The organism is Pseudomonas sp. MF6751 (assembly GCF_016613265.1).
GTDB classification, from domain to species: Bacteria; Pseudomonadota; Gammaproteobacteria; order Pseudomonadales; family Pseudomonadaceae; genus Aquipseudomonas; species Aquipseudomonas fluorescens_BV.
The window spans coordinates 57,216-157,546 of sequence record NZ_JAENSV010000011.1 but is presented as its reverse complement, the minus strand read 5'-3'; the positions used below and the strand labels follow the sequence as shown (position 1 = coordinate 157,546).

At 61.3% G+C, this 100,331-nt stretch carries 63 protein-coding genes and 2 pseudogenes (1 of these 65 only partly in view); 33 read left to right on the top strand and 32 right to left on the bottom strand.

Translation table 11 applies throughout. The features are described from left to right. Window positions 1–307 precede the first annotated feature (307 nt). Window positions 308–955, top strand: coding sequence for an isochorismatase family protein (locus JJD66_RS12320; protein WP_200648260.1), 648 nt, complete (start codon window positions 308–310; stop codon window positions 953–955). Between the two features lie 85 nt (window positions 956–1,040). Here the strand turns inward: JJD66_RS12320 and JJD66_RS12315 are convergent. Both JJD66_RS12315 and JJD66_RS12310 read right to left on the bottom strand, forming a co-directional pair. Next, window positions 1,041–1,166: pseudogene (locus JJD66_RS12315) on the bottom strand (ABC transporter substrate-binding protein); the annotation flags it as partial. A gap of 435 nt (window positions 1,167–1,601) precedes the next feature. Further along, window positions 1,602–1,790, bottom strand: a complete 189-nt coding sequence (locus JJD66_RS12310) for a hypothetical protein (protein WP_200648259.1) — start codon at window positions 1,788–1,790, stop codon at window positions 1,602–1,604. A 271-nt stretch (window positions 1,791–2,061) separates the two neighbouring features. On the opposite strand from JJD66_RS12310, the pseudogene JJD66_RS28035 reads away from it, so the two are divergent. The 3 genes and pseudogenes from JJD66_RS28035 to JJD66_RS12295 form a co-directional block, all read left to right on the top strand. After that, a pseudogene (locus JJD66_RS28035) lies at window positions 2,062–2,305 on the top strand (transposase DNA-binding-containing protein); the annotation flags it as partial. Between the two features lie 204 nt (window positions 2,306–2,509). Next, window positions 2,510–3,082, top strand: a complete 573-nt coding sequence (locus tag JJD66_RS12300) for a DUF2239 family protein (RefSeq protein WP_096144851.1) — start codon at window positions 2,510–2,512, stop codon at window positions 3,080–3,082. A 22-nt stretch (window positions 3,083–3,104) separates the two neighbouring features. After that, window positions 3,105–4,460, top strand: coding sequence for an MATE family efflux transporter (locus tag JJD66_RS12295; RefSeq protein WP_200648257.1), 1,356 nt, complete (start codon window positions 3,105–3,107; stop codon window positions 4,458–4,460). On the opposite strand, the gene JJD66_RS12290 is transcribed toward JJD66_RS12295, so the two are convergent. After that, window positions 4,444–5,031: a TetR/AcrR family transcriptional regulator gene (locus tag JJD66_RS12290; RefSeq protein WP_054918657.1), complete on the bottom strand. Its 588-nt coding sequence runs from the start codon at window positions 5,029–5,031 to the stop codon at window positions 4,444–4,446. The genes JJD66_RS12295 and JJD66_RS12290 overlap by 17 nt on opposite strands. 132 nt (window positions 5,032–5,163) lie before the next feature. On the opposite strand from JJD66_RS12290, the gene JJD66_RS12285 reads away from it, so the two are divergent. Next, on the top strand, window positions 5,164–6,336 hold the full coding sequence (locus tag JJD66_RS12285) for an MFS transporter (RefSeq protein WP_105226580.1): 1,173 nt from the start codon (window positions 5,164–5,166) through the stop codon (window positions 6,334–6,336). 13 nt (window positions 6,337–6,349) lie between these two features. Here the strand turns inward: JJD66_RS12285 and JJD66_RS12280 are convergent, their stop codons facing one another. From JJD66_RS12280 to JJD66_RS12270, 3 genes are all read right to left on the bottom strand, one after another. Beyond that, the gene (locus tag JJD66_RS12280) at window positions 6,350–7,354 is read right to left on the bottom strand and encodes a family 2 encapsulin nanocompartment cargo protein terpene cyclase (protein ID WP_146120474.1); all 1,005 of its coding nucleotides are present in this window, start codon (window positions 7,352–7,354) and stop codon (window positions 6,350–6,352) included. A 239-nt stretch (window positions 7,355–7,593) separates the two neighbouring features. Continuing rightward, a complete protein-coding gene (locus JJD66_RS12275) occupies window positions 7,594–7,956 on the bottom strand; it encodes a type II toxin-antitoxin system HicB family antitoxin (protein ID WP_105226582.1) in 363 nt (120 codons plus the stop codon). Next, entirely contained in the window at window positions 7,953–8,204 is a 252-nt protein-coding gene (locus tag JJD66_RS12270) for a type II toxin-antitoxin system HicA family toxin (RefSeq protein ID WP_105226583.1), read from the bottom strand. The genes JJD66_RS12275 and JJD66_RS12270 overlap by 4 nt, the downstream gene beginning before the upstream one ends. Before the next feature lie 210 nt (window positions 8,205–8,414). On the opposite strand from JJD66_RS12270, the gene JJD66_RS12265 reads away from it, so the two are divergent. Beyond that, window positions 8,415–22,448: a non-ribosomal peptide synthase/polyketide synthase gene (locus JJD66_RS12265; protein ID WP_200648256.1), complete on the top strand. Its 14,034-nt coding sequence runs from the start codon at window positions 8,415–8,417 to the stop codon at window positions 22,446–22,448. 3 nt (window positions 22,449–22,451) lie between these two features. Beyond that, window positions 22,452–34,307, top strand: coding sequence for a non-ribosomal peptide synthetase (locus tag JJD66_RS12260; RefSeq protein ID WP_200648255.1), 11,856 nt, complete (start codon window positions 22,452–22,454; stop codon window positions 34,305–34,307). 145 nt (window positions 34,308–34,452) lie between these two features. Here JJD66_RS12260 and JJD66_RS12255 read toward each other — a convergent pair whose 3' ends face one another. Continuing rightward, window positions 34,453–36,894 (bottom strand): TonB-dependent siderophore receptor, encoded by a 2,442-nt coding sequence (locus JJD66_RS12255; RefSeq protein WP_080757696.1) that lies wholly within the window; start codon window positions 36,892–36,894, stop codon window positions 34,453–34,455. A gap of 118 nt (window positions 36,895–37,012) precedes the next feature. After that, entirely contained in the window at window positions 37,013–38,665 is a 1,653-nt protein-coding gene (locus JJD66_RS12250) for a cyclic peptide export ABC transporter (RefSeq protein WP_019816834.1), read from the bottom strand. Window positions 38,666–38,867: 202 nt separating this feature from the next. On the opposite strand from JJD66_RS12250, the gene JJD66_RS12245 reads away from it, so the two are divergent. Then, the gene (locus JJD66_RS12245) at window positions 38,868–39,695 is read left to right on the top strand and encodes a N(5)-hydroxyornithine transformylase PvdF (RefSeq protein WP_200648254.1); all 828 of its coding nucleotides are present in this window, start codon (window positions 38,868–38,870) and stop codon (window positions 39,693–39,695) included. A gap of 123 nt (window positions 39,696–39,818) precedes the next feature. Here the strand turns inward: JJD66_RS12245 and pvdO are convergent, their stop codons facing one another. From pvdO to pvdM, 3 genes are read right to left on the bottom strand one after another with little or no spacing between them, the layout of a single operon-like run. Beyond that, entirely contained in the window at window positions 39,819–40,691 is an 873-nt protein-coding gene (gene pvdO, locus JJD66_RS12240; protein WP_200648253.1) for a dihydropyoverdine dehydrogenase, read from the bottom strand. A 30-nt stretch (window positions 40,692–40,721) separates the two neighbouring features. After that, window positions 40,722–41,990 (bottom strand): pyoverdine-tailoring periplasmic protein PvdN, encoded by a 1,269-nt coding sequence (pvdN, locus tag JJD66_RS12235; RefSeq protein WP_200648252.1) that lies wholly within the window; start codon window positions 41,988–41,990, stop codon window positions 40,722–40,724. Between the two features lie 18 nt (window positions 41,991–42,008). Further along, window positions 42,009–43,358, bottom strand: coding sequence for a pyoverdine-tailoring dipeptidase-like protein PvdM (gene pvdM / locus JJD66_RS12230; protein WP_200648251.1), 1,350 nt, complete (start codon window positions 43,356–43,358; stop codon window positions 42,009–42,011). A gap of 142 nt (window positions 43,359–43,500) precedes the next feature. Between pvdM and pvdP the strand changes: the two genes are divergently transcribed. Further along, window positions 43,501–45,129: a pyoverdine maturation tyrosinase PvdP gene (gene pvdP, locus JJD66_RS12225; RefSeq protein ID WP_200648250.1), complete on the top strand. Its 1,629-nt coding sequence runs from the start codon at window positions 43,501–43,503 to the stop codon at window positions 45,127–45,129. Between the two features lie 9 nt (window positions 45,130–45,138). Here pvdP and JJD66_RS12220 read toward each other — a convergent pair whose 3' ends face one another. Continuing rightward, a complete protein-coding gene (locus tag JJD66_RS12220) occupies window positions 45,139–45,681 on the bottom strand; it encodes a thioesterase family protein (protein ID WP_105226589.1) in 543 nt (180 codons plus the stop codon). A 109-nt stretch (window positions 45,682–45,790) separates the two neighbouring features. Here JJD66_RS12220 and JJD66_RS12215 point away from each other — a divergent pair, with 109 nt between their 5' ends. Continuing rightward, window positions 45,791–46,780, top strand: a complete 990-nt coding sequence (locus tag JJD66_RS12215; RefSeq protein WP_200648249.1) for a GlxA family transcriptional regulator — start codon at window positions 45,791–45,793, stop codon at window positions 46,778–46,780. Window positions 46,781–46,831: 51 nt separating this feature from the next. Here JJD66_RS12215 and JJD66_RS12210 read toward each other — a convergent pair whose 3' ends face one another. Then, window positions 46,832–48,262, bottom strand: a complete 1,431-nt coding sequence (locus JJD66_RS12210) for an aminotransferase-like domain-containing protein (RefSeq protein WP_198714564.1) — start codon at window positions 48,260–48,262, stop codon at window positions 46,832–46,834. Between the two features lie 158 nt (window positions 48,263–48,420). On the opposite strand from JJD66_RS12210, the gene JJD66_RS12205 reads away from it, so the two are divergent. From JJD66_RS12205 to JJD66_RS12185, 5 genes are all read left to right on the top strand, one after another. Next, complete coding sequence (locus JJD66_RS12205; protein ID WP_014718115.1) at window positions 48,421–48,603, top strand: rubredoxin; 183 nt, start codon at window positions 48,421–48,423, stop codon at window positions 48,601–48,603. A 27-nt stretch (window positions 48,604–48,630) separates the two neighbouring features. After that, window positions 48,631–49,500 (top strand): sugar phosphate isomerase/epimerase family protein, encoded by an 870-nt coding sequence (locus JJD66_RS12200; RefSeq protein ID WP_034127732.1) that lies wholly within the window; start codon window positions 48,631–48,633, stop codon window positions 49,498–49,500. 69 nt (window positions 49,501–49,569) lie between these two features. Beyond that, a complete protein-coding gene (locus JJD66_RS12195) occupies window positions 49,570–50,202 on the top strand; it encodes a LysE family translocator (RefSeq protein ID WP_034127731.1) in 633 nt (210 codons plus the stop codon). A 79-nt stretch (window positions 50,203–50,281) separates the two neighbouring features. Next, window positions 50,282–51,340 carry a diguanylate cyclase gene (locus JJD66_RS12190; protein WP_200648248.1) on the top strand — a complete coding sequence of 353 codons (1,059 nt, stop codon included), beginning with the start codon at window positions 50,282–50,284 and terminating at the stop codon, window positions 51,338–51,340. A gap of 48 nt (window positions 51,341–51,388) precedes the next feature. Continuing rightward, window positions 51,389–52,618: a M20/M25/M40 family metallo-hydrolase gene (locus JJD66_RS12185; protein ID WP_034127729.1), complete on the top strand. Its 1,230-nt coding sequence runs from the start codon at window positions 51,389–51,391 to the stop codon at window positions 52,616–52,618. Between the two features lie 511 nt (window positions 52,619–53,129). On the opposite strand, the gene JJD66_RS12180 is transcribed toward JJD66_RS12185, so the two are convergent. From JJD66_RS12180 to JJD66_RS12155, 6 genes are all read right to left on the bottom strand, one after another. Next, window positions 53,130–53,546: a hypothetical protein gene (locus JJD66_RS12180; RefSeq protein WP_105226595.1), complete on the bottom strand. Its 417-nt coding sequence runs from the start codon at window positions 53,544–53,546 to the stop codon at window positions 53,130–53,132. After that, window positions 53,540–53,824, bottom strand: coding sequence for a hypothetical protein (locus JJD66_RS12175; protein WP_200648247.1), 285 nt, complete (start codon window positions 53,822–53,824; stop codon window positions 53,540–53,542). The genes JJD66_RS12180 and JJD66_RS12175 overlap by 7 nt, the downstream gene beginning before the upstream one ends. A 49-nt stretch (window positions 53,825–53,873) precedes the next feature. After that, window positions 53,874–54,185, bottom strand: a complete 312-nt coding sequence (locus tag JJD66_RS12170; protein ID WP_105226597.1) for a contact-dependent growth inhibition system immunity protein — start codon at window positions 54,183–54,185, stop codon at window positions 53,874–53,876. Continuing rightward, complete coding sequence (locus JJD66_RS12165; protein ID WP_200648246.1) at window positions 54,182–58,813, bottom strand: RHS repeat-associated core domain-containing protein; 4,632 nt, start codon at window positions 58,811–58,813, stop codon at window positions 54,182–54,184. The genes JJD66_RS12170 and JJD66_RS12165 overlap by 4 nt, the downstream gene beginning before the upstream one ends. Before the next feature lie 128 nt (window positions 58,814–58,941). Next, window positions 58,942–62,016: an efflux RND transporter permease subunit gene (locus JJD66_RS12160; RefSeq protein WP_200648245.1), complete on the bottom strand. Its 3,075-nt coding sequence runs from the start codon at window positions 62,014–62,016 to the stop codon at window positions 58,942–58,944. A 2-nt stretch (window positions 62,017–62,018) separates the two neighbouring features. Next, window positions 62,019–63,122, bottom strand: coding sequence for an efflux RND transporter periplasmic adaptor subunit (locus tag JJD66_RS12155; RefSeq protein WP_198716255.1), 1,104 nt, complete (start codon window positions 63,120–63,122; stop codon window positions 62,019–62,021). Between the two features lie 312 nt (window positions 63,123–63,434). On the opposite strand from JJD66_RS12155, the gene JJD66_RS12150 reads away from it, so the two are divergent. From JJD66_RS12150 to JJD66_RS12140, 3 genes are all read left to right on the top strand, one after another. After that, a complete protein-coding gene (locus JJD66_RS12150) occupies window positions 63,435–64,301 on the top strand; it encodes a pirin family protein (RefSeq protein WP_105226600.1) in 867 nt (288 codons plus the stop codon). Window positions 64,302–64,467: 166 nt separating this feature from the next. Continuing rightward, a complete protein-coding gene (locus JJD66_RS12145; protein WP_034125785.1) occupies window positions 64,468–65,913 on the top strand; it encodes a mechanosensitive ion channel family protein in 1,446 nt (481 codons plus the stop codon). A 93-nt stretch (window positions 65,914–66,006) separates the two neighbouring features. Continuing rightward, window positions 66,007–66,444, top strand: a complete 438-nt coding sequence (locus JJD66_RS12140; protein WP_200648244.1) for a carboxymuconolactone decarboxylase family protein — start codon at window positions 66,007–66,009, stop codon at window positions 66,442–66,444. Window positions 66,445–66,572: 128 nt separating this feature from the next. Here the strand turns inward: JJD66_RS12140 and JJD66_RS12135 are convergent, their stop codons facing one another. Further along, window positions 66,573–68,735 (bottom strand): TonB-dependent siderophore receptor, encoded by a 2,163-nt coding sequence (locus JJD66_RS12135; protein WP_200648243.1) that lies wholly within the window; start codon window positions 68,733–68,735, stop codon window positions 66,573–66,575. A gap of 191 nt (window positions 68,736–68,926) precedes the next feature. Here JJD66_RS12135 and JJD66_RS12130 point away from each other — a divergent pair, with 191 nt between their 5' ends. Further along, a complete protein-coding gene (locus JJD66_RS12130; RefSeq protein WP_200648242.1) occupies window positions 68,927–69,706 on the top strand; it encodes an acetoin reductase in 780 nt (259 codons plus the stop codon). 42 nt (window positions 69,707–69,748) lie between these two features. On the opposite strand, the gene JJD66_RS12125 is transcribed toward JJD66_RS12130, so the two are convergent. Further along, a complete protein-coding gene (locus JJD66_RS12125) occupies window positions 69,749–71,611 on the bottom strand; it encodes a sigma-54-dependent Fis family transcriptional regulator (protein WP_200648241.1) in 1,863 nt (620 codons plus the stop codon). 307 nt (window positions 71,612–71,918) lie between these two features. Here JJD66_RS12125 and JJD66_RS12120 point away from each other — a divergent pair, with 307 nt between their 5' ends. From JJD66_RS12120 to JJD66_RS12110, 3 genes are read left to right on the top strand one after another with little or no spacing between them, the layout of a single operon-like run. Continuing rightward, on the top strand, window positions 71,919–72,896 hold the full coding sequence (locus tag JJD66_RS12120; protein ID WP_200648240.1) for a thiamine pyrophosphate-dependent dehydrogenase E1 component subunit alpha: 978 nt from the start codon (window positions 71,919–71,921) through the stop codon (window positions 72,894–72,896). 37 nt (window positions 72,897–72,933) lie between these two features. Then, the gene (locus tag JJD66_RS12115; protein ID WP_200648239.1) at window positions 72,934–73,953 is read left to right on the top strand and encodes an alpha-ketoacid dehydrogenase subunit beta; all 1,020 of its coding nucleotides are present in this window, start codon (window positions 72,934–72,936) and stop codon (window positions 73,951–73,953) included. Continuing rightward, complete coding sequence (locus tag JJD66_RS12110) at window positions 73,950–75,053, top strand: acetoin dehydrogenase dihydrolipoyllysine-residue acetyltransferase subunit (RefSeq protein WP_200648238.1); 1,104 nt, start codon at window positions 73,950–73,952, stop codon at window positions 75,051–75,053. The genes JJD66_RS12115 and JJD66_RS12110 overlap by 4 nt, the downstream gene beginning before the upstream one ends. 59 nt (window positions 75,054–75,112) lie before the next feature. On the opposite strand, the gene JJD66_RS12105 is transcribed toward JJD66_RS12110, so the two are convergent. Next, complete coding sequence (locus JJD66_RS12105) at window positions 75,113–76,009, bottom strand: helix-turn-helix domain-containing protein (protein WP_200648237.1); 897 nt, start codon at window positions 76,007–76,009, stop codon at window positions 75,113–75,115. A gap of 137 nt (window positions 76,010–76,146) precedes the next feature. Between JJD66_RS12105 and JJD66_RS12100 the strand changes: the two genes are divergently transcribed. The 3 genes from JJD66_RS12100 to JJD66_RS12090 are packed head-to-tail and all read left to right on the top strand — an operon-like array spanning window position 76,147 to window position 79,908. Then, window positions 76,147–77,505, top strand: coding sequence for a glutamine synthetase family protein (locus JJD66_RS12100; RefSeq protein ID WP_105229128.1), 1,359 nt, complete (start codon window positions 76,147–76,149; stop codon window positions 77,503–77,505). 25 nt (window positions 77,506–77,530) lie between these two features. Then, complete coding sequence (locus JJD66_RS12095; RefSeq protein ID WP_200648236.1) at window positions 77,531–78,619, top strand: polyamine ABC transporter substrate-binding protein; 1,089 nt, start codon at window positions 77,531–77,533, stop codon at window positions 78,617–78,619. Continuing rightward, complete coding sequence (locus JJD66_RS12090; RefSeq protein ID WP_200648235.1) at window positions 78,616–79,908, top strand: NAD(P)/FAD-dependent oxidoreductase; 1,293 nt, start codon at window positions 78,616–78,618, stop codon at window positions 79,906–79,908. The genes JJD66_RS12095 and JJD66_RS12090 overlap by 4 nt, the downstream gene beginning before the upstream one ends. 154 nt (window positions 79,909–80,062) lie before the next feature. Here the strand turns inward: JJD66_RS12090 and JJD66_RS12085 are convergent, their stop codons facing one another. After that, window positions 80,063–80,959, bottom strand: coding sequence for a LysR substrate-binding domain-containing protein (locus JJD66_RS12085; RefSeq protein WP_198716263.1), 897 nt, complete (start codon window positions 80,957–80,959; stop codon window positions 80,063–80,065). Between the two features lie 112 nt (window positions 80,960–81,071). Here JJD66_RS12085 and JJD66_RS12080 point away from each other — a divergent pair, with 112 nt between their 5' ends. The 3 genes from JJD66_RS12080 to JJD66_RS12070 are packed head-to-tail and all read left to right on the top strand — an operon-like array spanning window position 81,072 to window position 83,327. Then, on the top strand, window positions 81,072–82,082 hold the full coding sequence (locus tag JJD66_RS12080) for an aldo/keto reductase (protein WP_200648234.1): 1,011 nt from the start codon (window positions 81,072–81,074) through the stop codon (window positions 82,080–82,082). Window positions 82,083–82,093: 11 nt separating this feature from the next. Beyond that, window positions 82,094–82,891, top strand: coding sequence for an SDR family NAD(P)-dependent oxidoreductase (locus JJD66_RS12075; protein WP_060763740.1), 798 nt, complete (start codon window positions 82,094–82,096; stop codon window positions 82,889–82,891). A gap of 25 nt (window positions 82,892–82,916) precedes the next feature. Further along, complete coding sequence (locus JJD66_RS12070) at window positions 82,917–83,327, top strand: SRPBCC family protein (RefSeq protein WP_200648233.1); 411 nt, start codon at window positions 82,917–82,919, stop codon at window positions 83,325–83,327. Window positions 83,328–83,434: 107 nt separating this feature from the next. Here the strand turns inward: JJD66_RS12070 and JJD66_RS12065 are convergent, their stop codons facing one another. Continuing rightward, entirely contained in the window at window positions 83,435–83,932 is a 498-nt protein-coding gene (locus JJD66_RS12065; protein WP_200648232.1) for an AAA family ATPase, read from the bottom strand. 161 nt (window positions 83,933–84,093) lie between these two features. Between JJD66_RS12065 and dapF the strand changes: the two genes are divergently transcribed. Beyond that, a complete protein-coding gene (gene dapF, locus JJD66_RS12060; RefSeq protein WP_200648231.1) occupies window positions 84,094–84,897 on the top strand; it encodes a diaminopimelate epimerase in 804 nt (267 codons plus the stop codon). On the opposite strand, the gene JJD66_RS12055 is transcribed toward dapF, so the two are convergent. Further along, on the bottom strand, window positions 84,894–86,030 hold the full coding sequence (locus JJD66_RS12055) for a PAS domain-containing sensor histidine kinase (protein WP_034125767.1): 1,137 nt from the start codon (window positions 86,028–86,030) through the stop codon (window positions 84,894–84,896). The genes dapF and JJD66_RS12055 overlap by 4 nt on opposite strands. Beyond that, a complete protein-coding gene (locus JJD66_RS12050) occupies window positions 86,020–86,835 on the bottom strand; it encodes an alpha/beta fold hydrolase (protein WP_198716269.1) in 816 nt (271 codons plus the stop codon). The genes JJD66_RS12055 and JJD66_RS12050 overlap by 11 nt, the downstream gene beginning before the upstream one ends. A 131-nt stretch (window positions 86,836–86,966) precedes the next feature. Between JJD66_RS12050 and JJD66_RS12045 the strand changes: the two genes are divergently transcribed. Next, window positions 86,967–88,160, top strand: coding sequence for a TPM domain-containing protein (locus JJD66_RS12045; RefSeq protein WP_105226616.1), 1,194 nt, complete (start codon window positions 86,967–86,969; stop codon window positions 88,158–88,160). A 146-nt stretch (window positions 88,161–88,306) separates the two neighbouring features. On the opposite strand, the gene JJD66_RS12040 is transcribed toward JJD66_RS12045, so the two are convergent. From JJD66_RS12040 to JJD66_RS12030, 3 genes are all read right to left on the bottom strand, one after another. Further along, the gene (locus JJD66_RS12040; RefSeq protein ID WP_200648230.1) at window positions 88,307–88,801 is read right to left on the bottom strand and encodes a hypothetical protein; all 495 of its coding nucleotides are present in this window, start codon (window positions 88,799–88,801) and stop codon (window positions 88,307–88,309) included. A 308-nt stretch (window positions 88,802–89,109) separates the two neighbouring features. Continuing rightward, window positions 89,110–89,619 (bottom strand): GNAT family N-acetyltransferase, encoded by a 510-nt coding sequence (locus JJD66_RS12035; RefSeq protein ID WP_200648229.1) that lies wholly within the window; start codon window positions 89,617–89,619, stop codon window positions 89,110–89,112. A 174-nt stretch (window positions 89,620–89,793) separates the two neighbouring features. Beyond that, window positions 89,794–91,209, bottom strand: a complete 1,416-nt coding sequence (locus tag JJD66_RS12030) for a purine-cytosine permease family protein (protein ID WP_198716272.1) — start codon at window positions 91,207–91,209, stop codon at window positions 89,794–89,796. A 250-nt stretch (window positions 91,210–91,459) separates the two neighbouring features. On the opposite strand from JJD66_RS12030, the gene JJD66_RS12025 reads away from it, so the two are divergent. After that, window positions 91,460–92,371, top strand: a complete 912-nt coding sequence (locus JJD66_RS12025) for a LysR substrate-binding domain-containing protein (protein ID WP_200648228.1) — start codon at window positions 91,460–91,462, stop codon at window positions 92,369–92,371. 30 nt (window positions 92,372–92,401) lie between these two features. Here JJD66_RS12025 and tkt read toward each other — a convergent pair whose 3' ends face one another. After that, window positions 92,402–94,456, bottom strand: coding sequence for a transketolase (gene tkt, locus JJD66_RS12020; RefSeq protein ID WP_200648227.1), 2,055 nt, complete (start codon window positions 94,454–94,456; stop codon window positions 92,402–92,404). Between the two features lie 175 nt (window positions 94,457–94,631). Between tkt and JJD66_RS12015 the strand changes: the two genes are divergently transcribed. Then, window positions 94,632–94,856, top strand: a complete 225-nt coding sequence (locus JJD66_RS12015) for a YdcH family protein (protein ID WP_200648226.1) — start codon at window positions 94,632–94,634, stop codon at window positions 94,854–94,856. A gap of 914 nt (window positions 94,857–95,770) precedes the next feature. Here the strand turns inward: JJD66_RS12015 and hglS are convergent. Further along, window positions 95,771–97,147 (bottom strand): 2-oxoadipate dioxygenase/decarboxylase HglS, encoded by a 1,377-nt coding sequence (gene hglS / locus JJD66_RS12010; protein ID WP_198716837.1) that lies wholly within the window; start codon window positions 97,145–97,147, stop codon window positions 95,771–95,773. A 198-nt stretch (window positions 97,148–97,345) separates the two neighbouring features. Between hglS and JJD66_RS12005 the strand changes: the two genes are divergently transcribed. Continuing rightward, window positions 97,346–99,982 (top strand): MGH1-like glycoside hydrolase domain-containing protein, encoded by a 2,637-nt coding sequence (locus JJD66_RS12005; protein WP_200648225.1) that lies wholly within the window; start codon window positions 97,346–97,348, stop codon window positions 99,980–99,982. 130 nt (window positions 99,983–100,112) lie between these two features. Here the strand turns inward: JJD66_RS12005 and JJD66_RS12000 are convergent, their stop codons facing one another. Then, window positions 100,113–100,331 carry the 3' portion of an SCP2 sterol-binding domain-containing protein gene (locus tag JJD66_RS12000; protein ID WP_034125754.1) on the bottom strand. Its footprint extends 96 nt past the window's final position, so 219 of the gene's 315 nt are visible here — the last part of the coding sequence; its start codon lies beyond the right edge, outside the window — the gene reads right to left on this strand; it ends in the stop codon at window positions 100,113–100,115.

Sequence of the window (100,331 nt, the reverse complement as noted above, 5' to 3'; positions counted from 1 at the left end):
TCCTTATCGGCGCTTTGGTGAAGGGGTGGGGCGAAGTCTCCCACGGTCTGTACTGGCTAGAGTCAGATGCTGGCTTTTAGTCCCACCACCCCTACAAGTCTAACCATACAAGCTGGCTTGCCTGCGATAGCGTTGGCGGATTCACTCCCGTCATCGCAGGCGAACCAGCTCCCACCTTTGAACTTCAGCGTTCTTGAGAATAGGGTAACTCAGCAACGCATCGAACCCCGCAGTAAACTGTCCCATACTTCAAGATTTCCACGGTCGCCCGGAGGCGGTCGTACGTGCAGACCACCCGAGAACGACCATGAGCCTTTCGAAAGCCGCCATCGCTTCATTCGACGTCGACGCTCAGAAGAGCTTCACGCCTTTGTGCCCCAACGAGTTGCCAGTGGCCGGTGGCGACGGCATTGGTGCCGAACTCAATTACATGGCCAGCCTTGCCGGCCACCGCATCGGCAGCAAGGACGCCCACACCCCCCACGCACCCTGGGTCGTCGCGCAGCACAGCGAGATGCTGCAACCCACCGGCCTGGCCCATGCCGATGTGACCTGGGTCAGCCACTGCGTGCCGGGTACCGAAGGGTTCACCCTGCTCGATGAATTGCCCACGCCCTATGACTACGACTACTTCATCTGGAAAGGTGTCGAGCCCGACCTGCACCCCTACGGCGCCTGTTACCACGACCTGCACGACAAACTGTCCACCGGCGTCATTGAGTACCTCAAGGCCCACGGCGTGGCCCGCGTGATTGTGGGCGGGCTGGCGCTGGACTATTGCGTCAAGACCACTGCGTTGCAGTTGCTCAAGGCCGGCTTGCAAGTGATCCTGCATTTGCCGGCGTGCCGCAGCATCAGCGAGGACGGGGGTGTACAGGCGGTGAATGAGTTGCTTAAGGCGGGTGCCGGCATTAGCAGCATCCGCGAAGAGCTGGCCGTGTTAGCCGCGCGTTAAGGAGACACGCCATGGAAAGTGCGCCCTGTGACGCTCCGCGTCACGATTGCGCTGGGCTCAAGCCTCAACGCTCAATCGACCGACCTCACCGCGCATTCCACTCCGGTCGCGCCTGGTTGACCTGGTCCCAATCAATCGAAATCGCTGTCTGCAAGTAACCCTGCATGGCTTTCACCTGCGCACGGGTCTTGTCGGTAGTGGGCGTGGTCGGGCTCTGGTCACCTTCTGTCGACTGGATTGGTAAGAGAATAACGCTGCATTACATAATTAAAAATGAACAGGGAGAGTCCCCCAAACTGACCTTGAAAATTGAAGCGTAATTGTAATGGCTTGCGTTTGAAAATACGTGGGCTCGCACTCAGCGAAATGTCTGGCTCCCATTAACTGCAACCAGGCAAAGCCATCGGCTCACATTGTCTGAAAATGAGCCAAGTGCCCGAATAGAAATTATGTGCGTTAGGTGGATCAGCATGTCAACTTAAGCCCTTGTACAAAATGGCCTCTCTAAAAGAATCTAGGTACTGAAAATGCCTGAAATTTTTCTTCGGGCACTTAATGTGATCCAGAAACGAGTGATGTAGTCGGGCCAAGCGGCCGATGTTGTCGAGCCGCTAGACTTATTAGCTGAAGTCGGAAGGTGTGTTAACTAGTTGTGTCTTTCCGAGCCTTGATCAAGGCGCTGATCAATTAAAACTTTTACTTGATCTGCGGTTGCGTTAAGGAGAGTAATAGCGTTCCCGTTAATGTCAAAGCCCTGAAATGAATTCGCTTGATAGGCAGGATCATGTTGGCGAATGATAAAGCCTCTATATGCAGTATCTGCTGGATAATCCATGATAAATTCTCTCTCGATTTGTGAGTAATGTTTTTATCTTGCAGCTTTAAGTTACAAGCTAATATCGAGCCACGTCTACTGTCATAGTTGACAGGTATTTGGGGTTGTATGCCCAAGTCCCAGATTTTTCCGGCAGCGCGCCAAACTCAGTAATCGCGGGGCTGCCGGAAAAAAGTGACTTGCGACACCGCTTGCCAAACGCGAAAACGGCACCTTTTCAGGGGTGAAGCCGTCGTCAAGCAACATTACATGCATCTGCGGGTTGGCCTTGTTGGCCTGGACTTTGGCGAGGATGGCCGATCACCCAAGTAGCAGCATTCCTGCGGCTTGTCGGCGACTGGCCGAGACGATGGCCGCTTATCGGTTTCTTGATGATGAAAAGTCATGTTCCAAAAAGTGCTTCAGCCCAATCAGAAGCGACTCTTGAGAGAATGTAAAGCAGTCCCGTGATGCTGTTGATTCAAGACGCAACCGAGATGGATAAATGGGTAAATCTTGGGCCAAAGGGATGGGGCCGAGCCGCTTGCCGATGGTGGTGGAGTTGCTCAAGCGAATCAGCAGCCATCGCCCTGCGTTGCGCAGGTCCTCGCAGGCGTTTGGGAGTAGGGATTCGACAACCACTAATGTTCACGGAAAAATCTCTGTGTTGCAGCCTTGCAAGTCGGTAAATGTTGACTAATATGATCCGGGTAAAACAAATAAAATCCGGGTAATAAAAAATGCCTACGCAAATTTTCCCGCTCTGCACGGCTTTCGCAGTTCATCAGCGCATTGCTGCCGGTACTTACCCCGCAGTCGCCGAGGCACTTGCCGATCAAGCGTTGCCCGCCGGTAGCTTCCTGGTCTTCGATGATGCCACCGGCAGGCAGGTCGACTACCCGTGGCCGGCGGGCTATGCGCCGCAGCAACCTGCCCAGGCCCACATCGAGGACGAGCCGCCCGCCACGCCCTCGGTGGGCCGCCCGAAGTTGGGCGTGGTCGCCCGCGAGGTCACCTTGTTGCCACGCCATTGGGAGTGGCTCGGCCAGCAGCGCGGTGGTGCCTCGGCCGCCTTACGCCGGTTAGTGGATGAGGCGCGTACCGGCCAGGCCGGCGCCGATAAGGCACGCCAGGCCAAGGAAGCCAGCTACCGCTTCATGAGCGCCATCGGCGGTAACCTGCCGGGTTTTGAAGACGCCTCGCGAGCGTTGTTTGCGCAAGACCAGGCCGACTTTTCCAGCAAGATCGCGCACTGGCCGCCGGACGTGCGGAGCTACCTGGCCTGGTTGTCGCGCAATGCCTTCTGTAGCTAAACATACCGGAACTCGACCCCTTATGGACGTTACCCAGCAACGCCCGCTGTGGCAGATCTACCTCATGTTCCTGGCACCGATGGTGCTGTCCAATTTCCTGCAAAGCTTTTCCGGCACCCTCAACGGCATTTACGTTGGCCAGATGCTGGGCACCCAGGCCTTGGCCGCGGTGTCGGGGATGTTTCCCATCGTGTTTTTCTTTATCGCCCTGGTGATCGGCCTGGGGGCGGGCGCCTCGGTGTTGATCGGCCAGGCATGGGGCGCCCAGGAGACCGGAATGGTCAAGGTGATTACCGGTGCCACCCTGACCCTGGGCGCGTTGGTGGGCCTGGTGGCCGCCGTGCTGGGCAGCCTGTTTGCGCGCCCGGCATTGCAGGCGTTGGGCACGCCGGTGGATGTGCTCGACGATGCCGTGGGCTACGCCCAGATGATGATGTTGATCATGCCGTTGCTGCTGGTGTTCATCCTCTATACCCAACTGTTGCGTGGGGTCAGCGACACGATTTCGCCGTTGCTGGCATTGATGGTCTCAACCCTGGTGGGCTTGCTGCTGACGCCTGCGCTGATTCGCGGCTGGATCGGCCTGCCGCCCTTGGGCATACAGAGTGCGGTGTATGCCGGGCTGGTGGGTAACGCTTTGGCGATGCTGTTTTTGGTCCAGCGCCTGCGCCACAAAAACCACGTGATGGCACCAGACCGCGAGCTGCTTGCCGCCTTGCGCCTGGACCGCGTCATCCTCGGCAAAGTCCTGCGCATCGGCCTGCCGACGGGCTTGCAGATGGTGGTGCTATCGCTGTCGGAGCTGGTCATCCTGGCCCTGGTCAACGGCCACGGTTCCCAGGCCACGGCGGCCTATGGCGCGGTGACGCAGATCGTCAACTATGTGCAGTTCCCGGCGCTGTCGATTGCCATCACCGCCTCGATCCTCGGCGCCCAGGCGATTGGCGCCGGGCGCCTGGAGCGTATCGGGCCGATCCTGCGCACGGGGCTTGTGATCAACCTGTGCCTCACCGGTGGCCTGATCGTGCTCGGCTATGGGCTGTCCCACTGGTTGCTGGGCCTGTTCATCACCGACGACAGCGCACGGGTACGGGCCGAACACCTGCTGCACATCATGCTCTGGAGCATTCTGGTATTCGGCTTCCAGGCGGTGATCGGCGGCATCATGCGCGCCAGCGGCGTGGTGCTGATGCCGGTGGCGATCTCGATCTTCTGCGTGCTTGGCGTGGAACTGCCAATGGCCTATCTGTTCAACGCCCACTTCGGATTGGAAGGGGTGTGGATGGCATTTCCGGTGACCTACCTGGCGATGCTGGTGTTGCAGATCGCCTATTACCGCCTGGTGTGGCGGCATAAGCAGATCAAACGGTTGGTGTGAGGCTCAGCCCCTGCAGGAGCAGCTCCAGGCCTTGCAAGCCTTCCTCCAGCCGTGTGCCCGGGTGTTCATCCCGGGCAATCCACAACGCGGTATTGACCAGGCTGCCGTTGATCAACTGCGCCAGTGCGTGGCTGGGTGCCGTCGGCATCAGGCCCGCTTGCATCAGGGCCTCCAGCAATTGGCGCAAGGACTCCACGCAGTGTTGTTGGGAGCCGGTGTCGCCCAGTACCGCCGGTGCATCCTGCAATACAATGCGCTGGATTTCCGGGTCCTGGGCCATGCGCAGATAAGCCCGGCAGCGCTCGCAAAAACCACTCCAAGGCTCTACGGCCTGCTCCGAGATGCGTTGCAAGCGCGCGTCCATCTCGCTGTCGAGTTGAGCGACCACCGCCGCCAGCAGCCCTTTTTTGTCACCAAAGTGGTGATACAGCGCACCGCGCGTCAGGCCGGCGCGGGCAGTGAAGTCATCCATCGAGGTATTGGCATAGCCTTGGGTGGCGAAGGCCCGGCGCGCGCTCGCTATCAGGCGGGCGCGGGTGTCTTCGATCATTTCAGCTCGGGCTCTGCTCATGGGCGTCTCTTGGCTAAGTGATTGACATACGCTGCGTATGCGAAGCATGATCTGCCACATACGCGTCGTATGTATTTTGCCCTGATGGATTCAGATAGCAAGCCCAGGGCGTCGAGCAAGAGGTCGAGCAGGATGGCAAACCCCTACGCTGAATTATTCCAGGTCCCTGGTGCCCGGGCCTTTGTGCTCGCTGGCATGCTGGCGCGCATGCCGATATCCATGACCGGCATCGGCCTGATCACCATGCTGTCCCAGGTGCATGGCGGCTATGGCCTGGCCGGTTCGGTGGCGGCAGTGTTTGCCCTGGCCACGGCGATTTGCGCGCCGCAAGTGTCACGTTGGGTGGACCGCTACAGCCAGGGCAGGGTGCTGCCGATTGCCGCGCTGATCGGAGGCGGGGCGCTATTGATGTTGCTGCTGTGTACGCGGTTGCAGGCGCCGAATTGGACGCTGTTTCTGTTCGCCGCGCTGGCGGGCTGCATGCCCAATATGTCGGCCATGGTGCGAGCGCGCTGGACCGAGTTGTATCGTGGCCAGCCCAGGCTGCAAACCGCATTTGCCCTGGAGTCGGTACTCGATGAGGTGTGCTTCATCATCGGCCCGCCCATTTCGGTGGGGTTGAGCGTGGCGGTATTCCCAGAAGCCGGGCCCTTGGTGGCGGCGCTGTTGCTGGCGGTGGGCGTCACCACCTTTGTGTTGCAACGGCAAACCGAGCCACCGGTACACGCGCATCAGGGCGCGCACGGTCGCTGGCTGATTGCGGCGCCGTCGGTATTGATCCTGATGATTTTGCTGCTGGCCATGGGCGTGATCGTCGGCGTGGTGGATGTGGTCAGCGTGGCCTTCGCCCAGCATCAAGGCCAGCCGGCGGCGGCGAGTATCGTGCTGTCGGTGTATGCCATTGGTTCGTGCCTGGCGGGGTTGGCCTTCGGTGCCCTCAAACTCAAGGCACCGTTGCCACGTCAGTTCCTGTACTGCGGCGTAGCCACAGCGTTGACCACCTTGCCCTTGCTGCTGGTGAGTAATATTCCCGGCTTGGCCGCTGCAATCTTTATCTCCGGGCTGTTCTTCGCGCCCACCTTGATTGTGTCGATGGCCATGGTGGAGCAGATCGTCCCGGCCAGCCGTCTTACCGAAGGCATGACCTGGCTGATCACCGGCCTGAGCATCGGCGTGGCCATTGGCGCCGCCAGTTCGGGATGGATGATCGACCACTTTGGCGCCACCAGCGGTTTTTGGGTGGCGCTGGCGGCGGGGTGCGTCGTCATGGGCTCAGCCGTGTTGGGGTATCGACGGTTGGGTTGAATGCCGGGTCGGTTCAAACATGATAGCGAGCGCTGTGCCGATGCCATTCGTAATTGCCTGCCAGCCACGCTTTTACCCCGCCGAGGAATCGTTGGAGTGAAGGCGAGGCGCCTTCCAGGGCTTGCCTTGCCTTGGTTTCGTAGCGACGCATGAGTGCGTTGTGAATGTCTGCACTAAGCGCCAGTGCATCCTGAAACGAGTGGCCCTGTTCGTGTACGAGCAACGAGGGCAGGTCGAAATCGCTGAGGTCAGGCTGTTGCTCTTTGGCGGCGGAGAACAGGTCATTGACGATCATGGTTGTACTGGCGGCCAGCGTTACCACTTCACGCACAGGCGCAGAGAAATAGATATCGGCCTCAAGCTCATAGCCGCCAACGATATCAATGAGGGCCATGCAGGGGATAAAGCTATTGACCTGACGATGCGCCAGATACTCCCAGATGTGGGGCAGGCTATGTTCGATCCGCCACGACGCCTCTGCACCCATGCTGACGAACATGGCGATGGTCTCGTGCCGTACGCGCGCCTTTTGGGACGCCGTGCCGTAGCGGTCCAGATGGTTCATGTAGCCTTTCAGGCCACGCAGCACGGGGTCATCTTCAAGAGTGTGTTTCAGTGCGCGATCGTAGGGTGGGTTCAGGTAAGCCTTGTCCATTGTGGCCAGAGCCCGTGATAAGCGCGCACCCAATAACTTGGGGTTGGCGCCGCGTCGTTCGTCATCACAATAATGGTCGTCCACCGCGAACAACGCGGCCATGCATTTTGCAGCCAACAACAAGCGTTGTACGTCGTCGGTGTCGGGGTGGCACAGCATCACGAAGCGTCCGAAATTCGAGGCCCTTACGTGCGCCACTTGACCCTTGAAAATACCGGTTCGCCGCACCCATCCGACTAACAGCTCATTGATGTGCTCACCTAGCGCTTCATCGACCCTTAGCGGTAGCGGGCATTCAAGGGCAGGAAGCTGGAGGCGGGTCGTGGTTTTTGGCAGGGCTGAGTGTGGGGTGATGTCGTTCATAGCAAGACTCCGCGTGTCTATGCCATTGGACGTTACTGCGGACCAAGGGTCAGGAAAGGAAGGCGTTTGATTTTTCAATCTAGAAGCTTGGACGAAAAATACAATTGGATACGTTAGTTCTGTTTGGAATCAATTTCGTTGGAGAAAGTGATAAGGGCGCACCATGACCTAGCCCCTTGCGCCCGCCCCTAGCCTCGAAAGACGCCAGGGACGCCGGCGCCTGGCCTGCACGCTCGCGTTCAAACGGCGGCAAGCCCCTCTGCGCCATGTTGCTGCAGGAACTCGTTGAGCGCCTGGCGCGTGAGGTCGTTCAACGTTACTTTTTTTCGAGTCGCCGCCAGGGCCGCAGCCAGGTGCAGGTCGTGGCCGACACGCACGTTGAATGAACCCTTGCAGGGTTTCTCGGGTGTCTGGCCCAGGGCCTGGCACGTAGTGAGGTAATCCTCCACCGCCTCTTTGAACGCGGCGTCCAACTCTGCGACCGTCTTGCCTTCGTAGCTCACCAGCGCCTTGATGAAGAGGATCTTGCCGAACAGGCAGTTGTCTTCGAGGCTGGCTTCGATGGAGCCGATGTAGCCTTTGTGTTTCAGTTGGTTGTTCACTGAATCAGTTCTCCTGATTTCAATTGTTCGATGATCTGGCGGCGAATGTAGTGTTTCAGTTCGTTGCCGGGGTGAGGCTTGTGCAGGGTGATCATTGCACCGGGGTCGCCAATGTCGAACTTGACCCGGCTTCCAGCCCCTTCAATCTGTGTGTATCCCAATCGGCGTAATAACGTGACGAGCTCAGACCAGGTAAATGCCATGTGCTCATTGAGCAGTTTGGCGAGCAGCTTTTCATTTTTGGACACGGCGCTCCCTGCGTGTAACTAAATGTAGTTGCAAAAAGTGGTGTTCGTCAATCCTAGCTCAGGTTCGCGTCCCTTCCCGGGGATTGATGTAACCCCTGATGACAGCTCACTCGGCGCCACCCATCCCCTCGCTAATTTTTCCCCGCCCGGTTCGTTTTATAGGGACGACGTGCCTTTGTGCTTCCCGCCTATTGCCCCGGATTCCAAGAAATGAATGCTGAAGACTCCTTGAAACTTGCTCGCCGGTTTATCGGGCTGCCCCTGGAAAAACGCCAACTGTTCCTGCAAGCCTTGCAGAAAGAAGGCGTGGATTTTTCAAGGTTTCCGATTCCGGCAGGGGTGGAGGTGGAGGACCGCCAGGCGCTGTCCTACGCGCAGCAGCGCATGTGGTTTCTATGGCAGTTGGACCCGGCCAGCGGCGCCTACAATTTGCCCGGCGCAGTGCGCTTGAGGGGGGCGCTGAGCCTGCCAGCGCTGGAGCAAGCGTTCGCCAGCCTGGTGGCGCGTCACGAAACCTTGCGCACGGTGTTCCAGCGTCAGGCTGATGAGCGGCTGGCGCAGGTGGCGGTGGAGCCGTCGGTGACCGTCGAGCACTTGGACTTCACGGCCTTGGCCATCGACGCACGGGACCAGGCCGTCAACGCCGCCGCCACCCGTCAATCGCTGTTGCCGTTCGACCTGGAGCACGGGCCACTGCTGCGCGTGCAACTGCTCAAGCTTGCCGAGCAGGAACACGTGCTGCTGCTGACCCTGCACCACATCGTTTCCGACGGTTGGTCGATGAATGTGCTGATCGACGAGTTCATCCGCTGCTATGACGCCCATGAGCGCAACGAAGCGCCCCAACTGCCGGCGCTACCCATCCAGTACAGTGACTACGCCCTGTGGCAGCGCCGCTGGCTGGAAGCGGGCGAGCAGGCCCGCCAGTTGGAGTACTGGCAGGCTCGCCTGGGCGATGAACATCCGGTTCTGGAGCTGCCCACCGACCACCCGCGCCCGGCCATGCCCAGCTACCAAGGCACACGGCACAACTTCGCGATTGAGCCGGCACTGGCCGCGCAACTGCGCAGCTGCGCGCAAAAACACAACGTCACCCTGTTCATGCTGCTGCTCGGTGCCTTCAATGTGCTGTTGCACCGCTATACCGGCCAGGGCGACATTCGCGTCGGTGTGCCGATTGCCAATCGCAATCGCACCGAAGTCGAGGGGCTGATCGGTTTCTTCGTCAACACCCAGGTTTTGCGCACCGAACTGACCGGGCAAACGCGGGTTGCCGAGTTGCTGCAAGGTATCAAGGAACATGCCCTGGGCGCCCAGGCCCATCAGGAGTTGCCCTTCGAACGGCTGGTGGAAGCGCTGAAAATCGAGCGCAGCCTGAGCCACACGCCGCTGTTCCAGGTGATGTATAACCATCAGCCGGTAGTCGCCGACATCGCCTCAGTCAGCACTGCATCGGGGCTGGAATTGGCCCTGGTGGAATGGCAAGGCCGCACCACCCAGTTCGACCTGACCCTGGACACCTATGAAAAGTCCGGCACCCTGCATGCCGCGCTGACCTACGCCAATGACTTGTTCGATACGCCCACCATCGAGCGCATGGCCCGGCATTGGATCAGCCTGTTGCAAGCCATGGTGCTCGATGGCGAACAGCGCATTGGCGAATTGCCCATGCTTGACGCGGCTGAACAGCAACGGCTGGTCCACACCTGGAACCAGACCGCCGAGGCGTACCCGACCGAGCGCGGGATTCATCACCTGATCGAAGACCAGGCGCGGCGCAGCCCCGATGCACCGGCACTGGTGTTCGGTACCACAACCTTGACCTACGCCCAGCTGGATGCGCGCGCCAACCAGTTGGCCCATGCCCTGGGCGAGCAGGGCGTGGGGCCCGACTTGCTGGTAGGTATCTGCATCGAGCGCTCCATCGAAATGGTGGTTGGCCTGCTGGCGATTCTCAAGGCCGGTGGGGCCTACGTGCCCCTCGACCCTGAGTACCCCCGGGAACGCCTGGCCTACATGATCGAAGACAGCGGCATACAACTGCTGCTCAGCCAGCAGAGCTTGCTGGCGTCGCTGCCCGTCGCCGGTATCCAGGTAATTGCCCTGGACCAGCCGGCGCTATGGCTCGACGGCTACAGCAGCGAATCGCCGAACGTGGCCTTGCATACCCTGAACCTGGCCTACGTGATCTACACCTCGGGCTCCACCGGCAAGCCCAAAGGCGCCGGCAATAGCCATCGCGCCTTGGTCAACCGCTTGAGCTGGATGCAGCAGGCGTATGGCCTGGGTGCCAATGACGCGGTGTTGCAGAAAACCCCGTTCAGCTTTGACGTGTCGGTGTGGGAGTTCTTCTGGCCGCTGATGACCGGCGCCCGCCTGGTGGTCGCGGCGCCTGGCGAACACCGTGAGCCGGCGCGCCTGATTGACACCATTGGCCGACACGCCATCACCACCTTGCACTTCGTGCCGTCGATGTTGCAGGCGTTTATCCATGAGCCGGGCGTACAGGCGTGCGCAAGCCTCACGCGCATTGTGTGCAGCGGCGAAGCCTTGCCCCTGGATGCGCAACAGCAAGTGTTCGCCAAGTTGCCCGCTGCGGCGCTGTACAACCTCTATGGCCCGACCGAGGCGGCCATCGACGTCACGCACTGGACCTGCATTGACGAAGGCGCCGACAGCGTGCCCATCGGCCGCCCCATCGCCAACCTCGGCACCTACGTGCTTGACGCGCAACTCAACCCGGTGCCGGCCGGCGTCAGTGGCGAACTCTACCTGGGCGGCGTCGGCCTGGCGCGCAGTTACCATCGGCGCCCGGCGTTGACCGCCGAACGTTTTGTGCCCAGCCCGTTCGTGACGGGCGAACGCCTGTATCGCACCGGTGACCGCGTGCGCCAGCGTGCCGATGGGGTAATCGAATACCTTGGCCGTCTCGATCATCAGGTCAAGTTGCGCGGCTTGCGTATCGAGCTGGGTGAAATCGAAGCACGCCTGATGCAGCATCCACACGTGCGCGAAGCCGTGGTACTGGTACAGGGCGGCAAGCAGTTGGTCGCCTATCTTGTACACGCAGGCGAGGCGCCAACGGACCTCAAGGAATGGTTGCTCAGCAGCTTGCCGGAATACATGGTGCCGACGCATTTCATTGCGCTGCCCAAGCTGCCGGTGACCGCCAACGGCAAGCTCGACCGCAAGGCGTTGCCACTGCCGGATGCGGCATTGCAACAGGCATTTGTCGCCCCCCAAAGCGACCTGCAAACAGCCCTGGCTGCCATCTGGAGCGACGTGCTGGGCGTTGAGCAGGTCGGCCAGGACGATAACTTCTTCGAGCTGGGCGGCGATTCGATCATCTCTATCCAGGTGGTCAGCCGCGCCCGTCAGGCCGGCATTCGCCTGAGCCCGCGTGACCTGTTCCAGTACCAGAGCATCCGCAGTCTGGCTCTGGTGGCGCGCTTCGAGCAGGTCAGCCTGATCGACCAGGGCCCGGTCAGTGGCGAGGTGATGCTGACGCCCGTGCAACACAGTTTTTTCGACCAGCCGATCCCGGCGCGGCATCACTGGAATCAATCTTTGTTGCTGGTGCCCGGCGAGGCGCTTGAGCCTGCCCGGTTGGAGGCCGCGCTGGCGCGGTTGATCCAGCATCACGACGCTTTGCGCCTGCGCTTTGTGCAGCAGGCTGACGGCTGGCAGCAGAGCCATGCCGCCTATGTCAGCGAACCGCTGTTGTGGCAATGCCAGGCCAGCACCGACGCCGAACTGGCGGCGCTGTGTGATCAAGCCCAGCGCAGCCTTGACCTTGCCCAAGGCCCGATGCTGCGCGCCGCGTTGGTGAGTATGGCCGATGGCAGCCAGCGTGTGCTGTTGGTGATCCATCACTTGGTGGTGGATGGCGTGTCCTGGCGCATCCTGCTTGAAGACCTGCAACAGGCCTACCGGGAACAGGTGCTGCCGGCAAAAACCAGTGCCTACCAGCGCTGGGCGCAACAGTTGCACCGCCACGCGCAGACCGTCGAGGAGCAACTGCCTTACTGGCAAGCCCAATCCATCGACGCCGAGCTGCCGTGTGATCACCCCGAAGGCGGCCTGCAAAACCGCCTGGGCGCCAAGCTGGAAACACGCCTCGACGTCGAGCACACCCGCCGACTGCTGCAAGACGCGCCAGCGGCCTATCGCACCCAGGTCAACGACCTGCTGTTGACCGCCTTGGCGCGGGTGATCAGCCGCTGGAGCGAGCAACCTGCTGCGCTTATCCAATTGGAAGGTCACGGCCGTGAAGACCTCTTCGACGACATCGACCTGAGCCGCACCGTCGGTTGGTTCACCAGCCTGTACCCGGTGCGCCTGCACGCCGAAGGCGAGTTGCCCGAGGCGATCAAGGCGGTGAAGGAACAACTGCGCGCCGTGCCCGACAAAGGCCTGGGCTACGGCCTGCTGCGCTACCTGGGCGCGCCACACGCGCAGGAAAGCCTGGCGAACCTTACCGCGCCGCGCATCACCTTCAACTACCTGGGCCAGTTCGACCGTCAGTTCAACGAGTCGGCACTGTTTGTGCCGGCCAGTCAGGGCAGTGGCCAGGCCCAGGATCCAGAGGCACCGCTGGCCAACTGGCTGACACTGGAAGGTCAGGTGTATGGCGGCGAGCTGTCATTGCAATGGGGGTTCAGCCGGGAGATGTTCGAGGCGGCAACTGTTCAAGGTCTGGCGGACGAGTACGCAGCCGAACTCAGGGCGCTGATCGAGCATTGCTGTGCCACGCCGGCAGGCCAGGTGAGCCCGTCGGATTTCCCGCTGGCACGCCTCACCCAGCAGCAACTGGATGCCTTGCCCGTGGCCGGGCCGGCGATTGCCGACCTTTATCCGCTGTCGCCGATGCAGCAAGGCATGCTGTTCCACACCCTGTTGGAACCCGAGGCCCAGGCCTACATCAACCAGTTGCGCCTGGACATCGAGGGCCTTGATTTGCTCGCCTTCGGGCGTGCCTGGCAGGCCGCACTGGACCGTCACGACATCCTGCGCGGCAGCTTCCATTGGCTGGGCCTGGACAGTGCTCACCAGATGATCCAGCGCCAGGTCGACCTGCAACTGCAAGTGATCGAAGACCCCGACGCCGATTTCGACACCCTGGCCCAAGCCGAACGCGAACGCGGTTTTGCGCTGAATGCCGCGCCGCTGTTTCGCCTGACGCTGGTGCGCGGTGCCGGTGCGGCCTGGCACTTTATTTTCACCAGCCATCACATCCTCATGGACGGCTGGAGTAACGCGCAGTTGCTCGGAGAAGTCATCGCTCACTATGCGGGGCAGGCAGTGCCGGCGCCGCTCGGGCAGTTCCGCGATTACCTCGCCTGGCTGCAACAACAATCCTCGGGCGAAGCGTTCTGGAAAAACGCCCTGGCGGCATTGCCGGCGCCGACCCTGCTGGCGCAAGCGCTGCGCACGCCGGTAGACGGGGTGGGCATGGCTGACCATCACGTGGCGCTGGAGAGCGACTTTACCCGCCGCCTCGGCGAGTTCGCACGCCAGCACAAAGTCACCCTCAATACTCTGTTGCAAGGGGCTTGGAGCCTATTGCTGCAACGCTACACCGGCCAGGACTGCGTCGCCTTCGGTGCCACCGTGGCCGGGCGTTCCGCACCGCTGCCGGGGATCGAGCAGCAACTGGGCCTGTTCATCAACACCTTGCCGATCATCAGCGCAGCCTCGCCAGCCCAGTCGGCCGCAACCTGGCTCAGCGAACTGCAAGCGCTCAACCTCAGCCTGCGCGACCATGAACATGTGCCGCTCTACGACATCCAGGGCTGGGCCGGCCAGCAAGGCGCGCTGTTCGACACCTTGCTGGTGTTCGAGAACTTCCCGGTCGCCGAGGCGCTCAAGCAAGGCGCGCCGGCCGGCCTGACCTTCGGTCGACTGCACAACCATGAGCGCACGCACTATCCATTGACCCTGGGCATCGAACTGGGCGCCAGCCTGCGCCTGGAATTCAGCTATGACCGTGCCCAGTTCAGCGAGGCGCAAGTGGCGCAGCTGAGCGCCAACTTGCAACACCTGCTGGCGCAATTGCTCGCAGATGCTCACATGCCGCTGGGCAACCTGCGCCTTCTCGATGTCCCTGCGCAACGGCAGATGCTCGCTCTGAGCCGCTCAGCCGCAGCGCCCCAGGCCAACGAACGCGTGCATCAGCGTATCGCAGCCCAGGCCGAGGCGACGCCAGACACCCTGGCTGTACAGGCTGGTGACGCCAGCTTGAGCTACGCCCAGTTGAACCAGCGCGCCAACCGCCTGGCCCATCGCCTGTTGGCGCTGGGTGTCGGCCCCGGCCAACGGGTGGGCCTGGCTTCGCGGCGTGGCCCGCAATTGATCGTCAGCCTGCTGGCAGTGCTCAAAAGCGGGGCGGCCTATGTACCGCTGGACCCTAAATATCCGGCGGAACGTTTGGCCTACATGCTCGCCGACAGCCGCCTGGACGTGCTGCTCAGCGAAACCGGCTTGCTCGCCGACTTGCCTTTGCCCCGCGGCCTGACTCGCATGGATTTCAGCGCCAGTGGCGACGAACTGACCGGCTACCCGACGACCAATCCGCCTAATCACGCGGCGGCGGCTGACCTGGCCTATGTGATCTACACCTCTGGCTCCACCGGCCAGCCCAAAGGCGTGGCCATCGACCATGCCGCCCTTGGCCAGTTCTGTGACAGCGCCACGCTGTACAGCCGACTGAGCGCCGAGGACCGCGTGTTGCAGTTTGCGACCTTCAGTTTCGATGGTTTTGTCGAACAGTGCTTCCCGCCCCTGTGTGCGGGCGCGGCGTTGATCATGCGTGGCGATGAACTCTGGGATGCCGGGCAACTGGCGCAAGAGATTGTCGAGCAGGGTGTGACCCTGGCCGATTTGCCCGCCGCCTACTGGTACCTGTTGGCGCAAGAGTGCGCCGAGCACCGTCGCTCCCTGGGCAAGCTGCGCCAGGTACATGTGGGGGGTGAAGCCATGTCAGTGGAGGGCGTGCGTGCGTGGTACGCCGCGGGCTTGGGCAATGTGCGCCTGGTCAACACCTACGGGCCGACCGAAGCCACGGTGGTCTCAAGCGTGCATGAGTGCCAATTGGCCGATGCCAACGATGCCTACGGCGTGCCAATCGGGCAGGCGATTGCCGGGCGCGGCCTGTATGTACTCGACAGCGGTTTCGAACTGTTGGCCACCGATGGCGTGGGCGAGCTGTGCATTGGTGCCGAGGTTGGCTTGGCGCAACGCTACTTCGACCGCCCGGCGCTGACCGCCGAGCGCTTCTTGCCGGACCCGTTTTCCGCCATGCCCGGTGCGCGGCTTTATCGCAGTGGCGACCTGGCCCGGTACAACCCGGCGGGTGCGCTGGAGTACGTCGGGCGTATCGACCATCAAGTGAAGATTCGTGGCCTGCGTATCGAAATGGGCGAAATCGAAGCCAGCCTGCAAGCCTTGCCCAACGTGCGAGAAGCCGCCGTGCTTGCGCAGCCGAGCGCGACCGGCGTGCAGTTGGTGGCGTACGTGGTGCCCGCCGAAGGCCAAGCGCTGGAGGCCCAGGCACTGGCGGCGCGCTTGCGCCAGACGTTGCCGGACTACATGGTGCCGGGCCATTGGGTGGTCCTCGATGCCTTGCCGTTGAACCACAACGGCAAGCTCGACCGCCGTGCGCTGCCCACACCCGACCTGAACCAGGCCAGCGCCGCCTACGTGGCGCCGCAAAGTCCATTGCAAATCCAGTTGGCGGCGATCTGGCAAGCAGTGTTGCAGGTCGAGCAGGTTGGCCTGGAAGATCACTTCTTCGAACGCGGCGGCCATTCCTTGCTGGCCACCCAAGTGATCTCCCGGGTGCGCCACGATCTCAAGCTGGAAGTGCCGTTGCGGGCCCTGTTCGAACAGCCGACGCTGGCCGCTTTCGCAGTGGCGTGCGCAGGCGTGCAGGCCGATACGGCGCCCGTGATGCAGGCGGTTAGCCGTGAGCAGCCGCTGGCGTTGTCCTTTGCCCAGGAGCGGCAGTGGTTTCTCTGGCAATTGGATCCCACCAGCGCGGCCTATCATGTGCCCAGCGCCTTGCACCTGCGCGGTGAACTCGACATCGCGGCGCTGGAGCGCGCCGTCGAAGCCCTGGTGCAGCGCCATGAACCACTGCGCACCACCTTCGTGGAGTCGGGCGAGCACACCGTGCAAGTCATCCACCCAAGCCTGGCAGTGCCGGTTGAACAACAAGAGGTCGACGCCGGCGCTATCGAGCAGGCTGTCACCGAAGAGATCCAGCGCCCGTTCGACCTGCGCAACGGCCCGCTGATGCGCGTCAAGTTGCTGATCGTCGCGCCTGATCACCATGTGCTGGTCATCACCCAGCACCACATCATCTCTGACGGCTGGTCGATGCAAGTGATGATCGACGAGTGGGTGGCGCTCTACCAAGGCGACGCAGGGTTGCCGGCCTTGCCGATCCAGTACGCCGACTACGCCCAGTGGCAGCGCGACTGGATGGCGGCTGGGGAACAACAACGCCAGCTCGATTACTGGTGCGCTAGTCTGGGGCACGAACATTCGTTGCTGGACCTGCCGCTGGACTATCCACGCCCCGCAGTGCAGAGCCATCGTGGCGCGCGCCGCCAGATTCATCTGGAGCGTGCGCTGCTGACTGAACTCAAGGCCCTGGCCCAGCGTCAGGACGTGACGCTGTTCATGCTGTTGCTGGCCTCGTTCCAGACCTTGCTGCACCGCTACAGCGGCCAGGCACAGGTGCGTGTCGGCGTACCGGTCGCCAACCGTAATCGCTTCGAAACCGAGCGACTGCTGGGCTTTTTCGTCAACACCCAGGTGCTGCAAGCTGACGTGCACGGGCAGATGCCGTTCGACCAGTTGCTGGCCCAGGTCAAGCAACGTGCCCTGGAAGCGCAGGCCCATCAGGACCTGCCGTTCGAGCAGCTCGTGCAAGTGTTGCAGCCCGAGCGCAGCCTGAGCCATAACCCGCTGTTCCAGGTGATGTTCAACCATCAGGACAGCCTGCGTTCAGCCCCGGTGCAATTGCCCGGCCTGGCTTTGCAGCCAGTGGATTGGGCCGGTCACAGCACGCAATTCGACCTGAACCTGGAAACCGAGGAATCGGTGGACGGTCTCTGGGCCTCGCTGACTTACGCCACGGATCTGTTTGACGCGGCGACCGTGGAACGCCTGGCCGAGCATTGGCAAAACCTGCTGCGCGCAGTCCTGCAGGATGCCTCGGTGGCCTTGGACGACCTGGCGATGCTCAGCCCGTCGCAATGGCAGCACATGGTGCACGACTGGAACCGGAGCGACACCGACTACCCACGCGAACGCTGCGTACACCAGTTGTTTGAGGCCCAGGCCGCGGCGCAACCCGACGCCATCGTGCTGCACTTCAATGACGAGCACCTGAGCTACGGCGAACTCAACCGTCGCGCCAATCGGCTGGCCCATCGTCTGATCGACATGGGCGTCGGCCCGGACGTGCTGGTGGCAGTACACGTGGAGCGTTCCCTGGACATGGTGGTTGGCTTGCTCGCGACCCTCAAGGCCGGTGGCGCCTATGTGCCGCTCGACCCACAATTCCCTGCAGAGCGCCTGGCCTACATGCTTGAAGACAGCCGCGCCCAAGTACTGCTGACGCAACCGCACCTGCTGGGGCACCTGGCTCAGCCGCACGGCGTGCAGGTGCTGATGGTGGAGGAGGCCGGCACAGCGCAGCACAACCCCCAGGTTGCCGTGACACCGGAGCATCTGGCCTACGTGATCTACACCTCTGGCTCCACTGGCAAGCCCAAAGGGGTGATGGTTCGTCACAAGGCGCTGTGCAGCTTCACCAGCGGCATGGCCGGCACGTTGAGTATTGGCCAGGATGCGCGGCTGTTGTCGCTGACCACCTTCTCGTTCGACATCTTCGCCCTGGAGCTGTATGTGCCGCTGAGTGTCGGCGGTACCGTGTTGCTGAGCACCCAGGCAACGGCCCTCGACCCCGAGGCGATCCTCGATCTGGCTCAGCGTCAGGCGGCGAATGTGCTGCAAGCCACGCCCTCGACCTGGCGCATGTTGCTCGACAGCCCACGGGCTCATTCACTGCGTGGCATCGCCTGCCTGTGCGGTGGCGAAGCGCTGCCCGTCGATTTGGCCCAGCGCATGCTCGAACTGCAAGGCCCACTGTGGAACCTCTATGGCCCGACGGAAACCACCATCTGGTCGGCGGCTCATCGTTTGCACCAGGCATTGCCGTTCGTTGGACGGCCCATCGCCAATACCGGCTTGTTCATCCTCAATGCCGGTCTCACGCCATGCCCCCAAGGTGTGTCCGGTGAGCTGCTGATCGGCGGTGTCGGCTTGGCGCGGGGTTACCACGGGCAGCCGGCGCTGACCGCTGAGCGCTTCGTGCCCAACCCGTTTGGAGCTCCGGGCGAACGCCTGTACCGTACCGGTGACCTGGCACGCTATCGGGCCGACGGCCTGGTGGAATACATCGGCCGTGTCGACCACCAGGTCAAGGTCCGGGGTTTCCGTATCGAGCTGGGTGAAATCGAAGCCTGCCTGCGTGAGTACGACGGCGTACGCGAAGCCGTGGTGCTGGCCGATAACGACCGGCTGGTCGCTTACCTGGTCAGCGCCGCGCCGCAGGCGCCGCAGGTCTATAAAACCGCGCTGCGCGAGCGCTTGCCGGACTACATGGTGCCCGCGCAGTGGCTGTTCCTCGACAGCCTGCCGCTGACCCCCAACGGCAAGCTCGACCGCAAGGCATTGCCCAAACCGGATGTCAGCCTCTCGCTCAAGGGCCATGTAGCGCCCGTCACCCCGCGCGAGCAGCAGGTGGCGGCGATCTGGGCCGAGGTACTGGAGTTGCCCCAAGTGGGCCTCGACGATCATTTCTTCGAGTTGGGCGGGCATTCATTGCTGGCCACGCGGGTGGTGTCACGGGTGCGTCAGGCCCTGGCGCTGGAAGTCCCACTCAAGGCCTTGTTCGAACAGCCGCTACTGGGTGATTTCGTGCGGGCCTTGGGCGAGGAGGGCGTCACCGCGCCGGCGTTGATCAAGGCAGACCGCACGCAGCCTCTGCCGCTATCTTATGCCCAAGAGCGCCAGTGGTTCCTCTGGCAACTGGACCCGGCCGGCGCCGCGTATCACATCCCCAGCGCCTTGCGTTTGCAGGGGCCGTTGGACCTGACCGCGCTGCAAGAGAGCTTTGATAGCTTGCTGGCTCGCCATGAAAGCCTGCGCACGTATTTCCGTCAGGACGCCACTGGCGCGGTTCAAGTCATTGACGCCCAGGGCCGGGTCGATATCGAGCAGGTCGACAGCGACTATGCCGGCCTCAAGGCGCGGGTCGCGCAGGTGGTCGCCCAGCCTTTCGACCTGCTGCGTGGGCCGCTGCTGCGGGCCACCTTGCTGCGCCTGGCCGAGGACGACCACGTGCTGGTGCTGGTGCAGCATCACATCGTTTCTGACGGTTGGTCGATGCAGTTGATGGTCGAGGAGTTGGTGCAGGCGTATGCCGCTAACAGCCAAGGCCAGGACGTGCAATTGCCGGCGCTGCCGATCCAGTACGCCGATTATGCCGTGTGGCAGCGCGGTTGGATGGAGGCGGGGGAGCAGGCGCGTCAACTGGCCTACTGGCGCGAGCAGTTGAGCGGCGAGCAACCGGTGCTGGAGTTGCCGTTCGACCAGCCGCGCCCGGCACAGCCAAGCCATCGTGGCGCACGCTTGGGTATCGAGTTGCATCCGGAGTTGTTGGGCAGTTTGCGCGCACTGGCGCAGCACGCTGGCGTCACGCTGCCGATGCTGCTGCTGGCGTCTTACCAGGCGTTGCTGCATCGCTACAGCGGCCAGGAAGATGTGCGCGTAGGCGTGCCGATTGCCAACCGCAACCGCTTGGAAACCGAGGGGTTGATCGGCTTCTTCGTCAACACCCAAGTGCTCAAGGCCGATATCCACGGGCAAATGAGCACCGAGCAACTGCTGCACCAGGTGCGTCAGCGTTCCCTGGAGGCCCAGGCTCACCAGGACCTGCCGTTCGAACAGCTTGTGCAGGCATTGCAACCGGAGCGCAGCCTTAGCCTGAGCCCGTTGTTCCAAGTGTTGTTCAACCACCGTGTGAGCGCTGCCGACAGCCATCTGCATCGCCTGGCCGACCTGCACGTCGAAGTCCTGGATCTGGACGAAGGCGTGGCCCAGTTCGACCTGGCGCTGGATGTGGAAGAAAGCCAGACGGCCCTGCGTGCCTCCCTGAGTTATGCCACCGATCTGTTCGCCGTGGCGACCATCGAGCGCATGGCCGGGCATTGGCAGAACCTCTTGCGCGCAATGGTGATCGACCCACAGCAACCCATCAGCCAATTGAGCTTGCTGGGCGAGGATGAGCAACAGCAGATTCTTAAGCTGTGGAACCAGACCGACGCCGGTTTTTCAGCCGCGCGCCTGGTGCATGAATTGGTCGGCGATCGCGCCCGGAAAACCCCGGACGCAGTGGCGGTTAAATTCGACGTGCAAACCCTGACTTACGGTGAACTGGATCGCCAGGCCAACCGCCTGGCCCGTGCCCTGATCGCCCGTGGCGTCGGCGCGGAAGTGCAGGTGGCCATCGCCATGCCGCGCAGTGCCGAGATCATGGTGGCGTTCCTGGCGGTGATGAAAGCCGGTGGTGTGTATGTGCCGCTGGATATCGAATACCCACGTGATCGCCTGCTGTACATGATGCAAGACAGCCGTGCGCAACTGCTGCTGACTCACAGCCGGGCGTTGCAGCAACTGCCAGTCCCCGAGGGCCTGGATACCCTGGCGATTGATCGCACCGAAGAGTGGGCCGGTTACAGCCATACGGCACCGGATGTGGCGCTGGACGGCGACAACCTCGCCTACGTGATCTACACCTCCGGCTCCACCGGTTTGCCCAAGGGCGTGGCGGTGTCACACGGCCCGCTGGTGGCGCATATCATCGCCACTGGCGAGCGCTATGAAACCTCACCGGCCGATTGCGAACTGCACTTCATGTCCTTCGCCTTCGACGGTTCCCACGAAGGCTGGATGCACCCGCTGATCAACGGCGCCAGCGTGTTGATCCGTGATGACAGCCTGTGGCTGCCGGAATACACCTACGAGCAGATGCATCGCCACGACGTGACCATGGCGGTGTTCCCACCGGTGTACCTGCAACAGTTGGCCGAGCATGCCGAGCGCGATGGCAACCCACCGGCGGTGCGGGTGTATTGCTTCGGTGGTGATGCCGTTGCTCAAGCCAGCTATGACCTGGCTTGGCGAGCGCTGAAACCCAAGTACTTGTTCAACGGCTATGGCCCGACGGAAACCGTGGTCACACCGCTGTTGTGGAAGGCCCGTAAAGGTGATCCCTGCGGCGCTGTCTACGCGCCCATCGGTACCTTGCTGGGCAACCGCAGCGGTTATGTCTTGGATGCGCAACTGAACCTGCAACCCATCGGCGTAGCCGGCGAGTTGTACCTGGGCGGCGAGGGTGTGGCCCGGGGCTATCTGGAGCGTCCGGCGTTAACCGCCGAACGCTTCGTGCCGGACCCGTTCGGCAAGCCCGGCAGTCGCGTGTATCGCAGCGGCGACCTGACCCGCGGTCGTCCGGATGGCGTAGTGGATTACCTGGGGCGTGTGGACCATCAGGTGAAGATCCGTGGTTTCCGTATCGAACTGGGGGAAATCGAAGCGCGCTTGCGTGAGCAAGCCAGTGTCGGTGAAACCGTGGTGGTCGCCCAGGAGGGGCCGACCGGCAAACAACTGGTGGCCTATGTGGTACCGGCCGACGCCAGCCTGGCCGACCAGGTTGAGTTCCGTGACGCCCTGCGTCGTGCCCTGAAAGCCGACCTGCCGGACTACATGGTGCCCAGCCACTTCGTATTCCTGGCGCAGATGCCGCTGACCCCCAACGGCAAGCTCGACCGCAAAGGCCTGCCGGTGCCGGATGCGAGCCAGATGCAGCAGCAGTACCTGGCCCCGCAAACCGAGCTTGAGCAGCAGATCGCCACGATCTGGGCCGACATTCTGCACCTGCCGCAAGTGGGCCTGAACGACAACTTCTTTGATGTCGGTGGCCACTCCTTGCTGGCGATCCAGATTACCTCGCGGGTGCAGGCCGAGCTCGGCCTGGACGTACCGTTGATGGAACTGTTCCAGACTGAATCGCTGCGCGCCTACGTGCAGGCCGCAGCCACTTTCCGCGCCGGCAGCGTGGAAGATTTTGATGACCTTCGTGACTTTTTGAGCGAACTAGAGGCGATTTGAACCATGCTTTCCAACCCTAATATCGACCTGGTGTCGCGCTTTCTTCGCTTGCCTCTGGAGCAGCGCCAGCAGTTTTACCAGCGCCTGCAAAGCCGGGGCATGAGTTTCGCTCAACTGCCGATTGCTCCCACCCGCCACGACAGCGACACACCGACGTTGTCTTACGCCCAGGAACGCCAGTGGTTCCTCTGGCAACTGGACAAGGACAGCACCGCCTACCACATCCCTGGCGCCCTGCGTTTGCACGGGCACTTGGACCTGGCAGCGTTGCAACGCAGTTTCGACAGCCTGCTGGCCCGGCATGAAAGCTTGCGCACGCAATTGGTCGAGGACGATGAACGTCTGTGGCAGTCAGTGATGCCGCAGGCGCGGTTGCAGATCCAGCAGGCGCACGTCGACCAAGCGCAGTTGATGGCGCGGGTGGAAGAGGAGGTGGCGCGGCCGTTCGATTTGCACCAGGCGCCGTTGTTGCGTGTGACGCTGTTGCAACTGGCCGAGGATGAGCATGTGCTGGTGATGGTGCAGCACCACATCGTCTCCGATGGCTGGTCGATGCAGGTGATGGTGGAGGAACTGGTGCAGCTCTACGCCGCCCATAGCCAGGGCCATGACCTGCAACTCCCGGAACTGCCGATCCAGTACGCCGACTACGCGCTGTGGCAACGCGGCTGGATGGAAGCCGGGGAACAGGCGCGCCAACTCGCGTATTGGCAGGCCCTGCTGGGCGGCGAGCAACCGGTGCTGGAATTGCCGCTGGACCGCCCGCGCCCGGCGCAGCAAAGCCATCGCGGTGCAAGCCTGCAGGTGCATCTGCAACCGACGTTGGTGGCGGGCCTCAAGCGCCTGGCGCAGCAAGAGGGCGTGACCGCGTTCATGCTACTGCTGGCGTCGTTCCAAGCCCTGTTGTATCGCTATAGCGGGCAGTCGGACATTCGTATTGGCGTGCCGAATGCCAACCGAAACCGCGTCGAAACCGAGCGGCTGATCGGCTTCTTCGTCAATACACAGGTGCTCAAGGCTGACCTCGACGGGCAGATGAGCTTTGCCGAACTGCTGCAACAAACCAAGCGTCGCGCCCTGGAGGCCCAGGCCCATCAGGACCTGCCGTTCGAACAACTGGTGGTGGCGTTGCAGCCCGAGCGCAGCTTGAGCCATAACCCGTTGTTCCAGGTGATGTTCAACCACCAGACCGAGGCCCAGGGCGGCCGCGAAGGCCAGCAGTTACCGGGCCTGCGTGTGGTGGAACTGGATTGGGACAGCCAGACCACCCATTTTGACCTGAGCCTGGACACCCATGAATCCGCCGACGGGCTTTGGGCCGCGCTGACCTACGCCACCGACCTGTTCGATGCCGCCACCATCGAGCGCTTGGCGCAACATTGGCAGCACCTGCTGCAGGCGGTGGTGAGTGCGCCCCGCAGCCGCCTCTGCGAGCTGCCGATGGTGAGCGCCGCTGAGCAACACAGGATGCTCCAGGACTGGAACACCCCGGCTGGTGTCACCCCCTTTGAGGCTGTACACCGGCTGTTTGAAGCCCAGGCTGATCAGCAGCCGGAACGTCAGGCCCTGGCCCTGGATGAGCAGTCCCTCAGCTATGGGGAACTGAACCGTCAGGCCAACCGGCTGGCGCATTACCTGCTGGCCCAGGGCGTCGGCCCCCAAGGGCTGGTGGGGATCGCCGTGGAGCGCTCCTTTGCCATGGTGGTCAGCTTGCTCGCGGTGCTCAAGACAGGAGCGGCCTATGTGCCGCTGGACCCTGAGTACCCCCGCGAACGCCTGGCGCATATGCTTGAGGACAGTGGTGTGGGCCTGGTGTTGACCCAATCCCACCTGCATGGGCGTCTGCCGTTGCCGGCCCGGGTGCTGGCGGTGGACATCGACCGGGTCCAGGCGCAGTTGGCGTTGTGTGCCGACAGTAATTTACCGGTTGATGTCGAGCCCCAGAGCCTGGCGTATGTGATCTACACCTCCGGCTCCACCGGCAAGCCCAAGGGGGTTGCCATCAGCCAGGCTGCACTGAGTGAGTTTGCTGGCATCGCGGCGGATTACTCGCAGCTGGTTGCCCAGGACCGAGTGCTGCAGTTTGCCACCTTGAACTTCGACGGTTTCGTCGAGCAGCTATATCCAGCCCTGACCCTCGGCGCCACCGTGGTACTGCGTGGCCCGCAGTTATGGGACGGTGCCGAGCTGTATCGGCAGATCATCGCCCAGGGCATTACCCTGGCCGACTTACCCACGGCCTACTGGAAGCTGTTCCTGCAAGATTGCCTGGCAGCAGGCCCAAGGACTTATGGTGCTTTGCGCCAGATCCATATCGGCGGCGAAGCCATGCCGTTGGACGGCCCACTATTGTGGCAGCGCGCCGGGCTCGGCCATGTGCGCTTGCTCAATACCTACGGGCCTACCGAGGCCACCGTGGTTTCCAGCGTGCTGGACTGCACTGACCCGAGCGCCGTCGGCGCCGGCGGTGCCAGCCCCATTGGCCGGGCGCTGCCAGGGCGTGGCCTGTATGTGCTGGACCGTGACCTGAACCTGCTACCGCTGGGCGCCGTGGGTGAACTCTATATCGCCAGCGCCAATGGCTTGGCCCGTGCGTATTTGCAACGGCCAGGCCTGACCGCCGAGCGCTTTGTCGCTGATCCGTTCAGCCCATCCGGCGAGCGCCTGTACCGCACCGGCGACCTGGCGCGTTATCGCGCCGATGGTGTGGTGGAATATGTCGGGCGGGTCGATCACCAGGTCAAGGTCCGTGGTTTTCGCATAGAACTGGGTGAGATCGAAACCGTGCTGCTGGCCCAAGACAGCGTGCGTGAAGCGCTGTTGCTGGCTGCCGACAACCAACTGCTGGCCTACCTGGTGCCTGCGCAGACGCTGTCTGAAACCGAGCGCGCCGAGGTGAGTGAACAGTTGATGGCCACCTTGCGCGACCACCTGCCGGACTACATGGTGCCGGCGCACCTGATCTTCCTCGAGCGCATGCCGCTCAACCCCAACGGCAAGCTGGATCGCCAGGCGCTGCCCAAGCCAGATGCCAGCGTGGAACAACAGGATTGGCGAGCGCCGGTCACCCCGTTGCAACAGCAGGTGGCGGCGATCTGGGCGGCTATTCTGGGGGCCGAACGGGTGGGCTTGAACCAGCACTTCTTCGAACTGGGAGGGCATTCCCTGTTAGCGATGCAGGTGGTGTCACGCATCCGCCAGACCCTGAGCCTGGAAGTGTCGCTCAAAGCCGTGTTCGAACACCCGCGGCTGGAGGCGTTTGTCGCGGCCTTGCAAACCCAGGAGAGCCTATTGCCAACGGCGCCGGCCCTACTGCCGGCGGGGCGCGTGCAGCCGTTGCCACTGTCTTACGCTCAGGAACGACAATGGTTTCTCTGGCAACTGGAACCCCACAGCGCGGCGTATCACATTCCCAGCGCGCTGCGCCTGAAAGGGCAATTGGACCTGGCTGCGTTGCAACGCAGTTTCGATAGCTTGCTGGCGCGTCATGAAAGTCTGCGCACCCATATCCGCCAGGATCACGACGGCGCGGTGCAAGTGATTGAGCCGCCAATGTCCTTGCCGATCACCCAGGCCGATACCGATGAAGCCCAGCTCAAAGCCAGGGTGCAAGCGCTGATCGCCCAGCCGTTCGACCTGCAAGAAGGCCCGTTGCTGCGCGTCACGCTGTTGCGCCTGGCCGCCGACGAGCATGTGTTGGTGTTGGTGCAACATCACATCGTCTCCGATGGTTGGTCGATGCAGTTGGTGGTCGAGGAACTGGTGCAGTTGTATGCCGGTTACAGCCAGGGCCAGGACGTGCAGTTGCCGGCGCTGCCGATCCAGTATGCCGACTATGCCGTATGGCAGCGCAGCTGGATGGACGCCGGTGAGAAGCAACGTCAACTGGCCTACTGGCGTGAACTGTTGGGCGGTGAGCAGAGCGTGCTGGAGTTGCCGTTCGATCACCAGCGCCCGGCTGTGCAGAGCCACCGCGGCGCGCGCCTGGCGTTCGAGCTGGCGCCCGAACTCACCCAGGGGCTCAAGGCTTTGGCCCAACAGCAGGGCGTGACCCTGTTCATGTTGTTGCTGGCATCGTTCCAGACTTTGTTGCACCGCTACAGCGGCCAGGAAGAAATACGTGTCGGCGTGCCGATTGCCAACCGCAATCGCAGCGAGACCGAGCGCTTGATTGGTTTCTTCGTCAACACTCAGGTGCTCAAGGCGGATGTGCATGGGCAGATGAGTGTCGAGCAGTTGCTGCAGCACGTTCGGCAACGCGCCCTGCAAGCCCAGGCCCACCAGGATTTGCCGTTCGAACAACTGGTGGAAGCCCTGCAACCTGAGCGTAGCCTGAGCCACAACCCGCTGTTCCAAGTCATGTTCAATCATCAGACTGACGTCGGCCAGGCTCAGGTTCAGCATCAACTGCCAGGGCTGCGGGTAGAAGGCCTGGACTGGGACAGCAAGACCGCACATTTCGACCTGGACCTGGATATTCAGGAGTCCACCGAAGGTATATGGGCCACCTTGGGTTATGCCCAGGACCTGTTCGAAGCCAGCACCGTGCAACGCATGGCGCGTCACTGGCAGAACCTGCTGCAAGGTATGGTCGCCAACCCACGACAGCAGCTCAGCCAGTTAAGCTTGCTGGACGCGACCGAGCAACAACAGATCCTGCAATTGTGGAACCGCACGGAGTCTGGCTTTTCGGCCGAGCGCCTGGTGCATCAACTGTTTGCCGATCGCGCCCGGGCAAACCCGACGGCGGTGGCGGTGAAGTTCGACGCGCAAACCCTGAGCTACGGCGAGCTGGATCGCCAGGCCAACCGCCTGGCCCATGCCCTGATCGCCCGTGGCGTCGGCCCGGAAGTGCGGGTGGCCATCGCCATGCCGCGCAGTGCCGAAATCATGGTGGCGTTCCTGGCGGTGATGAAAGCCGGCGGTGTGTATGTGCCGCTGGATATCGAATACCCACGTGATCGCCTTCTGTACATGATGCAAGACAGCCGCTCGAAATTGCTGTTGACCCATTCGGCCGTGCAACACCGGTTGCCGATCCCGGACGGCCTCGACGCCTTGGCGGTGGATCAGGTGCAAGCGTGGGCGGATTACAGCGATACGGCCCCGACTGTGGCGCTGGACGGCGACAACCTCGCCTACGTGATCTACACCTCCGGCTCCACCGGTTTGCCCAAGGGCGTGGCGGTGTCACACGGCCCGCTGGTGGCGCATATCATCGCCACTGGCGAGCGCTATGAAACCTCCCCGGCCGATTGCGAACTGCACTTCATGTCCTTCGCCTTCGACGGTTCCCACGAAGGCTGGATGCACCCGCTGATCAACGGCGCCAGCGTGTTGATCCGTGATGACAGCCTGTGGCTGCCGGAATACACCTATGAGCAGATGCATCGTCACAACGTGACCATGGCGGTGTTCCCACCGGTGTACCTGCAACAGTTGGCCGAACATGCCGAGCGCGACGGCAACCCACCGGCGGTGCGGGTGTATTGCTTCGGTGGTGATGCCGTTGCTCAAGCCAGCTATGACCTGGCTTGGCGAGCGCTGAAACCCAAGTACTTGTTCAACGGCTATGGCCCGACGGAAACCGTGGTCACACCGCTGTTGTGGAAGGCCCGTAAAGGTGATCCCTGCGGCGCTGTCTACGCGCCCATCGGTACCTTGCTGGGCAACCGCAGCGGTTATGTCTTGGATGCGCAACTGAACCTGCAACCTATCGGCGTAGCCGGCGAGTTGTACCTGGGCGGCGAGGGTGTGGCCCGGGGCTATCTGGAGCGTCCGGCGTTAACCGCCGAACGCTTCGTGCCGGACCCGTTCGGCAAGCCCGGCAGTCGCGTGTATCGCAGCGGCGACCTGACCCGCGGGCGTCCGGATGGCGTGGTGGATTACCTGGGGCGTGTCGACCATCAGGTGAAGATTCGCGGTTTCCGTATCGAACTGGGGGAAATCGAAGCGCGTTTGCGTGAGCAAGCCAGTGTCGGTGAAACCGTAGTGGTCGCCCAGGAGGGGCCGACCGGCAAACAACTGGTGGCCTATGTCGTACCACTGGACCCGACGCTCCTGGGTGATGCTGTCGCTCAATCAAACGGTCGCGAAACCTTGCGGCGCGCCTTGAAAACCCGCTTGCCGGACTACATGGTGCCGACGCACTTGATGTTCCTCGAGCGTATGCCACTGACCCCTAACGGCAAACTCGACCGCAAGGGCTTGCCGCTGCCGGATGTGAGCCAGATGCAGCAGGTGTATGTGGCGCCCGAGAGCGAGTTGGAGCAGAAGATCGCCGCGATCTGGTCCGATGTGCTACGCCTGCCACAGGTGGGCCTGCATGATAATTTCTTCGAACTGGGCGGCGATTCGATCATTTCGATTCAACTGGTCAGCCGCGCCCGCCAGGCCGGTGTGCGTTTCACGCCCAAGGAGTTGTTCCAGCATCAGACCGTGCAGAGCCTGGCGACGGTCGCGAGGGAAGGCGACGGTGTGGTGCAGATGGATCAGTCGCCGCTGACTGGCGATTTGCTGCTGTTGCCAGTGCAACACAGTTTTTTTGCCGATGAGATTCCCCAGCGTCATCACTGGAACCAATCTGCGGTGCTGCAACCGCACCAGCCGTTGCAGGTACCGCTGTTGTTGGCCGCACTGCAGGCGTTGATCGTGCATCACGATGCCTTGCGCAGCACCTTTGTCGAGGGCGCACAGGGCTGGAGCGCGGCCTACCGTGGTCCGGATCAGCACCAGGCTGAACAAGTGCTATGGCAAACCACATTGAACAGCGTCGAAGAACTTGAAGCCTTGGGCGAAGAGGCCCAGCGCAGCCTCGACCTGGGCGCGGGCCCGTTATTGCGTGCGGTGTTGGCGCAGTTGGCCGACGGTTCACAGCGCTTGTTGCTGGTGATCCATCACTTGGTGGTGGACGGTGTGTCGTGGCGCATCCTGCTTGAAGACTTGCAAAGCACGTATCAGCAACTGGCCCAAGGCGCCCCTGTGACGCTGCCAGCCAAGACCAGCGCCACCCGCGCCTGGGCTGCTCGCCTGCAGACCTACGCCAACAGCCCGGCGTTACAACACGAGCTGGTTTGGTGGCAGACGCAATTGCAGGGCAGCCCGGTCGGCTTGCCGGGCGCCGATCCACAGGCGAGCCTGAGCAACCAACTGGCCCTGAGTGTGAGCACACACCTGGATGCCACCTATACTCGGCGCTTGCTGCACGACGCGCCGAGTGCCTATCGCACCCAGATCAATGACCTGCTGTTGACTGCCCTGGCGCGAGTTATTACGCGCTGGAGCGGCGAGGCTTCGACGTTGATCCGGCTTGAAGGTCATGGCCGCGAAGATCTGTTCGATGACATCGATCTGACTCGCACTGTCGGTTGGTTCACCAGCCTTTACCCCGTGCAACTGGTACCGGCCGATTCCCTGGCTGCTTCCCTCAAGCGCATCAAGGAGCAGCTGCGAGCCGTACCCGACAAGGGCCTGGGGTTCGGTGCCCTGCGTTACCTGGGTAATGCCGCAACGCAACAGGCGTTGGCTGCCTTGCCGCAGCCACGTATCACCTTCAACTATCTGGGGCAGTTCGATGCCAGCTTCGACAGCGGCGAACAGCCAGGACTGTTCACGCCGACCGCTGATGCCAGCGGTGCCGAGCAAAGCCCGCAGGCACCTTTGGGCAACTGGCTGGAAATCAACGGTCAGGTCTATGGTGGCGAGCTGAAGTTGAACTGGAGTTTCAGCCAGGCGATGTTCGGTGAAGCAACCGTCAAATGCTTGGCCGACGACTATGCCTTGGAACTCAAGGCTCTGATTGATCATTGTTGTGAGTCGGCGCATCAGGGCGTGACGCCGTCGGACTTCCCGTTGGCGCGGTTGTCTCAGGACCAGTTGGATGGCTTGGCACTGAACGTGGCTGAGGTCGAAGACCTGTACCCATTGTCACCCATGCAGCAAGGCATGCTGTTCCAATCGCTGTACGGCGAAGGTTCGGGTGACTACATCAACCAGATGCGCATTGATGTGCAGGGCCTGGATGTGGCGCGCTTCCACCAGGCCTGGCAGGTGGCGGTGCAACGCCACGAGATCCTGCGTAGCGGTTTTGTCTGGCAGGCGGAGCTTGAACAGCCTTTGCAGGTGGTCTACAAGCAGGTGCGCCTGCCGTTTATGGCGTTGGATTGGCAGACCCGTAAGGACTGCAACCAGGCCCTGGATGAGCTGGCCGAGTCGGCACGCACCCAGGGTTTTGTCCTGGAGCAGGCACCGCTGTTGAGCTTGACGCTAGTACGCACGGGGGCGACGAGCTACCACCTGATCTACACCAATCACCATATTTTGATGGATGGCTGGAGTGGTTCGCAGCTGTTCGGCGAGGTGTTGCAACAGTATGCCGGTGAGCCGCTGCCAGCGCCGACCGGGCGGTACCGCGACTACATCGCCTGGCTGCAGGCACAGGACAAAGCCGTCAGCCAGGCGTTCTGGCAGGCGCAACTGGTCAACTTGCGGGCGCCCACGCGCCTGGCCGGTGCCGTAGAGACTGAGGTGGATGCGGTCCAGGCGGTCAATGGCGAGCATCGCTTGAGCCTGGATGCTGCGCAAACCGAACACCTCAAAGCCTTCGCCCAACGTCACAAGGTGACCCTCAATACCCTGGTGCAAGGCGCCTGGTTGTTGCTGTTGCATCACCACACCGGGCAAGCCACCGTAGCATTCGGCGCCACGGTAGCAGGGCGTCCGGCGGAACTGCGTGGGATTGAACAGCAGGTCGGCTTGTTCATTAACACGCTGCCGGTGGTGGCGACGCCGGATGCGCAAATGTCGGTCAGCCATTGGCTGGAGCAACTTCAGCAACAGAACGTTGGCTTGCGTGAGCATGAACACACGCCGCTGTTCGAGATCCAGCGTTGGGCCGGGCTGGGTGGAGAAGCGCTGTTCGACAGTATCCTGGTGTTCGAGAACTACCCGGTGTCTGAGGCGCTGGAGCAGGGCGCACCGTCGGGGCTGCGTTTTGGCGCAGTGCACAGCCTGGAACAGACCCACTATCCATTGACCGTGTTGTTGGCTATAGGCCAGACACTGGGCTTGGAGTTCAACTACTCCCGCCAGGCTTTCAGCGGCGCGCATATCCAGCGCTTGGCCGAGCACTTCCAGCAGTTGCTGCTGGCCCTGGCCAGTGACGGCAGTCAACGCCTTGGCGCGTTGCCCTCAGTGGCGCAGGCCGAGCGGCAGTGGGTATTGCATGATTGGAATGCGACTGCGGTGGATTACCCGCTGGATCAAGCGGTCCACACACTGATCGAGGCTCAGGCGCTGCGTACACCGGATGCACCTGCCTTGATTTTCGCGGGGCAAGCCTTGAGTTACAGCGCGTTGAACGCCCGGGCCAATCGCCTGGCACATCGCTTGATGATGGCCGGGGTTGGCCCGGATGTGCTGGTGGGGCTGGCGGCAGAGCGCTCGGTGGAGATGGTGGTTGGCCTGTTGGCGGTGCTCAAGGCCGGTGGCGCTTATGTGCCGCTGGACCCTGAGTATCCTCGTGATCGCCTGGCCTACATGCTGCAGGACAGTGGTGTGCAACTGCTGTTGACCCAGGCTCATCTACTGGCGCAACTGCCGGTTCCCGCCGGTGTACAAACCCTGGTGCTGGAATGTGGCGATACCTGGCTGGAAACCTTCAGCAGCCACAACCCGAATATCCCGGTGCACGGCGAAAGCCTTGCCTATGTGATCTACACCTCCGGCTCCACCGGTCAGCCCAAGGGCGCTGGCAACCGCCATATCGCGCTGACCAACCGCCTGTGCTGGATGCAACAGGCATATGGGCTCACGCCGCACGACAGCGTGTTGCAGAAAACTCCGTTCAGCTTTGACGTGTCGGTGTGGGAGTTTTTCTGGCCGCTGATGACCGGCGCGCGTCTGGTAGTGGCGGCACCGGGCGATCATCGTGATCCAGCCAGGCTGGTACGGCTGATCAACGAGCAACAGGTCACCACGTTGCATTTCGTGCCTTCCATGTTGCAAGCGTTCTTGCAAGACGCGGCGGTTACTTCATGCCAGAGCCTGCAACACATCGTTTGCAGTGGGGAGGCGTTGCCTGCGGATGCCCAGCAACAGGTGTTCGTCAAATTGCCCCGCGCCGGCTTGTACAACCTGTACGGCCCTACCGAAGCCGCTATCGACGTAACCCATTGGACCTGTGTCGAGGAAGGTCGCGACGCCGTGCCCATTGGCCGACCCATTGCCAACCTGGGCTGCTACGTGCTGGACGACAACCTGGAACCTGCGCCAGTGGGTGTGCTGGGCGAACTGTATTTGAGCGGTATTGGCTTGGCGCGGGGTTATCACCGCCGTGCGGCACTTACCGCCGAGCGGTTTGTGACCGACCCGTTCGGCAGCGGCACGCGTCTGTATCGCACCGGTGACCTGGCGCGTTATCGCGACGATGGCGTGATTGAATATGCCGGGCGCATCGATCACCAGGTCAAACTGCGCGGCCTGCGCATAGAGTTGGGCGAAATCGAAGCGCGCCTGCTGGAGCTCGACAATGTCCGCGAAGCCGCGGTGCTGGCGGTGGACGGTACCCACCTGGTGGGTTACCTGGTGCTGCAACAGCCCCTTGAAGAGTGGAAGGCAGGGGTGGTTGCACACCTGGCCGAGCAGTTGCCCGACTACATGGTCCCGGCGCAGTGGGTGGTACTGGCGCAGATGCCGTTGAGCCCGAACGGCAAGCTGGACCGTAAGGCGTTGCCCAAGCCAGAGGCTCACGGTGCCGCGCAATACCAGGCGCCCGTTAGCGAGATCGAGCAGCAAATCGCAGCGGTCTGGAGCGAGGTGCTGGAGGTGGAGCGCGTAGGGCTCAACGACAACTTCTTCGAGCTCGGTGGCCATTCATTGCGAGTGCTGATGCTCAAGGAGCGAATTCGCAAGGTCAGCGGCGTGAACCTGTCTGTCAGCCAACTGATGCTTAACCCTACTGTGGCGGGACAGGTCAAATGCCTGCAGGGCAATAGCCGGTCTTCGTTGATCGTCAAGCTCAACCAGCAGACGCAAGGCACGCCGTTGTTCCTGTTCCACCCAAGCTTCGGCTCGGTGCATTGCTACACCGCGATTGCCCTGGCCTTGCGCGAGCAGCGCCCGGTGTTCGGGGTCATGTGTCGTGCCTTGGCCGAAGAGGGCGCCACGGTGCCGCAATGGCAGGTAATGGTCGAGGACTACACCGCGCAATTGTTAGTGGCCCAACCCCAAGGCGCGTTCCGCGTGGGTGGCTGGTCATTGGGCGGCAACCTGGCGATGGAGGTAGCCTACGGCCTGGAGCAAGCCGGCCGAGAAGTGGAGTTTGTCGGCTGGATCGACGCTGCTCCGCCGCAATGGGTCAAACCCTATTGGGACGCAGTGGTGGTCGAGGACGCTCGCGAGATCTCAGCCAATGAGCGCCGCGCAGCGTTGCTGGGGGTTATGTTTCCTGAGTTCGCCGAGTCCATCCAACACGCCTGGCAGCAATGCCAACGGGATAGCGAGGATGAAACGGGACAATGGCTGGAATTTGTGAACTGGGCTGAACAGTCTTTGGGCGAAGCCTTCACGGTGATCAAGGATGAATTACTGCGTGGCAATGAGGCGCAGATTTCCTGGGACGTTGACCGGGCACTCAGTGAGCGTTTGCTGCAAGCTGACTTCAAGCCGATCAAGGCGCCCGTCACTTGTTGGTGGGCTTCCATGAGCCGGGCAGGGCGCTTCAAGGACCTGATCGAGCAGCAAATGGCAACGGTGATCAGCCAAGGGCGCATCGAGCGCTCAGTGATGATTGAGACCGATCATGACGGCATTATCGACAGCGCGGTGTTTATCAGCAGTTTGGTAGAGGCGTTGAGGTAAGCCGCCGCTCAATCACAAAAACCCGGATCCAGTGTCCGGGTTTTTTTATGCTTCAATCCCTCTTCGCCAGTATCTCTGCACGCCCAAAAAAAAGCCCGGTGAGCATGGGGTGCTCACCGGGTGTTTGATCGATTAACGCGTGGAATCAGAAGTCCCAGCGCGTGCTGACCATCACATTACGTGGCTCACCGTAGGCGGCCGAGTTATAGAAGCCCACGTTGGTGTAGTAAGACTTATCGAAGATGTTGTTGAAGTTGACGGTAGCCGACAGGTTCTTGGTGACCTGGTAGCGGGTCATCAAGTCCACCAACCAGTAGGACTCCTGGGTGATGTCCTGGTTTTTCTCAAGTGGCCCGTTCCAGATCTCGTTCCAACCTTTGGTCTGCCAGCGTACACCGCCACCGATGGTGAACTTGTCCAGGTCGCCCTTGAGTTTGTAGGTGGTGTTCAGGTTGACCTGATGCTCGGGTTCGAAGGTGGAGAGTTTCTTGTCGTCTTCGTCTCGTACGATCTTGTGGGTGTAGCCACCTTGAAGTTGCCAGCCTGGGCTCAACTCACCGGAAATTTCCGCTTCGTAGCCTTTGGTGACGGCCTTGGAGCTCTTGAACGCCCAGTTGTTCGGGGCAGGTGTCTGGTTGTTGTAGGCATCATCCGAGATGGGGCGATTAGTCTCATGCACTTCGAAGTAAGCGATGCTGGTGTTGAGGCGGCCATCGAAAAACTCGCCCTTGAGGCCCAACTCGTAATTCTGCCCTTCGTCTGGCTCCAGCAGCTTCTCGTTACGGTCCTTATAGGTGCTTTCCTGAGGTTGGAAGATATCGGTGTAGCTGGCGTATACCGAGAAGTTGTCGTTGAGGTCGTAGATCACACCGGCGTAAGGAATGAACCGCCCGGTTTCCTTGTAGGAAGGGTTGTTGCCAGTCACGTGATAGTTGGCCACGCGCCCACCCAGGATCACGTTCAGGTCGTCAATCACGTTGAAACGCGCGGTCAGGTAATACCCGGTTTGACGGATAGTGTCGTCGATGTGCTGTTGGGCAGGGCCGTAAATAGGCTTGGCGATATGGCCGTTCCAGTTATAGAAATCGACCTTGTTACCGCCAGGCCATTCCGGCGACCAGTACCCCTTGCCTTGCCAGCGTGAGGTGCCGATCGAGCCGCCCACCACCAGTTCATGCTCGCGGCCAAACAGGCTGAAAGGGCCAGTGGCGTAGAGGTCGGCCGAGGTGCTCTTGGTCTCGCCGGTGTATTTCTGCCCGTTGATCTCAGCGGTGCCATCGGCTGCCGGCTGGACGAATTGGATCGAACCCAGGTCGGCGTGGTAGCCGTTGATCTTGTGGTCGAGCTGGAATTTGGTCACCCAGCCGTCGCCCAGGTCATGCTCGAGCATGGCAAAGGCGGTACGCGTGTTTTGCTCCCACGAGCTCCAGGTGGTGCCGTTGTTGTAGGAGCGCGGCATTTTGTTGATGCTGCCATTGGAGTTGACCAGCGGGAAGGAGCCGGACCAACTGGAACCCTGCGGAATGTTGTCCTGGTAATCGAAGCCCACCGTCAGCATGGTATCGGGAGACAGGTCGAACTCGGTGATGCCGTAGTAGGTTTCGGTCTTGCGTGAGTAGTGGTCCATAAAGGACTTCTTGTCCTGATACGCAGCCACCGCGCGGCCACGGATATTGCCGCTGTCGGTCAAGGGGCCACTGACATCCACTTCGCTGCGGTAGTTGTCCCAGGAACCCGCCCCCAATTGCACATGGCCCTTGAATTCCGCGGTTGGCTTCTTGCGGATCAAGTTGATGGTCGCCCCCAGGGAACCGGCACCGTTGAGCAGGCCGGTAGCGCCCTTGAGGACTTCAACACGGTCGTAGATCGCCATGTCGCTCAGGGTGTTGCCCGCCGAATAGCCGACGTTACGCACAGTCGATGGAATACCGTCGTACTGGAAACTATTGACCGAAAAACCACGGGAATAGTAGTTGGTGCGGTCGGAGTCGTAGGCGGAAACGGTGATGCCCGGCGTATGGCGCATCACGTCATCCATGTTGTTGAGGCCAAAATCCTCGATGTGCTGGCGAGTCACCACAGTGATCGACTGCGGAGTTTGCCGTGGGGTCAACGTCAAACGTGTAGCCGTGGCAATTGTGCCAGGCGTGTAGGAACCAGAACCTTCGGTGACGTTGCCCAAGTAGTTGGCGGTCACTTGCGTCGGGCTCAGCTCCAGCCCGCCACCGCTGCCAGCAGCAGTGACGGTCAAGGTATTGCCATTGAGGTTATAGGTGGTCTGGCTACCGGCCAGCAATGCAGCTATGGCTTGCTGCGGCTGCATCTTGCCCTTGACGGCGGGGCTGTTCTTGCCCTGCACATCGCCCGGGCTGTAGAGCACTTGTACATTGGTCTGGCGGCCAAATTCCTGCAGTGCGCTCCCCAGCGACTGCGCAGGAATATTCAACTCGATCTCCTGGGCCTGCACATAGCCTGCAATCGGCATCGACACAGCCAACGCCAAGGCACTGGGCAATAGGTTGATGTTCAGGGCCCGGCGCATGGATAGCGCTTTGCTCAGGGGGCTGAGACCGAGTCGTGCTGGCATGGATGCTTTCTCTTCTATGTTTTAAGTGGGCAATTCTAAGTGTTTATTGAGGTTAGTTCTCATTACCACTAGTGAGACGTTCCTACTTCGCAAAACCGGAAAAAATTATTCCGGTACTTCATGCAGGCTCCATCTCATGCACCACCTGACCGGCACGCAGGCGCACCAGATGATCGGCGATGTCGAAATAACGATCATCGTGGCTGATCACGATGATGGTCTTGCCCAGGCGTTTGAGGTCCGGCAGCAGCTCGGTGTAGAAGATGCGGCGGAAGGCCGGGTCCTGGTCGGCGGCCCACTCGTCGAACACCAGTACCGGACGCTCTTCCAGCCAGGCATTGACCAGGGCCAGGCGCTTGCGTTGGCCGGTGGACAGGTCAGTGGTGCTGAACACGCCGTCCTTGACGCTGACCTTGTGCGCGATTTCCAGGCGCTCAAGGTATTGGGTGGCGCTGTCCAGGGACTGGGTGGCGCTGCCTTGTACCAGGTCATCGAACAGGTAATAGTCGGAAAACACCGTGGTGAACAACTGGCGATAATCGTCGCGCTCTGGGTCGGTCACCGCTGTACCGTTGAGCAGGATTTCACCCGCCTGAGGCGGATACAGGCCCAGCAGCAGCTTGATCAGGGTGGTCTTGCCGCTACCATTCTCGCCCACGACAAACACGATATCGCCTTGCTTGATGCTCAGGTTGATCGGCCCCAGGTGGAACGGTTGGCTGCCTTCAACCGCTGGCGGGCTGTAGCTGACGCCGCGCAGTTCAAGGCTGTTGACCACAGGCTTCGGCGCTTCACTGTCGTCCATCAACAAGTGGGGCTCGGGCGAAGAAAAACGTTCCGACAGTTCGCTGATGCGCCCGAAGGCAATCTTCGCCTTGCCAACCACGGGCAAGTAACCCAGCAGGTGCTCCAACGGGCCTTTCATATACAGCAGTACCAGCACGAAGCCGGTAATCACCGTGGGGTCGGGGTTGGGGTTGTAGGCCTGCATCGCCAGGGCCAGGCCGATGACCACGAAGAACAGCATCGAGCCAAAGGTCTTGGCCAGGATATAGATGTTGACTGAACGCACCTGGATATCGCTGATGCGGTCTGCGGTTTCCTGGATGCGGTGGGTGTTCATGCGAAACCGCCGCGGACGGTGCATGCGCAGTTCCTTGGCTCCCGAAGCAATCGCATTGTAGTAACGCTGCAATTCATCTTCGTGGCTACGGGCCAGATCGAAGCCCTGGATGCCTTTGCCGCCCGCGATGAATTGCACGGCGCTGCCGATGATGATTGCGACCACCATCATCAGGAACATCGGCACGGACAGGTAAGCCAGGTAACCCAGGCATCCCAGGGTAACGGTGGCGGCGATGGCCAGGGGCGTGAAGGCAAAGGAAAAGTCGCTGATGGTGTCCACGTCGTGGGTCAGCACCGGGATCAGGCGGTGAGAGCGATATTGCTCGATCTGCCCGATGGGCGCTGACAGCACCTTTTCACCCAGGTCCTTGCGCAGGGCGGCAATGATCCGTTGCCCGACGTAGTTGGTGCCGATGTCGGAAATAATCGAGCTGACCAGCGCCACCACGCACAACGCGGCGAAGGTCAACACCACACCCTGAGTCATCCCCCCCGCCGAATGCAGGGCATTGTTAATCGTCGCCAACAGCAAGGTAATGGCCAGGCCGCCCGCCATGCCAAGGGCGACGGAGACCGTTACGATGGTGCGAAAGGGCCTGAGCAATGCGAGCAAACCTTTGAAGGCGCCGCGCTTGGGGTCGGTCATAAATACTTCCCGGAAAGTGAAAAAGAGGGGGCTGGGCACACAGACCCTTACCCATGACAAACGAAGCTGTGGCGTGACTATTTAGCGCGGCGTGCCGGACGGTGACAGTGAGCGATAAATTGCCCGGGGCCTGGTTCGTTCTTGTTCTGTAGGCGCACGTGTACCGACACAGTGCGTGGCCCTTTGAGCGAGAGCGAAACACATGACGAAAAAGAACCTGGTGTATGTCTGGTCCCTGAGAAACGCCGCCGCCGACAAGGCGGGGCAGCCGGTGGCCTATAAAGACCACGAGCGCTATATGAAATCGGTGCTGGAGTTTCTGGTGGGCTCGCTCAACGATACGTCTCTGGGCGAGGCTTACAACCTCGTAGGCGTGGTGTATGACGACGATGAGCACAACACGCGGGACCAGCAGTTGGTGGCGGACTATGGCTTTGCTTACCAGCCGGGTCGCCAGTGGCTGTACCCGGCGGATTTGCGTGTGCAAGGCACGTTGGTCAATGACCTGCTGCTCAGCGTGCCGTCGACCTATCGTCGTCTGCCACGAGGCAGCGCCGAACATGTCGCCGGCAAGCAGGATTTCGAGCGTCGGCTGCATGACACCCTGGTGGAGTTGAAGGCTGACATCGTGGTGCTGGATGGTTTGCTGGTGATCCTCGACGAACTGGTGCGCCCGGGTGCGCCGTTTGCGCGGCGCATCATGAACATTCATCCGGGCATCACCCGCCTCGAGTCGCCTTACGAACGCCGTGGGGCGTACGCCACATGGAATGCGCTGTACGGCGCACGTGGGCAGGCGATCACCGACTGGGCAACCAGAGCGACTCAGGCGTGCGAGCCGTTGTATTGGACTGGTGCGTCATTTCACTACGTGGATAACGGCATCGACTCGGGAGAGGTATTCCACGACGTGCTCAAGACCCAGATTTCGCCCGAAGACACCATCCTTGAGTTGCGCTGGAACAACTTCAACAACAGCCTGTTCCCGGCGCTGCATGAAGGCTTGGAGCTGTTGGCCAAACAAGGCTGAACAGGCGGGCGCGAACCCTGTAGGAGCGAGCTTGCTCGCGAAAATCTCACAGACGCCGCGTTTATTCAGAGAACACGCGTCATCGTTGGCGTTTTTCGCGAGCGAGCTCGCTCCTACAAGGTATTAGAGCTCGCGCACGACCCGAAAGCCAATCCAGTCCCCGCGCGTCTGCGGGTAGATATTGTTGCGATTGCCCGAGCGTGAAAACACCGGCGCTTCGCCCCAGTCATTGCCGCGGATCTGGTAGGCCTCGCAGTTGGGCTCCACCCAGGCACTGCCATCAGTTGGCGCGCCGACGTAGTTCGGATGCTCGCAATCAGCCACCCGCTCATACACATTGCCGTGCATGTCATACATGCCAAAGGCATTCGGGGGGTAGCTGCCCACGGGCGACGAATAGCTGTAGCCGTCCGCCGGGCCGTAGGTGTTGGCGTGCTGGGCGATGCTGTAGCCCTTGCCTTCGTCGAACGGGAAGGGGAACGGGCCGGTGGTGCCGGCGCGGGCGGCGTATTCACGCTGGGCTTCGCTGACCATCTGGTACGTGTGCCCGGTCTTCTTCGACAGCCAGCTCACGTACTGCTTGATGTCGTCCATGTCCATGCACACCGCCGGCTGGCGTGGCCCCTGGGGGTAACGCGGTTTGCTGGCGATGCATTCGCGGCCGGGGCGGTCGTCGCCATTGGCGATCTTGACCCCGGTCTGGCGCACGTAGCTGTCCCATTCGCCGGCGGTGACATGGAAGCGGCTCATGGCGAACGGCTTGGCGAACGTCACGGCATGCATAGGGCCTTCGTCAGGCTCGCGGCCCACTTCGTCGTCCGGCGTACCCATGGTGAAGGTGCCGGCGGGCAGCACAACCATTTCCGGGCAGTCCTTGCAGTCTTTGAAGACCTTGCCCGGTTGTGGGGCGGCGGCCTGGGCCAGGCCGGGCAGTAGGGCGCCGCACAGGGCGGTGAGTGCCAGTGCGGTGAGCAGTTTGAGTCGGGATGGCGTCATGGAGGCGTCTCGTTCAAAGGGAAAAGGGGGTCATAACCGCTGGCTCAGCAGGGTCATGAAGCGCTGGATCTCATCGGAGTTGTTAAGCAGGCCCGGTGAGGTGCGAATCACCGGGCCAACGTCACGGTCCACTGCGTCCACCACCACACGGTTTTTCATCAGGTAGGCCGCGATGGCATCGCTGTCCTGGTTCTTGACCCGGAAGAAGGTGAAGCCCGCTGACAGCTCGGGGCTGTGCGGCGTCACCAGTTCGATCTGCGGGAGGGCCAGCAGTTGGTCCTTGAGTTCGGTGTTGAGGGCATGGATACGTGCCTGCACCGGTGCCTTGCCCAGTTGCAGGTGCAACTTGAAGGCTTCGTCGGCGGCCCAGCGATGTTCGAAGGCGTGGTAGCCGCCAGGCGTCATGGTCGTGGCGAAGTTTTTGTCTTCGGAGAAGGTCGGAATCATCGGTGTGACGTATTTGTTTTCGGTCTCGCGGGCGCACACCAGGCCGGTGCCCCGCGGGCCGAACATCCACTTGTGGGTGCCAGCGATGAAGAAGTCGCAGTGCATAGCGGGGAAGTCGAGGTCTTCCACGCCGAAGCCGTGCACACCATCGACGATATAGAGCAGGCGGTCCGGCTCGTCGCGGTTGCGGTTGTGTTCGTCCACCAGCTTGCCGATCTCACCGATGGGCAGTTTTACGCCGCTGCCGGATTGCACCCAGGTCATGCCCAGCACGCGGGTGTTGGGGCGAATGTTGCGTTGGATGTTGCCCAGCACTTCATCGGCCGAGACCTGATTGGGGTTTTTGAACAGGCGTATCTTGCGAACCTGGGTGTGCTCCTTGCGTACCCGGAAGTCCAGGCTGAACGCGGTGGCGTAATGCTCATGCACCGTGGTGAGGATTTCCTGGTCGGCGCGCACCTTGATCCCGCCATAGATCATCGCCAGCCCTTCGGACGTGCTGCCGGTGAGGGCGATCTGCGCTGGCGTGGCGTTCAGGTAGCGGCCGGCCCACTCGCGTACCTGGCCCTCACGCTTCCAGGTTTCCTGCAGGTCCCAGTCCATGGCCAGGCCAGGGTTACGGTCGATCTGTTGGCGGTAGCGTTCGATGGCCTCGCGCACGGGCCTGGGGTGCGAGGCCACCAGGAAGTTGGAAAAATGCAGGTAATTGGGGTCCTGGTTGAACAGTTGCTTCAATCCCGTCCATGGGTCGTTCGTAACGGTGGCTACTGCCTGAGGCAGCAACGCGGTGCCCAGCGGCAGGCTCGCGGCAAAGACGCCGGCCTGCTTGAGAAATGTACGGCGGTCGGTCATGGACTTACTTCGTGGTGGTTAGCGATTGGCCAATGGCTTGGCGGCTTTTTGTACCTGGTCCCACACCCGCAGGAAGTTGCCTCCCCACAGCTTGGCGATATCGGCTTCGGAGTAGCCGCGCTGGATCAGTTCGGCAGTGACGTTGCGCACCTCGCCGACGTTCTCCCAGCCCTGGAGGCCGCCGCCGTCGTTGAAGTCCGAGGCAATGCCGACATGATCGATGCCGATCTTGCGCACGGTGTAGTCGATGGCGTCGCCCAGGTCCTTGAGGGTGGCCTTGGGTTCTTCCTCGAGAATGCCGTACAGCGCGCTGGCGTATTGGCCGAAGCGTTGCTCGGGCCAGGCGGCAATGATTGCATCGCCGGGCATCAGGGCCATGGCCAGGTTGGGCAGTGGCGGCAGGTCGAAGCGTGCGCGCAAGGTATTGAGCTTGTCCTGGGTCGGCTGGCTCAAGGGGCGCAGGTAGGCGGGGAAACCCACCACTTGCACCACGCCGCCGCTGTTCTTGATCAGTTGCAGTTCCTTGTCACTGAGGTTGCGCGGGATGTCCACCGATGCCCGTGGCGCCGAGTGCGACGCCACCATCGGCGTGCGGCTCAACTGCGCGACTTGCTCCAGGGCCTTGGTCGACATCTGCGACACGTCGATGATCACCCCCAGGTCATTGAGGCGATGCACCGCTTGCTGGCCGATAGGCGACAGACCCTCGAGGGCATCCGTGGAGTCATTGAAGAACGGCAGCGGGCGCGACGAGTCGGACCAGGCGTTATTGCCGATGTAGCTGAACCCGAACATGCGCATGCCGCGTGCGGCCCACAAGTCCAGCTGGTTCAGGTCATTGCCCAGGGGGTAGGCGTTGAGCATGCTGATAAAAACCGCGAACTTGCCTTCGCCGTGCAGGCGTCGCATATCGTCCGGGGTGTAGGCAATGCCCACCTGGTTGGGAAAGTCACGCACCATGCCGGAGATGATCTTGTAGCGCACCTCCTGCTCGTGGCGGGCCTCTTCGACAAAACCGTCGGTGGGCTTGTGCGGGGCGTTGGCGCCGTTCCAGATTTCCGGCCAGCCGAAGATCGTCAGCGCGGCGCCCGACAATCGGCCGCGGGCGGCCTTGGCCAGGTCGAACTGGCCGCTGCCATCCTTGTCGGCCTCGTTTCCCGCCGTGCCGAAATCCAGGGGCAGGGTGATGTGGCTGTCGAACGACAACAGGCGATCCTGCATTTCATTGGCCTGCTTGATCACCTCCAGCGGGTAGCCGGCGTTGCCCTTGAACCACTGATCCCAGACCAGGAAACCAGCCCCGGCGCCGATAGCGAGGGCCAGCGGCAGGCCGATATACAGCGCCTTTTTCGAACGTGATTTTGTCATTGCCATCTCAGTCAGTTGAGGCCTTTGCTATCAGGGAAGAACGAGCGATGACGGGGGAAATTTAGGTGGCGGGGGCAGGGCGGTAAATTTCATCGGGTTGCAAACGTTCTAGCTCTGATCAAGCCGTTTCCTAAGGTAGCCAATGACAATCTCCCGACGTGGGTTCATCGCAGGCCTGGCGCTGACCGGTGCAGCCGTGCCCGCGGCCTTTTATGCCCATCGCGAGTTGACACGGAAAGAAGAGTTTCCCATCACCCCCGGCGAAGCTACGGTCGACCTCGCTGACACCCAGGGCCAGCACCTGGCGAACACCCTGCGGGGCGTCTGGAGCCTGCGCCTGGAAGGCCGCGATGCGGGCCTTGCGGGCCTGCCGCTGCATGGCCTGGAGTTGCTGCTCGACATCGCCCCCCGTGGGCGTGGCCTGCGCGGTTACCTGGACACCGCCGAGCAACTGCGCGCTGAAGGCGAGCCGCGCTACCGGGTCTTGGGTGATGTGCTGACGGGCGAGGGCGCCGTGCTCTATTGGCGCTTGATCGACCGCGATTCAGCCGGCGGCGTGCCGGCCTATGAATTCAAGATGACCCTGGATGAAGTCTGGGCCGATTTCGGCAATGCCGGCAGCGCCACCCTCAGCGGGCACATCCTCGACCTTGAGCGGCCCCTGGCGCTGACCGAACGCGACAACCGTTTTATCGCCCACAAACAACTGTTCCCCGAAGCCCGCCAGCGCATCGGCCTCAACCCGACCTTGCTGGCCTGGCTGATTTCTCCCGAGCACCGCCTGTTTCACCAACTGTGGCACGCCACCCGCGACCAATGGCACAAGCTCTCCGAAGAAAAACGCGAGGCCCTGCGCGGCATCGGCTGGCAACCGGGGCCCCGTGGTCAGGAACGCGACGCCCGCGGCAAGCGCAAGGACCGCAATGGTTCGGGCATCGACTTCTTCTTCATGCACCGCCACATGCTCGGCACCGCACGTTCCATGCAGGATTTGCCCTCCTGGCCGCAATTCCCCGAGCCGCAACCGCCGTTGGAGCGGGATCGCCTGGGCTTTGTGCGCTACTTCGACAACCACGACGGTTTCGCACTGCCGCCCTGTTGGTCAGCGCCAGATGACGCCGACTACACCCAGTGGGTCAGCGATATCAAGGCGGCCGAGACCTACCACAGCAACTTCCAGGTGTGGGAATCGCAATACCGCGACCCGCGTTACCTGGCCAAGTTGACCCTGGGCCAACTGGGCTCGGAAATGGAACTGGGCCTGCACGATTGGCTGCATATGCGCTGGGCCTCGGTGCCCCGCGACCCGTCCAACGGCGCCCCGGTACCCTTCGCCCGCGACCCCGCAGACTTTGCCGCACGTTGGTATGCGCCGGAGAACGACTTTCTGGGCGACCCGTTTTCATCCCATGTGAACCCGGTGTTCTGGCATTTCCACGGCTGGATCGATGACCGCATCGAAGACTGGTTTCGTGCCCACGAGCGCTTCAACCCAGGCGAGGTGAGCCGACTGGAAGTCAACGGCGTGGCCTGGTTTGCGCCAGGCCGCTGGGTGGAAATAGGTGACCCGTGGCTGGGCCCGGACACCCACGGCTGCAGCACCACGCCGGGGCTGCAACAGGGGCGCTCGATGGAAATGGACCCGGAGATCATGAAGCTGGCCCTGCGCATTACCTTCGGTGCCGATGAAGAGCTGCTCAAGGGGCTGTTCAAACGTGTGCCGCAGCGGCCATGGTATGCGCGGCATCTGAAACTCAAACGCGAGGCTTAGGAGGGGGTTTTAAACCTGCTCTTGCTCGCGCAATTGCGCACTCATCTCATCGCAACTGCGTGCCCAGTCGCTCAACCATTGCGGCATCGGCGGTGAGGTGTCGTCCAAGCCCAACTCGCGGATAAATTCGGCCGGGGGCAGGGTGCCCTTGGCAGATCGAAACAGCCCACGCATCACCACCACGCCGACCACTCGCCCATGGCTGACAAAACGGTGCTCCATCAGGTTCCACTTGTGGTCCCAGCCGAGAATGCGGGTATGCACCTCGAATGCCTCGAACAGCTTCAATTCCCGACGGAACTTGCCCCAGGTATCGCCGACTATCGGCATCGCCTTATGGCGCAGTGCCACGCGAAAGGCGCCGGTGCGCAGCACAAAATCCATGCGAGCCACATCGGCCAGGGTGAAATACCGGCCATTGGTGACATGCCGGTTCAGGTCCAGGTCCAGCGGCCAGACTCGCATGCGCACCACCGTGGTGGCCAGGCCGTGAACCGGTTTGCGCCAGGGGCGGCGCAACAGCATGTGCAGTAATCGAAACCAGAGATTCATAAAAACGCCAGGCAGTTGATCAATGGCCGCACTGTACGGGGGTGGAATCGGCTAAGGTAGATGCGTAAATGACTTATTACATGCGAAAAGTGCAAGCCGGAGTTATTACATGCATGTCACCTTGCTCCTGGCGGATCAATGCTCCGCTGCTAGTGCCACCCTGGCCATGGAAATGCTCAGTGCGGCCAATCTCTTCGCTGACAGCCCGCCGTTTGAGGTGATGCTCGCGTCTATGGACGGCCAGCCGGTGACAGCATGGGGCGGGCAGCGCCTGCAGGTGCAGGGTTCACTGGCGCAGATCGCGCACACGGACCTGGTGCTGATTCCCGGGTTTCTCTTTACCCTCAAGGAAGCTATGCCGACGTTTGCCGCCTACGGCCCCTGGTTGCGTGAGCAGCATGGGCAGGGCGCCGTGTTGGCGTCGATGTGCACGGCGGCCTTCATGCTGGCCGAGACCGGGCTATTGCACGGCTTGCGTGCGACGACTCACTGGGCATTTGCCGGGTTCTTCCGGCGTCGGTATGCCCAGGTCAGCCTGGATGAGGGGCAGATCCTTTGCGAAGACAATCGCCTGATCACGTGCGGGGGCGCTACGGCGGCGATGGACTTGATGCTGCACCTGATCCGCCGTTTCGGCTCGCCGGAGCTGGCTCATACCTGCGGCAAGTACCTGCTGATCGATGCCGGCCGCACCGAGCAGTCGGCCTACGCGATGTGGTCGCTGCCCAAAAGCCACGGTGATGCGCAGATCCTGCGTGTGCAGCATTGGTTGGAGCAGCACTTTGCCCAGTCAATGGTGATCGATGAGGTGGCCCGGCGCTTTGGTTTTGGCGTGCGTAATTTCAAGCGGCGTTTCAAGGATGCCACTGGTTGTACGCCGATTGGCTACCTGCAAACCCTGCGCCTGGAACGAGCCAAGCAGATGCTGGAGTCAACACGCATGACCCTCGCCAGCATCACGTATGCGGTGGGCTATGAGGACAGCAACTCGTTTCGGCGTCTGTTCCAGCAACGGGTGGGGATGCTGCCGGCGGCGTATCGCAAGAAGTTCCTGATCGCCCAGGGCGACGCCTGTGTACCTGATGCACCGAGGTCCTGATTTGCCTTGATGCCGCTCAGGTAAGCAGGCGCGCTGCGCCGTGGACGTGTATCACTTTTTTGCGCGGGGATTGCTCTGTGCAACACCGTGCAGCAATAGCGCCTCAAACACCCGCTGTACCCGTGGTTCGTCGCTGTGGGCCACATTGAAGCGCATTGAGTCGCGGTGGGCCGGGTCGTAGCCGAAGAGCGCGCCAGGTGCCAGTACCATGCTGCGTTTCAGGGCTTCCTGGGCCAGGAGTTCGCCGTTCACGCCAGGCGGCAGGCGTGCCCAGATGAACATCCCGCCTTCATACGCCATGGGCAGTTCGCACCCGCAGCGCTTGAGCCATTGTTCGACGCGCCCACCGGCTTCCATCAGGCGCTGCACCATGCGTTTGCGGTGCTTGGCGTAACTGCCTTCGCTGAGCATGCGGTAGACGATCTGTTCGAACAGTTCCGAGGTGACGCCGCCGCTCATCAATTTCATGTTGGTCAGGTTGGCGGCCAGTTGCGGAGCGGCCACCACATAGCTGACGCGGGTGTTGGCACTCAGGATCTTCGAGAACCCCGACAGGTAGGTGACCTGGTCCAGCCCGGCGACGGCGGCCAGGCGTGGGGGAGGGTTGGGGTGCAAGTCGCCGTAGAGGTCGTCCTCGACGATGTGGCAGTGGTACTGCTGGGTCAGTTGCAACAGGCGAAACGCTTGGCTGGGGCTGAAGGAGTGGCCGGTGGGATTGTGCAACACGCTGGTGGTCAGATACAGGCTGGGGCGGTGTTCGGCCAGCAGCTGTTCGAGGGCGCTGAAGTCAAAGCCGTCGGGGCGGCGTGCAATGGTGATGACTTTGACGCCGTGCAGCGCCAGGTTGGCGTGGAAGTTGAAGTAGCATGGCGCGTCGAGCAGCACCGTGTCGCCGGGGCGTGCGAGCAGGCGCATGAGCATGTCCAGGCCCTGCACGGTATTGGGTGTGGTGATGATCTGTTCCACCGGCACCGACAAGCCTTCGCCGTGCAGTTTCTGTTGCAGCGCCTGGCGCAGCGGCAACAGCCCCGCCGGCGTGCCCAGCCCGGCGATGCGCAGTGATGGCGCACGCACTACGCTGCGCATGGCCTGGCGGATCGCTTCGCCATTGAGCCAGTCCTCCGGCAAGTGCCCGCCACCGGGGCGCAGTTCGCCACTGGCGGTGGCCAAGGGCCGGCGCAATACGCTGAGCAGGTCTTGGGGCAATAGGTCCACCCAGGTCACCGAGGCAGGGCGGGTGCTGTCCATCGCCACGAAGTAGCCGCGGCCCTGGCTCGAGGTGAGCAGGTGGCGGCCGCGCAGGCGGTCCAGTGCCTCATTGAGGGTGAACTTGCTGACGCCGAGGATCTGGGTCAGTTCACGCACGGATGGCAGTTTGCTGCCCGGTGCCCATTCGCCATTTTCGATGGCCTGGCTGAACGCCTCGACGATCTGCTGGACCTTTGGCGTGCCTTCTACGAAAGCGATGGCGGATACAAGCATGACGCGTCCTTGTGTTTGCCGGTGCTTTTACCGGTGAAGTTAGGCCGGATTAGGCACCACTTTACCTGCCTTGCGCAATGCCACTCCCCTAGACTGCGCGGCATCTCGCCAGGAGATGGCGATATTTCCTACACCTGAGCAATGGATTTTGCATTTCCATGAAGACTTATATGTGCGCACCCTGCGGTTTTATGTACGTAGAAGAACTGGGTATTCCGGAGGACGGAATTCCCGCAGGCACCCCTTGGGAAGAGGTGCCTGAAGACTGGACATGCCCGGATTGCGGCGTGACCAAGGCCGATTTCATGGCCATCAATCTTCCTGAACGTCAATTCGCCTGACACTCCATCAACGAAAGGAATCGTCCCATGAACAGCAAACTGATCAACGCCACCGTCCCGTTCTGCACCGGTGTGGCCCACCAGAAGTACCTGGGCGCCGAAAAGGGCCTGCAAACCGCCATCGAAGGTGACTGCACCCACTGGTACATCGACGGCAGCCTGTTCGGCGAAATGGTCGATGACTGGACCGAGGCGCGTATCGAGAGCCTGCAGGCGCAAATCGCGGCCACGGGGGTCAAGCCGGTTTTCCATGGCAACTTCAAAGCGCCGTTGGGCAGTGATGTCGAAGCCTTCCGTAGTGCGGCTGTGGAGTACGTCAAAAAAGAAATCGACATCGCCAGCCGCCTGGGCGCGCCGTTGATCATTCACGGTGGTTGCATCGTCGAGCCGAAAATGGTGCTGATGGCCAAGAAGGTTGCCCTGGAGCATTACCTCAAGTCGGTGCAGGAACTGGCGCGCTATGCCGAGGCCAAGGGCACGGATATCTACCTGGAGAACCTGTCCAACTACGTCAACTATCGGCCGTTCCACTACATCTTTACCCATGAAGCCGAATACGCCTTTGTGTTCGAGCGCCTGCAAGCCCACAGCAATGTGTATTTCTTCCTCGATGCCGGCCACGCCAACATCGAGAACGGCCTGCCGGCAGAAGTGGTGCGCAAATACCACCACCTGATCAAGGGCATTTCCTTCAGCAACAACAACGGCGTGCAAGACCAGCACTTCGGCATCCATGACGGCAACTGCGATTACGCCGATGTGCTGCAGGCCATTGTCGAGACCAACTGGAAGGGCCTGGTCGCGTTTGAAACCCGCAACCAGACCGCCAAGGCTGCCCTGGCTGACCTGGCAGTGATGTACCGCGACTCCCTGACCACCGAAATCGCTGTCGCCTGATCGGCCTGGGGCGAGCGCTGGCCGCGTTCGCCCTGTTGCTGCTGCTTCTCTTTATTCAAGGTGCTGGCCATGACAAGTGCGTTAACCCTGTCGTCGTTTCTCTACTTTCTGCTGTTTTGCGCCACCATGACCTTCAGCCCGGGCCCCATGACGTTGCTGTTGCTGAGCCTGGGCTTGAAGGACGGCCTGCGCAGTTCGATCCCGGCGCAGGTCGGCGCCAGTGTGTCGTACCTGATTTCAATCCTGATCTTTGCCGTCGGCTTCTCGGAATTGATCAAGGGCAACCTCGCCATTACCCAGACCATCCAGTTTGTCGGGGTGGCCTACATTCTTTACCTGGCCTACAAGCAGTGGACCAGCAGCGGCGTGTCGATCAACAACGCCGACAAGGTCGAGGGGGCGCGCAGCCTGTTTGGCAAAGGGCTGTTGACCGGGTTTTCCAACCCCAAGACCATCATCATGTTCAGCGCCGTGTTCCCGCAGTTTGCCGGCGCCGGTGAACACAGTTCGGCGGCGGACATCGCCATCCTTGGCCTGACCTTCCTGCTGCTGCAATTTGCCAGCGGCTGCCTGTATTGCTATTTCGGCCAGCGCATCAAGCACGTGCTGGAAAACCCCAAGCGGCGGGTGTTGTTGCAGAGAATCACGGCCGTGTTGCTGCTGGGCGTCGCCTTGATGCTGGCGCGTGGGTTCTCGCACTGAAGTATTAGCCAATAAGCGGTAGTGGCGATTTGACGTCGCCCTGATAGACTCCAGGCATTCACCCAGGATCGCCCCCACCATGCCAGCCGTCGGAGGAAAAGGACTTCCGCTCGCTTTGCGCTTGTACAAATCTCGCCTGCTGGGGCTGACGCTCGGCTTTGTGTGCGTGGCGTTCGGCATGTATCCGTTGAACCCGTCCCTGTGGGTGTGGGCCTGGATGCTGATCAATGCCTTTGCGTGGCCGCACCTGGCTTTTCAATGTTCGTTGCGCTCGGCCAATACCTTGCGCAGCGAACGCCGCAGCCTGCTGTTCGATTCCTTTTGCGGTGGGTTCTGGGTTGGCGCGATGCACTTCAACCCGCTGCCCAGCGTCACCACCCTGTCGATGATGAGCATGAACAACGTCGCCATCGGCGGGCCGCGCTTCCTGTTCGCGGGTTGGGTGGCGCAGGCGCTGGGGTTGAGCACCGCGTTGCTGCTGTTCACACCAGGGTTTATCGCCGTGACCACCCAGGCCCAGCTGTATGCCTGCCTGCCGATCCTGATGCTGTATCCCCTGGCCCTGGGCTGGATCTGCTACCGCCAAGCCGTCACCTTGGCCCGCCACAAACGTGAACTGCTGGCCTTGAGCCGCACCGACAGCCTGTCGGGCCTGCTCAACCACGGCGCCTGGAAGGACCACCTGGAGATCGAGTTTCAACGTTGCCGTCGTGGCCCGGCCGGTGCGGCTATCGCGTTGATCGACATCGACCACTTCAAGACCATCAACGACACCTACGGCCATGTGACTGGCGATATCGTCCTGCGCCAACTGAGCAAGGTGCTGCGCCAAAACCTGCGCACCACCGACCTGGCCGGCCGTTATGGCGGCGATGAGTTCTGCGTGATCCTGCCAGGTATGCCCCTCAACCGTGCCACCGAGGTGATGGAGGCCTTGCGCGGTCGCTTCAACGCCTTGGCCTACGCTCAGGACCCAACACTGCGAGTGAGCCTGAGCATCGGCCTGGCGCCGTACCAGCCGAGCCACGCCGACTCCATCAGTTGGCTCAACGACGCCGACCAGGCGCTGTACGAGGCCAAGAGCAGCGGGCGCAACCGGGTCAGTTCGGTACAGGGCAGTTGGTTGCGGTCAGTTTAGTGGGGTAGGGTGGCGGGGCACCCTCCAACAAAAAACAAGGATCGGTCCATGCTCTTCACGTTCCCGCGTACCCTGTTGGCCGCTACCCTGGCCTTGTCTTTCAGCCTGCCGGCCTACAGCGCCGAGCCTCATAAACAGATCCAGCAACAGGCCGAACAATACAAGGCCGAAGCCTTGAAGCTGCTGGAGCGCCTGGTGAATATCGACTCGGGCTCAGGCTACGAGCCGGGCCTGACCCAAGTGCGCGATATCGCCGTGGATGAGTTGAAACAGTTGGGTTTCACCATCGAATTGGTGCCGGATAAAGCCGCCAACAATAGCCATGTGGTCGCCACCCTCAAAGGCACCGGCAAGGCCAAGATCCTGCTGATGGCCCATATGGACACCGTATTCAAGGAAGGCTCGGCTGCCGAGCGCCCCTTCCACATCAAGGACGGCCGCGCCTACGGCCCCGGCGTGATGGATGACAAGGGCGGCATCGTTGCGGGCATCTATGCGCTCAAGGTCCTCAAAAGCCAGGGCTTCAAGGATTACGCGCAGATCACCTTCCTGCTCGACGCCAGCGAAGAAACCGGCTCCGACGCCGCCTCCGAACTGATCCGCAACACTGCCAAGGGCCACGACGTGACCCTGAACCTGGAACCCGGCCGCCCCGCCGACGGCCTGGTGGTGTGGCGCAAAGGCAGCGCCACCGCGGTGGTCGAAGTCAAAGGCAAGGCCGCCCACGCCGGCGTTGCGCCGGAACTGGGACGCAACGCCGCCATGGAAGCCGCGCACCAGATCCTGCAACTGGGCAAACTCGGCGATGAAGACAAGAAAACCACCATCAACTTCACCGTGCTCAAGGCCGGTGACCGCACCAACGTCATCCCTGACCAAGCCACCGCCAAGGCCGACGTGCGTGCGGCCTTGCCGGAAGAATTCGACCGGATCGAGAAAGACCTGGCCCGGGTTTCAGCCAACAAATTGATCCCGGAAACCGAAGTTAAAACCAGCCTGCAGCGCGGCCTGCCACCGATGCCGCAGACCGCAGAGTCGGATAAGTTGGTAGCGATAGCCCAAGGGATTTATGGCGAACTGGGACGCAAGTTGACCATCGAAGGCAGCGGCGGCGCGGCGGATGCCAGCTTGTCCGCCGGTGTAGGCACGCCGACGCTGGATGGGTTTGGGATAGTGGGGGGCAATATTCACACGGCGGAGGAATATGCCGAGGTGGAGAGTGTGGTGCCGCGGGTTTATTTGTTGAGTCGGATGATCATGGAGCTTTCCAAGCGCTGATCAGAACACTGGATTGCAGAACGAATCGGGTTTGAATGGGGGAGGAGGGCCCGTCCGGCAAACGCAGATCCCCTGTTGGAGCGGGCTTGCCCGCGAAGGCGGTGTGCCAGTCGCTGCATGTGTTACTGCACTACCGCTTTCGCAGGCAAGCCAGCTCCCACATTTGATCTTTGTTGATTTGAGCGTTGTGTTAGTTTGACTGATCGGCATTCGGGGGTGATTGTGATGGTGTCGTTTGTACATGCATTGGCTGACCCGCGCTGATCAGGTCGCTGGATTTCGAAGCGAAGCTAAATGTTGGAAAACCCTGATGCCAGTCTGTTAAAACATCTGTAGGAGCGAGCTTGCTCGCGAAAAATTCACAGGCGCCGCGTTTATTCAGGCAGCACACGTTATGGTTGACGTTTTTCGCGAGCAAGCTCGCTCCTACAGGTGACGATGACGCTTTAACTGACTGGCATTAGGGCTTGCCCCTTCCCACATTGAGTGCTCGATGTATTCAATGTGGAAGTCACCATGTGGCAGGGTCTTCGAGGCTGGCTTTTTGGAGGTCTTCTTTCCACCATTCATTAGTTAATCTATAAATTTCTTCGAAAAAACCTTTTGGATTGTCCATTTCACTCCATCCCCACGGCAGGGTGCAATAATAGCCGGGAGCCTGTCTCAATAAGTGCGAAAAATCAAAGGTTTCGTCGCTAAGTGCAGCCTCCAATTTGTCGCATAAAACCTTGCGATGTCGATAGCTTAGATCTGAAGATTTCTCAATTATGTGTTTTTTGATCAGTCGCCTTCTGTCTGTGTCAAGGTTGATGTCGTAACGTGAAAACTCTTCGCCTAAAGTCTCTTCGCGATCATAAATATCGAACGGGCCGAGTAGGTGTCGAAGTTTCGGTGCGTACGGGACATCTAGAAAAGGGTGTTTCAGCATTGGTCATTACTCACAGGGAATACGGTATAAAGTTCTTTGGTTTCGCGATCAAATTTTGCGATCGCTGCATCCATATTTTCATCAAGTATTGGATTGTCCCGATCAGTAGGGTTTGGTATGTATCCTCTTCCGCAACCCTGCATTTCGATTCGGACAACTGGATTGCCGTAGTAATCTTCCCCGGTAAAAGGCGGTAGATTGCGTTCTGCTCTGGTGGTTACCTCATTTAGTACAGCGAACTGCGCTCGATGACTTTTAAACTGCGTACTTAACTGCATAAGATTTTTCCTATAGTGGCGGTATTGATTTTTTTAGGGGGACGATCGATTATTTTTTGAGGACTAAGTAGTTCTCAATTTTTCTTACGATGTGGCTCAGCCAAAGCGGCCCTGATGCCCACTCGTGCGGATAGTAATAATAGCAATACTGTTTGTGTAGCAGGTTCTCCAAAAGATTTGATTCGTTTGTATAGTGTTTGATCAATTCTAGAATTTCTTCTTTTACGGTGATGATTACATCCGTAGAGGAGTCCAGTAGAAAAGCATCAATGACCTCGTCAGCTGTGGCGTGCTCATCTACCCAGTCTTGATGGAAGTAAGCTCCAAAAAATTGCTGAAGTTCAGTTAGTTGGTTGTTCATTTTTCTATTGGGTATCCTGTCAGTAAAAGGTAGCCGTCGGGCATTTTTGGTTTTCGAATTAAAACTAGCATAAACTTATAAACAGGTATGGATTCTGTGGTGCCTCTTATAACGCTCAAGCCTACGGGTTGGCTCGAATGTTCTCTGATAATATGCTTGTCCTTTGTTCCTTGTAGGAATTTGGATATTTCCTGACTATGCGAAGCCAAACTTTTGGATACAAGTTCTTCTGCGTCTTCTAAAGTTTTGAACGTAGACGCTGCAGGTATATGTGGCTCCGCCTCAAGCCGTTCTACCAATTGATAGTCAGTCCGCTCTACGTGTTTCTTAATCAGATGTCCGCCTGCTTTTTCATGCCCGTCTAGTACGCTGCTGGGTATTTTTTTTGCTGGAGCGCCGACTTTTGAGTCAGGACAAATTCCAACTTTACAGCTCAGCCCTAAGGGATCTACCCACCCCGTAGGATTGGCCACATACCGGTACCCATTGATCCCACCCGCCAGCTTCACTGGATCTGGCGTCAAGTAACGACCAATATCCGGATTGTAGTAGCGATGGCGGTTGTAGTGCAGGCCGCTTTCCTGATCGAAATACTGCCCTTGAAACCGCAGTGGGTTGTCGACTTTGCCCACGTCGAGCCGGGCGATCTGGCCGTAGGCGCGGTAGTGGGCGGACCAGACGATTTCGCCTTCGGGGCTGGTCAGTTCCTGCGGGGTGCCGAGGTGGTCGAGTTGGTAGTGGTAGGGCGTGGTTTCTTTTGGGCCGAAACCTTCCAACAGGGCCAATGGGCGGAAGCTGTCGGGTTCGTAGAGATAGCTGCGATGGTGCTCTGCATGGTGTTCGGCAATCAGCTTGTCGCCTTGCCAGAAAAACTCTGTGGTCTTGCCGTCCACAGTCTTGCTGATGCGCCGCCCAAACGGGTCATAGCGATAGCTGGCGGTTTCGCCGTTCGGTTTTGTGAGGCTGATTAACCGATGCTGGCAGTCGTAGCGATACTCAGTGACGAGTTGCTGGCCCTTGCCGCGGCGTTCGCGGATGAGGTTGCCGAAGGCGTCGTAGTCGTAATGGCGGTCGCCCTGGATCATCAGACGATTCGCCGCGACGATGTCCGGGCCGGGGCGGTCTTGCATCAGCAGGTTGCCGGCCGGGTTGTGGGCGAAGCGTTCCTGGACGTCCTGGGAGTGATCGGCGCGGGTCAGGCGGTTTAGCGGGTCGTAGCGGTAAAGGTGTTCGCCTTTGCGGGTGTCGAGCAGGCGGGTGAGGTTGCCGGTTTTGTCGTAGTCATATTGGCGTTGGTAGAAATAGTTTTGCTGCTGCGTAACGGCGTGGGCGTGCAGACGATTCTGGTCGTCGTAGTGGTAGTGGTTGAGGAGTTGGCCTTGCTGGCGTTGGTGTTCTCGGCCGCTCTTGAATAGATGCGAGGTAAGCACTTCACCGTTGAGTTCGACGGTAGCGAGGTGGCCGCCTTTGTCGTGGGTGAAGGTGACGCGGTTATTGTCCGGCAGGCACAGGGTTTTCAGTTGCCCGCAGGCGTCGTAGCCGTAGCGCAGGGTGCCCCAGCCCTGGTGTTCGGCGGTGAGGCGGTTTTGGCGGTCGTATTCGTAGGCCAGCGCCCAGTGACCGTCTTCGACGCTGAGGAGGTTGCCTTGGCGGTCGTAGGCATAGTCGACAACGCTGGCATCGGACAGGGTTTTTCGGACGAGGCGACCGGCGTGGTCGCGCTCGTAGCGGGTGATTAGCTGACTGTTATCGTCGCCGTATTCGGTCTTCTCCAGCAGGTTGCCGTTGAGGTCGTAGACGTAGGCGGTGCGCTGGCCGTCGAAGCCGGTTTCCTGGCGGATCAGGCCGTTGGGGTGGTAGTCGAGTTGGTAGGTTTCGCCGGCTTCGTTTTCGATCTCGGTGAGCAGCAGCCGGGCGTTGTCGTAGCGGTACTTGACCTGGGTGCCGTCGGCGTTGATGCGGCGACTGATCAGGTGCAGGCCGTCGGCATATTCGTAGCGGGTGACGTGGCCGAGTTCGTCGCGTTCGGCGATGATTTTGCCGTAGGGGTTGTAGCTGAATTCCCTACAACCATCGCCTGGCAATACAAGACGAATCAACCTGCCGACGCAGTCCCAGTGATACTGCGTCAGCGCACCATGCTCATCCTCACAGGCAACTTGCCGTCCCAGATCGTCATAGCGATAACGCTTGATCCCGCCATTGGGCAATTGCTCCTCAAGCAACTGCCCCCGTTCATTCCACACCAGTCGATGGCAACTGTGATCCGGATACCAAATCCCGGTCAGTTGCCCGTGCTTGTTGTAGCTGTAGTCAGTAACCTCACCATCGGGATCGGTCCTACGCGTAACATCGCCTTGCTCATTACGCTCGTATTTCCAGACCGCCTCCCCACGCCTGACAACCCGTACAAAACCGTTGTCATGCTCGTAGGACGTTGGCTCATCATCCCCCGGAAACAGTGCCACCAAGCGTCCGGCGTCGTCATATTGATAGGCCGTCACCGCGCCCATCGGGTCTTGCTCGACGGTCAGCCGACCTTTGTCATCGTAAGATTTGTAATGCTGAGCGCCGTCCGGATCGATGCGCTGCACCAAGCGCGCCCGGTCGTCATGGACATAGACTTCCTGGCTACCATCGGCGTTATGCACGGTGACACGCCCGTCATCCCCCCAGGCATAGCGCGTGTCCATCTGCGAAAAACTCGCCCAATGCCGAACGCAGCGCGCCGCCTTGCCCGCGTGTTCCCATTCCCAAAAGAAACTCGCGCCACCGGCCAGTTGGCGTTCAAGAATGACGTGCTGATCGTCGTACCGATAACGCTCGCTTTCACCGACGGCATTGGTCGCACACACCAGTCGTCCAGCTTCGTCATAGGCGTAGGAAACGATGTTCTGCTCGGTTTCCCAAACGTAGGGCTCACGCCCTTTGGCGCGATGAACCTGGTAGTCCACCGCGACGATGCGGTCCAGCTCATAGCGCAGTAGTAGCGAACGACCAGCACCGTTATCCAGCCGCTCAATCCGCCCGGAACGATCACGGCAAAGGCGCAGCCGGTTGTCATACGCATCGCTGATGGTTGTCAGCACACCGTCGCGAAAGTGGTAGAAACGCGACGCCTGGGCCAGCACCAGTTCATCAGGCGCCGAACCCAAGTAGATCGCCGCTTCCGCCAGGCTATTGGTGATCGCGGGCCGAGAATCGGTGGGCAAGGGCAGGGTAGTCGAGCGGTTCTCATGGTCAGTCCACACCACCGAATCGCCCGACACCACCAGCCGATGAGCCAGCCCATGACTCCAGCCAAACCCCAACCCACAATCCACATCCACCGCAGTGGTGCGATACAGCCGCGTCCACGCAAACGGCAAAATCCCATCCAGCGCGCCATCGGTGAGGGTCAGCAATTCCTCGCCGGTGACCATCGACACCGGGCAGCCGTTGGTAACGGTCTTGTCCGCTGGCGCCGCCGCATCGCCTTTAGGATTTGAAGCCACCGCCGGCACATCATCCACACGCTCTTTCTGCGTCAGCACTACGTTCTGCCGCGCTCGCCAGCGCATCTGCACCGTGCCTTGCTTCAGCCCTCCCACCAACCCGCGAACCGCCACCGCTTTGTAGCGGTCCACCGCCCGCATGAACGTTGTGAGGATCGTCAGCACACCGGTCACGAAACCCACGGCTGACTGAAGAATCCCTGCGCCGTACTTGACCAGGCGCATACTCAAATACGCTACGCCCGCTGCCGGCAGCGCGATGGTCAACACCACGCCAATCACCAGGTCAATCAGCAGCGATACCATAAAACCGGCGGCCGCTTGCGCAACTTCACTAGGCGGTAACGCCTCCAGCCAGATCATGGCGGTGCGCAGTAACAGGTACAGTGCCGCCTCATCACTGGCCAGCAACATCGCCTGTTCCATGACCTTGGGCGCATCGGTGGCGATTTGCGCCAACTTCGCCGCCTCGCTACCCAGTTGCTCGACGAACTTGAGCGGGTCTTCAAGAATCGCCTGCACCTGCTTGATGCTGTCCCACACGTCACGGATCGCTGCCCAACTGCCGGCGAGCACGCCGTTGCCTATTGCGCTGGCGGGGGATTGCTGCCAATGCGGCTTGAAGCCTTGCCACTGCTCGCGCAGCCATTGCTCCAGATCCGCAGTCAGCCCGGCATAGGAAGCAAACAAGGCATCGACTTGCTGCGCTGAAACACCGCCCTGAACCCTTACCTGATAGCGCCCGCCGGCGGCGCATTCGTGGAAACCGTCGCCGTGCTCGTCGAGCAGGATGACCCTGGAGCTGCCGTCATCCAGCCCGATCACTTCAACCGGAATATTGCCGATCGCCACGTCGTACGCTGACTCGAACCTGCTCTGGATCTTCAGCACACCCCCTGCCGGACAGCGGGCCACGGTGGAAAAGTCCGCATCGCCAAGACCGACCGACTGCTGTGCATCCCCAACCCGCAACACCCGATCCATACCCAGCAACGAAGGCATGTCCGCCGCATGACTGACCGTATCCAGCGCACGCGAATACCAGGCGCCCATCTGCTGGCGGTACTCCACCAGGCTCTGATGGAAACCATCCAGCTCGTGTTCGATAAAGGTAATGTGGGCTGCTTGGGTCATACGCGGCGGCTCCCCAAGGGGGGCGGCCAGGTAACCAAGGCACTAACAGGAAAAACCATCTGCAATCCCTCGCACTGTTTGATCAGGCGAGGGACTTTGCAGCGGTGGAAAGCGGAGGGGAGTAGAGCTTATCCGGCTGTTACGTGGGACGTTTCAGCAACCTTGTCGCGCAGTACCAGGCTGCACAGCGCCGGCAGGAACAACAGCGTCAACACCGTGCCCACCAGCACACCGCCAATCAGCACATAAGCCAGCGACGACCAGAACACCGAGAGCGTCAACGGAATAAACGCCAGCGCCGCCGCCAGTGCGGTCAGGATCACCGGGCGGGCACGCCGCACGGTGGCTTCGATAATGGCCTCGCGAATCGCCATGCCGTGGTCCTGGTTCTGGCGGATCTGGTCGGTGAAGATCAGCGTATTGCGCATCAGAATGCCGCCGATGCCAATCAGGCCCAGGATCGCGTTGAAGCCGAACGGCTGGTTGAACAGCAACAAAGTCGGCACTGCACCAATCAGGCCCAAAGGCGCGGTAGCGAACACCATGAACATCACGCCGAACGAGCGCACCTGGAACATGATCACCGTGAGGGTCAGCAGGATCATGATCGGAAACAGCGCCGCCAGGGCCACGTTGGCCTTGGCGCTTTCCTCAACCGGGCCGCCGATGTCGATTTTGTAACCGCTGGGCAGCTTGGCGATCAGCGGTTGCAGGTCTTTGTACACAGCCATTTCCACATCGGGCGGTTGTACGCCGTCGATGATGTCGGCGCGTACCTCCACGGTGGTGGCGCGGTCACGGCGCTTGAGGATCGGTTCTTCCATCACCGCCTGAAAATGCCCGACCTGGGCCAGCGGTACCGACGTACCGGCGCTGTTGGTCAGCGTCATGTTGTTGAGGTTGGCCAGGTCTTCGCGTTGGCTGCCTTGGGCGCGGGCCACCACTGAGACGGTGCGGTTGCCTTCGCGAACTTCGGTGATCGGGTTGCCGCTGAGCAGGGCGTTGAGTTGGGACTTGACCTCGTCGGGGGTAAAACCCAGCAAGCGCAAGCGATCCTGGTCCAGCACCAGGCGATAACCGCTTGCACGCTCGCCCCATTCTAGGAAGGTGTCTCTGGTCAGCGTGTTGCCGGCCACGACCTGGCGCACCTCTTCAGACAGCCCGCGCAGCACATTCAGATCCGGCCCGGAGACGCGAAACACCACCGGGAACGGCACCGGCGGGCCGAAGACGAGCTGCGTGACCCGTACCCGCGCCGACGGAAATTCGCCCGCCGCAATGCGCTCGCGCATCCGCAGTTTCAGCGCGTCGCGGGCGTGGGAATCCGGGGTTTGCACAATCAGCTTGGCAAATGCCGGGTCGGGCATTTCAGGGTTCAACGACAGGAAAAACCGCGGTGCACCGCCGCCCACATAGGTGTCGACCATGCTGGTCTGCGGCTCTTGCAACAGCGCCTTCTCCACCTGCGCCGCCACGGCTTCGGTGCTTTTGAACGCACTGCCGGGTGGCATATACACTTCCAGAATCAGTTCCGAGCGGTCGGAATCCGGGAAGAATTGTTTCTTCACCACCGCCATACCCAGGCCGCACACCACGAACGCGGCCACCACCAGCCCGGTCACCAGCCAGCGCCCGCGCACGCAGGCCTCCACCAGGCTGCGCAGTTTCTGGTAGTAGCGCCCGGCATAAATCGCATCATGCCCGCCGGGCACTGGCTTGATGTGCGGCAACAACTTCACGCCCAGGTAAGGCGTGAACACCACGGCCACCAGCCAGGATGAAATCAGGGCGAAACCCACGATCCAGAAGATATTGCCGGCGTATTCACCCGCCCCGGAACGCGCAAACCCAACCGGCAGAAAACCGATGATGGTGACCAGGGTGCCGGTCAGCATCGGCGCCGCTGTTGAGCTCCAGGCGTAGGTGGCCGCGTGGATGCGGTCAAAGCCTTCTTCGAGTTTGACCACCATCATTTCGATGGCAATGATCGCGTCGTCCACCAACAGGCCCAGGGAGATGATCAATGCGCCGAGGGTCACGCGATCGAATTCACGGCCGGTGACCAGCATGATCACGAACACGATCGACAGCGTAAGCGGCACGGCCGCCGCCACCACCAGCCCCACGCGAAAGCCCAGGGCCAATAGGCTGATCAGCATCACCACCGCCAGGGCCACGAAGAATTTGAGCATGAACTCGTTGACCGCCAGGCTGATGTTTTTCGCCTGGTCGGAGACTTTGGCGAAGTTCACGCCCAGGGGCAGGTCGGCCTGGATTCTGGCTTCCTGGGCCTGCAGGCTCTTGTCCAGTTCCAGGCCGTTCCAGTGCTTCTCCATGATCACGCCCAGCATCAACGCCGGGTCGCCCTGATGGCGGATGCGATAACTGGGCGGGTCTTCATAACCCCGGCTCACGGTGGCCACATCGGCGATGCGCAATACGCGGCCATTGACTTGCAGGGGCACGTTTTCGATCAGCGCGAGGCTGTCGAACGCGCCGTCGATGCGGATATAAGCGCGGGCGCCTGCCGTTTCGACGAAGCCTGAGGGCGCCACGGCATTTTGTGCGGCGAGGGCGGCGAAGATCTGTTCGGGCTTGATGCCCAGGGTTGCCAGGCGCTCATAGGAAAACTCTACAAACACGCGCTGGGCCTGCTCGCCAAGGATATTGACCTTCTTCACCCCTGGCAGGTTGAGCAAACCCTGGCGCAGCTCCTCGGCCATTTGCACTTGTTGGCGATGGGGCAGGTGTTCGGCTTCCAGGGCGTACAAGGCAAAGTACACGTCGGAATATTCATCGTTGAAAAAAGGCCCGATCACGCCCTTGGGCATGCGCGTGGCTTCGTCGCTGAGTTTTTTGCGGGTCTGGTAGAACAGCTCCTGAATCTCGCTCGGGCGTGTGGACTCCAGGAAGGTCATGCGCATCGACACGAAGCCTGGCTGGGCGATGGTCTCGACGCGGTCGTAGTAGTCCAGTTCCTGCAGGCGCTTTTCCAGGCGGTCGGCTACTTGCTCCTGCATCTCCTGGGCGGTGGCGCCGGGCCAGGCGGCGGTGATGGTCATGACCTTGACGGTAAACGAAGGGTCTTCGGCGCGCCCCAGCTTACCGAACGCGAAGACCCCGGCGACGAGGATCGCAATCAGCAAGAACAAGGTGACGGCGCGGTGCTTGACGGCCAGTTCGGAGAGGTTGATCCCGCGCATACTCATTGATCCTGCTGACGGTTGAGGGCCAGCGCCTGGGCGGGCAGCAAGCGCACCGTATCGCCGCTGTGCAGCAGGTGAGCGCCGAGGGCGACGATGGTTTGGCCGGGTGTTACGCCGCTGTCGAGCAAGGCGTCTTCCTGGCCGAGGCTGGCGACCTTCACCGGGGCGAAGCTGATCTTTTGATCATCGCCAATCAGCCAGACGCCCGTGCCTTGCCCCGCATCCTGCAAGGCGCCAATCGGCACGCGGGTTTGCAGGGGCTGGCCGTTGCCTTGCAGGCGCACGGTGATGGTGGAGCCGAGGGCGAAACGCTCGACCGAACCCTGCAGCACGTAACGTGCGCGGTAGGTGCGGGTGACCGGGTCGGCGCTGGCGGACAGTTCGCGCAGGGTGGCGGTCACGGCCTGGTCCGCTGCGCCAAAGGGCAACGCCAGGGCTTTTTGCGCGGCCAGGTCACGCCGGTTCTCCGGCAGGTTGACGATGGCTTCGCGGGCGCCGTCATGGGCCAGGCGCGCCACGATTTGCCCTTCGGCCACCACTTGGCCGCGATCGGCCAGCACGTCGGTGATGATGCCGTCGCCATCGGCCTTGAGTACCGAATAAGTGCGACGGTTTTCGATCTGGCTGGCATCCGATTGCGCCGCGGCCAGTTCGGCCTGGGCGACGCGCAGGTTGGTGGCCGACTGGTCGAAGATCTGACGCGACACTGCGCCGGTGCTGGCCAGGCGCTGGTAACGGTTTTCATCGTCACGACGCTGGCGCAGTTGGGCCTGGGCGGCGTTGACGCGGTTCTTGGCCGAGCGCAGCGCCAGTTCGAAGTCGCCGATGTCCAGCACCAACAGGGTGTCACCACGGGAGACGTGCTGGCCGGGGTCGACCTTGCGCTCGATCACCTTGCCGCTGACCCGAAAGCCCAGGTTGCTTTCAGTGCGTGCGGCCACCACGCCGGTGTAAGCACTTTGCTGGGTGCCGGCGGCTTCGACCTTGGCGGCGAGTACCGGGCGCGGCACTGGCACCTGGGCGGTATCGGCCTTGCTGTTGCAGCCATTGAGGAACATCAACAGAGCCAGGGGCGTGAGAAGACGCAGGGGGAGAGGGGGCATGGCGAACTCCAGGGTGACCATAGTTCAAAAAATTACGGTCGTAATTTTCTGCTTATATTATGGTTGAAATATAAATTAATCCAGCCCTCGGATAATCCCGGTCATTCAGGCGCAGGTCCCCGTGTGAGAGCGGGCTTGCTCGCGAAGAGGCCGGGTCAGCAATATTGGTGCTGACTGACCCATCGCTTTCGCGAGCAAGCCCGCTCCCACAGGTTAAAGCAGCGTTCTATATGTAGAACGATCAGGGCCAATTTTGCCGTCTAGTGCTCAGAGGTGAGGCGAATTAAGCTGTGCTCACTTTGGAGGTACACCATGAAAAAGCTGATTGGTATCTACACCAGCCCCCGCGCCCACTGGGTCGGCGACGGCTTCCCTGTACGCACGCTGTTTTCCTACGACACCATGGGCAAGCACATCAGCCCATTCCTGTTGCTGGATCACGCAGGTCCAGCCGAATTCACCCCGACTGAACAACGTCGCGGCGTTGGCCAGCATCCGCATCGCGGTTTTGAAACCGTGACCATCGTCTACGACGGCGAAGTCGAGCACCGCGATTCCACCGGTGCCGGCGGCAAAATCGGCCCGGGCGATGTGCAATGGATGACCGCAGCCAAAGGGATCCTGCACGAAGAGTTTCACTCCCAAGACTTCGCCCGTAGTGGCGGCGCACTGGAGATGGTGCAACTGTGGGTCAACCTGCCGGCCAAGGACAAAATGGCGGATGCCGGTTACCAGACCATCGTCGATGGCGACATTCCGGTGCTGCCATTGGCAAACGACGCCGGTCACCTGCGCCTGATTGCCGGGGAATTTGCCGGTACTCAAGGCCCGGCCCGCACCTTCACGCCGATAGACGTATGGGACTTGCGCCTCAACGCCGGTAAAGCGGTCACGCTGGACCTGCACGCCGGGCGTAACACCGCCTTGGTGGTGCTCAGCGGCACGTTGTTGATCAACGGCGACGAGGTCGCACGCCAGGGGCAATTGGCGCTGTTCGAGCGCGACGGTAAGCAACTGACCCTGGAGTCCAACGACGACGCCAAGGTGCTGCTGCTCAGCGGCGAACCCATCGACGAGCCCATCGTCGGCCACGGTCCGTTCGTGATGAACACCGAGCAGGAGATTCACCAGGCATTTGCCGACTTCCAGTCGGGCAAATTCGGGCAGATGCACGCCTGACGGTTCACCGCAGCCGCCTGTGGGAGCTGGCTTGCCTGCGATAGCATCACCCTGGTGTAGCTGATACACCGCGGTGTTTGCATCGCAGGCAAGCCAGCTCCTACATTTTGTTTCCAGGGTTCTGATTTCATGCGATCTTCTCGGCATTCGCCCTGGAGTCGCCTGGATGCCCTCATTTATCGCTGATCACCCGATGCTGTGCGCCGTGGCGTTGATCCTGATCGACATCGCCGTGTGGCGCCTTATTTCCCCCAACCTGGCCAACTGGAAACTCGCAGCGCGGCTGGTGATTTTCGCGGTATTCAGTGCCGTGTTGTTCAACGACGGCATGAACCCCATGCAAGCGGCGCCCTATGCCGATGACACCACCTTGCATCTGGCCGCCACGGCGTTGCAGATCGGCTGGTGGCTGTTTGCGGCGCGCACGCTCACGGTGTTGCTCGGCGCGGTGATGATGCAGCGGGTCGGCCATACCGGGCGTTTGTTGCAGGACCTGATGGGCGCAGTGATTTTCCTGATCGCGATCATCGCCGCCATGGCCTACGTGCTCGACCTGCCGGTCAAGGGCGTGCTGGCCACCTCCGGTGCCGTGGCGATCATCGTCGGCCTGGCCTTGCAAAGCACCCTGAGCGATGTGTTTTCCGGGATCGTCCTCAATACCACCAAGCCTTACCAGATCGATGACTGGATCTCCATCGACGGCACCGAAGGCCGCGTCACCGACATCGACTGGCGCGCCACGCGCCTGCAAACCTCCCAGGGCAGCCTGGCGGTGATCCCCAACTCCCTGGCGGCCAAGGCCAAGATCATCAACTTCTCGCGCCCGGCGGACATGTTCGGCCTGGCGGTCAGCCTGCAAGTCAGCCCCCATGCGCGCCCGCAAACCGTGATCGAAGCGCTGGAGCGTGCGATGCAGGGCTGCCGGCCGTTGCTGGCCCAGCCGGCGCCCAGCGTCGCGTTCAAGGCGTCCACCGGCAGTGGCGTGGAATATGAGATCAGCGGCTTCGTGCCGGCCATGGGCCTCAAGCGCGAAACCCGCAACCAGCTTTACGACCTGGCCTACCGGCATTTGCAGGCGGCGGGCGTGGGGCTGTTGTCCGCCACCGAAGGCAGCACGCCGCCTGCGGTGTCTGGCGCCCGGGCATTGCTGGAGCGCTCGTCGATCTTCTCCACTTTGCGTCAGGAAGAAAAAGACACCTTCAGCCAGAACATGACCCTGCACACCTACCGCGCCGGTGAGATGATCCTGGCGGCGGGGGAGGTCAGCGATCACCTGTTCATCATCGAGTCCGGCGTGGTCTCGGTGCTGTTGATCAAGGACGGGCACAAGTTCGAGGCTGGGCGCATGGGCCCTGGGGAGGTGATCGGTGAGTCCGGCATCCTCTCCGACCAGGCGGCGCTGGCGGATTTTTCGGCCAAGACCTACTGCACGCTCTACCGCATCGAAAATGAATACCTCAAGCCGTGCCTGGACGCCCGGCATGATATCGGCGAAGCCATGAAGGCGCTGCTGGACTTCCGCCGCCATGCCGCCCAGGCCCTGACCGAAGACGCGCCCGTGGTACCGGTCAAGAAGGGCTTCATCCAATGGCTGAGGAACCGTGGCCTGTAGATTGGTCACCTGTTCTTCGCCCGGATTGGCTATTTCTCCAGGACGCCGGGGTGACTAACCTGCTCACCAATCCCACTGTCCTGGAGCAACACCATGCAAACCCGTACCGATTTCTACACCGCTTCCCCAGACGCCATGAAAGCTATGCTCGCCCTGGAAGCGGCGGTCGGCAAACTCTCCATTGAACTGCCACTGCTGGAGCTGGTGCGCCTGCGCGTCTCGCAAATCAACGGCTGCGCGTTCTGCCTGGACATGCACACCGCCGATGCACGCAAGGGCGGTGAAACCGAGCGGCGCCTGTACACCGTGTCGGCCTGGCGTGAAACCCCGTTCTTCACGCCGCGCGAGCGTGCTGCCCTGGCCTGGGCCGAAAGCCTGACCTTGCTCAGCCAGACCCACACCCCCGACGAAGACTTCAACGCCCTGGCTGCGGAGTTCAGCCCACAGGAACAAGTCGACCTGAGCGTCGCCATCGCCACCATCAACAGCTGGAACCGCCTGGCGGTGGGCTTTCGCAAGATGCCCAAGTAACGATCGGAGAGTTGCTGCTTTTTGTGGCGAGGGAGCTTGCTCCCGCTCGACAGCGAAGCTGGAGCCGGTTTTTTGGGGGCGCTTCGCACCCCAGCGGGAGCAAGCTCCCTCGCCACAGAGTCGCAGGTTCAGAAATTTACTGAAGCACTCAGGCGCGCCGTCAACGGTGCGCCCTGGAACAGGTAGTCATCGCCCATATACTCGCCCGCGTCGCGCCAGTAGCGCTTGTCGAACAGGTTATCGACGCTCAGGCGAAACACGGTCTCGTAGCCATCGACCTTGGTGGTGTAGCGGCTACCGACGTTGACCACCGCGTAGTCGCCCACTTCTACGTTGCCGGTGCGATTGGCAGACTTCTTGGCGCTGTATTGCACGCCGCCCAATACCGCCAGGCCGTTGACCCAGGGCAGGGCATAGTCGGCGTACACGCTGGCGCGCAGCTTGGGCACGTTGATTGCCTGGTGGCCTTCGTATTCCGGCGTGCCGCTGCCGCTCACCCGCGCTCGGATCGCGGCCACGCTGGTGGCGATCTGCAGACGGTCGGTGGCCCAGCCGTTGGCGGACAATTCAATGCCGGTGTTTTTTTGCTGGCCCTGCTGCACGTAGTTGAACGTGTCACCTTCGGGCTTGGCGTACTGGTAAGCCTGGCGCGTCTGGAATACGGCGGCGGCGAAGCTGATACGGCGCCAGTCGTATTTCACCCCGGCTTCGATCTGGCGCGAGACGGTGGGAGCGAGTGTTTCATCGGCATTGTTTGCAAACCACGGCGCGGTGCCGCCCAGGGACAGGCCCTTGCTGTAGCTGGTGTACAGCGAAACGTTGTCCACCGGCTTGTAGATCAACGAGGCCTGGGGCAGGAACACGTACTGTTGGGTGTGGCGCGTCTGGTTGCCGGTGACGCTGTCGAAGGCTTTTTCGTCCAGGCGCACTTCACGGCCACCGAGGATGGTTTGCCAGTGCTCGTTGAAGCGGATGCGGTCGGTGACGAACAGCCCGTACTGGCGGCTGTCGAGGTTGCGGTGGCTGTCGTTCAACGGCTTGTCGGTCGGGGGAAAGCTCGGCACCTCTTCGTTGATATTGGCGGTGCCGATGAATTCGTTGACCGACTTGCGTTTGTCGATCACCCGGCGAAACGCGCTGCTGCCAAAGGTCAGTTCATGGCCGATGCCGGCGGTGTCGAAGAGGCCGGTCATGGCCGCCTGGATTTCATCGTCGCGGCGAGTGTCGTCCGGGCTGCGGTAATCGTAGACGTCGTAGTTGCCTTCGGGGCTGAAGTAGTTCGGCACGCTTGCGGAACTGCAACTGGCCGAACCATAGCAACCCCAGGCAAACGAACTGTAGTCATCAATCACCACCTTGCTACGCGCTGCGCTGACACTGCCTTTCCACTGATCGCTGAAACGGTATTCAAACTTGCCGTTGAGGTTCAGTGAATCAATCCCCACCTGCTTGCCGCCGGTCTGGTGCCCCAGCAGCTTCTTCGGTGAAGCGCCGTGGGGCACTTCGGTGCCCCCCAACAGTTGATACCCCGGTACCGAACGCTGTTGCTTGTTCTGGTACTCGGCGTCCAGTTGCAGCACGGCGTCGGGGCTGATGTTCCAGTCAAAGGCCAGGGACACGAAATCGCGCTGGCCGTTGGCGTGTTCCACATAGGAATTGAGGTCTTCATGGGCGACGTTGGCGCGCAGGCCGAACTGCTGCTCGCTGCCAAACCAGCCGCCGACATCGGTGGCGATGTAACCACTGCCGCGATCATCGGTGGACACCGTCACCGAGCGCACATCCTGGGGGCGTTTGGTCACGTAGTTGATCACGCCACTGGGCTCGGAAATGCCGCTCTGCAAACCCGCCAGGCCCTTGAGCACTTCCACCTGCTGCTTGTTTTCCAGCGCGACGTTCTGCTCGCCGGTAATGGTGCGCCCATTGATCTTGTAACTGCTGGCCGCGTTCAGCGAAAAGCCACGCACCACGAAATTCTCGTAATAACCGATAGGCGCATAACTGTCGCCAACCGAGGCATCGTTGCGCAGCACTTCACTGAGCAAGCGTGCCTGCTGGTCCTTGATCAGCGCGGCGTTGATCACGGTGATCGAGGCGGGGGTGTCCAACAGCGGCGCTTCATCAAAGCCGCCCACCGACGCGGTTTCACTGCGGTAGCCCGACTCATCCTGGCCCTGGACCTTTACCGTCGGCAACTCGATCTCGGCGGCCAGGCTGCTGCCGATGCCGCCACTGAGCAACAGGCCGAGGGCGAAACGTGAAGTGACGACGGGGCGAAAACGCAAAACCATGGGTAAAGGCCTTAAAGCGCTGGGCGGGGGGCGCCTAAGCTAGGCATAAGCGCGGCCTTTTACAAGCTTTCGCGCAAGGTTCGCACGGCGAGACAACCCGTCTCAGCTCCGATGCCGATCCTGTTGCGGCTCGACAGCCAGGCGCCGGCTTGCGATAGACAAGGCTCCCCTCATCGTTTCAGGAGATTGTCATGGGTATCGCAGGTAAAGTCGCGCTGGTCACCGGCGCCGGGCAGGGCATAGGCCGAGCTATTGCCATGCGCCTTGCACAGGACGGCGCCGATGTCGCGTTGGTGGACATTGACGGCGCCAAGCTCAACGCCGTGGCCGCCGAAATCGTCGCCACCGGCCGCAAAGCCTCTGTGTTCATCGCTGATGTATCCAGGCGCGAACAGGTGACGGCTGCGGTCGAGCATGCCCACCAGACGCTGGGCGGATTCGACATCATCGTCAATAACGCCGGAGTGGCGCAGATCGACTCATTGCTCGATGTCAGCCCGCAGCAGGTCGAGCGCACCCTGGATATCAACGTCAAGGGCGTGCTTTGGGGGATCCAGGCGGCCGCCAACATGTTCAAGGCGCTCAAGCAGAAGGGCAAAATCATCAATGCTTGTTCAATCGCAGGGCATGAAGCCTTTGCGCTGTTAGGGGTCTACTCGGCGAGCAAATTCGCGGTGCGCGCCTTGACCCAGGCGGCGGCCAAGGAACTGGCGAGCGCGGGGATTACGGTAAACGCCTATTGCCCCGGTGTGGTGGGCACCGATATGTGGGTTGAGATCGACAAGCGCATGGCCGAGATTACCGGGGCGCAGGTGGGGGCAACCTACAAGCAGTACGTGGATGGGATTGCCTTGGGCCGTGCGCAAACGCCGGAGGATGTGGCGGGGTTTGTGGCATTTCTGGCAGGCCCGGACGCAGACTATATGACCGGGCAGGCGCCGCTGATCGACGGTGGCCTGGTCTACCGCTGACAGCGTGGGTCGACTCGCCTGCGTGGGAGTCGACCCCTTGTATCAGTGGGTTTTGCCGGGCATATCAATACCCAGCTGGTTCACGCGTCGGTACAGGGTTGCCCTTGAAATCCCCAGGGCCTGTGCCGCAGGTGAGGGTTTCCAGCGATGGCGAATCAACGCATCCAGAACCATTTGACGCTCGGGGCTGGCGCTCTGTTCGGCCAGCCCTTGAGGCTGCTCGCCCCGGATATCAATCGGCAAATCCGCCACTTGCAGCGTAGTGCCTTCGCACACCGCACAGGCATACGCCAGCACATGCCGCAGTTGCCGCACATTGCCCGGCCACGCATAACCCAGCAGCAATTGCAGTGCGGCCTGGCCGATGCCCAACGACACGCCGCTGTTACGCGCCTCTTGCTCCAACAGCCGGTTGATCAGGGCCAGCTTATCGGTGCGTTCGCGCAACGGTGGCAGGCAGAAGCGCGCACAACCCAGGCGAAAGTACAGGTCTTCACGGAATCGGCCCGCGCTGACCAGCGCCGCCAAATCGCGGTGGCTGGCGCAGATCACCTGAATGTTCACCACGCGGGTTTTCGCTGCGCCCAATGGCGCGACTTCACCCTCGGCCAGCACCCGCAGCAACCGTGTCTGCAACGCCAGCGGCATATCGCCGATTTCGTCGAGGAACAACGTACCGCCGTCGGCTTGCAGTAGCAGCCCGCTCATGCCTTTGCTGGAGGCTCCGGTGAAGGCACCGGGGGAATAGCCGAACAGCTCGCTTTCAATCAGGCTTTCCGGAATCGCCGCGCAGTTCACCGCCACAAACGGCCCGTCCCGGCGCGCGCTGTGCTCATGCAACTGGCGGGCGAAGACTTCTTTGCCGACGCCGGTTTCACCTTGCACCAGCACGGGCAGGTTGCGGTCCTTGACCCGCGCAGCCAAGCGCAGGTGCTCCTGGATCCGCGGGTCGACTTGAGTCTCTGGCAGCGCCCGAACCGAGGGGCGTCGGGGTGCATTGACCCTCACGTGTACCGCGTCGGGCTTGCCCAGCCAGTGCAACTGCCGGGTTGACTGATCAGTGGCTGCATGCAATGCATCCACGTCGAACACTTCGCCGATATGCTCAGGCAGCTGGCCAAAGCGCAAGCGCAGGGCTTGACGCGCCTTGCTGTTCAAGGCGTGCAGACGTCCGTCCTGGTCCCAGGCCAGCAGCAGGTCGGGTTGGCTGTCGACAAAGCCTGGAGTGCTATGGGCTTGTAACACCCAGTGCTGCCGGGCGCTGTGCATGAAAAAAGCGTTTTCGATGGCCTGGGCGCTCTGCGCCACCATCTGCCGTATCAGGTGCTGGCTGCCGCGGTCATCCGGCGACTTGAGCGCCGAGACATCCAACACGCCCAGCAGGTGGCCCTGCGGATCGAAGATGGGCGCGGCGGAACACGTCAGGCCGATAAACGCTGCGCGAAAGTGATCACGCTTGTGCACCGTCACCGCTGTTTTACTGGTCAGCACCGTGGCCACGCCGCAGGTGCCTTCCTCGGCTTCCGACCAGCAGGTGCCCAGGTAAAGGCCGGCCTTGCGGCAGTCGGTGCGAATGTTCGCATCGACACGGTGATCGATGGTCTGGCCCTGGGCGTCGGTGAGCATCACGCAGTAGTCGGCATGGCGCACGCGATGGTGCAACTGTGCGACTTCTTCGCCGGCGATGCGCATGAACAGCTCGGCGCGCTCGCGGCATTCCTTGAGCAAGGGTTCGCTGAGGATACGTGGACCTTGCAGGGAGCCGGGGTCCAGGCGGTGTTGCTCCATGGACCGTCGCCACGAATCGAAGATCAGCGACGGCACGGGCGCCTGGGGCAGGCGCTCGGCATTGCGGACCACGCGGCTGACACAGTCGACATGCTCCCTGGAGTTCATGGCGAGCATAAAGCCTCCGGTTCTCAAGCTTTGTTGTTATGCGTGTCATTAAGCGCGCATGTGCGCCCACGGACAAGAGCACCCTGACCGGCGCCTGCATTGAGACGCTGCGTCTCATGCCGCTGAGACTCAAGGGTCGAACTGCGTGGTTGCGTCTCACATTTAGCCGACCACTTGCCTGGGCATCGCTGTGTGGCAGGGCTCTGGATCAAGGCTTTGCCAGGTTTTTTCGACGGTTGGCACAAGCTGTGCTGAACAGCTTGGCACTGGCCGCAGCCAGTCTTTTGTGCGTCGAGACAACCTGGAGAACAACAAGATGTCCACCCACCTGTGCACCGATCAGTTACTGCATGCCTACACCGTGATGCGCACCATCCGCGATTTCGAAGAACGCCTGCATGTGGAGTTCGCCACCGGCGAGATCCCCGGTTTCGTTCATCTGTATGCCGGCCAGGAAGCCTGCGCCGCTGGCGTCATGGCGCATCTCAATGACGATGATTGCATCGCGTCCAATCACCGCGGCCACGGACACTGCATCGCCAAGGGCGTCGACGTGTTCGGCATGATGGCCGAAATCTATGGCAAGAAAACCGGCGTGTGCGGCGGCAAAGGCGGCTCCATGCACATCGCCGACCAGGAGAAAGGCATGCTCGGCGCCAACGGCATTGTCGGTGCCGGCGCACCGTTGGCCGCGGGGGCGGGGCTGGCTGCCAAGCTCAAGGGGAGCCAGGGCGTGGCAGTGGCATTTTTTGGCGACGGTGGCTCCAACGAAGGTGCCGTGTTCGAAGCGATGAACCTGGCGTCGATCATGCAGCTGCCGTGTCTGTTTGTCGCCGAAAACAACGGTTATGCCGAGGCCACTGGCGCCGGTTGGTCGGTGGCATGCAAAGACATCGCCGAGCGCGCCGCCGGGTTTGGTATGCCGGGGGTGATCGTCGACGGCAATGATTTTTTCGCGGTGCATGAAGCGCTCGGCGTTGCTGTGGAGCGGGCGCGCCAAGGCGACGGGCCAACGCTGGTCGAGGTCAAGCTCAGCCGTTTCTACGGGCACTTCGAGGGCGATGCGCAAACCTATCGCGGCGCTGACGAAGTGAAAAACCTGCGCGAAAGCGCCGATTGCCTGGCCTTGTTCCGTCAGCGCTGCAATGCCGAAGGCTGGCTGGACGCAGCGCAGTTCGAGCGCATCGACGGTGAAGTGGCGCAGTTGATCGAAGACGCCGTACGCCTGGCCAAAACCGATCCCAAGCCCCAGGCCGCCGACCTGCTAAGCGACGTTTACGTGGCCTACCGCTGATACCAACCCTATAAAAACAAGACGTGGAGAGAATCTAATGGCTCGTAAAATCAGCTATCAGCAGGCGATCAATGAGGCCTTGGCCCAAGAGATGGGCCGTGACCAGAGCGTATTTATCATCGGTCAGGATGTGGCCGGTGGCACCGGTTCCCCCGGTGAGCAGGACGCATGGGGCGGCGTGCTCGGCGTGACCAAGGGCTTGCACCCGCAATTTCCCGGGCGCGTGCTGGACGCACCGTTGTCTGAGGTCGGCTACGTGGGCATGGCGGTGGGCGCCGCTACCCGTGGCATGCGCCCAGTGTGCGAATTGATGTTTGTCGACTTCATCGGCTGCTGCCTGGACCAACTGCTCAACCAGGCTGCCAAGTTCCGCTATATGTTTGGTGGCAAAACCACTACACCGCTGGTGATCCGTGCCATGTACGGTGCCGGTTTGCGGGCGGCTGCCCAGCATTCGCAAATGCTCACCTCCATGTGGACGCATATCCCCGGCCTCAAGGTGGTATGCCCGGCCACGCCCTACGACGCCAAGGGCATGTTGATCCAGGCAATCCGCGACAATGACCCGGTGATTTTCCTGGAGCACAAAATGCTCTACGGCATGCAGGGCGACGTACCGCAAGAGCTGTACACGGTCCCGTTTGGCGAAGCCAACTTTGTGCGTGAGGGCAAGGATGTGACGCTGGTGACCTACGGCCGCATGCTGCATATCGCCCTGGAGGCTGCGGCCAACCTGGCGCGTCAAGGCATTGATTGTGAAGTGCTGGACCTGCGCACCACCAGCCCGCTGGATGAAGACAGCATCCTTGAAAGCGTCGAGAAAACCGGGCGCCTGGTGGTGATCGACGAATCCAACCCGCGCTGCTCGGTCGCCACCGACATCAGTGCCCTGGTGGCCCAGCGGGGGTTCGCTTTCCTGCGCGCTCCCATCGAGATGGTCACCGCGCCGCACACCCCGGTGCCGTTTTCCGATGCACTGGAAGACCTGTACATCCCCAACGCCGCGAAGATCGAGGCCGCCGTGATGAAGATTGCCGACAAGAGGACCGTCGCATGATTCATACCCTGACCATGCCCAAATGGGGCCTGTCGATGACCGAGGGCCGCATCGATGTCTGGCTCAAACAACCCGGCGACCGAGTGGAAAAGGGCGAGGAAGTGCTGGACGTGGAGACCGACAAGATCTCCAGCAGTGTCGAGGCGCCTTTTAGCGGCGTGCTGCGTCGGGTACTGGCGCTCAGTGATGAAACCCTGCCGGTGGGCGCTCTACTGGGAATTGTGGTGGAGGGCGAGGCGACAGAGGCTCAGATCGATAGTGTGATCGAAAGCTTCAACGCCGGGTTCGTCTCCAGTGCCGCCGAAGCCGAAGAGGCCGGCCCCAGCGCACACAAAGTCGAGGTAGGCGGGCGCTTGCTGCGTTATCTGGACATCGGTGAGGGCGGCACGCCGCTGGTGTTGGTGCACGGCTTCGGGGGCGATCTGAACAACTGGCTGTTCAATCAACCGGCCCTGGCCGCCGAACGCCGGGTGATTGCCCTGGACCTGCCGGGGCACGGGGAGTCGGGCAAGTCTCTGCAAACGGGAGACGCTGCCGAACTCAGTCACGCCGTACTGGCATTGCTCGACCACCTGGCGCTCGACCGTGTGCATTTGGCCGGCCACTCCATGGGTGGGCTGGTGACCCTCACCGTCGCCAGCCTGGCGCCTGCACGTATCGCCTCCATCACCTTGATCGCCAGCGCCGGTCTGGGTGCCGATATCAACGGCGATTACCTGCGAGGTTTTGTCGAAGCCAACAACCGTAACGCGCTCAAGCCGCCATTGACTCAACTGTTCAGTAACCCTGCGCTGGTGACGCGGCAGATGCTGGAGGACATGCTCAAATTCAAGCGCCTGGAAGGGGTGGATCAAGCGTTGCGCCAGCTCGATCACAAGCTGTTCGATGGCGGGCGGCAGATGCTGGATCTTCGCAACGAGGTGGGCCGCCAGCCGAGCCTGGTGATCTGGGGCAGTGACGATGCGATCATCCCGGCAAGCCACGCCCAAGGGCTGCAGGCTCAGGTGCATGTATTGCCGGGGCAGGGGCATATGGTGCAGTTGGAGGCGGCGGAGCAGGTCAATCAACTGATCTCCACCTTTTTGAACGCGCAGCCCTGATTGAGGTTCAAGGGAGGGACGGTTTGGCCTGTCCCTCCCACAAGGTCAAGCGTGTTTTTTCAGCTGGAGCGTTTCAGGGTTTCGCTGGGCAGCTCCTGAAAAAGCGCCCGATAGCTGTTTGAAAACCGCCCCAAATGCCAGAACGACCAATTCATCGCGACCTCGGCCACCGTGGTGTCGGTCGTGCTCAGCAACTCACGCCGCGCCCCGTTCAACCGACGCAACCTTAACCACTGCGCCGGGCTCATCCCCGTGTAGGTCTTGAACCCTTGCTGCAATTGGCGCAACGGTACACCCGCAATCTGCGCCAGTTCCAACAGGTTGGCGGTTTCATCCGGTGCATCCGCCGCCCATTCGCCGATGCGCGCCATCAATTGGCGTTCTTCATTGCGCTTTTGCAATGAACTGCCGTCCAGGCACACACAGGCGTTATCGAGGATAAACAGGCAGTCGTCGAGTAGTTGCTGGGTGAGGGCCTCGCGGCTGATGGAGTCGGTCAGTGCCGACAGGCGCGTAAGGGTGCCGCTCAGCCAGCGAGTGAACAGCGCATTTTGCCGACAGGTCAGCGGTGCCATGAACAAGCCTTCGAGTTTGGCTATATCCAGGCCCTGGCGCTGGACGAACTGCGCGCCGAACACCACGGCCACTTCGCGGTAGTTTACCGGGGTGATCCAGGTGTTGCGGCTTTCGCCATTGAGCAGGTACAGCGCGTTGTCACTGGCGTCGAAACAAAACGCCAGGGCGCCGGCAGGTGCGTTGAAATGCTGCTCCACCCGGGTGTTCATGCACTCTTCGTACACCTGCACCCCGTGCAGGTCGAGGTAGCGCACCCGCCCGGCAAAATGCCCGGGGGACATCTGCTGGTACTGCTGCACCCAGCCGGGTGTCGCACTGCATTGGGCGGCCACATCGCCGGTGGCGAAGGCCTGTACGCGCAAAGCGGTTGCCTGTGTCATGGTGATCCGTGCGCACTCTATTGGTGCGTTGTGCCGCGTGCAAAGTGGATAGATGCCGTTTCAAGGCTGGCCCAAGATAGACCTCAATGCGCTGGGAGTACAAGCCGGCGTCGCACCCCACCCAAGACGAGGTCCTTATGAACGCCCCCTTCGATCAGCTGTCCACCTGGCTGAAAGAACACAAGATTACCGAAGTCGAATGCGTGATCAGTGACTTGACTGGCATCGCACGCGGCAAGATCGCACCCACCAACAAGTTCCTGCATGAGCGAGGCATGCGCCTGCCGGAAAGTGTGTTGCTGCAAACGGTAACCGGGGACTTTGTCGACGACGATATCTACTACGACCTGCTGGACCCGGCCGATATCGACATGATCTGCCGCCCGGTCGCCAACGCCACTTACGTGGTGCCGTGGGCCATCGAACCCACCGCCATCGTGATCCACGACACCTTCGACAAGCAGGGCAACCCCATCGAGCTGTCGCCGCGCAATGTGTTGAAGAAAGTCCTGCAGCTCTACACCGACCAAGGCTGGCAGCCGATTGTCGCGCCGGAAATGGAGTTCTACCTGACCCAGCGCTGCGAAGATCCGGACCTGCCGTTGAAAACCCCGATTGGCCGTTCCGGCCGTGCCGAAACCGGCCGCCAGTCGTTCTCTATCGATGCGGCCAACGAATTCGACCCGCTGTTCGAAGATGTCTATGACTGGTGCGAAGCCCAGGGCCTGGACCTGGATACGCTGATCCACGAAGACGGCCCGGCGCAGATGGAAATCAACTTCCGCCACGGCGACGCCCTGGACCTGGCCGACCAGATCACGGTGTTCAAGCGCACCTTGCGCGAGGCCGCGCTCAAGCACAACGTGGCCGCCACCTTCATGGCCAAGCCAGTGGCCGATGAGCCAGGCAGCGCCATGCATTTGCACCAGAGCGTGGTGGAGATTGCGACCGGCAAACCGGTGTTTGTCGATGCCGATGGCGCCATGAGCCCGTTGTTCCTGCATCACATCGGCGGCTTGCAGAAGTACATCCCCAAGCTGTTGCCGATGTTCGCGCCCAATGTGAACTCGTTCCGCCGCTTCCTGCCCGATACCTCGGCGCCGGTCAACGTCGAATGGGGCGAAGAGAACCGCACCGTCGGCTTGCGCGTACCCACTTCCAGCCCGGAGGCGATGCGTGTGGAAAACCGCCTGCCGGGCGCCGATGCCAATCCTTACCTGGCGATTGCTGCCAGCTTGTTGTGTGGCTACCTGGGCATGATCGAGCACATCGAACCCAGTGCCCCGGTGGAAGGCCGCGCCTATGAACGCCGCAACCTGCGCCTGCCGTTCACCCTCGAAGATGCGCTGGCGCGCATGGAGGATTGCGACACGGTCAAGCAGTACCTGGGGGAGAAGTTCGTGCGCGGCTATGTCGCGGTCAAGCGTGCCGAGCATGAGAATTTCAAGCGGGTGATCAGTTCGTGGGAGCGTGAGTTCCTGCTGTTGAGCGTCTGAAAACAAGCGTAAGAGGGGTGACGATATGCGTCTTGTGAACAAGCTTCTTCCACTGGCCCTGGTCGCGGCGTTCAGCAGTGCCGGCCAGGCGGCGCCGACGGTGAGTGTCTACAACTGGACCGATTACATTGGTGAGACCATCTTGGCGGACTTCCAGGCCAAGACCGGCATCAAGGTGATCTACGATGTGTTCGACTCCAACGAAACCCTGGAGGGCAAGTTGCTCGCCGGGCGCACCGGGTATGACGTGGTGGTGCCGTCCAACCATTTCCTGGCACGCCAGGTGAAGGCCGGTGCGTTCCTCAAGCTTGACCGTGCGCAGTTGCCCAACTTCAAGAACCTGGACCCCAAGCTGCTGAAGTTACTGGAACAGAACGACCCCGGTAATGCTCACTCGGTGCCATACCTGTGGGGCACCAATGGCATTGGCTACAACGTCGACAAGGTCAAACAAGTGCTGGGTATCGACCGCATTGATTCGTGGGCGGTGCTGTTTGAACCGGAAAATATCAAGAAGCTGCATGAGTGCGGCGTGGCCTTCCTCGATTCAGCGGATGAGCTGTTCCCGGCGATCCTCAACTACATGGGCAAGGACCCACGCAGCGAGAATGCCGAGGACTACAAGCAGGCCGAAGCCAAGCTGCTGACGCTGCGGCCGTACATCACCTATTTCCACTCTTCCAAGTACATCTCGGACCTGGCCAACGGCAATATCTGCGTGGCCTTCGGTTATTCCGGCGATGTGTTCCAGGCCGCCAACCGCGCCAAGGAAGCCAAGAACGGGGTGAACATTGCGTACTCGATTCCCAAGGAAGGCTCCAACCTGTGGTTCGACCTGTTGGCGATTCCGGCCGACGCGAGCAACCCCAAACAAGCTCATGCGTTCATCAACGACCTGCTTGAGCCTGATGTGATTGCCAAGGTCAGCACCTCGGTGGGCTATGCCAACGCCAACCCGGCCGCCAAGCCGTTCATGCCTGCGGAGTTGGTGAACAATCCTGAGGTGTACCCGCCCCAGGACGTACTCGACAAACTCTATATCTCCACCACGCCTACGCCGGCGACCATGCGCGTGATGACCCGCGCCTGGAGCAAAGTGAAGTCCAACCGATGATGCAGCCCAATGAACACGCCCCGTCCTATTACCGCGCTTCGGCGAATGCCATGGCGCAGCGGCCCGCACTTGAGGCAGACCTGAGCGCCGATGTGTGTGTGATCGGCGGCGGCTTTACCGGGGTCAACACCGCCATCGAACTGGCCCAGCGCGGGCTTTCGGTGATCCTGCTGGAGGCGCGCCGCATCGGTTGGGGCGCCAGCGGGCGCAACGGTGGGCAATTGATCCGTGGCATTGGCCATGATGTTTCTGGGTTTGCCAAATACGTGGGCGAGGAGGGCGTGCGTTACCTGGAGCGTGCCGGTATTGACTCGGTCGCTCTGGTGGGCCAGCGCATTGCCGAGCACGGCATCGAATGCGACCTGCGCTGGGGTTTTTGCGAACTCGCCAATACTCCGGCGCAGTTCGCGGCGTTCAAGGGCGAACAGGCGCACCTGGCGGCCATGGGGTACGCCCATGAAACGCGGCTGGTCGGCCCGCAAGACATGGCACAGGTGGTGGGCTCTACGGCGTATGCCGGCGGCCTGGTCGACAGGGGTTCCGGGCATCTGCATCCGCTTAACCTGGTATTGGGTGAAGCGCAGGCGGCCGAGGCCCTTGGGGTGCGTATCTTTGAACACAGCCCGGTGCTGGAGCTGATCCATGGCGAGACGGTGCAGGTGCGCTGCACAGGCGGCAGCGTGCGCGCAGCCAACCTGGTGCTGGCATGCAATGCCCATCTTGAAGAGCTGGAGCCGCGCTTGAGCGGCAAGGTACTGCCGGCGGGCAGCTACATCATTGCCACCGAGCCACTGCCTGAGCCTGTAGCCCAGCAGTTGATCCCACAGAACCTGGCGCTGTGCGACCAGAAAGTCGGCCTGGATTACTACCGGCTGACCGCCGACCGGCGTCTGTTGTTCGGTGGCGCCTGCCACTACTCGGGGCGCGACCCCCAGGACATCGCCGCATACATGCGCCCGAAAATGCTCAAGGTGTTCCCGCAGTTGGCCAACACGGCTATCGAATTCCAGTGGGGCGGCAAGATCGGCATTACCGCCAACCGTTTTCCCCAGGTCGGGCGCCTCAAGCAGTACCCCAACGTGTTCTATGCCCAAGGCTATTCCGGTCACGGCTTGAACGTGACGCACTGGTGCGCACGGTTGCTGGCCGAAGGGATACACGCGGGTGCAAGCCAGGGCCTGGATATTTTCAGCCAGGTGCCGCACATGACCTTTCCCGGTGGCAAGGCGCTGCGCTCGCCACTGCTGGCGTTGGGGATGTTGTGGTATCGGTTGCGCGAAGCACTCTGAGATCCAATGTGGGAGCGGGTTTGCTCGCGAAGGCGGTGTGTCAGTCACTGAATCTTCAACTGAACCACCGCTATCGCAGGCAAGCCAGCTCCCACACTGGTTCTGCGTTGCGCACAAAGTCATCACCCGGCATAGACACCCTGTGGGACGTCAGTCAGATAGCCTCAGGTTCGGTCAGCACTTTGCGAAAGGTTTCCACCAACGGCCTCAAGTTGACGCGGTGCCAGGCCGCCCACAGCGGTGTGGTGTAGGCCAGCCACGGCAGTTCGCGCAATACCACGCCCGGTGGAGCGTTGCGGCTCAGGCCCTTTTGCACCATCGCCACCCCTAGCCCCGACGCGACCAGGCCCAATGCAGTAAAGGGCTCGCTGGCCTCCATGGGGATCTGCGGGGTGAAACCGGCGCGGATGCAGGCGGCGACGAAATCATCGGCCGGGTTGGCGCCAGGTTTGCGCTGCACGCCGATCCATTGTTGGTCGGCCAGGTGTTCGGGCAACAGTTCAGGGTGTTGAGCCAGCGGATGCTGTTCAGGCAGGGCCAGTAGCATCGGGTCATCGAGGATTTGCCAGGCGGTCAGGTCCGGGTCGTCGGCGGCAGGTGGTTCGCTCACCAGGGCGATGTCCAGGCTGCGTTGGCGCAAACCTTCGAGTTGTTCCAGAGAGGGCAGGTTATACAGCTTGATATGCACGGCGGGCCGGTCGTCGCGCAGTATGCGCAAAGCATTGGGCAAGACACCGGCATGCATGGCGTTCTCTATATAACCGATGCACAAACCGCCTTCTTCGCCGCGGCCCAGGCGCTTGCCCAGGGACTCCAGGCGGTTGGCGTGGGTCAGCAGTGCCTTGGTTTCGGCCAGGAAAGTCTGGCCGTCGCGGGTCAAGCGGATACGCTGCTGGCTGCGTTCGAACAGGGTAAGGCCCAGGCGTTCCTCGAGCTGGGCGATCTGCCGGCTCAGGGGCGATTGGGAAATGTGCAAGCGCTCGGCGGCGCGGCCGACGTGTTCTTCTTCGGCTACCACTTCGAAGTAGCGCAACTGGCGTAGATCAATCATGTAAGACCTGCAAGGACTCAAGTTGGTCGCAGTATGTCTTGGACGGTCTGATCAGTGCAATCTAGCATTTGCTCAACGGTCACAGCGACCTCGCACCGATTGAGGAACCACCATGAGCTTGAAAGACACACTGCCCGGCGTACTGGGCTTTGGCACCGCCCCCTTGGGCAATATGTTTCGCGCTATCCCCGAAGAAGAAGCCCAGGCCACCGTCGAGGCCGCCTGGAGCCAGGGCGTGCGTTACTTCGATACTGCGCCGTTCTACGGCTCGGGCCTGTCGGAAATCCGCTTGGGCCAGGCCCTGTCCAACTATCACCGCGATGACTACGTGCTCAGCACCAAGGTCGGCCGGGTGATTCTGGATAAAGTCGAAGAAACCGCCCGTGACCTTGGCGAAAAAAGCGGCGTATTCGAACACGGCCGCCCGAATAAAATACTCAATGACTACAGTGCCGACGCCACGCTGCGCTCCATTGAAGACAGCCTGACACGCCTGCAAACCGATCGCCTGGACATCGTGTGGGTTCACGACATCGCCCAGGATTTCTACGGCGACCAATGGCTGGAATACTTCAACCAGGCCCGCACTGGCGCCTTCAAAGTACTCACCCGTTTGCGCGAGCAAGGTGTGATCAAGGCGTGGGGGCTGGGCGTCAATCGTGTCGAGCCTTGCGAATTGACCCTGGACCTGACCGAAGCCCAGCCTGACGGTTTTCTGCTGGCGGGGCGCTACACGCTGCTGGATCACGACCGCGCCTTGCAGCGCCTGATGGACGCGGCCCACGCCCAGCAGGTGGAGATCGTTGTCGGTGGCCCGTACAGCTCCGGCATCCTCGCTGGCGGTGCGCACTTTGAATACCAGCAAGCCAGCCCGGCGATTATTGCCAAGGTCGAGCAGATCAAGGCAATTGCCCAGACGTTTGGCGTCAGTATCAAGGCCGCTGCGCTACAGTTCTCACTGGCGCATCCGGCGGTGGCGGCGGTGATTCCCGGTGCCAGTCGTCCGGGGCGGATTGCCGAAGACGTCGCGGCGTTGTCTGAACAGATTCCAGCAGCCTTCTGGCAAGCGTTACGCGAGGCCCGCTTGATCTCGGACCGTGCACCTTTGCCTCTCTCACGTTAAGGAGCTTGAGCATGAAGATTGATGTAAGCGGCAAAGTGGCTATTGTCAGCGGCAGCACCGCCGGTATCGGCCTGGGCATCAGCCAGGCCCTGGCGCAATCCGGCGCCACGGTGGTGGTGATCGGGCGTGATGCAGGTAAGGTGGATGACGCCTTGGCGAGCATTCGCCAGGCGGTTCCCGCTGCTCAACTGCGTGGTTTAGTGGCCGACCTCGGGACGGTTGAAGGCGCACAGAAACTCTTCGCCGCCGAACCCCGCGCCGACATTCTGGTCAACAACCTGGGCATCTTCGACGCGGTGGATTTCTTCGACGCGCCGGACAGTGAGTGGGCGCGCTTCTATGAGGTCAATGTGATCTCCGGCGTGCGCCTGGCGCGGCATTATGTGCCGGGTATGGTCGAGCAGGGCTGGGGCCGGGTGATCTTCGTGTCGTCCGAATCCGGCGTGGCGACGCCGGCCGACATGATCAACTACGGAGTGACCAAAAGCGCCAACCTGGCGGTGTCCCACGGCTTGGCCAAGCGCCTGGCGGGTACTGGGGTGACGGTGAATGCTATCTTGCCGGGGCCGACCTTTACCGATGGCCTGGAACACATGCTCAAGGACGCCACGGCCGAATCCGGGCGCAGTGCCCGAGACGAAGCAGATGTGTTTGTGCGCCATGCGCGGCCCACCTCGATCATCCAGCGTGCGGCCAATGTGGATGAAGTGGCGAACCTGGTGGCGTACATTGCTTCACCGCTGTCTTCGGCGACGACCGGTGCCGCGCTGCGGGTCGACGGCGGCGTTGTCGACAGCATGGCAATCTGATTTTTTCCTGACTGGAGTATTGATCGTGGCAACAGCGTCTTCTGTGATTGAAATTGCGGTGTCGGCCGACCAGGTCTGGCAACTGATTGGCGGCTTCAACAGCCTGCCCGACTGGCTGCCTTTGATTGCCAAGAGCGAGCCGAGCGAGGGTGGCCGTGTGCGTCACCTGACCACCGCTGACGGCGGCACGATTGTCGAGCGTTTGCAGACCTTCGACAACGTGGGCCGTACCTACAGCTACACCATTGACGCTTCGCCGTTTCCGGTGAGTGCGTACTTGGCGACCTTGCAGGTTGAAGCGCTGACGGAAACCTCGGCGAAAGTGACCTGGTCCGGCGTGTTCACGCCGGCAGCGGGTACCACCGATGAGCAAGTCGAGGAATTGTTTGCCGGTATTTACGAAGGCGGGCTTGAGGCGCTGCGCGGTAACTTCTAAAGATTGTGGCGACGGAGCTTGCTCCCGCTGGACTGCGTAGCAGTCCCACAAAGAGCGGGGCCGCTTCGCGCCCCAGCGGGAGCAAGCTCCCTCGCCACAGGTGGGGTTTAGCCTATATGGAGCAAGGCTGCCGCGACAGCCTCTGCCGGCGTCATCTGCGCCGTATCCAGCCTGAACGGTGGTGCCTCCCAACGTTCATACTCATGTACCTGTACCGATTCCCAGGTCGGTGGCACCAGCCCCGGAATATCGCCCACACGCCCTTCGACTCGGCGCCGATGCGCCTGCTGATCGGTACACACTACCTCGATATTGATCAGTGCCACGCCGGCCGCTGTCGCCACCGCTTGCCAGGCATCGCGGCTTTCCTTCACCGGGTTCACACAATCGGCGATCACCCGCTGTCCCACGCGCAGGTTACTCAGCGCCAGCGCATTCGCCACACCGTAGCCACTGGCCCCCACATCGCCCGCCAACACCGCAGACTCCCGCAGCGCCTGCTCAATCACATCAATACGCAGGTAAACCGCGCCCAACTGTCGCGCCAGCTCCCTGGCAATCGTGGTCTTGCCACTGCCCGGCAAGCCGCTGAATACAATAAGCATGACCCATCAACCCCATATGTAGGAGCGAGCTTGCTCGCGAAAAACGCCAACAAAAACGCGTACTGCCTGGATAAACGCGGTGCCTGTGAGTTTTTCGCGAGCAAGCTCGCTCCTACAGTGGTATTAGAACCGCGTGACTCATTTCACCCACAGGAGCGCCCATGACCCTGCCGTTCGTGAAGATGCACGCCCACGGCGATGACTTCATTATCATCGACCGCCGTGGCGAGGATAACCCCATTAATGCGCAGATTGCCCGCCACCTGGGTAACCGCCGCACCGGCATCGGTTTCAATCAACTGGCGGTAGTGCTCGACTGTGAGCAGGCCGCCGCGCGCGTTCAGTTCTGGAACCCCGACGGAACACGCCTGCAAACCTGCGGCAGCGCGACTCGTGGCGTGGCCGATCGCCTGATGCATGAGGCAGGTGCCGAGGCCATTGTGCTGCTTAGCGACCGCGGTTTGCTGACATGCACACGTGCTGATGGGCAGCGGGTGTCGGTGGACATGGGCGCACCCTCGCTGGGCTGGGCGTCGGTACCCTTGGCCAAGGCGATGGACACCTGCGTGTTGCCTATCGACGGCCAGCCGGCAGCGTGCAGCATGGGCAACCCGCATTGCACGTTTTTTGTAGAGGATGTGACTGGGCTCGATATTGAGGCCATAGGCTCGACCCTGGAAGTTCACCCGCTGTTTCCGGCCAGGACCAATGTGCATTTCGTGCAAGTGCTGGACCGCGGCCATATCCGCCTGCGTATCTGGGAGCGTGGCGGCGGTGTGCCGCTGGGGTCCGGCTCATGCTGTTGCGGGGCGGTCGTCAACGGCATCCGGCGAGGGCTGCTCGATGAGCGTGTGGAAGTCCAGTGCGACGGTGGCGCGGTCACGGTGCAATGGGACGGGCAGGGCGGCGTGATATTGACCGGCCGTGTCGAGCCGATCATGCAGGGCGCCGCGTACCTGGACTAGAACTTCACGGTAAAGGTGGTGCCGGCACTCGCACAGGAACTCACCGCCACGTCGCCGCCATGTACTTTGGCCAGTTCGCGCACGATATACAGGCCCAGGCCTACGCTACGCACGTCGCTGCCTTGGTCGGTGCCGCGGGTCATGGGTTCGAACAACCCGGCCAGCAGTGTTTGGGGAATCGCCGGGCCGTGGTTGTGCACCGCAACCGCGCAGGTGTTGTCGCCCAGGCGTGAGGTGATGGTAATCGGCTGCAGCAAATCGCCATAGGCCACGCTGTTGGCCACCAGGTTACCGATCATCTGTTGCACACGGTCGGCGTCCAGGCAGGCGTCGCCCTGGCCCTCGGCGTGATGCACCAGCGTGGCCTTGGGGAAGGCCACCCGCAGTTCGTCGACGCTGCGATGAATAACGCCATGCAGGTCCAGCGGTTGCGGCTTGATGGTAATGCCCTGGCCGACCCGGGCCTGGGTGAAGTCCAGCAGGTCGGCGATCATGCGATGGGCGCGTTCGGAAGACTGGCCGATGTGCCCCAGTAGCTGGCGCTCCTTGGCCGTGCGCTCGCCGCGCTGGAGAAAGTCGGCGGCCATGCGGATCGCCGTCAGAGGGTTTTTCAGGTCGTGGCTGACAATCGCCACCATCTGTTCGGCAAACAACGCCCGGCGCTGGGCAATGGCGTAGGCCTCGCTCAGCTCGGCCTGGGCCTGTTGCAGGGCCAGTTCCGTGGCGGTTTTTTCCTGCAGCAGGGCTTCGGCCTGCTTGCGCGCATTGAGCAGTTCGCGCTCGTACTTGTCACGGTCGGTGGTGCCGAACAGCGCCAGGTCATACACCACGCCGTCCGGCTGCTGGCGCTGGTTGGCATTGAGCAAGACCGTGACTTTGTGCCCGTTGCAATGGCGGATGTCGAGTTTCACCTCGGTGACGCTGCCGTGCATGCGCAGCATTGGCGCCAGGTGCGTCTGGTAGAAAATCCGCCCGCCCATGGCCAGCAGGTCCTGGAAACGCCGGCCCAGCAGTTGGGCCGCCGTGAAGCCCAGCCAATCGCACAAGCGTGGGTTGACGTGCAGGATCGTGCCATCTTCCTGGGTCACCGCCAGGGCACAGGCCGCGCTGTCAAACAGCGGGTCAACGGGCATCGGCAGCCGCCCAAGGGGCCAGGAACCGGTCCATCGCCGCGGCACACGCCTGAGGGGCGCTCATATGCGGGCAATGGCCGACATTCTCGACCAGGCAATAAGTGCTGTTAGGTAATACGGTGTGCAGGTATTCACCCACGGCCACGGGGGCGATCAGGTCGTCGGTCGATTGCAGGATCAGCACCGGGGTGGTCAGGCCGAACACATCCTGGCGGTTATCCGACAGGAAGGTCACGCGGGCGAACTGCTTGGCGATGTCCGGCTCGGTGCGACAGAAGCTGTCGGTGAGCGCCTCGCTCAGGTGCGGCTGCGTCGGGGCGCCCATGATCACCGGGGCCATGGCGCTGGACCAGCCGAGGTAGTTGCTGTCGAGGGTGTCGAGCAGGTCGTCGATGTCGTCGCGCTTGAAACCGCCGACATATTCTTCGGTATCGATATAGCGCGGCGATGGGCCAATCATCACGTGCGCGGCAATGCGCTGCGGGATGAAACGGTCGGCGAGGGTGCCGATCATCGCGCTGACCGAGTGGCCCACCAGAATCACCGGGCCTTGGGCGTAGGCGTCGATAATCTCGTTCAGGTCATGGGCATAGCCATCCAGGCGGCTGTATTTGGCTTTGTCGAACGCACTCAAGTCCGACATGCCGGCGCCGACCAGGTCATACAGCACCACGCGAAAGCGGTCGAAAAAGTGCGGTGCCAAGGCATTCCACATGGCCTGGTTGCAACCAAAACCGTGGGAAAACACCAGGGTCGAGGGACCGTTGCCCATCACATGTACATTGTTGCGGTGACTTAGGTCCATGGGCGTCCCGTAGATGGCTTATTGCTATGCAGCTAATCGGCAGTTTAGATAGTCGCAGGCCCCGGGTCACGCGTTTGCACGCAGATAAGGTAAAGTCGGCGCCTTCAGGGACAGACTTCAGGTAACCATACATGATCGTGCTTGTGCGGCACTCGGTGTTCAGCCTACTGGCCCTGGTATTTTCCAGCCTGTTGATCACCGCTCATGCGGACACCTCGCCGATTGGGGTAGCCCTTGATCAGCGGGTCATTGACCTGACAAACACCCTCGACTCGGGCACCGCCCAGCGCCTCAAGCAACAACTGGCTGACCTTGAACAACGCAAAGGCGCGCAAGTGGCGGTATTGCTGGTGCCAACCACCGGCAGCGCCGATATCGAAGGCTACGCCAACCAGCTGTTTCGTGCCTGGAAACTGGGACGCAAGGACGTCAACGACGGCATCCTGCTGGTGGTGGCCAAGGACGACCGCAAGGTACGTATCGAGGTGGGCTACGGCCTGGAAGGCATCGTCACTGACCTGCTGGCCCATCGTATTATTGAAGAACAGATCACCCCGGCGTTTCGCCAGGGCGATTTTGCCGGCGGTGTGCAACAGGGGGTGGACGCCCTGACCGTGCTGGTGGACGGCGGTGACCTGCCGCAACTGGCGGGAGCCGGGATCAACCCCCAATTCATCGCATTGCTGGCGGCGCTTATCCTGGGCGGCTTGGGCGGCGTGGCGATTGCAGCCGGCAAGCTGCATTGGCGCAAGGCGCTGATCGCCGCCGTGGCGGCCACGCTGTTGTTGACGCTGCTGGCGGGCGGTTTGGAGTGGCCGATGTTCCTGTTTGTCATGCCGCTGACGCTGTTGATAGGCGGCGCGATATTCGGCGCGCTGTGGCAGGTGCGTACGCTGTTTTACTGTGTGATCGGGCTGCTGGCTTACAGCCTCGGGTTGGTTATGGCAAACCAGTACGTGGATGTCAGTTTCATCCATTGGCTGCTGTGGCCATTGGGCGTCTTGGTGGTGCTGGGGTTGTACCTGGTACTGCTGCTGATCATGAGAGAGACATGGCGCACCAGCCGCGCCGGTTTTATCGTGCGGCTGCTGGCGGCGGTAGTGGTGTACGTGGTGGCAGGATGGGTGATTGACGGCGGCCGCGACGGCTGGCTGCTGGCGTTTCCTATCGCATCGTTTGTCGCGCTGATTATCTTTGGCAAGGTTGGCGAGGGGGCTGGATCTGGCTCGGGCGGTGGCTCCGGTTCAAGTTCCAGCAGTTCTAGCAGCAGCTCGTCCGGTGGTGGTGGTTCCAGTGGCGGTGGTGGGGCTTCCGGCAGTTGGTGACTCGCTGGCGGATGCCCACGCTTTCGCACCCCACCCATGGCAAGCGCGTGTTTGGCAATACCATGGGGAGGCGCAACGGCTTGAATAGCAAACAGTCGGTCGCACTGTTACGCCTTGACCCAACCGCCCTTGCCGTCGGATTTGATTTAGGAATCTATGGGCGCGCGATTGGCGACGCTCAGAGCGTCGTCGATGACCTTTTGGTCCGCAGGCAGGTAACCGTGATCAAACCGATGGGGAAGAGGGTGGATCTGCGCGTCGTGGGTGACCTTTTGGTCCGAAGGCAGGCAGAGGTGATCAAACCGACGGGGAAGAGGGTGGATCTGCGCGTCGTCGATGACCTTTTTGTCAGAAGGCAGGAAGATCTGATCAAACCGATGGGGAAGAGGGTGGAACTGCGCGTCGTCGATGACCTTTTTGTCCGAAGGCAGGAAGAGGCGATCAAACCGATTGCGATTGGCGTAGGCCCGATATTCGTCGCCGACGCTCTTCCAGCTGCACTTGCCATCGGACACTTCTGCCTCGTCGCCAAGCCTGTTTTCTTCCAAGGGGTTGTACCTGGGTTTATCGTTATCGATCTTGCTTGCGTCAACAGGTTGATGGGTCGGGATGGATGGGGTGAAGCCACTGATTGAAGACACGATTGCACCTCTGTGATAGCCAGGAAGATGCCCCGCCGGGGCAGGGTCCTGGCGGGGTGTTTCGCAGGCTACAGCGCCCGGAACCTTCACTCAATGTGGCCTGTTTCGCGTGAATGTAAGCGTGTGAAACCCCTGTGTGGTTAGCTCATACAGCGGGAGAAGTTGCTGTAGGCACAGTCTGAGATAACGCTTTGCAGCGTCAGGCTTGACGTCAGACAGCACAGACAAATCCAGGATTTTTACCTGTTGAAAAGCATTCGTTCCCTGCACGGCTTTTCGGCAGTTTCATGCCTTGCAACACACAATCACTACTGCGACGGTGTGGCTTTCAACGCCATCACCATTTCATGCCACGCCATCCCACCGTGATCCGACGGCGAAGGGCGCACGTAGGTGTAGCCCATGCGGGTGTACAACGGCACATGCTGTTGCTTGCACATTAGATGAATCGTCTGCTTGCCCAGTGTTCCCATGCGCTGCACGAACGCGGTCATCAGTTTTTTTGCATAGCCTTTGCCTTGATGGGCCGGGTCGACCACCACCGACATAATCACCACATTCGGCGCCTCGGCGTCATGGCCCACCAACTCCTTGAAGGCCTCGTCCGACATTACCACCTCATGGGCACAGCCCGAGTTGATGAACCCCACCACTGCGCCATCTTCCTCCAGGATCAGAAATCCCTCGGGATACTGCGCGATGCGCGTGGCGATCTTTTCAAGCGTTGCGGCTTCGTCGCCTTCGTAAGCGGTGGTTTCAATGTGAAAGCAGCGTGCGGCGTCGGTGGGCAGGGCGTTGCGCAGGGTGAGAGTGGGCATGGGCGGTTCCAGGGATGTTCAGTGAAAGGCCACATCATAGAGAAACATCGGGCCTATGGCACCGCACGGCCATTCATCACCCCTTGTAGGAGCGAGCTTGCTCGCGAAAAACGTCAACGATAACGCGCGCCTACACGTTGTAACGGGTAGGGCAGGCGCGACCAAGAGTCTGTATCAAACCCCACCCACCAACTTGCCACTGTCCATCCGGCGCTTATACGCACTGTCCCGACTCGCCAACCAGAAGTACAACGGCGAGGTCACCGCCAGCCCCACCACCCACGACAAGTCCGCGCCGTTGATGTGCTGCGAAATCGGCCCCACGTACAGCGGCGTGTTCATGAACGGAATCTGCACCGCGATCCCCACCGCATAGGCCAGCAGCGCCTGCGGGTTGTACTTGCCGTAGATGCCGCCATCTACACGGAAGATCGAGGCGATGTCGTATTGGCCTTTGTGAATGGCGTAGAAGTCGATCAGGTTGATCGCCGTCCATGGCACCAACACCACGAGCAGCACCAGCACCATGTCGACGAAGTGGCCGATGAAGTCTTGGGAGGCAAACACCGCCGCAATCGAACAGGCGGCCAGCACGATGATGGAAATCACCGCACGGCTTTTCGCGGTCGGGATCCAGCGGTAGGCGAAGGTCTGTACCAGGGTGATGATCGACAGCACCGCGCCGTACAGGTTGAGGGCGTTATGGCTGATCACGCTGAGCAGGAACAGCACCAGCATCAGCGGGCCGATGGCGCCGGTGGCGAGTTTGACGGCGTCCATGGTGTCCATGCCTACCGGTGTGGCGAGCACTGCCACGGCGCCGAAGATGAACGCCAGGCTCGACCCCAGCGCCGAGCCCAGGTAGGTGGTCCAGAAGGTGGCGGCTACCGGCACGTCGGCTGGCAGGTAGCGGGAATAGTCCGATACGTAGGGCGCAAAGGCGATCTGCCACAGCGCGGCCAGGGAAACGGTGGCCAGCCAACCGGAGATGTTGAAGCTGCCACGGGTGAGGAAATCCGTGGTCTGAACATGGGTGAAGATGTAGCCAAAGCCCAGCACGATGCCGGCGCCAAGCACCCAGGTGCCGATGCGATTGAGTACGTGGATGAAGCGATAGCCGATGATGCCGATGATCCCGGAACCAATGGCGCCGATAACGATGCCCACCGGTACAGGTACGGCGTCCACCACGCCATGCAGGGATTTACCGGCCAGCACAATGTTGGAGGCGAAGAAGCCGATGTACATCACCCCGGCAATCACCACCACCAGCAACGCGCCGAGGGAGCCGAACTGAGCACGGCTCTGGATCATCTGCGGGATGCCCATCTGCGGCCCCTGGGCTGAGTGCAATGCCATCAACACACCGCCGACCAAATGGCCGACAAGAATGGCGACAATGCCCCACACCAGGTTGAGGTGGAACAGTTGCACACCCAGTGCGCCAGTGACGATAGGCAACGGCGCGATGTTGCCGCCGAACCACAGGGTGAACAGGTCTCTTACCTTTCCATGGCGATCTTCCGGGGGCACGTATCCAATCGTGTGTTTTTCGATGAGCGGGGCGGAGGATGTTGCAGTGGTAACCATGACGAGCTCCAAGGCAAGGTGAGTACGTGGACGTACTTCGCTATGCGCTGCACGGGCGGCGCTTTGTTGTTGGAGTGATCATCTGTAATGGGCGCAGGCAGGTAAATTAGTAAGTTTGTTGCTATAGACCTTAAAAAAAATATCTCACGTGGTTTTTTGCTCCGGTATGTTGCATGGGCTTCAATGGCTTGAAAAACCGGTGTATCTGCGCACCTGTTTGGGGCGAAAACCCACGTTTATGGAGGTGCCGATGGCTGCCTACAACCTGCGCCAGCTCAGATATTTTGTGACCACGGCCGAATGCGGCAGCGTCGCCGAGGCGTCGCGCAAGCTGTATATCGCCCAGCCGTCGGTGTCCACGGCGATCAAACAGCTGGAAGACAGCTTTGGCGTGCAGCTGTTTATCCGCCACCACGCCCAGGGCGTTTCCCTTACGCCCAGTGGCGCGCGCTTTTATCGCAAGGCGTTGGAGCTGTTGCGGGTGGCCCATGAGTTCGAGCAGAACGCCCTGGCGGATAATGACGTGGTGGCCGGGCAGATCGACATCGGCTGCTTTGAAACCGTGGCGCCGTTGTACCTGCCACGCTTGATCGCCGGCTTCAGGGCACGCTGGCCAGGGGTGGAGATCCGCATCCGCGATGGCGAGCAGCAAGAACTGGTGCAGGCGCTGACCGCAGGCAGTATCGACGTGGCGATGTTGTTTGAGCACGACCTGGGCGGCACCATCGAGACCACGCCGCTGATGCCGCCCCAACAGCCCTATGCGTTGCTGCCGGCCGATCACCGCTTCGCCCAGCAGGCCAGGGTGTCCCTGGCCGACCTGGTGCTGGAGCCAATGATTTTGCTGGACGTGTTGCCCAGCCGTACCTACTTCGTGAGCATCTTCGAAGAGCGCGGGCTGACCCCGAATATCGTATTCAGCTCGCCCTCCATCGAGATGGTGCGGGGCATGGTGGGGCGCGGGTTCGGGTTCTCGGTCCTGGTGACCAGACCCTTCAGCGAGTACACCTATGATGGGCAGAAGGTGGTGTGCATTCCCCTGGCTGAAACGGTCACGGGGTCCGGGTTGTCGGCCGTGTGGTTGCGCCGTGCACCGCTGACCAAGCCGGTGCAGTTGTTTGTCGACTACTGCCGTGAAGAACTTGCGCGGTTGCTGGCGTGACTGCGAACCAGCCCCGCGCGCTTATGCGGGTCAGTGCTCAGCCAACTGCAGCTGTTGCTTGGCCAGCCTCACCACATTGTCCAGGGTAAACCCGAATTTCTCCTGCAACTTTGCCAGCGGTGCCGAGGCGCCAAAGCTGTTCATCACCACCTTGGCGCCGGTCTGCCCGACATAGCGGTCCCAGCCCAAGGGACCTGCCTGTTCCACCACCACGCGGGCTTTCACTGCGGGCGGCAACACACTGTCGCGGTAGGCTTGATCCTGGTCTTCAAACAGCTCCCAACTGGGCATTGATACCACGCTGGCGGCAATGCCTTCACCTTTGAGCTGCTCATACGCGGCCACCGCCAGGCTGACTTCGCTGCCTGTTCCTATCAGGATGACCTCAGGCTTTTGCGCACTGGCCAGCACGTAGGCACCTTTGGCCGCACCGCAGGCCGTCGCGTATTGGGTGCGATCTAGGGTGGGCAGCGGCTGGCGTGACAGCACGACACAGCTGGGCCGATGAGTCTGGGCCAAGGCGACTTTCCACAATTCCAGCGTTTCATTGGCATCGCCCGGGCGCAAGGTCAACAGCCCCGGCGTGGCCCGCAGTTGGGTGAGGTGTTCGATAGGCTGATGTGTCGGTCCATCCTCGCCGACGCCGATGGAGTCATGGGTAAACACGAAGATCACGGGTAATTCCATGATCGCCGCCAGGCGGATCGGCGGTTTCATGTAATCGCTGAATACCAGGAAGGTCGAGGTATACGGGCGCAGGTAGGACAGCGCCATGCCGTTGGCGATTGCGCCCATGGCGTGTTCGCGAATACCGAAGTGCAGGTTGCGCCCGCTGTAATCATCCGCGCTGAAACGCCCGGCGTCGTCGAAGGTGAGGTTGGTCTTGGTCGAGGGCGACAAATCCGCCGAGCCGCCCAGCAGCCAGGGGATCTGTTGGGCGAAGGCATTCAACACTTCGCCGCCTGAGGCACGGCTGGCGACGCCTTTGGCATCGGCGGCAAAGTCTGGCAGGTGCGCTTGCCATTGCTCGGGCATTTCCCCGGCGCGCATGCGTTGCAGTTCATCGGCCCGTTGCGGCTCGAGGGAGGCCAGGGTCTGGTTCCATTCGGCGTACAACGGCTCGGCACGTTCGTAAAGGGCATCGCGCAACACTGTGCGAGCCTCTTGCGGCACCAGGAAGCGCGAATCCTGCGGCCAGCCATAGGCGGCCTTGGTCAGGCGAATTTCATCGTCCCCCAACGGCTCGCCATGGGCAGCAGCGGTATTGTGCTTGTGCGGTGAGCCGTAGCCGATCACGCTGTCCACCACGATCAAGGTGGGCGCGCCGGTGTTGGCCTTGAAGGTTTCCAGCGCCACGCTCAAGGCCTGCAAGTCATTGGCGTCGGTGACATGCACGGTGTGCCAGCCATACGCCTGGAAGCGTTGGATCACGTCTTCACTGAACGCCAGCTCAGTGTGGCCCTCGATGCTGATGGTGTTGTTGTCGTAGACCCAGCACAGGTTATCGAGCTTCAAGTGCCCGGCCAGGGACGCGGCTTCGCTGCTGATGCCTTCCATCATGTCGCCATCACCGCACAGGGTGTAGACGTCGTAGTCAAACAGCACCTGGCCGTCGCGGTTGAAGCGCTGAGCCAGCCAACGCTCGGCCATGGCCATGCCCACGCTGTTGGCGCAGCCCTGGCCCAACGGGCCGGTGGTGGTTTCTACGCCTGTGGTCATGCGGTACTCGGGGTGGCCAGGGGTCCTGGAGCCCATCTGCCGGAACTGCTTGATATCCTCGAGGCTGACGGCCGGTTGGCCGGAACGCTTGCCGTGGGCGTCGATCTCTACCACGCCGGCCAGATGCAATAGCGAATACAGCAACATCGAGGCATGCCCCACCGACAACACAAAACGGTCACGGTTGGGCCAGTCGGGGTGTTCGGGGTGATAACGCAGGAAGCGACTCCACAGTGTGTACCCCACCGGCGCCAGGCCCATGGGCGTGCCAGGGTGACCCGAATTGGCCTTCTGCACGGCATCCATGGCCAGGGTGCGTAGGGTATTGATGCATTGGGTGTCGGCAGCAGTGGCAACGTGATTCATAAAACCGTTCTCCCTGGGGTGGCGATCTACAGTGGAGGGCAGGGCGGGGCAAAGGTTTGATCCCATCGCGTGCGCCGCGACGAACGGGTCGTTCTTGACTTCAAACATGACAAGGCTTGTTGGAATGGGCTAGCTTCAAGGGCGTAGACCATCGATCAATCTGTGGAGGTACGCCATGCCAGTGAAACACGACCTGTATCAGGACTTGGGATTGAGCAAGGAAGACGTTCACAAGCGCAAGGCGCAAGACAACCGGTTGGACTCACTGCTCACTCAATACGACGACGCCGACGCCAAGGTGCTAAAAGCGGAAAAAGCCAGTGCCAGCGATGAAGAGGTGGAGAACCTGAAGAAGAAGCGGCTGTCGATCAAAGACGAAATCGCGCAGCGGCTGGCTTAAGCAAACCCGCAACCCGTGGCGAGGGAGCTTGCTCCCGCTGGGGTGCGAAGCGCCCCCATTGGCGGCGGCTGCGCAGCCGAGCGGGAGCAAGCTCCCTCGCCACACACACGGAATGTGCACATTTGTTCAGAATTGTCTGGAGGACAAGTGCCGCTTCTCTCCTTATGATGCGCCCCGTCCACTCGGCTCTGGGGCTTGTTGCGGCGCAAGGATTGCGTTGTTTGAGCCGGGTGGGCATCCTCAGAATTCATGCAACACCGGGCCGAATCGGTCGGCTGCAAATGCTGTCTGTGGCTGGCTTGCCTGCGATGACTGCCTCCCACCCGACGCCTACCCACCTGACACCCCACAATCCAAAATGTGGGAGCTGGCTTGCCTGCGATGGCGGCCTGCCAGCCGACGCCTACCTACCTGACACCCCCGCAGTCCAAATGTGGGAGCTGGCTTGCCTGCGATGGCGGCCTGCCAGTCGACGCCTATCTACCTGACACCCCGCGATCCAACTGTGGGAGCGGGCTTGCTCGCGAAGGCGGCCTGACAGTCAACACAGTTGGACCGTGTACATATCCATTCCTGCGGTAACGGCCACTTAGGGTTCCGCCCCGACGGCGGCTCACTTTCGAAAAGCGCGAAAGTAAGCAAAGCGCTCTTGCCCCACCACTCGGCACCTCGCTTAGGCTCGGTGTGCCCGTAATCCGCCAGTGATTTGGGGGGCCGCCGCCACGCGCCATCCATGGCGCGGGGCGGCTAAACCGGCATCCCTGCCGGTTTACCCCCCAAATCCCTGTCGAATTCCGGCCAGCGTGGTTTAACGGGGCGCCTAAGATCAAAAGCAGATCAAGATCAAAAGCGGCTCGCTTCGCATCGTGGTTACCATCAACGCCGTGACGCTTGGCGTTCGGTCTTGCATCCAGTCATTTCAACAGCGTTTCAACGCATATATCCATTGAGCGCTGCTGCGTCTGCTCATACAACTGCAACTCATCAATCGTCCTGCGCCCCAGCGCCTGTTCGAAGGCATCTCGGTTGGAGTTGCCCGCGTAGTGACTCTGCGCCCCATCCCCCAGGTTTGACTGGAAGATCCCCGCCGCACTGACCGGCAAAAAGTCCTCATACACCAACGGCTCCACCGCCACATGACCGGCACCGACCAGCGCCTCCAATGTGCGCGGCTGATCGGCCTGGCCGCGTGCCGCCAAGCCCTTGTCGGTGACGAAGTAGCGAAAATACGCCAAGCCCTGCTCGCGCATTTGTGGGTAGTTATCGGGGAAGGCGTGGAAGTGCTGTTCCATCAATTGCACATAGCGTTCGGCATTGGCCTCGTTAGGTAACGCGCCGAGTTCGTCGCGGGCGGCGTTCAGCAGTTGGTCGTACAGGGCGCGTCCTTTAGGGGTAAGTGCGACGCCGCGTTGTTCGATTTCGCCGAAGCGCGCGCTGTGGCTGCCGTGGGCATCGGTGAAGGCGATGGGTTCGTCCAGGGCCTTGAAGCTGGTCTGGCGCAGCAGGATCGGGCACTGGCGCCGGGGTGGGCCTTCGATCACGGCTTTGGGGGTGATGCCTTTACCGGGCATCGCCGCCTGCACCTGGTCGATGTCCAGGGTGCGTGGCGTCAGGTGGTTGATGTGCGGGCCTTTGAACGCGACGACGTCGGCGATCAGGCGGTGCTGGTCGCTCAGTTGCTGATATTGGGCGCCGGTGACCGTAGCAGTGTGGTGCCAGCGGAACGTCTCCAGGGCCTGGCGGATAAAGGCCTCGGCATCGCTGGCATTCAAGCCGCCTTGGGTCTCTGCCTGGTCGATCAATGCCAAGGCCTCGGCGGTAAAGATCGAGCGCTTGGCCAGGGCGCTTTCGGCGAAGGCGCGCAGGTCGGGGTTTTCGATCAGCTCCAGGCGCAGCAATGAAGTGAACACGCGAAACGGGCTGGTTTGCAGCGCGTGTTCATGCACGGCGCGAAAGGCGGTGGAGTGAACAGGCACGCCAGCGGGGGTGAGGTCGTAGTACCCCACCGGTTGCATGCCCATCACCGCGAACAAACGGCTGATAGTCGCCAGTTCCGCAGCGGTACCCAAGCGGATGGCGCCGTGGCGCTCCATGCCCAGGCGCTGGATTTCGCCGGTACGCTGCAGCTGGTGCGTCAGGCCCGGTTCGCTGTCGAGCACATGTGCATTGGTCTCGGCCACCAACTCCAGCAACGCGCCGTATAACGGAACTTCATCTCGATACATGTCGGACATGGCCTTGGAAAAGCCCTTGCGGATCTCGTCAGGGCTGACATGTGCAGTGGCGTGCATAGAAAAATTCCTGATGACTGGAGCGATGAAAGTGGCCTTTGTCTGATTTTGTTGAGCCGCCGGCCGCCTTGCAAACGAAGATTCCTCTGGACTTCATTCTGCAAATGAATGAGTTGACCCTGCGTCCAAGTCTTCATGTGCAAGCAGGCGTCATTGGGCTCTACACTGCGCTCCACTGTGTAGGTGAAGGAGGACCCAATGACGGCCAAACCCGCAACCAACCTGCTGGACACCCTCGAAGGCCAGCGCCTGGCAACCCCAGACGCCGGGCAGTGGCGCGAGTGGGGCCCGTACTTGAGTGAGCGCCAATGGGGCACGGTGCGCGAAGACTACAGCGCCGACGGCGATGCCTGGGCCTACTTCCCCCATGAGCACGCCCGCAGCCGCGCCTATCGATGGGGCGAGGACGGATTGGCCGGTTTCAGTGACAAGGCCCAACGCTGGTGCCTGGGCCTGGCGCTGTGGAACGAGCGTGATGCAATCCTCAAGGAGCGTCTGTTCGGCCTTAACAATGCCGAAGGCAACCACGGTGAAGACGTCAAGGAACTGTACTTTTTCGTCGATGGCGTGCCGAGCCATGCCTACATGCGCATGCTCTACAAATATCCCCATGCGGCCTTTCCCTACGCTGACCTGATCGCCGAAAACGCCCGTCGTGGGTTGGCGGATGCCGAGTATGAAATCCTTGATACCGGTGTGTTTGCAGACAACCACTACTGCGACGTCAGTGTCGAATACGCCAAGCATCAGCCCGACGATATTTTCATGCGCGTCACGGTGAATAACCGTTCGGACCAACCCACGCGCCTGCAGGTGCTGCCCCAGCTCTGGGCGCGCAATGACTGGAGCTGGACCTTCGATGCACCCAAGCCCAGCTTGAGGTTGGACGGCGAGCGGGTTCTGGCGCGCCATCATGAGCTCGATGATCGGCACCTCAGCGCCTGGGGCCAGGACGGGTTGCAGTGGCTGTTCTGCGAAAACCAAACCAATCGGCCCAAACTGGACGGGCAACCGGCGCCGGGGCCATTCAAGGATGGCGTTAATGATTACGTGGTGGGCGGGGTTGGGTCGGCCGTTCGCCGGGACGCCGGCACCAAGGTGGCCGCGCATTTCACCCTTGAACTGGCGGGCCAGGAAAGCAAAACCCTTTACCTGCGTTTTGCGCCTTTGGACGCGCCCGATGTCAATGCGCGCAAGCTATTCGAACAGCGCCGCCAGGAAGCCGATGACTTCTACGCGGTCTTGCAACAGGGCCTTGCCGATGACGATGCGCGCAATGTGCAACGCCAGGCCCTGGCCGGCCTGCTGTGGTCCAAGCAGCTGTACTATTTCGACGTGAACCAGTGGCTTGACGGCGACCCGGCTCAGCCCGCGCCACCGCCCGAGCGTCTGTTTATCCGCAATACTCATTGGCGGCACCTGAGCAACTTCGACATCTTGTCCATGCCCGACACCTGGGAATACCCCTGGTATGCCTCCTGGGATCAAGGCTTCCAGGCGGTGGCCATCGCGCTGATCGACCCCGGTTACGCCAAGCAACAGCTGTTGCTGCTGGTAAAGGACCGCTTCATGCACCCCAACGGCCAATTGCCGGCCTACGAATGGCGCTTTGACGACGCCAACCCGCCCGTGCATGCCTGGGCCAGCTGGCGCGTATATCAGCAGGACAAGGCGTTGACCGGCGTGGGCGACATGGATTTCCTGGAGCGCATCTTTCACAAGCTGCTGTTGAATTTCTCCTGGTGGGTCAACCGCAAGGACGCCGAGGGCCGCAACCTGTTCCAGGGCGGTTTTCTGGGCCTGGACAATATCGCCTTGTTCGACCGCTCGGCCACGTTGCCGCCGGGTTACCAGTTGGACCAGGCCGATGGTACCGCCTGGGTGGCGGCCTATGCCCTGGACCTGATGCGCATCGGCCTGGAGTTGGCCAAGCGCAATGTGGTGTACGTGGACATTGCGGTGAAGTTTTTCGAGCATTTCCTCTACATCGCCGGCGCTATCAACCACGTCGATGACAGCGCCGAAGGCTTGTGGGATGAGCAGGACCAGTTTTTCTACGACGTACTGCACCGTCCTGATGGCCAGAGCGAACCGGTGCGCCTGCGCTCCATCGTCGGGTTAATGCCGCTGTTCGCGGTGCTGGTGCTGGAGCAGCGCGAGCACGAGGGCCTGGAAGGCTTGCGCGAGCGCCTGCTGGGCTTTATGCATCATCGGCCGGACCTGGCCAGGTTGGTTTCGCGCTGGACCGAACCGGGGCAGGGCAACCGCCTGTTGCTGGCGCTGCTGCGCGGTGAACGCACCAAGGATTTGCTGCGACGCATGCTGGATGACCAGGAGTTCTTGTCGGCCTTTGGCGTGCGCGCCCTGTCCAAGGCGTTCGCCGAGCAGCCCCTGGCGTTGAAGATGAATGGCGACACCTTGTGTGCCAGTTACCAGCCCGGTGAGTCCGACTCACGCTTGTACGGTGGCAACTCCAATTGGCGCGGGCCGCTGTGGATGCCGGTCAATTACATGCTGATTGAATCGTTGCGCGAATTTCATCGCTATTACGCAGAGCATTTTTCCGTGGAGTACCCGACGGGCAGTGGGTATCTGGCGTCTCTCGAGGAAGTGGCTGACAGCCTCAGCGAGCGGCTGACGCGGCTGTTTCTTAAAGATGAAAACGGTGTGCGGCCGTCGATGGCGGGGTATGCGCAGTTGCAGGAAGCCCCGGCCAGTCGTGACCTGGTGTTGTTCCATGAGTATTTTCATGGTGAGACAGGGCGAGGGCTGGGGGCTTCACACCAGACCGGGTGGAGCGCGTTGGTGGCGTTACTGTTGCAACCAAAACCTTAAGCAATCCGCAAACCAAATGTGGGAGCGGGCTTGCTCGCGAATGCGGAGTGTCAGCCAGCAAATCTATTGACTGATATACCGCATTCGCGAGCAAGGCCGCTCCCACAAGGGATTCAGGGTTACCCGTGAATCAGGAAGGGAACAGCTCGCTCAGCTTCATCGCCAGCATCATGTCGCCTTCGGTGCGCAGCTTGCCGCCCATGAACGCTTGCATGCCGTCGGTGGAGCCGTCGACGATGCCTTCCAGGGTCTCGCTGTCCATCACCAGGGTGACCTGAGCGTCAGGGTTTTCGCCTTCTTTGAGTTCGCAGGTCTTGTCCTTGACCACCAACGAGAAATTCTTGCTGTC

Excerpts from the sequence above, each read along its gene's own strand:
- JJD66_RS12080 (WP_200648234.1), top strand. The coding sequence starts at position 81,072 with ATGAGCTTGAAAGACACACTGCCCGGCGTACTGGGCTTTGGCACCGCC.
- JJD66_RS12065 (WP_200648232.1), bottom strand. The coding sequence starts at position 83,932 with ATGCTTATTGTATTCAGCGGCTTGCCGGGCAGTGGCAAGACCACGATT.
- JJD66_RS12100 (WP_105229128.1), top strand. The coding sequence starts at position 76,147 with ATGAACGCCCCCTTCGATCAGCTGTCCACCTGGCTGAAAGAACACAAG.
- JJD66_RS12155 (WP_198716255.1), bottom strand. The coding sequence starts at position 63,122 with ATGCCCCCTCTCCCCCTGCGTCTTCTCACGCCCCTGGCTCTGTTGATG.
- JJD66_RS12015 (WP_200648226.1), top strand. The coding sequence starts at position 94,632 with ATGCCAGTGAAACACGACCTGTATCAGGACTTGGGATTGAGCAAGGAA.
- JJD66_RS12045 (WP_105226616.1), top strand. The coding sequence starts at position 86,967 with ATGATCGTGCTTGTGCGGCACTCGGTGTTCAGCCTACTGGCCCTGGTA.
- JJD66_RS12160 (WP_200648245.1), bottom strand. The coding sequence starts at position 62,016 with ATGCGCGGGATCAACCTCTCCGAACTGGCCGTCAAGCACCGCGCCGTC.
- JJD66_RS12180 (WP_105226595.1), bottom strand. The coding sequence starts at position 53,546 with ATGCTGAAACACCCTTTTCTAGATGTCCCGTACGCACCGAAACTTCGA.
- JJD66_RS12140 (WP_200648244.1), top strand. The coding sequence starts at position 66,007 with ATGCAAACCCGTACCGATTTCTACACCGCTTCCCCAGACGCCATGAAA.
- JJD66_RS12205 (WP_014718115.1), top strand. The coding sequence starts at position 48,421 with ATGAAGACTTATATGTGCGCACCCTGCGGTTTTATGTACGTAGAAGAA.
- JJD66_RS12285 (WP_105226580.1), top strand. The coding sequence starts at position 5,164 with ATGGCAAACCCCTACGCTGAATTATTCCAGGTCCCTGGTGCCCGGGCC.
- JJD66_RS12295 (WP_200648257.1), top strand. The coding sequence starts at position 3,105 with ATGGACGTTACCCAGCAACGCCCGCTGTGGCAGATCTACCTCATGTTC.
- JJD66_RS12085 (WP_198716263.1), bottom strand. The coding sequence starts at position 80,959 with ATGATTGATCTACGCCAGTTGCGCTACTTCGAAGTGGTAGCCGAAGAA.
- JJD66_RS12260 (WP_200648255.1), top strand. The coding sequence starts at position 22,452 with ATGCTTTCCAACCCTAATATCGACCTGGTGTCGCGCTTTCTTCGCTTG.
- JJD66_RS12290 (WP_054918657.1), bottom strand. The coding sequence starts at position 5,031 with ATGAGCAGAGCCCGAGCTGAAATGATCGAAGACACCCGCGCCCGCCTG.
- pvdP (WP_200648250.1), top strand. The coding sequence starts at position 43,501 with ATGACAATCTCCCGACGTGGGTTCATCGCAGGCCTGGCGCTGACCGGT.
- JJD66_RS12125 (WP_200648241.1), bottom strand. The coding sequence starts at position 71,611 with ATGCTCGCCATGAACTCCAGGGAGCATGTCGACTGTGTCAGCCGCGTG.
- JJD66_RS12215 (WP_200648249.1), top strand. The coding sequence starts at position 45,791 with ATGCATGTCACCTTGCTCCTGGCGGATCAATGCTCCGCTGCTAGTGCC.
- JJD66_RS12095 (WP_200648236.1), top strand. The coding sequence starts at position 77,531 with ATGCGTCTTGTGAACAAGCTTCTTCCACTGGCCCTGGTCGCGGCGTTC.
- JJD66_RS12115 (WP_200648239.1), top strand. The coding sequence starts at position 72,934 with ATGGCTCGTAAAATCAGCTATCAGCAGGCGATCAATGAGGCCTTGGCC.
- JJD66_RS12150 (WP_105226600.1), top strand. The coding sequence starts at position 63,435 with ATGAAAAAGCTGATTGGTATCTACACCAGCCCCCGCGCCCACTGGGTC.
- JJD66_RS12300 (WP_096144851.1), top strand. The coding sequence starts at position 2,510 with ATGCCTACGCAAATTTTCCCGCTCTGCACGGCTTTCGCAGTTCATCAG.
- JJD66_RS12190 (WP_200648248.1), top strand. The coding sequence starts at position 50,282 with ATGCCAGCCGTCGGAGGAAAAGGACTTCCGCTCGCTTTGCGCTTGTAC.
- dapF (WP_200648231.1), top strand. The coding sequence starts at position 84,094 with ATGACCCTGCCGTTCGTGAAGATGCACGCCCACGGCGATGACTTCATT.
- JJD66_RS12210 (WP_198714564.1), bottom strand. The coding sequence starts at position 48,262 with ATGCTTGTATCCGCCATCGCTTTCGTAGAAGGCACGCCAAAGGTCCAG.
- JJD66_RS12310 (WP_200648259.1), bottom strand. The coding sequence starts at position 1,790 with ATGGATTATCCAGCAGATACTGCATATAGAGGCTTTATCATTCGCCAA.
- JJD66_RS12280 (WP_146120474.1), bottom strand. The coding sequence starts at position 7,354 with ATGAACGACATCACCCCACACTCAGCCCTGCCAAAAACCACGACCCGC.
- pvdO (WP_200648253.1), bottom strand. The coding sequence starts at position 40,691 with ATGACGCCATCCCGACTCAAACTGCTCACCGCACTGGCACTCACCGCC.
- JJD66_RS12035 (WP_200648229.1), bottom strand. The coding sequence starts at position 89,619 with ATGCCCACTCTCACCCTGCGCAACGCCCTGCCCACCGACGCCGCACGC.
- JJD66_RS12030 (WP_198716272.1), bottom strand. The coding sequence starts at position 91,209 with ATGGTTACCACTGCAACATCCTCCGCCCCGCTCATCGAAAAACACACG.
- JJD66_RS12075 (WP_060763740.1), top strand. The coding sequence starts at position 82,094 with ATGAAGATTGATGTAAGCGGCAAAGTGGCTATTGTCAGCGGCAGCACC.
- JJD66_RS12130 (WP_200648242.1), top strand. The coding sequence starts at position 68,927 with ATGGGTATCGCAGGTAAAGTCGCGCTGGTCACCGGCGCCGGGCAGGGC.
- JJD66_RS12220 (WP_105226589.1), bottom strand. The coding sequence starts at position 45,681 with ATGAATCTCTGGTTTCGATTACTGCACATGCTGTTGCGCCGCCCCTGG.
- JJD66_RS12165 (WP_200648246.1), bottom strand. The coding sequence starts at position 58,813 with ATGACCCAAGCAGCCCACATTACCTTTATCGAACACGAGCTGGATGGT.
- pvdN (WP_200648252.1), bottom strand. The coding sequence starts at position 41,990 with ATGACCGACCGCCGTACATTTCTCAAGCAGGCCGGCGTCTTTGCCGCG.
- pvdM (WP_200648251.1), bottom strand. The coding sequence starts at position 43,358 with ATGACAAAATCACGTTCGAAAAAGGCGCTGTATATCGGCCTGCCGCTG.
- JJD66_RS12055 (WP_034125767.1), bottom strand. The coding sequence starts at position 86,030 with ATGCCCGTTGACCCGCTGTTTGACAGCGCGGCCTGTGCCCTGGCGGTG.
- JJD66_RS12185 (WP_034127729.1), top strand. The coding sequence starts at position 51,389 with ATGCTCTTCACGTTCCCGCGTACCCTGTTGGCCGCTACCCTGGCCTTG.
- JJD66_RS12200 (WP_034127732.1), top strand. The coding sequence starts at position 48,631 with ATGAACAGCAAACTGATCAACGCCACCGTCCCGTTCTGCACCGGTGTG.
- tkt (WP_200648227.1), bottom strand. The coding sequence starts at position 94,456 with ATGAATCACGTTGCCACTGCTGCCGACACCCAATGCATCAATACCCTA.
- JJD66_RS12120 (WP_200648240.1), top strand. The coding sequence starts at position 71,919 with ATGTCCACCCACCTGTGCACCGATCAGTTACTGCATGCCTACACCGTG.
- JJD66_RS12135 (WP_200648243.1), bottom strand. The coding sequence starts at position 68,735 with ATGGTTTTGCGTTTTCGCCCCGTCGTCACTTCACGTTTCGCCCTCGGC.
- hglS (WP_198716837.1), bottom strand. The coding sequence starts at position 97,147 with ATGCACGCCACTGCACATGTCAGCCCTGACGAGATCCGCAAGGGCTTT.
- JJD66_RS12250 (WP_019816834.1), bottom strand. The coding sequence starts at position 38,665 with ATGACCGACCCCAAGCGCGGCGCCTTCAAAGGTTTGCTCGCATTGCTC.
- JJD66_RS12105 (WP_200648237.1), bottom strand. The coding sequence starts at position 76,009 with ATGACACAGGCAACCGCTTTGCGCGTACAGGCCTTCGCCACCGGCGAT.
- JJD66_RS12110 (WP_200648238.1), top strand. The coding sequence starts at position 73,950 with ATGATTCATACCCTGACCATGCCCAAATGGGGCCTGTCGATGACCGAG.
- JJD66_RS12145 (WP_034125785.1), top strand. The coding sequence starts at position 64,468 with ATGCCCTCATTTATCGCTGATCACCCGATGCTGTGCGCCGTGGCGTTG.
- JJD66_RS12005 (WP_200648225.1), top strand. The coding sequence starts at position 97,346 with ATGACGGCCAAACCCGCAACCAACCTGCTGGACACCCTCGAAGGCCAG.
- JJD66_RS12195 (WP_034127731.1), top strand. The coding sequence starts at position 49,570 with ATGACAAGTGCGTTAACCCTGTCGTCGTTTCTCTACTTTCTGCTGTTT.
- JJD66_RS12320 (WP_200648260.1), top strand. The coding sequence starts at position 308 with ATGAGCCTTTCGAAAGCCGCCATCGCTTCATTCGACGTCGACGCTCAG.
- JJD66_RS12170 (WP_105226597.1), bottom strand. The coding sequence starts at position 54,185 with ATGAACAACCAACTAACTGAACTTCAGCAATTTTTTGGAGCTTACTTC.
- JJD66_RS12245 (WP_200648254.1), top strand. The coding sequence starts at position 38,868 with ATGACGAAAAAGAACCTGGTGTATGTCTGGTCCCTGAGAAACGCCGCC.
- JJD66_RS12175 (WP_200648247.1), bottom strand. The coding sequence starts at position 53,824 with ATGCAGTTAAGTACGCAGTTTAAAAGTCATCGAGCGCAGTTCGCTGTA.
- JJD66_RS12025 (WP_200648228.1), top strand. The coding sequence starts at position 91,460 with ATGGCTGCCTACAACCTGCGCCAGCTCAGATATTTTGTGACCACGGCC.
- JJD66_RS12050 (WP_198716269.1), bottom strand. The coding sequence starts at position 86,835 with ATGGACCTAAGTCACCGCAACAATGTACATGTGATGGGCAACGGTCCC.
- JJD66_RS12090 (WP_200648235.1), top strand. The coding sequence starts at position 78,616 with ATGATGCAGCCCAATGAACACGCCCCGTCCTATTACCGCGCTTCGGCG.
- JJD66_RS12255 (WP_080757696.1), bottom strand. The coding sequence starts at position 36,894 with ATGCCAGCACGACTCGGTCTCAGCCCCCTGAGCAAAGCGCTATCCATG.
- JJD66_RS12265 (WP_200648256.1), top strand. The coding sequence starts at position 8,415 with ATGAATGCTGAAGACTCCTTGAAACTTGCTCGCCGGTTTATCGGGCTG.